Annotated in this window: 116 protein-coding genes, 1 other RNA gene and 1 pseudogene; 45 read left to right on the top strand and 73 right to left on the bottom strand. The window is 74.4% G+C overall.

Features of this window, described 5'->3' with window-relative positions; all coding sequences use genetic code 11:
- Positions 1–198 precede the first annotated feature (198 nt).
- Both HLA93_RS19075 and HLA93_RS19070 read right to left on the bottom strand, forming a co-directional pair.
- The gene (locus HLA93_RS19075) at positions 199–963 is read right to left on the bottom strand and encodes a crotonase/enoyl-CoA hydratase family protein (protein ID WP_222196022.1); all 765 of its coding nucleotides are present in this window, start codon (positions 961–963) and stop codon (positions 199–201) included.
- Positions 964–1,083: 120 nt separating this feature from the next.
- On the bottom strand, positions 1,084–1,935 hold the full coding sequence (locus HLA93_RS19070; protein ID WP_222196021.1) for a patatin-like phospholipase family protein: 852 nt from the start codon (positions 1,933–1,935) through the stop codon (positions 1,084–1,086).
- Positions 1,936–2,028: 93 nt separating this feature from the next.
- Between HLA93_RS19070 and HLA93_RS19065 the strand changes: the two genes are divergently transcribed.
- Positions 2,029–3,828 (top strand): AMP-binding protein, encoded by a 1,800-nt coding sequence (locus HLA93_RS19065; protein WP_222196020.1) that lies wholly within the window; start codon positions 2,029–2,031, stop codon positions 3,826–3,828.
- On the opposite strand, the gene HLA93_RS19060 is transcribed toward HLA93_RS19065, so the two are convergent.
- Positions 3,764–5,857 carry an MMPL family transporter gene (locus tag HLA93_RS19060; protein WP_222196019.1) on the bottom strand — a complete coding sequence of 698 codons (2,094 nt, stop codon included), beginning with the start codon at positions 5,855–5,857 and terminating at the stop codon, positions 3,764–3,766. The two genes, HLA93_RS19065 and HLA93_RS19060, sit on opposite strands and share 65 nt — an antisense overlap.
- 66 nt (positions 5,858–5,923) lie before the next feature.
- Between HLA93_RS19060 and HLA93_RS19055 the strand changes: the two genes are divergently transcribed.
- Positions 5,924–6,418: a MarR family winged helix-turn-helix transcriptional regulator gene (locus tag HLA93_RS19055; protein WP_222196018.1), complete on the top strand. Its 495-nt coding sequence runs from the start codon at positions 5,924–5,926 to the stop codon at positions 6,416–6,418.
- Positions 6,419–6,490: 72 nt separating this feature from the next.
- Entirely contained in the window at positions 6,491–7,516 is a 1,026-nt protein-coding gene (locus HLA93_RS19050) for a potassium channel family protein (RefSeq protein WP_222196017.1), read from the top strand.
- A 15-nt stretch (positions 7,517–7,531) separates the two neighbouring features.
- On the opposite strand, the gene HLA93_RS19045 is transcribed toward HLA93_RS19050, so the two are convergent.
- The 3 genes from HLA93_RS19045 to HLA93_RS19035 are packed head-to-tail and all read right to left on the bottom strand — an operon-like array spanning position 7,532 to position 9,215.
- On the bottom strand, positions 7,532–7,711 hold the full coding sequence (locus tag HLA93_RS19045) for a DUF1059 domain-containing protein (protein WP_222196016.1): 180 nt from the start codon (positions 7,709–7,711) through the stop codon (positions 7,532–7,534).
- Positions 7,708–7,905, bottom strand: coding sequence for a DUF1059 domain-containing protein (locus HLA93_RS19040; RefSeq protein WP_222196015.1), 198 nt, complete (start codon positions 7,903–7,905; stop codon positions 7,708–7,710). Before HLA93_RS19040 ends, HLA93_RS19045 begins: the two co-directional genes overlap by 4 nt.
- Positions 7,902–9,215, bottom strand: coding sequence for an EAL domain-containing protein (locus HLA93_RS19035; RefSeq protein ID WP_308128239.1), 1,314 nt, complete (start codon positions 9,213–9,215; stop codon positions 7,902–7,904). Before HLA93_RS19035 ends, HLA93_RS19040 begins: the two co-directional genes overlap by 4 nt.
- Before the next feature lie 153 nt (positions 9,216–9,368).
- On the opposite strand from HLA93_RS19035, the gene HLA93_RS19030 reads away from it, so the two are divergent.
- The 3 genes from HLA93_RS19030 (at position 9,369) to HLA93_RS21240 (ending at position 13,021) form a co-directional block, all read left to right on the top strand.
- The gene (locus HLA93_RS19030) at positions 9,369–10,733 is read left to right on the top strand and encodes an APC family permease (RefSeq protein ID WP_222196014.1); all 1,365 of its coding nucleotides are present in this window, start codon (positions 9,369–9,371) and stop codon (positions 10,731–10,733) included.
- Between the two features lie 111 nt (positions 10,734–10,844).
- Positions 10,845–12,347, top strand: coding sequence for a glucosylglycerate hydrolase (ggh, locus tag HLA93_RS19025; protein WP_222196013.1), 1,503 nt, complete (start codon positions 10,845–10,847; stop codon positions 12,345–12,347).
- Positions 12,348–12,463: 116 nt separating this feature from the next.
- On the top strand, positions 12,464–13,021 hold the full coding sequence (locus HLA93_RS21240; RefSeq protein WP_222196012.1) for a superoxide dismutase family protein: 558 nt from the start codon (positions 12,464–12,466) through the stop codon (positions 13,019–13,021).
- A 47-nt stretch (positions 13,022–13,068) separates the two neighbouring features.
- On the opposite strand, the gene HLA93_RS19015 is transcribed toward HLA93_RS21240, so the two are convergent.
- Positions 13,069–14,070 (bottom strand): aldo/keto reductase family protein, encoded by a 1,002-nt coding sequence (locus HLA93_RS19015; protein WP_222196011.1) that lies wholly within the window; start codon positions 14,068–14,070, stop codon positions 13,069–13,071.
- A gap of 68 nt (positions 14,071–14,138) precedes the next feature.
- Positions 14,139–15,017 (bottom strand): alpha/beta fold hydrolase, encoded by an 879-nt coding sequence (locus HLA93_RS19010; RefSeq protein ID WP_222196010.1) that lies wholly within the window; start codon positions 15,015–15,017, stop codon positions 14,139–14,141.
- A gap of 154 nt (positions 15,018–15,171) precedes the next feature.
- Between HLA93_RS19010 and HLA93_RS19005 the strand changes: the two genes are divergently transcribed.
- A complete protein-coding gene (locus HLA93_RS19005) occupies positions 15,172–16,428 on the top strand; it encodes a serine hydrolase domain-containing protein (RefSeq protein ID WP_222196009.1) in 1,257 nt (418 codons plus the stop codon).
- 58 nt (positions 16,429–16,486) lie between these two features.
- Here HLA93_RS19005 and HLA93_RS19000 read toward each other — a convergent pair whose 3' ends face one another.
- The 11 genes from HLA93_RS19000 to HLA93_RS18950 all read right to left on the bottom strand — a co-directional run bounded on the left by HLA93_RS19000 (position 16,487) and on the right by HLA93_RS18950 (position 26,069).
- Complete coding sequence (locus tag HLA93_RS19000; RefSeq protein WP_222196008.1) at positions 16,487–17,146, bottom strand: response regulator transcription factor; 660 nt, start codon at positions 17,144–17,146, stop codon at positions 16,487–16,489.
- Entirely contained in the window at positions 17,134–18,348 is a 1,215-nt protein-coding gene (locus HLA93_RS18995; RefSeq protein ID WP_222196007.1) for a sensor histidine kinase, read from the bottom strand. Before HLA93_RS18995 ends, HLA93_RS19000 begins: the two co-directional genes overlap by 13 nt.
- Before the next feature lie 124 nt (positions 18,349–18,472).
- Positions 18,473–18,955, bottom strand: coding sequence for a hemerythrin domain-containing protein (locus HLA93_RS18990; protein ID WP_222196006.1), 483 nt, complete (start codon positions 18,953–18,955; stop codon positions 18,473–18,475).
- On the bottom strand, positions 18,952–19,890 hold the full coding sequence (locus HLA93_RS18985) for a Rieske 2Fe-2S domain-containing protein (protein ID WP_222196005.1): 939 nt from the start codon (positions 19,888–19,890) through the stop codon (positions 18,952–18,954). Before HLA93_RS18985 ends, HLA93_RS18990 begins: the two co-directional genes overlap by 4 nt.
- Before the next feature lie 71 nt (positions 19,891–19,961).
- Positions 19,962–20,096, bottom strand: coding sequence for a methionine/alanine import family NSS transporter small subunit (locus tag HLA93_RS18980; RefSeq protein ID WP_222196004.1), 135 nt, complete (start codon positions 20,094–20,096; stop codon positions 19,962–19,964).
- Positions 20,093–21,694 (bottom strand): sodium-dependent transporter, encoded by a 1,602-nt coding sequence (locus HLA93_RS18975; RefSeq protein WP_222196003.1) that lies wholly within the window; start codon positions 21,692–21,694, stop codon positions 20,093–20,095. The genes HLA93_RS18980 and HLA93_RS18975 overlap by 4 nt, the downstream gene beginning before the upstream one ends.
- A gap of 233 nt (positions 21,695–21,927) precedes the next feature.
- Positions 21,928–22,302, bottom strand: a transfer-messenger RNA (tmRNA) gene (gene ssrA, locus HLA93_RS18970).
- Positions 22,303–22,351: 49 nt separating this feature from the next.
- Complete coding sequence (gene corA, locus HLA93_RS18965; protein WP_222196002.1) at positions 22,352–23,491, bottom strand: magnesium/cobalt transporter CorA; 1,140 nt, start codon at positions 23,489–23,491, stop codon at positions 22,352–22,354.
- A gap of 263 nt (positions 23,492–23,754) precedes the next feature.
- Positions 23,755–24,291 (bottom strand): carboxymuconolactone decarboxylase family protein, encoded by a 537-nt coding sequence (locus HLA93_RS18960; protein WP_222196001.1) that lies wholly within the window; start codon positions 24,289–24,291, stop codon positions 23,755–23,757.
- On the bottom strand, positions 24,288–25,169 hold the full coding sequence (locus HLA93_RS18955; RefSeq protein ID WP_222196000.1) for an SCO6745 family protein: 882 nt from the start codon (positions 25,167–25,169) through the stop codon (positions 24,288–24,290). Before HLA93_RS18955 ends, HLA93_RS18960 begins: the two co-directional genes overlap by 4 nt.
- A gap of 18 nt (positions 25,170–25,187) precedes the next feature.
- Positions 25,188–26,069, bottom strand: coding sequence for a hypothetical protein (locus HLA93_RS18950; protein WP_222195999.1), 882 nt, complete (start codon positions 26,067–26,069; stop codon positions 25,188–25,190).
- Positions 26,070–26,260: 191 nt separating this feature from the next.
- On the opposite strand from HLA93_RS18950, the gene HLA93_RS18945 reads away from it, so the two are divergent.
- Positions 26,261–26,896 carry a TetR family transcriptional regulator gene (locus HLA93_RS18945; RefSeq protein WP_222195998.1) on the top strand — a complete coding sequence of 212 codons (636 nt, stop codon included), beginning with the start codon at positions 26,261–26,263 and terminating at the stop codon, positions 26,894–26,896.
- Positions 26,897–27,080: 184 nt separating this feature from the next.
- Positions 27,081–28,637 carry an MFS transporter gene (locus tag HLA93_RS18940; RefSeq protein WP_222195997.1) on the top strand — a complete coding sequence of 519 codons (1,557 nt, stop codon included), beginning with the start codon at positions 27,081–27,083 and terminating at the stop codon, positions 28,635–28,637.
- A gap of 72 nt (positions 28,638–28,709) precedes the next feature.
- On the opposite strand, the gene HLA93_RS18935 is transcribed toward HLA93_RS18940, so the two are convergent.
- Genes HLA93_RS18935 through smpB form a run of 4 tightly spaced genes read right to left on the bottom strand, consistent with a single transcriptional unit; the run spans position 28,710 to position 32,037 of the window.
- Positions 28,710–29,705, bottom strand: a complete 996-nt coding sequence (locus HLA93_RS18935; RefSeq protein WP_222195996.1) for a GNAT family N-acetyltransferase — start codon at positions 29,703–29,705, stop codon at positions 28,710–28,712.
- Positions 29,706–29,715: 10 nt separating this feature from the next.
- Complete coding sequence (locus tag HLA93_RS18930; protein ID WP_222195995.1) at positions 29,716–30,606, bottom strand: amidohydrolase family protein; 891 nt, start codon at positions 30,604–30,606, stop codon at positions 29,716–29,718.
- A 34-nt stretch (positions 30,607–30,640) separates the two neighbouring features.
- Positions 30,641–31,564 carry an NADP-dependent oxidoreductase gene (locus tag HLA93_RS18925; protein ID WP_222195994.1) on the bottom strand — a complete coding sequence of 308 codons (924 nt, stop codon included), beginning with the start codon at positions 31,562–31,564 and terminating at the stop codon, positions 30,641–30,643.
- The gene (gene smpB / locus HLA93_RS18920) at positions 31,561–32,037 is read right to left on the bottom strand and encodes an SsrA-binding protein SmpB (RefSeq protein WP_222195993.1); all 477 of its coding nucleotides are present in this window, start codon (positions 32,035–32,037) and stop codon (positions 31,561–31,563) included. Before smpB ends, HLA93_RS18925 begins: the two co-directional genes overlap by 4 nt.
- A 133-nt stretch (positions 32,038–32,170) precedes the next feature.
- On the opposite strand from smpB, the gene HLA93_RS21860 reads away from it, so the two are divergent.
- Positions 32,171–33,049, top strand: a complete 879-nt coding sequence (locus HLA93_RS21860) for a DUF559 domain-containing protein (protein WP_222195992.1) — start codon at positions 32,171–32,173, stop codon at positions 33,047–33,049.
- A 62-nt stretch (positions 33,050–33,111) separates the two neighbouring features.
- On the opposite strand, the gene ftsX is transcribed toward HLA93_RS21860, so the two are convergent.
- The 3 genes from ftsX to prfB form a co-directional block, all read right to left on the bottom strand.
- Positions 33,112–33,996 (bottom strand): permease-like cell division protein FtsX, encoded by an 885-nt coding sequence (ftsX, locus tag HLA93_RS18910; protein WP_222195991.1) that lies wholly within the window; start codon positions 33,994–33,996, stop codon positions 33,112–33,114.
- Between the two features lie 57 nt (positions 33,997–34,053).
- Entirely contained in the window at positions 34,054–34,743 is a 690-nt protein-coding gene (gene ftsE / locus HLA93_RS18905; protein ID WP_222195990.1) for a cell division ATP-binding protein FtsE, read from the bottom strand.
- A 180-nt stretch (positions 34,744–34,923) separates the two neighbouring features.
- The gene (gene prfB, locus HLA93_RS18900; protein WP_222195989.1) at positions 34,924–36,033 is read right to left on the bottom strand and encodes a peptide chain release factor 2; all 1,110 of its coding nucleotides are present in this window, start codon (positions 36,031–36,033) and stop codon (positions 34,924–34,926) included.
- 45 nt (positions 36,034–36,078) lie between these two features.
- Here prfB and HLA93_RS18895 point away from each other — a divergent pair, with 45 nt between their 5' ends.
- The gene (locus tag HLA93_RS18895) at positions 36,079–36,393 is read left to right on the top strand and encodes a DUF6343 family protein (protein ID WP_222195988.1); all 315 of its coding nucleotides are present in this window, start codon (positions 36,079–36,081) and stop codon (positions 36,391–36,393) included.
- A 9-nt stretch (positions 36,394–36,402) separates the two neighbouring features.
- Here HLA93_RS18895 and HLA93_RS18890 read toward each other — a convergent pair whose 3' ends face one another.
- Positions 36,403–38,181 carry a putative bifunctional diguanylate cyclase/phosphodiesterase gene (locus HLA93_RS18890; RefSeq protein WP_222195987.1) on the bottom strand — a complete coding sequence of 593 codons (1,779 nt, stop codon included), beginning with the start codon at positions 38,179–38,181 and terminating at the stop codon, positions 36,403–36,405.
- A gap of 188 nt (positions 38,182–38,369) precedes the next feature.
- Here HLA93_RS18890 and HLA93_RS18885 point away from each other — a divergent pair, with 188 nt between their 5' ends.
- A complete protein-coding gene (locus HLA93_RS18885) occupies positions 38,370–38,606 on the top strand; it encodes a hypothetical protein (protein ID WP_222195986.1) in 237 nt (78 codons plus the stop codon).
- Positions 38,607–38,867: 261 nt separating this feature from the next.
- A complete protein-coding gene (locus tag HLA93_RS18880; RefSeq protein WP_222195985.1) occupies positions 38,868–39,098 on the top strand; it encodes a hypothetical protein in 231 nt (76 codons plus the stop codon).
- 147 nt (positions 39,099–39,245) lie between these two features.
- Here HLA93_RS18880 and HLA93_RS18875 read toward each other — a convergent pair whose 3' ends face one another.
- Genes HLA93_RS18875 through HLA93_RS18865 form a run of 3 tightly spaced genes read right to left on the bottom strand, consistent with a single transcriptional unit; the run spans position 39,246 to position 42,721 of the window.
- Positions 39,246–41,732, bottom strand: coding sequence for an FtsX-like permease family protein (locus HLA93_RS18875; RefSeq protein ID WP_222195984.1), 2,487 nt, complete (start codon positions 41,730–41,732; stop codon positions 39,246–39,248).
- A 3-nt stretch (positions 41,733–41,735) separates the two neighbouring features.
- A complete protein-coding gene (locus HLA93_RS18870) occupies positions 41,736–42,500 on the bottom strand; it encodes an ABC transporter ATP-binding protein (protein WP_222195983.1) in 765 nt (254 codons plus the stop codon).
- Entirely contained in the window at positions 42,497–42,721 is a 225-nt protein-coding gene (locus HLA93_RS18865) for a hypothetical protein (protein ID WP_222195982.1), read from the bottom strand. Before HLA93_RS18865 ends, HLA93_RS18870 begins: the two co-directional genes overlap by 4 nt.
- A 268-nt stretch (positions 42,722–42,989) precedes the next feature.
- Here HLA93_RS18865 and HLA93_RS18860 point away from each other — a divergent pair, with 268 nt between their 5' ends.
- Positions 42,990–43,217 (top strand): hypothetical protein, encoded by a 228-nt coding sequence (locus tag HLA93_RS18860; RefSeq protein ID WP_222195981.1) that lies wholly within the window; start codon positions 42,990–42,992, stop codon positions 43,215–43,217.
- Positions 43,218–43,290: 73 nt separating this feature from the next.
- Here the strand turns inward: HLA93_RS18860 and HLA93_RS18855 are convergent, their stop codons facing one another.
- The 10 genes from HLA93_RS18855 to HLA93_RS18810 all read right to left on the bottom strand — a co-directional run bounded on the left by HLA93_RS18855 (position 43,291) and on the right by HLA93_RS18810 (position 52,292).
- On the bottom strand, positions 43,291–45,021 hold the full coding sequence (locus HLA93_RS18855; RefSeq protein WP_308128238.1) for an ABC-F family ATP-binding cassette domain-containing protein: 1,731 nt from the start codon (positions 45,019–45,021) through the stop codon (positions 43,291–43,293).
- 168 nt (positions 45,022–45,189) lie between these two features.
- Positions 45,190–45,654, bottom strand: a complete 465-nt coding sequence (locus tag HLA93_RS18850) for a hypothetical protein (protein WP_222195980.1) — start codon at positions 45,652–45,654, stop codon at positions 45,190–45,192.
- Positions 45,651–46,061 (bottom strand): TadE/TadG family type IV pilus assembly protein, encoded by a 411-nt coding sequence (locus HLA93_RS18845; RefSeq protein ID WP_222195979.1) that lies wholly within the window; start codon positions 46,059–46,061, stop codon positions 45,651–45,653. The genes HLA93_RS18850 and HLA93_RS18845 overlap by 4 nt, the downstream gene beginning before the upstream one ends.
- A complete protein-coding gene (locus HLA93_RS18840) occupies positions 46,058–46,264 on the bottom strand; it encodes a hypothetical protein (RefSeq protein WP_222195978.1) in 207 nt (68 codons plus the stop codon). The genes HLA93_RS18845 and HLA93_RS18840 overlap by 4 nt, the downstream gene beginning before the upstream one ends.
- A gap of 28 nt (positions 46,265–46,292) precedes the next feature.
- The gene (locus HLA93_RS18835; protein WP_222195977.1) at positions 46,293–47,234 is read right to left on the bottom strand and encodes a type II secretion system F family protein; all 942 of its coding nucleotides are present in this window, start codon (positions 47,232–47,234) and stop codon (positions 46,293–46,295) included.
- A gap of 37 nt (positions 47,235–47,271) precedes the next feature.
- Positions 47,272–48,135: a type II secretion system F family protein gene (locus HLA93_RS18830; protein WP_222195976.1), complete on the bottom strand. Its 864-nt coding sequence runs from the start codon at positions 48,133–48,135 to the stop codon at positions 47,272–47,274.
- On the bottom strand, positions 48,132–49,370 hold the full coding sequence (locus HLA93_RS18825) for a CpaF family protein (RefSeq protein ID WP_308128237.1): 1,239 nt from the start codon (positions 49,368–49,370) through the stop codon (positions 48,132–48,134). Before HLA93_RS18825 ends, HLA93_RS18830 begins: the two co-directional genes overlap by 4 nt.
- A 143-nt stretch (positions 49,371–49,513) precedes the next feature.
- Positions 49,514–49,918 carry a hypothetical protein gene (locus tag HLA93_RS18820; RefSeq protein ID WP_222195975.1) on the bottom strand — a complete coding sequence of 135 codons (405 nt, stop codon included), beginning with the start codon at positions 49,916–49,918 and terminating at the stop codon, positions 49,514–49,516.
- A 156-nt stretch (positions 49,919–50,074) separates the two neighbouring features.
- Entirely contained in the window at positions 50,075–50,623 is a 549-nt protein-coding gene (locus HLA93_RS18815; RefSeq protein ID WP_222195974.1) for a hypothetical protein, read from the bottom strand.
- Positions 50,624–50,753: 130 nt separating this feature from the next.
- Complete coding sequence (locus HLA93_RS18810; RefSeq protein ID WP_222195973.1) at positions 50,754–52,292, bottom strand: acetolactate synthase large subunit; 1,539 nt, start codon at positions 52,290–52,292, stop codon at positions 50,754–50,756.
- A gap of 98 nt (positions 52,293–52,390) precedes the next feature.
- Between HLA93_RS18810 and HLA93_RS18805 the strand changes: the two genes are divergently transcribed.
- On the top strand, positions 52,391–53,074 hold the full coding sequence (locus HLA93_RS18805) for a DNA alkylation repair protein (RefSeq protein ID WP_222195972.1): 684 nt from the start codon (positions 52,391–52,393) through the stop codon (positions 53,072–53,074).
- 2 nt (positions 53,075–53,076) lie between these two features.
- Here the strand turns inward: HLA93_RS18805 and HLA93_RS18800 are convergent, their stop codons facing one another.
- Both HLA93_RS18800 and HLA93_RS18795 read right to left on the bottom strand, forming a co-directional pair.
- Positions 53,077–53,379, bottom strand: coding sequence for a hypothetical protein (locus tag HLA93_RS18800; protein WP_222195971.1), 303 nt, complete (start codon positions 53,377–53,379; stop codon positions 53,077–53,079).
- Positions 53,380–53,399: 20 nt separating this feature from the next.
- Positions 53,400–54,338, bottom strand: a complete 939-nt coding sequence (locus HLA93_RS18795; RefSeq protein WP_222195970.1) for a quinone oxidoreductase family protein — start codon at positions 54,336–54,338, stop codon at positions 53,400–53,402.
- 129 nt (positions 54,339–54,467) lie between these two features.
- Here HLA93_RS18795 and HLA93_RS18790 point away from each other — a divergent pair, with 129 nt between their 5' ends.
- From HLA93_RS18790 to HLA93_RS22135, 4 genes are all read left to right on the top strand, one after another.
- On the top strand, positions 54,468–55,760 hold the full coding sequence (locus HLA93_RS18790) for a bifunctional glycosyltransferase family 2/GtrA family protein (RefSeq protein WP_222195969.1): 1,293 nt from the start codon (positions 54,468–54,470) through the stop codon (positions 55,758–55,760).
- The gene (locus HLA93_RS18785) at positions 55,757–57,850 is read left to right on the top strand and encodes a glycosyltransferase family 39 protein (protein ID WP_222195968.1); all 2,094 of its coding nucleotides are present in this window, start codon (positions 55,757–55,759) and stop codon (positions 57,848–57,850) included. The genes HLA93_RS18790 and HLA93_RS18785 overlap by 4 nt, the downstream gene beginning before the upstream one ends.
- Before the next feature lie 70 nt (positions 57,851–57,920).
- Entirely contained in the window at positions 57,921–58,607 is a 687-nt protein-coding gene (locus tag HLA93_RS18780) for a hypothetical protein (RefSeq protein ID WP_222195967.1), read from the top strand.
- A 69-nt stretch (positions 58,608–58,676) separates the two neighbouring features.
- Entirely contained in the window at positions 58,677–59,144 is a 468-nt protein-coding gene (locus HLA93_RS22135; protein ID WP_222195966.1) for a DUF4190 domain-containing protein, read from the top strand.
- 6 nt (positions 59,145–59,150) lie between these two features.
- On the opposite strand, the gene HLA93_RS18770 is transcribed toward HLA93_RS22135, so the two are convergent.
- From HLA93_RS18770 to HLA93_RS18760, 3 genes are read right to left on the bottom strand one after another with little or no spacing between them, the layout of a single operon-like run.
- On the bottom strand, positions 59,151–60,104 hold the full coding sequence (locus HLA93_RS18770) for an HpcH/HpaI aldolase/citrate lyase family protein (protein WP_222195965.1): 954 nt from the start codon (positions 60,102–60,104) through the stop codon (positions 59,151–59,153).
- Positions 60,105–60,156: 52 nt separating this feature from the next.
- Entirely contained in the window at positions 60,157–61,110 is a 954-nt protein-coding gene (locus HLA93_RS18765) for a DMT family transporter (protein WP_222195964.1), read from the bottom strand.
- Positions 61,107–61,988 (bottom strand): PhzF family phenazine biosynthesis protein, encoded by an 882-nt coding sequence (locus tag HLA93_RS18760; protein WP_222195963.1) that lies wholly within the window; start codon positions 61,986–61,988, stop codon positions 61,107–61,109. Before HLA93_RS18760 ends, HLA93_RS18765 begins: the two co-directional genes overlap by 4 nt.
- A gap of 100 nt (positions 61,989–62,088) precedes the next feature.
- On the opposite strand from HLA93_RS18760, the gene HLA93_RS18755 reads away from it, so the two are divergent.
- On the top strand, positions 62,089–63,327 hold the full coding sequence (locus tag HLA93_RS18755) for a magnesium transporter MgtE N-terminal domain-containing protein (RefSeq protein WP_222195962.1): 1,239 nt from the start codon (positions 62,089–62,091) through the stop codon (positions 63,325–63,327).
- Positions 63,320–63,874, top strand: a complete 555-nt coding sequence (locus tag HLA93_RS18750; RefSeq protein WP_222195961.1) for a DUF1003 domain-containing protein — start codon at positions 63,320–63,322, stop codon at positions 63,872–63,874. The genes HLA93_RS18755 and HLA93_RS18750 overlap by 8 nt, the downstream gene beginning before the upstream one ends.
- On the opposite strand, the gene HLA93_RS18745 is transcribed toward HLA93_RS18750, so the two are convergent.
- Together HLA93_RS18745 and HLA93_RS18740 are read right to left on the bottom strand one after the other, a co-directional pair.
- Positions 63,855–64,352: an AAA family ATPase gene (locus HLA93_RS18745; protein ID WP_222195960.1), complete on the bottom strand. Its 498-nt coding sequence runs from the start codon at positions 64,350–64,352 to the stop codon at positions 63,855–63,857. The genes HLA93_RS18750 and HLA93_RS18745 overlap by 20 nt on opposite strands.
- An 11-nt stretch (positions 64,353–64,363) precedes the next feature.
- The gene (locus tag HLA93_RS18740) at positions 64,364–65,002 is read right to left on the bottom strand and encodes a DUF6518 family protein (protein ID WP_222195959.1); all 639 of its coding nucleotides are present in this window, start codon (positions 65,000–65,002) and stop codon (positions 64,364–64,366) included.
- 114 nt (positions 65,003–65,116) lie between these two features.
- Here HLA93_RS18740 and HLA93_RS18735 point away from each other — a divergent pair, with 114 nt between their 5' ends.
- The gene (locus HLA93_RS18735) at positions 65,117–65,725 is read left to right on the top strand and encodes an acyl-CoA-like ligand-binding transcription factor (RefSeq protein WP_222195958.1); all 609 of its coding nucleotides are present in this window, start codon (positions 65,117–65,119) and stop codon (positions 65,723–65,725) included.
- A 44-nt stretch (positions 65,726–65,769) separates the two neighbouring features.
- Positions 65,770–67,347 carry an MDR family MFS transporter gene (locus tag HLA93_RS18730; protein WP_222195957.1) on the top strand — a complete coding sequence of 526 codons (1,578 nt, stop codon included), beginning with the start codon at positions 65,770–65,772 and terminating at the stop codon, positions 67,345–67,347.
- A gap of 63 nt (positions 67,348–67,410) precedes the next feature.
- On the opposite strand, the gene HLA93_RS18725 is transcribed toward HLA93_RS18730, so the two are convergent.
- The gene (locus HLA93_RS18725; protein WP_222195956.1) at positions 67,411–67,728 is read right to left on the bottom strand and encodes an AzlD domain-containing protein; all 318 of its coding nucleotides are present in this window, start codon (positions 67,726–67,728) and stop codon (positions 67,411–67,413) included.
- Entirely contained in the window at positions 67,725–68,417 is a 693-nt protein-coding gene (locus tag HLA93_RS18720; RefSeq protein ID WP_222195955.1) for an AzlC family ABC transporter permease, read from the bottom strand. Before HLA93_RS18720 ends, HLA93_RS18725 begins: the two co-directional genes overlap by 4 nt.
- Positions 68,418–68,567: 150 nt before the next feature.
- Here HLA93_RS18720 and HLA93_RS18715 point away from each other — a divergent pair, with 150 nt between their 5' ends.
- Entirely contained in the window at positions 68,568–69,728 is a 1,161-nt protein-coding gene (locus HLA93_RS18715) for an Mrp/NBP35 family ATP-binding protein (protein WP_222195954.1), read from the top strand.
- Between the two features lie 66 nt (positions 69,729–69,794).
- Here HLA93_RS18715 and HLA93_RS18710 read toward each other — a convergent pair whose 3' ends face one another.
- From HLA93_RS18710 to sigE, 5 genes are all read right to left on the bottom strand, one after another.
- A complete protein-coding gene (locus HLA93_RS18710; protein WP_222195953.1) occupies positions 69,795–70,421 on the bottom strand; it encodes a hypothetical protein in 627 nt (208 codons plus the stop codon).
- A gap of 128 nt (positions 70,422–70,549) precedes the next feature.
- Positions 70,550–70,921 (bottom strand): twin-arginine translocase TatA/TatE family subunit, encoded by a 372-nt coding sequence (locus HLA93_RS18705; protein WP_222195952.1) that lies wholly within the window; start codon positions 70,919–70,921, stop codon positions 70,550–70,552.
- Positions 70,922–71,037: 116 nt separating this feature from the next.
- Positions 71,038–72,570 (bottom strand): S1C family serine protease, encoded by a 1,533-nt coding sequence (locus HLA93_RS22130; RefSeq protein ID WP_222195951.1) that lies wholly within the window; start codon positions 72,568–72,570, stop codon positions 71,038–71,040.
- A gap of 65 nt (positions 72,571–72,635) precedes the next feature.
- Complete coding sequence (locus HLA93_RS21695) at positions 72,636–73,232, bottom strand: anti-sigma factor family protein (RefSeq protein WP_222195950.1); 597 nt, start codon at positions 73,230–73,232, stop codon at positions 72,636–72,638.
- The gene (sigE, locus tag HLA93_RS18690; protein WP_439957988.1) at positions 73,229–73,852 is read right to left on the bottom strand and encodes an RNA polymerase sigma factor SigE; all 624 of its coding nucleotides are present in this window, start codon (positions 73,850–73,852) and stop codon (positions 73,229–73,231) included. Before sigE ends, HLA93_RS21695 begins: the two co-directional genes overlap by 4 nt.
- Before the next feature lie 233 nt (positions 73,853–74,085).
- Here sigE and HLA93_RS21855 point away from each other — a divergent pair, with 233 nt between their 5' ends.
- Positions 74,086–74,763, top strand: a complete 678-nt coding sequence (locus HLA93_RS21855; RefSeq protein ID WP_222195949.1) for an O-methyltransferase — start codon at positions 74,086–74,088, stop codon at positions 74,761–74,763.
- A 34-nt stretch (positions 74,764–74,797) separates the two neighbouring features.
- On the opposite strand, the gene HLA93_RS18680 is transcribed toward HLA93_RS21855, so the two are convergent.
- Entirely contained in the window at positions 74,798–75,352 is a 555-nt protein-coding gene (locus tag HLA93_RS18680) for a 2'-5' RNA ligase family protein (RefSeq protein ID WP_222195948.1), read from the bottom strand.
- A gap of 9 nt (positions 75,353–75,361) precedes the next feature.
- Positions 75,362–76,582, bottom strand: coding sequence for a glucose-1-phosphate adenylyltransferase (gene glgC / locus HLA93_RS18675; RefSeq protein WP_222195947.1), 1,221 nt, complete (start codon positions 76,580–76,582; stop codon positions 75,362–75,364).
- An 84-nt stretch (positions 76,583–76,666) separates the two neighbouring features.
- Here glgC and glgA point away from each other — a divergent pair, with 84 nt between their 5' ends.
- Positions 76,667–77,839, top strand: a complete 1,173-nt coding sequence (gene glgA / locus HLA93_RS18670) for a glycogen synthase (protein ID WP_222195946.1) — start codon at positions 76,667–76,669, stop codon at positions 77,837–77,839.
- A gap of 13 nt (positions 77,840–77,852) precedes the next feature.
- Here the strand turns inward: glgA and HLA93_RS18665 are convergent, their stop codons facing one another.
- Complete coding sequence (locus tag HLA93_RS18665; protein WP_222195945.1) at positions 77,853–78,860, bottom strand: GGDEF domain-containing protein; 1,008 nt, start codon at positions 78,858–78,860, stop codon at positions 77,853–77,855.
- A gap of 178 nt (positions 78,861–79,038) precedes the next feature.
- On the bottom strand, positions 79,039–80,226 hold the full coding sequence (locus HLA93_RS18660) for a zinc-dependent alcohol dehydrogenase (protein ID WP_222195944.1): 1,188 nt from the start codon (positions 80,224–80,226) through the stop codon (positions 79,039–79,041).
- A 171-nt stretch (positions 80,227–80,397) separates the two neighbouring features.
- Here HLA93_RS18660 and HLA93_RS18655 point away from each other — a divergent pair, with 171 nt between their 5' ends.
- Positions 80,398–80,745 (top strand): hypothetical protein, encoded by a 348-nt coding sequence (locus HLA93_RS18655; protein ID WP_222195943.1) that lies wholly within the window; start codon positions 80,398–80,400, stop codon positions 80,743–80,745.
- A gap of 15 nt (positions 80,746–80,760) precedes the next feature.
- Here the strand turns inward: HLA93_RS18655 and HLA93_RS18650 are convergent, their stop codons facing one another.
- Positions 80,761–81,666 carry a LysR family transcriptional regulator gene (locus HLA93_RS18650; RefSeq protein ID WP_222195942.1) on the bottom strand — a complete coding sequence of 302 codons (906 nt, stop codon included), beginning with the start codon at positions 81,664–81,666 and terminating at the stop codon, positions 80,761–80,763.
- A 71-nt stretch (positions 81,667–81,737) separates the two neighbouring features.
- On the opposite strand from HLA93_RS18650, the gene HLA93_RS18645 reads away from it, so the two are divergent.
- The gene (locus HLA93_RS18645; protein WP_222195941.1) at positions 81,738–82,778 is read left to right on the top strand and encodes an EamA family transporter; all 1,041 of its coding nucleotides are present in this window, start codon (positions 81,738–81,740) and stop codon (positions 82,776–82,778) included.
- On the opposite strand, the gene HLA93_RS18640 is transcribed toward HLA93_RS18645, so the two are convergent.
- The gene (locus HLA93_RS18640; RefSeq protein WP_222195940.1) at positions 82,682–83,101 is read right to left on the bottom strand and encodes a DUF350 domain-containing protein; all 420 of its coding nucleotides are present in this window, start codon (positions 83,099–83,101) and stop codon (positions 82,682–82,684) included. The two genes, HLA93_RS18645 and HLA93_RS18640, sit on opposite strands and share 97 nt — an antisense overlap.
- A gap of 98 nt (positions 83,102–83,199) precedes the next feature.
- On the opposite strand from HLA93_RS18640, the gene HLA93_RS18635 reads away from it, so the two are divergent.
- Together HLA93_RS18635 and HLA93_RS18630 are read left to right on the top strand one after the other, a co-directional pair.
- Positions 83,200–84,312 carry a spore photoproduct lyase family protein gene (locus tag HLA93_RS18635; RefSeq protein WP_222195939.1) on the top strand — a complete coding sequence of 371 codons (1,113 nt, stop codon included), beginning with the start codon at positions 83,200–83,202 and terminating at the stop codon, positions 84,310–84,312.
- Positions 84,312–85,355, top strand: coding sequence for an MsnO8 family LLM class oxidoreductase (locus HLA93_RS18630; protein ID WP_222195938.1), 1,044 nt, complete (start codon positions 84,312–84,314; stop codon positions 85,353–85,355). Before HLA93_RS18635 ends, HLA93_RS18630 begins: the two co-directional genes overlap by 1 nt.
- On the opposite strand, the gene HLA93_RS18625 is transcribed toward HLA93_RS18630, so the two are convergent.
- Positions 85,304–86,272, bottom strand: a complete 969-nt coding sequence (locus tag HLA93_RS18625) for an App1 family protein (RefSeq protein WP_222195937.1) — start codon at positions 86,270–86,272, stop codon at positions 85,304–85,306. The genes HLA93_RS18630 and HLA93_RS18625 overlap by 52 nt on opposite strands.
- Before the next feature lie 137 nt (positions 86,273–86,409).
- Between HLA93_RS18625 and HLA93_RS18620 the strand changes: the two genes are divergently transcribed.
- The 9 genes from HLA93_RS18620 to HLA93_RS18580 all read left to right on the top strand — a co-directional run bounded on the left by HLA93_RS18620 (position 86,410) and on the right by HLA93_RS18580 (position 93,851).
- Entirely contained in the window at positions 86,410–87,324 is a 915-nt protein-coding gene (locus HLA93_RS18620; protein ID WP_222195936.1) for an ABC transporter ATP-binding protein, read from the top strand.
- Positions 87,321–88,346 (top strand): ABC transporter permease subunit, encoded by a 1,026-nt coding sequence (locus tag HLA93_RS18615; protein WP_222195935.1) that lies wholly within the window; start codon positions 87,321–87,323, stop codon positions 88,344–88,346. The genes HLA93_RS18620 and HLA93_RS18615 overlap by 4 nt, the downstream gene beginning before the upstream one ends.
- Positions 88,347–88,474: 128 nt before the next feature.
- A complete protein-coding gene (locus HLA93_RS21850; RefSeq protein WP_222195934.1) occupies positions 88,475–88,912 on the top strand; it encodes a GNAT family N-acetyltransferase in 438 nt (145 codons plus the stop codon).
- A gap of 67 nt (positions 88,913–88,979) precedes the next feature.
- On the top strand, positions 88,980–89,474 hold the full coding sequence (locus HLA93_RS18605) for a GNAT family N-acetyltransferase (RefSeq protein ID WP_222195933.1): 495 nt from the start codon (positions 88,980–88,982) through the stop codon (positions 89,472–89,474).
- A 68-nt stretch (positions 89,475–89,542) separates the two neighbouring features.
- Positions 89,543–91,084: a DUF2252 domain-containing protein gene (locus tag HLA93_RS18600; RefSeq protein WP_246627075.1), complete on the top strand. Its 1,542-nt coding sequence runs from the start codon at positions 89,543–89,545 to the stop codon at positions 91,082–91,084.
- Positions 91,085–91,261: 177 nt separating this feature from the next.
- Positions 91,262–91,612 carry a hypothetical protein gene (locus HLA93_RS18595; RefSeq protein WP_222195932.1) on the top strand — a complete coding sequence of 117 codons (351 nt, stop codon included), beginning with the start codon at positions 91,262–91,264 and terminating at the stop codon, positions 91,610–91,612.
- Positions 91,561–92,607 (top strand): HNH endonuclease signature motif containing protein, encoded by a 1,047-nt coding sequence (locus tag HLA93_RS18590; protein ID WP_222195931.1) that lies wholly within the window; start codon positions 91,561–91,563, stop codon positions 92,605–92,607. Before HLA93_RS18595 ends, HLA93_RS18590 begins: the two co-directional genes overlap by 52 nt.
- Positions 92,608–92,710: 103 nt before the next feature.
- Positions 92,711–93,439, top strand: a complete 729-nt coding sequence (locus HLA93_RS18585) for a hypothetical protein (RefSeq protein ID WP_222195930.1) — start codon at positions 92,711–92,713, stop codon at positions 93,437–93,439.
- Positions 93,432–93,851 carry a FlgT C-terminal domain-containing protein gene (locus HLA93_RS18580; RefSeq protein ID WP_222195929.1) on the top strand — a complete coding sequence of 140 codons (420 nt, stop codon included), beginning with the start codon at positions 93,432–93,434 and terminating at the stop codon, positions 93,849–93,851. Before HLA93_RS18585 ends, HLA93_RS18580 begins: the two co-directional genes overlap by 8 nt.
- A 124-nt stretch (positions 93,852–93,975) precedes the next feature.
- On the opposite strand, the gene HLA93_RS18575 is transcribed toward HLA93_RS18580, so the two are convergent.
- Complete coding sequence (locus tag HLA93_RS18575) at positions 93,976–94,782, bottom strand: hypothetical protein (RefSeq protein WP_222195928.1); 807 nt, start codon at positions 94,780–94,782, stop codon at positions 93,976–93,978.
- Between the two features lie 1,012 nt (positions 94,783–95,794).
- Here HLA93_RS18575 and HLA93_RS18570 point away from each other — a divergent pair.
- On the top strand, positions 95,795–96,367 hold the full coding sequence (locus tag HLA93_RS18570; RefSeq protein ID WP_222195927.1) for a rolling circle replication-associated protein: 573 nt from the start codon (positions 95,795–95,797) through the stop codon (positions 96,365–96,367).
- 119 nt (positions 96,368–96,486) lie between these two features.
- Here the strand turns inward: HLA93_RS18570 and HLA93_RS18565 are convergent, their stop codons facing one another.
- Entirely contained in the window at positions 96,487–97,887 is a 1,401-nt protein-coding gene (locus HLA93_RS18565; RefSeq protein ID WP_222195926.1) for a recombinase family protein, read from the bottom strand.
- A gap of 25 nt (positions 97,888–97,912) precedes the next feature.
- Here HLA93_RS18565 and HLA93_RS21210 point away from each other — a divergent pair.
- The 4 genes and pseudogenes from HLA93_RS21210 to HLA93_RS18550 form a co-directional block, all read left to right on the top strand.
- A pseudogene (locus HLA93_RS21210) lies at positions 97,913–98,146 on the top strand (HNH endonuclease); the annotation flags it as partial.
- A 292-nt stretch (positions 98,147–98,438) separates the two neighbouring features.
- The gene (locus tag HLA93_RS21845) at positions 98,439–99,308 is read left to right on the top strand and encodes a polysaccharide deacetylase family protein (protein ID WP_222195925.1); all 870 of its coding nucleotides are present in this window, start codon (positions 98,439–98,441) and stop codon (positions 99,306–99,308) included.
- Between the two features lie 18 nt (positions 99,309–99,326).
- Positions 99,327–99,986: a DUF6461 domain-containing protein gene (locus HLA93_RS18555; RefSeq protein WP_222195924.1), complete on the top strand. Its 660-nt coding sequence runs from the start codon at positions 99,327–99,329 to the stop codon at positions 99,984–99,986.
- A 126-nt stretch (positions 99,987–100,112) separates the two neighbouring features.
- A complete protein-coding gene (locus tag HLA93_RS18550; protein WP_222195923.1) occupies positions 100,113–101,621 on the top strand; it encodes a phytoene desaturase family protein in 1,509 nt (502 codons plus the stop codon).
- Between the two features lie 146 nt (positions 101,622–101,767).
- On the opposite strand, the gene HLA93_RS18545 is transcribed toward HLA93_RS18550, so the two are convergent.
- The 8 genes from HLA93_RS18545 to HLA93_RS18510 form a co-directional block, all read right to left on the bottom strand.
- Complete coding sequence (locus HLA93_RS18545; RefSeq protein WP_222195922.1) at positions 101,768–102,643, bottom strand: ABC transporter permease; 876 nt, start codon at positions 102,641–102,643, stop codon at positions 101,768–101,770.
- Positions 102,640–103,566 carry an ABC transporter ATP-binding protein gene (locus HLA93_RS18540; protein ID WP_222195921.1) on the bottom strand — a complete coding sequence of 309 codons (927 nt, stop codon included), beginning with the start codon at positions 103,564–103,566 and terminating at the stop codon, positions 102,640–102,642. Before HLA93_RS18540 ends, HLA93_RS18545 begins: the two co-directional genes overlap by 4 nt.
- 158 nt (positions 103,567–103,724) lie before the next feature.
- Positions 103,725–104,423: a hypothetical protein gene (locus HLA93_RS18535; RefSeq protein ID WP_222195920.1), complete on the bottom strand. Its 699-nt coding sequence runs from the start codon at positions 104,421–104,423 to the stop codon at positions 103,725–103,727.
- A gap of 100 nt (positions 104,424–104,523) precedes the next feature.
- Positions 104,524–105,984 carry a hypothetical protein gene (locus tag HLA93_RS18530; protein ID WP_222195919.1) on the bottom strand — a complete coding sequence of 487 codons (1,461 nt, stop codon included), beginning with the start codon at positions 105,982–105,984 and terminating at the stop codon, positions 104,524–104,526.
- 72 nt (positions 105,985–106,056) lie between these two features.
- A complete protein-coding gene (locus HLA93_RS18525; protein WP_246627083.1) occupies positions 106,057–106,224 on the bottom strand; it encodes an antitoxin in 168 nt (55 codons plus the stop codon).
- Between the two features lie 86 nt (positions 106,225–106,310).
- A complete protein-coding gene (locus tag HLA93_RS18520) occupies positions 106,311–107,870 on the bottom strand; it encodes a leucyl aminopeptidase family protein (protein WP_308128236.1) in 1,560 nt (519 codons plus the stop codon).
- Positions 107,871–107,953: 83 nt separating this feature from the next.
- Complete coding sequence (locus HLA93_RS18515; protein WP_222195917.1) at positions 107,954–108,121, bottom strand: DUF3117 domain-containing protein; 168 nt, start codon at positions 108,119–108,121, stop codon at positions 107,954–107,956.
- Positions 108,122–108,235: 114 nt separating this feature from the next.
- On the bottom strand, positions 108,236–108,817 hold the full coding sequence (locus tag HLA93_RS18510; RefSeq protein WP_308128235.1) for a DNA-3-methyladenine glycosylase I: 582 nt from the start codon (positions 108,815–108,817) through the stop codon (positions 108,236–108,238).
- A gap of 26 nt (positions 108,818–108,843) precedes the next feature.
- On the opposite strand from HLA93_RS18510, the gene HLA93_RS18505 reads away from it, so the two are divergent.
- Positions 108,844–109,902: an NAD-dependent epimerase/dehydratase family protein gene (locus HLA93_RS18505; RefSeq protein WP_222195916.1), complete on the top strand. Its 1,059-nt coding sequence runs from the start codon at positions 108,844–108,846 to the stop codon at positions 109,900–109,902.
- A 76-nt stretch (positions 109,903–109,978) separates the two neighbouring features.
- Here HLA93_RS18505 and HLA93_RS22125 read toward each other — a convergent pair whose 3' ends face one another.
- Together HLA93_RS22125 and HLA93_RS18495 are read right to left on the bottom strand one after the other, a co-directional pair.
- Positions 109,979–110,887 (bottom strand): DMT family transporter, encoded by a 909-nt coding sequence (locus tag HLA93_RS22125; RefSeq protein WP_222195915.1) that lies wholly within the window; start codon positions 110,885–110,887, stop codon positions 109,979–109,981.
- A 54-nt stretch (positions 110,888–110,941) separates the two neighbouring features.
- On the bottom strand, positions 110,942–111,331 hold a 390-nt coding region (locus HLA93_RS18495), incomplete at its 5' end, for a sigma factor-like helix-turn-helix DNA-binding protein (RefSeq protein WP_281425465.1).

Here is a 111,331-nt window from a genome sequence, read left to right as displayed (position 1 = left end):
ACCCTCGCCGACGGCCCGCCCACCCAGCACAGTGCGACCTCAGCGCGCGCACAGGCAAGGCCCGGCGAACAACGGGTGAAGCCGACCGCCGTGCCCGGCGCGTCGCCCGGCGCGTCGCCTCTCCCGCACGGGAGGGCCGCCGCACGCACCGAGTGACAGCTCAGCGGGCTCCCGGTCAGGGGTGGGCCCGCTGGGCCGTCACTCGCCGCGCCAGACCGGAGCGCGCTTCTCGGCGAAGGCGCGGGCGCCCTCCAGGGCGTCGGCGGAGGCGAACACGCGGTCGGCGAGCTCGCGCTGGGCGGCCAGTGCGGCCCGGTCGGTCCAGCCGACGGAGCCCGCGATCAGCTGCTTGCTGGCCCGTACCCCCAGCGGCCCGTTGACCGCGATCCGGGCAGCCAGCTCCCGGGCGCCGGCCAGCGCACCGCCCGGCTCGGTGAGGGTGTTGACCAGCCCGAACCGGTGCGCCTCCTCCGCGGTGAGCGGGTCACCGGTCAGCGCCATCTCCATCGCCCGCTGGTAGGGCAGCGCCTTGGCCAGCCGCAGCACCCCGCCGCCGGCGGCGAACAGGCCGCGCTTGACCTCGGGGATGCCGAACCGGGCGTCCCGGGCGGCCACCACCAGGTCGGCGGTCAGCGCCAGCTCGCAGCCACCGGCCAGCGCCCAGCCCTCCACCGCGGCGATCAGCGGCTTGACCGGCGGCGCCTCGGTGAGGCCGGCGAACCCCCGGCCCTCGATCCGCGGGCGCTCACCGCGGGCGAAGGCCTTGAGGTCCATCCCGGCGCAGAAGGTGCCCCCGGCGCCGGTGAGCACCAGCACCGCGACGTCGTCCCGGGCGTCGAACTCGTCCACGGCGGCGGCCAGGGCCTGCGTGGTCGCCAGGTCGACGGCGTTCTTGGCCGCCGGCCGGTTGAGGGTGAGCACGCCCACCCCGTCGGTCACCTCGGTCAGCACTGGTGCGGTCATCCCACGTCCCCTCGTCGTCGGCTGGTGCTCGTCCCCGGTCGGCGCGGTGCTCGTCGTCAGGTGGGTGGTCGGCGCTCGTGCTCTGCGCGCGCCGACGACGCAGAGCACGAGCGTCGTGGATCAGCCCTGCCAGACCTCGGCGACCCGGGCGGCCACGCTCGCCGCCTGCGCCCGGCCGGCGCGGGCCGAGGGCTCACGGGCGGCCGGGTCGAGCACGTTCTTGCCGATGGCACGGAGGCTCGCCTCGTCCGGCGAGACGACGGCGACCCGGCTGACCAGCCCGGTGACCTGGGCGTCGACGCTGGTCATCGGCCCCATCCCACGGGGCAGCGGGGCGATGACCACGATCCGGTCGGCGTCGGAGGCGAGGTCGGCGTTGGCCGGGGAGCGCATGCCGCCGTCCATGTACCGGTGCCCGTCGATGGTCACCGGCGGGTAGACCCCGGGGACGGCGCAGCTGGCCCCCACCGCGGCCACCAGGTCGACGCCGGAGGACCGGGTGAAGGTGGTGAACTCCCCGCTGTCGGCGTCGACGGCGGTGACCACCAGCGGCCGGCTGGACCACTGCGCGTCGGGCAGCCGGGAGGCGATGGCGGCCCGGCGCTCGTCCTCGGTGGGGGTCTTGCCGGTGTCGGCCGCACGGCGGGCCAGCTCGCCGATGCGGCGGCGGAAGGCGGCGTCGTCCCGGCGGGCGAGCAGCATCGCCAGCCCGTAGCGGGCCAGCGTGCCGCGGCCCAGCTGTGCGACGCGCTCGGCGCCGGCCGGCTCCAGCTGGCGGGCGTAGAGCTGCTCGACGTCGGTGCCGCTGCGCAGCTGTGCGCCCACCACCGACCCGGCCGAGGTGCCGACGACGAGGTCGGCGGTGGTCAGGTCGACGCCGGCCTCGGCGAGACCGGCGATGACCCCGATCTCCCAGGCGATGCCGGTGATGCCGCCGCCGCCGAGGACCAGTGCCGTGCGCTGGGGGCTCATCCCGCCATCCTGGCGCACGCCCGATCACTCGACGCGGGGGGTGACCTGGGCCACGCTGGGGGCTCGGCAACGACGCCGACCGAGAGGACGACGATGACCGCGACGCAGGCCCCGTGCACCACCCAGCCGTCGACCCAGCCGTCGACCCAGCCGTCGACCCAGCCGTCGACCTGGCCGCCAGGGCTGCCGCGATCGCTGAGCTACCCGGACGTGCCGGTCGGGTCGGTCCTGCGGGCCGCGGTGCGCCGCTGGGGTGACCGCACCGCGTTCGTGCACCACGACGTGGAGCTGTCCTTCACCGAGCTGGGCCGTCGGGCGCACGCGGTCGCCGCCGGGCTGGCTGCGCACGGCATCGGCCGGGGTGACGTGGTCGCCGTGCACCTGCCCAACTGCCTGCAGTACCCGGCCGTCTACTACGGGGTGCTGCTGGCGGGGGCGACCTTCTCCCCCACCAACCCGCTGCTGCCACCGGCCGCACTGGCGCACCAGCTGGCCGACGCCGGCGCCCGCGCGCTGGTGACCTGGGAGCCGGTGCTGCCCGCCGTCCGGGTGGCGCTGCCGGCCACCGGGGTGCAGACCGTGGTGGTCACCGGGCCGCAGCAGATCGCCGACCCCGGCGCCCCGGTCGAGCTGGCCGACATGCCCGACGCGGTCTCCCTCGCCGACCTGCTGGCCGCCGACCCAACCGACGCCCACCGGGACGCCGACGTCGACCCGGCAGAGGACCTGGCCCACCTGGCCTACACCGGCGGCACGACCGGGGTGAGCAAGGGCGTCGAGCTGCCGCACCGGGCGGTGGTCACCAACGTGCTGCAGGCGGCGTGCTTCAGCTCCGGCTCGGTCCCGGCCCTCGACGACGCCGGCGACGTCACCCTCGACCAGGTCGGCAGCGCCGCGGAGCACCCGACCCGGCTGGGCACCGCGACCCTGATCAACCTGACCCCGTGGTTCCACGCGATGGGGGTGATCGGTTACCTCAACGGCCAGGTGATGGCCGGCGCGACCGTCGTCGTGCACGACCGCTTCGACCCGGCGCACTACCTGGCCGACGCCGTCCGGTACCGGGTGACCAGCATCGGCGGCGCCCCGCCGGTGTTCGTCGCGCTGCTGCAGGTGCCCGGGATCGCCGAGGCCGACCTGTCCACCGTGCGCGGCTTCGCCAGCGGCGCCGCCCCACTGCCGGTGCCGCTGATCGAGCGGATGCGCGCGCTGGCCCCGGGCGCGGTGATCGCCGAGGGCTACGGCCTCACCGAGGTGACCATGCAGGCCACCGGCAACCCACCGCACACCTCGGGGCTGCGCAAGCCCGGCACGGTCGGCGTCCCGCTGCCGGACACGGAGGTGTCCATCCGGCCGCTCGGCGGCGGGGACCCGCTGCCGGCCGGCGAGCGCGGCGAGGTCTGCATCCGCGGACCACAGCTGATGCGCGGCTACGCCCGGCGGCCGGAGGCCACCGCGGAGGCGATCGACCCCGACGGCTGGTTCCACACCGGCGACGTCGGGGTGCTCGACGCCGACGGCTACCTGGCGATCGTCGACCGGACCAAGGACATGCTGCTCTACAAGGGCTACAACGTGTTCCCCCGCGAGCTGGAGGAGCTGCTGTTCGGCACCGCGGGAGTGGCGGCCGCCGCGGTGGTCGGCCGCCCCGACCCGGAGGCCGGCGAGCTGCCGGTGGCCTACGTGGTGCGCCGGGCCGACGACGCCGGTGCCGCGCTGACCGCCGAGACCGTCATGGCCGCGGTCAACCGGCAGCTCGCCCCCTACCAGCGGCTGCGGGACGTCGTCTTCGTCGACGCCCTGCCGGTGTCGCCGGCCGGCAAGGTGCTCAAGCGGGAGCTGAGCGCCCGCGAGCGCGCCGCCGCGACCGGCCGAACGGCCACCACCAGTTGACGTCGCCGAACAGCGCGACCAGCGCCGGGGTGAGCACCCCGCGGACGACGGTGGCGTCCAGCAGGATGCCCAGCGCCAGCGTGGTCGCGAAGATCTTCACGTCGACCACCGGCACCGTGGACAGCGCGACGAAGGCCAGGAAGAGGATCAGCGCCGCCGAGGTGACCAGCCGGCCGGTGTACCCGACGCCGTGCACGGTGGCCTCGTCGGTGCTCATGCCGGCGTCCCGGCCCTCCCGGATGCGGGACAGGATGAAGACCTCGTAGTCCATCGACAGCCCGAACAGGAACGAGAAAGCCGCCACCGGCACCCAGAAGGTGAGCGTGCCGGTGGCGGTCGCGCCGAACAGCAGGTCGGTCAGGTGCCCCTCCTGCCAGATCCACACGGTCATCCCGTAGGCGGCCGCGATCGAGACCACGTTGAGCAGCAGCGCCTTCACCGGCAGCCAGATCGACCGCAGCGCCGGCGCGAGCAGCGCGAAGGTGACGACGACGACCAGCGGCAGCACCCACCAGGCGTTGCCGTAGATCGCCTCCACCGAGTCCGCGTCGCCGGCCGCCGTGCCACCGACCCGCGCGCCGTCCAGCTCGGTGGCGGCCTCGCGCACCGCGGTGAGCGCGTCCCGGCCGGCGGTGGACGACGGGTCGGCGGCCAGGACCACGTCGACCACCCCGGTGCCGCTGCCCTGCCACCCCTCCGCCTCGGGCGCCAGCACCCCGGCGACCCCCTCGACCGCCGAGAGCCGCTCGACGGCGGCGGCCCGGTCGTCGGTGAGCACCTCGACCGGGCGGGCCAGCCCGGCCGGCAGGCCGTCGCCGGTGATCGCCTGGAACGCGGTCGCCGCCGGGGATGACCCGGTGGCGGTCGCGGAGACCTCGGGGCTGCCCAGCCGGATGCCGAGCACCGGCGAGGCGAGCAGCAGGAGCAGCCCGGCAGCGAGCGCTGCTGCCACCCAGCGGTGCCGCACCACGGTCGTCCCGACCCGGTGCCAGGTGGGGCTCTCCGCGCCGCGCGGACGGCGGCGGGGCCACTCCAGCCGGCGCCCGGCCGAGGCCAGCAGCACCGGCAGCAGGGTGAGCGCGACGAGCACGCTGACCAGCGGGATGAACAGCCCGCCGAAGCCGACGGTGCGCAGGAACGGCAGCGGCAGCACGACCAGCGACAGCAGCGAGATGGCGACGGTGACCCCGCTGAACACCACGGCGCGGCCGGCGGTGGTCATCGCGGTGCGCACCGCGGCCAGGTCGTCGGCGCCGGCGGCTCGCTCCTCCCGCCAGCGCATCACCACCAGCAGCGAGTAGTCGATCGCCACGCCCAGGCCGATCAGCCCGACCAGGTACTGCACGATGAAGCTGACGTCGGTGAGCGTGGTCAGCCCGAGCACCAGCAGGAACGTGGTGGTGATCGCGACGGCGGCGACCAGCAGCGGGACCAGCGCGAGCAGCGAGCCGAACACCAGCGCCAGGACGACGATCGCGCCACCGGCGCCGAGGGCGATCTCCACGATGATCGGCCGCTCGTCGCCGCCGCCCTCGGCCAGCACCGGCGTGCCGGTCACCACCGGCTCGACCCCGGCCACCGTGACGTCCTGCAGCGCCCCCTCCAGCTGGGGCAGCGCGGCGGCGTACGGCGCCGGGCCCTCGACCGCCGGTGGCCAGACCAGGGCGACCGCGGTGCCGTCGGCGGCCAGCACGTCCGCGCCGGGGGTCTCGTCGAACGGGGTGGCGACGCGCCACCCCGGCTGGCGGAGCCGGTCGAAGGCCGCGGCCAGCTCGGGCCGGGCGGCCTCGACGGTGGTGCCCTCCGGCAGCGGGACGGTCACCACCAGCGGATCGACGCCCCCGCCGGTGCCGACCGCCGCGACGATCGCCTGGTTCGCCTCGTACGCCGGCTGACCGGGGGTGGAGAAGTCGAAGCCGAGCCGGTCGATCGTGGTGGGCGCCAGCATCCCGCCCACGGCGGCGACCGCCAGCCAGCCCAGCACCACGAACCGGCGGTGCGCGAGCACCCAGTCGGTCAGCCGCCCCATGTCCGTCCCCCTCCAGCGAGAGCATCAGGAGACTGATGCTCTGCCGGCACCCTACGGTGTCCCTTCGTGGAGCACCCATCGGACGGAGGCGGTCAGGAACCGCCGCTGCCCGGCTGGCTGGCCGCGGGCCCGACCGGGATCACCGCCTACGCCCTGGCCCGGGCCGGAGCGGAGATGAACGCCGCCTTCGCCCGGCGCCTGGCCACCGTGGGGCTGCGCCCGCACACCTTCTTCGTGCTGGTGCACCTGGCCCGCGAGCCCGCGCTCACCTCCGCCGAGCTGGCCCGCCGGCTGGCGATGACGCCGCAGAGCATGTCCACCCTGCTTCAGGGCCTCGCCGACGCCGGCTGGGTCGACCGGCCGGTGGGCGCCCGCCGCGGCCAGCGCGTCGACGTCCGGCTCACCGCCGCCGGCCGGCAGGCACTGGAGGCCGCCGGTCCGGTGCTGGCCGAGCTCGGCCGGCCCGAGGCGATCGGCCTGACCGCGGAGGAGAGCGCCACCCTGCACGCCCTGCTCGACCGGGTGCTGCAGGCCCTGGCGGCGGCGCCCGAGGGACGATGAGCGGCCGGTCGGCCCGCGCCGCCCGCCCGGGGCGGCTATCGTCCCGCCGGTGACGGGAGACCGGCCGGGGCCATGAACCAGGACCACAGCGGCGTCCACCTGCCGCACATCGAGGAGTCCCCCGCCCGCCAGGTGTGGCGGCGGGTGGTCATCGCCGCCATCGTGCTCGTCCTGACCGTGCTGATCGTCTACCTGGACCGGGACGGCTACCGGGACGCCAACGGCGGCGAGATCAGCGTGCTGGACGCCACCTACTACGCCACCGTCAGCCTCTCCACCACCGGCTACGGGGACATCGTCCCGGTGACACCGGGGGCGCGACTGGTGAACATCCTGGTGATCACGCCCCTGCGGGTCACCTTCCTGCTCATCCTCATCGGGACGACCCTGGAGGCGCTGACCGCGCGCTCCCGGGAGGAGTTCCGGATCCGACGCTGGAGGTCCCGCGTGCGCCAGCACGTCGTCGTCTGTGGTTACGGCACCAAGGGCCGCAGCGCGATCCGAGCCCTGCTCAGCACGGGCACCGACGCCGAGCACATCCTCGTCGTCGACACCGATCCGCGGGCGATCGAGGAGGCGACCTCGGCCGGGTTCACCGGTGTGCTCGGCGACGCCGGGCGCACCGACGTGCTGCGCCGCACCTCGGTGGAGAAGGCCCGGGCCGTGGTGGTCGCCGCCGACCGGGACGACGCCGCGGTGCTCATCACCCTCACCGTGCGCCAGCTCAACCCGACGGTGCCGATCACCGCCAGCGTCCGCGAGGAGGAGAACGCCAGCCTGCTCCGCCAGTCCGGCGCCGACTCGGTGATCACCACCTCGGCCACCTCCGGGCGGCTGCTCGGCCTGTCCACCGACCAGCCGGGCGTGGTCGCCGTCGTGGAGGACCTGCTGACCAGCGGGCGGGGACTGGACCTCGCCCAGCGCACGGTCACCCCCTCAGAGGTGGGGCTGGGGCCGCGTCAGCTGCGCGACGTCGTGCTGTCGGTGGCCCGCGGTGGGCGCACCCTGCGCTTCGACGACCCGCTGATCGGCACGCTGCAGAGCGAGGACGTGCTCGTGGTGGTCAAGGCCCACCGGGCACCGGCCGAGAAGCACTGACCCGGGCAGGTGCCCTCAGCCGGCGTCGCGGATGGCCGCGGTGACCGCGACGTCCACCGTCGGCATGTCGGCCTCGGCCTTGCCGTGGGCGTGCGCGGCGTGCACCCGCCCGTGTGCGAGCAGCTCCGCCACCGTGGGCGCACGGAACCCGGCCCCGCACCCGGGGACGACGTCGGCGCAGTCGAACTCCTTCACGCCGCGACCGCCGGGGCGACGTCCCGGATCAGCGACCGGACGGCCGCCTCGATCTCGGGGGTGTAGTCCTCACCGTGCAGGCCGTGGTGGACAGCGGCGTGCACCCGGCCGAGGGCGATGATCTCGTCGGCGGTGGCGGCGCGGAAGCCCGCCCCGCAGCCGGGGACGAGGTCGGCGCAGTCGAACTGCTTCATCGGAACGCTCCTGAGGTGAGGACCGGCTCGGCGGTCACCGGGCCGGGGGTGGCGTGGGAGGTCGCGAGCTCGGTGCCCGCGCCGCTGTGGAGCTCGGCCAGGCGGAGGGTCATCCGCTCGGGCCGGACCAGCCCGATGAGCCGGCCGGTGTCGTCGACGCAGAGGACCGGGTCGAACCGGCGGGCGGGGACGCGGGTCATCGCCCGGGTGACCACCTCGACCAGCTGTGCGGTGGGCCGCACCCGCAGGCTCACCGGCACCAGCTGCACGTCGGTGCCGGCCTCGGTGTCCCGCTGGCCGGGGCGCACGAGGTACACCGGGCAACCGAGGTCGTCCACGGCGACCACGAGGTCCAGGCCGGGGTCGGCGGCCAGCAGCGCGGCGGCCTCGGTCAGCGCGGCCGGGTCACCGGCCGGGTCGCAGGAACGCACCGTCGGGGCGGCCTCGGCCAGCGCGGCCACCGTGTCGACGGTGGCGTTGCGCGCGGCCATCGCCTGCAACCTGGCCGACACCCCGGGGCGCAGCAGCGGCCATCCGGGCCCGGGCTCGGCCAGCAGGTAGCCCTGGGCCAGCGGGACGCCGAGCCGGACGAACGCCTCCAGCTCCTCGACCCGCTCGATGCCCTCGACCAGCAGCCAGGCGTCCAGCCGGCCGGCGTAGGTGCCCAGCAGCTCGGCCAGCGCCAGCTTGGCCTCGTCCCGGTCGGCGTGGTCGACGAGTGCACGGTCCAGCTTCACGAAGTCCGGGCGCAGCCGGGCGAGCTGCTGCAACCCGGAGTAGCCGGAACCGGCGTCGTCCAGGGCGACCGCCGCACCGACGCTGCGCAGCCGGTCCAGCAGTGCGATCAGCGGTTCGGCGTCCTCGACCGGGACGTGCTCGGTGAGCTCCAGCACCAGCCCGGTGAGGTCGTCGGCGGCCAGCAGGACGTCGGCCAGCTCGGGCTCGGTGAGCAGGTGCGGGCTGACGTTGACGCTCAGGAAGCAGTGCTGCGGCAGCTCGGCGCGCACGGCGAGGGCCGCGGTGACCACCCGCGCCTCCAACCGGGCGCCGAGGCCGAGCTCGTCGGCCGCGGCGAACCACCGGTCGGGACCGCAGCCGGCGGGGCCGTCGAAGCGGGACAGCGCCTCGTACCCGGCGATGAGGCCACGGCGCAGGTCGACGATCGGCTGGAAGACCAGCCGTGGCTGGGCGGGGTCGGCGAGCACGGCGTCGAGGGCGGCGGCCCAGCCACCGTCCGGCACCGCGGCCGGGCGCGCGTGGACGACGTCGTCGGCTCCTGCCCCCACGTCGGTCACCTCCTGCTGTCGCACGGCCGCTGCGCCCGTCCGTGGACGCGCCGTCGTGGTGCTCACCTTGTCGATCACTCATCGGCAACGGGAGGTGGTCGGTTGAGCGGGTCACCCAGGAGGGGCACGTCGCGCGCTGCGGTTGCCGGGGTCGGGACCTCACCTGAGACTCGGCCGGTGGACCAGCCTGATCAGCAGACCGCCGCTCCCGCGGGTGAGGACACCGCACTGCGGCGGGCGGTGAGCGGCAAGCTGCTCTACCTGTTCATCCTCGGCGACGTGCTGGGCGCGGGCATCTACGCCCTGGTCGGCGAGATCGCCGGTGAGGTCGGCGGGGCGCTGTGGGTGCCGCTGCTGGTCGCCCTGGGGCTGGCGATGCTGACCGCGGTCTCCTACGCCGAGCTGGTCACCAAGTACCCGCGGGCCGGCGGGTCGGCGGTCTTCGCCGAACGGGCCTTCCGCCGTCCGGTGCTGTCGTTCCTGGTCGGCTACTGCATGCTCGCCGCCGGCGTCACCAGCGCCGCGGGCCTGGCGCTGGCCTTCGCCGGCGACTACCTCGGGGTGTTCCTCGACGTGCCGGCCGTGCCCGCGGCCCTGGTGTTCCTGCTGCTGGTGGCGCTGCTGAACGCCCGCGGCATCCAGGAGTCGGTGCGGGCCAACGTGGTGATGACCGTGGTCGAGGTCTTCGGCCTGGTGCTGGTCGTCGTGCTCGCGGCGGTCGTGTTCGGCCGAGGCGACGGCGACCCGGGCCGCGTGGTCGAGTTCCCCGAGGGCGTCTCCGCCGGCTCGGCCGTGCTGGCCGCGGCGATCCTGGCCTACTACTCCTTCGTCGGCTTCGAGACCTCGGCCAACGTCGCCGAGGAGGTGCGGGACGTGCGCCGGGTCTACCCGCGGGCGCTGTTCGGGGCGCTGCTGACCGCCGGGGTCGTCTACGTGCTGGTCGGGCTGGCGGCCTCGGTCGTGCTGCCCGCCGACGAGCTGGCCGCCTCGTCCGGCCCGCTGCTGGCGGTGGTGCAGGCCACCGGGATCGGCGTCCCCGACCAGCTGTTCAGCGCCATCGCGCTGGTCGCCGTGGCCAACGGCGCGCTGCTCACGATGATCATGGCGAGCCGGATGGTGTTCGGGCTGGCCGAGCAGCGGCTCCTCCCGCCGGTGCTCGGCCGGGTGCTGCCCGGTCGGCGGACGCCGTGGGTGGCGATCGCGGTGACCACCGCGGTGGCCATGTCGCTCACCCTGATCGGCGACCTCGGCGCGCTCGCCAACATCGTCGTCCTGCTGCTCCTGCTGGTCTTCCTCAGCACCAACGTCGCCGTGCTGGTGCTGCGCCGCGACCGGGTGGCCGAGGAGCACTTCACCGCACCCGTCGTGCTGCCGGTGCTGGCGATCGGCTCCTGCCTCCTGCTGCTGTGGCAGCAGGAGGCCACCACCTGGCTGCGGGCCGGGCTGATGCTGGCCGTCGGGGTGGCGCTGTACGCGCTCGCGCAGGCGCCGTGGTGGGGTGGGACGCGTACCCGGCAGAGCGAACCTGTGTTGCGGGGGTGAGACTCGGGAGCGGGTCGACCCCCGGGGCGTGACGTTCTGGTGAACTCGCGCCCGTCACCCCCGGGTCCCGGGTGAGGATGCCGACGACCGGCGAGAGGAACGGACCTGCAGATGACCGTGTCCCAACCGAGCGCGGTGGAGATCGGGCTGATGTCCGGCCGCGCCGGCTACGTGCTCCGGGCCAACGACCGGGGTGCGTTCACCGTCGCCTCGCCCACCCTGTACCCGCACATGTGGAGCTGGGACGCCGGCTTTGTTGCGCTGGGCATCGCGACGGTGTCGGTGCCGCGGGCGCTGGCCGAGCTGCGCAGCCTGCTGTCCGGGCAGTGGGCGACCGGGATGATCCCGCACATCCTGTTCCACCAGCCCAGCGACTACTTCCCGGGGCCGGAGCGGTGGCGCACCCAGGTCGCGGCGGCCCGCCCGGCCGGGGTGGCCACGTCGGGCATCTGCCAGCCGCCGATCCACGTCATCGCGCTGTCCCGGATCCTGCACGACGCCCGCCGCAAGGGCGGCGCCGACCAGGAGCTGGCCGAGGAGTTCGTGCGGGAGACCTTCGACTCCTGGCTGGCCTGGCACCAGTACCTGGCCACCGCCCGCGACCCCTACTCCTACGGGCTGGTGGAGATCCACCACGGCTGGGAGTCGGGGATGGACGACTCCCCGCGCTGGGACGAGCCCTACGCCAACGTGCACCCCGGCCCCGACCTCCCGCCCTTCGTCCGGGCCGACCTCGCGCACGTCGCCGACCCCTCGCAGCGGCCCACCGACGCCGAGTACGCCCGCTACCTGTGGCTGCTCGAGCAGAAGGTGCGGGTGCGCTACGACGACGCCGCCTACCGGGCCAGCGGCGACTTCGTGGTCGGCGACGTCCTGGTCTCCGCGCTGCTGGCCGCGGCCAGCGACCTGCTCGCCGACATGGGCGAGGAGCTGGGCATCGGCGGGGGGACGGCCGGCGGCGTCGAGCAGTCCCGGGCGATCGCCCGGCGGTTCCGCACCGGCGTGCTGCGCTCGGTGAACCCCGAGACCGGCCTGGCCCGCGACCTGGACCTGCGCACCGGCCGGTGGCTGGACGTGGAGAGCGCCGCCGGGTTCGCCCCGCTGCTGTGCGGTGGGGACGACGCCCTCACGCGCCGGCAGCGCGACCTGTTGCTCGGCCCGCGCTGGTGCGGCCACTCCCGGCTGCGCTGGCCCGTCGTCCCCTCGGTCTCCCCCGCCTCGCCGGGCTTCCGGGAGCAGACCTACTGGCGCGGCCCGCAGTGGCCGGTGCTGAACTGGCTGATGGCCTGGGCGCTGAACCGCTCGGGTGAGCCGGAGGCGGCCAACCAGCTGCGGCTGGCCGGGCTGTCGCAGCTGATCGACTGCGACTTCGCCGAGTACTACCAGCCGATGACCGGGGAGACCCTCGGCAGCCGGGACCAGTCCTGGACGGCGGCGATCGCGCTGGACTTCCTCGCCGCGCGGCGCCCCGCCCAGCGGCGCCCGGTGCGCTGGCTGACCAGCGAGCTGCCCCGGATCACCCCGGCACAGGCGCAGCGGCACGCTGCGCAGGCCGCCCATCGCCCACCGTCCAGCCGCGGGCCCGCCACCCGGCCGGACAACCGCATCCCCTGATCGCTGGCGACCTGCGGGGATGACGGGTTGGTGACGTCCGGTGCCCGCCCGGTGTCACCGCCGGTCGCGTCGGGCACCTCCACGCCGACCGGACACCGCCCGTCGAGGAGCACCCCGTGAAGCGTTCCACCGTCCTGCCCGCCGCCGCCCTGCTGCTCGCACTCGCCGCCTGCGGTGACGACCCGACCGGTGCTGGCGGCAGCTTCACCGCGGAGGAGGGCGAGATCACCGAGCAGCCGGAGGTGCCGGTCGAGGAGACCGCCGACCTGCTCGACCCGGAGGGCACCCGGGTGGGCAACGTGACCTTCACCGACGCGGAGACCGGCGCCGAGGTGCAGGTGCGGGCCAACGGCCTGCCGCCGGGCACCCACCCGCTGGAGCTCTACTCCACGGCCTCCTGCGAGGCGCCGGCCACGTCGGACGACCCGACCGACATCGGCAGCTGGTCCGGGCTGGGCGACCCGCTGCCCGACACGGACCTGCCGGAGCTGGTGGTCACCGACGACGGCGTCGGGGAGATCAGCTCGCTGGTGGGCGCACTGGAGCTCGACGACATCCTGGACGAGGACGGCACCACGCTCATCGTCAGCGCCGTCCCGGCCGACCCGTCCGCGACGGCGGAGGCTGGCGCCGACGAGGTCACCGGGATCGCCTGCGCCGCCGTCACCGGCTGATCCGCAGCCGGGGTGGGGAGCCGGCCGGCCCCCACCCCGGCTGCGGATCAGGGGCGCGGGTTCGGGCTCTTGGTGAGCGAGGGGTCGGTGTTGGCGACCGGGGCGAGCACCTCGTCGATCTGCCGCTTGACGTCGGCGTCGAGCCGGACGCCGGAGGCCTTGACGTTGTCGGTGACCTGCTCGGGCCGGCTGGCGCCGATGATCGCCGCGGCGACGTTCTCCTCCTGCAGCACCCAGGCCACGGCCAGCGAGGCCATCGACAGCCCCAGGTCGTCGGCGATCGGCTTGAGCTCCTGCACCCGGGCCAGCACGTCGTCGTCCATCCAGCGGGCGATCATGCCCGCCCCGCCGCCCTTCTGGTCGGTCGCCCGCGAGCCCGCCGGCGGCTCGGCGCCGGGCTGGTACTTGCCGGTCAGCACGCCCTGCGCGATCGGGGAGAACACGATCTGGCTGATCCCCAGCTCGCGGCAGGTCGGGATGACCTCGGCCTCGGGCACCCGGTGCAGGGCGGAGTACTGCGGCTGGTTGGACACCAGCGGGATCTTCAGCTCGTCGGCCAGCGCCTTGCCCGCCCGGATCTCCTCGGCCCGCCACTCCGAGACACCGATGTAGAGCGCCTTGCCACTGCGGACGACGTCGGCGAAGGCCTGCATCGTCTCCTCCAGCGGCGTCTCGTAGTCGAACCGGTGGGCCTGGTAGAGGTCCAGGTAGTCGGTGCCCAGCCGGCGCAGCGACCCGTCGATCGACTCCAGCACGTGCTTGCGGGACAGGCCGCGGTCGTTCGCGCCCGGGCCGGTCGGCCAGTAGACCTTGCTGAAGATCTCGATGCCGCTGCGCCGCTCCCCCGCCAGCGCCTTGCCCAGCACCGTCTCGGCGCGGCCCTCGGCGTAGACGTCGGCGGTGTCGAAGGTGGTGATGCCGGCGTCCAGCGCCGCCCGCACGCAGGCGGTGGCCGCGTCGGCCTCCACCTGTCCCCCGTGGGTGATCCAGTTGCCGTAGGTGATCTCGCTGATCTTGAGGCCGCTGCGGCCGAGGTGTCGGAACTCCATGGCCTGTTCCTACCGTCCCGGGAGCGCTCCCACCCCTCCGGGGAGGTGCAGCCTGCGCCGCTCCCCGCTCAGCCGCCGGCGTCGACCGCGGTCAGGTGCTCGGTGACCGCGTCGCCGAACGGGCCCAGCACGCTCGCCGCCAGCGCGTGCCCCATCCCGGGCACGGTCACCAGCCGCGCCGGCACGCCCCCGCAGCCCGTGCCCACGGCCGCGGCGAGGTGCTGTGCGTTCGGCGGCGGGTAGGCCGGGTCCGCCGGCGCCTCGACCACGAGGGTGGGGACGGCGACCCCGGCCAGCTCGGCACCGCGGTCGAGCCCGGCCTGGTCGGCCGACGCGTGGGCGACCGCCGTCCGGGAGCCCCCGGAGTGCGCCCGCACCCGCTCCTCGGTCTCCCGCCACTCCACCGGGTCGAAGGGCATCCCACTGCCGTTCAGCAACCGCCAGTGCTCCACCCGCCAGGCGAGCTCGGCCGCCTCGTCCCGCGGCTCGGCCATCGTGGCCCACCAGGCCAGCAGCCCATCGGAGGGACCGGGCGGCGGCTCCCCGCCTGCCCCGGCGAGCGCACCGGTGCAGAAGAGGGTGGCGCTGCGCAGCCGGTGCGGGTGGTCGAGCAGCAGCAGCTGCACCAGCAGCCCGCCCATCGACATGCCCACCACGTGGGCCCGCTCGACGTCCAGCGCGTCCAGGACGGCGACCGCGTCGGTGGCCAGGTCGCGGATGGCGTACGGCGCGTCCTCGAAGGCGGCGGTCGACCGGCCGGTGTCGCGGTGGTCGTAGCGGATGACCCGGTGGTCGCGCGCCAGCCGGTCGACCAGCGGCTCCGGCCAGACCAGACCGCTGGAGGCCGCGCCCATGACCAGCAGGACGGCGGGGGCCTCGGGTGCGCCGCGCTCCTCGACCCACAGCTGGACGCCGGGCGCCACGGTCACCAGGTGTTCGGTCGGCATGGCCCGACAGTGCCCGACCCGGGCGGCGGGCGCGAGCGAGTTCGCCGGTACAGCCTGCGCCACCACCGACCGGCCTGCCAGCAGGATCGATCCGGCAGCCGGCGCCGCTGAGGCTGGGGTGGTCCGAACGACCGCCTGGCCTGAGGAGCTCCCCGTGTCCGTGCCCCCCGAGACCGTGCCCCCCGAGACCGTGCACCCCGAGACCGTGCCCCCCGAGACCGTGCACCCCGAGACCGAGCCCGTCCGCCCGACCTCCTCGCTCCCCCGCCGCACCTGGGCGACGCTGCTGCTCGCCGCCGCCGCGCTGACCACCGTCGGCACCACCAGCCTGCTGAGCCCCGACGCCGCCGAGGCCGGCGGCGGTCACCGTCCGGCGCACGCGGTGCAGGACGAGCTCGACGCGCTGGTCGCCGAGGACGGCTTCCCCGCCGCGCTGGCCGCCGTCCGCGGCGCCGACGGCCGGGTGCACGACCTCACCGCCGGCGTCGGCGACCTGGCCACCGGGGAGCGCGTGCCGGTCGACGGCCAGGTGCGGATCGCCAGCAACACCAAGACCTTCGTCGCCACCGTCGTCCTGCAGCTGGTCGGCGAGGGGCTGGTCGACCTGGACGCACCCGTGGAGACCTACCTGCCCGGCCTGGTCCGCGGGCCGCGCGGCGACGGCACGGTGATCACCGTGCGCCAGCTGCTGCAGCACACCAGCGGGCTGCCCGAGTACGTCGACGTCCTGGTCGCCGACCACCTGGCCAACCAGCACCGGTACGTCGAGCCGCACCAGCTGCTGGACATCGCGCTGGCCCGGCCGGCGAGCTCCGCACCCGGCACCAGCTGGCAGTACAGCAACACCAACTACGTGCTGGCCGGGCTGCTGGTCCAGGAGGTCACCGGCCGGCCGGTCGGGGAGGAGATCACCACCCGGGTGATCGAGCCGCTGGGCCTGGAGGACACCTACTGGCCGCACGAGGGCGAGCAGGTGCTCCGGGAGGACCACCCGCACGGCTACCACCGCACCGGGCCGGCCGCCGAGTTCGTCGACGTGAGCGTGCAGGACCCGTCGTTCGGCTGGGCCGCCGGTCAGCTGGTCTCCACCCCCGGCGACCTGCTGGAGTTCTTCACCGCGCTGGTCGACGGCGGGCTGCTCACCCCGGAGCTGCTGGCCGAGATGCAGACGACGGTGCCGGCGCCGGACGCGTCGGCGCGCGGTGACGAGCTGTACGGCCTGGGGCTGCAGACCTTCACCCTCAGCTGCGGCGGCACCGCCTGGACCCACGGCGGGGACATCCCCGGCTACGAGACCCGCAGCGCGGTCACCGAGGACGGGCGCGGCGCAGTCGTGGCGGTCACCGCCCTGCCCACGGAGATCGAGCAGTACGTGCACGTCGAGGACGTCGTCGACGCCGCGATCTGTTGAAGGACCCCACTGCCCCCCACGACTCGCGAGCTCGCCGCGGGACCCTGCAGCGGGGCCGTCAAGCCCGGCGGCGGACGTCGTCCAGGTAGCGCAGGACGGCGGTGACCCGGCGGTCGGCGCGGTCGTCGGGCGGCAGGTCGAGCTTGGCGAAGATGCTGCGGATGTGCTTGTGCACCGCGCCGTCGGTGACCACCAGCCGCTCGCCGATCGCGGTGTTGCCCAGCCCCTCGGCCATGAGCGCCAGCACCTCGCGCTCCCGCGGGCTGAGCCGTTCCAGCCGGGTGTCGGTGCGGGTGCGGGCGAACAGCTGGGCGACCACCTCCGGGTCGATCGCCGTCCCGCCGCCGGCCACCCGGTGCAGCGCACCGAGGAACTCCGTCACCCGGCCGACCCGCTCCTTGAGCAGGTAGCCCAGCCGGGCCGCGCCACCGGCGAGCAGCTCGGTGGCGAAGGACTGCTCGACGTAGGCCGACAGCACCAGCACCGCCAGCTCCGGCTGCCGCCGCCGGGCCTCCACCGCGGCGACGATGCCCTCGTCGGTGTGCGTGGGCGGCATCCGGACGTCGACGATCGCCACGTCGGGCCGGTGCTCGTCCAGCGCGGTCAGGAACTCCCCCGGGGTGCCGGCGGTGGCGACGACGTCCAACTGCTCGGCGCGCAGCAGCAGGGCCAGGCCCTCCCGCAGCAGGGCGTCGTCCTCGGCGATCACGATCCGCACGGCAGCTCCGCGGTCAGGGTGGTCGGGCCACCGGGTGGGCTGGTCACGGTGAGCGTGCCGTCGTGCGCCTCGACCCGGCGGCGGATGCCGACCAGACCGGAGCCGCCGCCCTCGATCGCGCCGCCGGCGCCGTCGTCGGTGACGGTGACGCACAACCGCCCGTCGCGGGCCTGCACGGTGACGTCGACCCGGCCGGCCCCGCTGTGCCGGGCGGTGTTGGTCAGCGCCTCGGCGACCAGGAAGTAGGCGGTGGCCTCCACCGAGGCCGCGCAGCGCACCGGGACGTCGACGTCCACCCGGCACGGCACGGCCGAGGTGGCCGCGAGCCCGCTCAGTGCACCGGCCAGGCCGCGGTCGGCGAGGACGGGGGGCAGGATGCCTCGGGCCACCGAGCGCAGCTCGGCCAGCGCCTGCTCGGCCGCGGCCTGCGCCTTCTCCAGCATCTCGTCGGCGGCGACCGGGTCGCGGGGCACCGCCCGGCGGGCCGCGCCGAGCAGCACGGTCACCGCGACCAGCCGGTTCTGCGTGCCGTCGTGCAGCGAGCGCTCGATCCGGCGCAGCTCGGTGGCGTGCGCGTCGAGCGCGGCGGCGCGGGTGGCGGTCAGCTGGCTGACCCGCAACGACAGGTCCGAGGGGGTGGTGTCCAGCAGCCGCCGGCCACGGGCGGCCAGGTACCGGGCGATCGGCCGGATGAGCAGCACGGCCAGCGCCGTCCAGAGCAGACCGAGCAGGACGACGAGGCCGGCCCCGCCCCAGTCGTCGACGTACCAGAACGCGAGCGAGTCGGTGGCGGCCTCGCGCGGGACGGCCCACCACCACAGCGGGAAGCTGAGGTCGCGGAAGGCGTACAGCGGCAGCAGCACACCGAGCGCGGACAGCAGCAGGCCGACGGTCGCGTGGCCGACCAGCCAGCGCAGCTCCCGGCGCAGCGCCGGGTCGGTGCGGGCCGCACGCACCGGCTCCGGCAGCGGACCGGGGCCCACCGGTTCCGGCCCCCAGCGTCCGAGCCGGCCGCGCTCCCGATCGGCCACGGCGCGCACGCCCCGCAGCGCGCTCGGCAGCGCGAGGAGCCCGACCCCGACGAGGCTGGTGACCGCGGCGGCGAGGAGGAACAGCAGGGCGCCGAGGGCGAGCAGGCCGGTGCCCAGCGCACCCGGCAGCTGCTCCAGCGACGCGAGGGTCGCGCCCGCGGTGCGCGTCACGGCGCCCCGCTCGCGAGTCACCCCCCGCCGCCCCGTCGTCCTCACGGCTGCCGACGGTAGGACGCAGGACCGGCCGGGGACAGCGAACCGGCGCAGGAGTACAGCCTGCTGTACCCCAGGGGGGTCAGACGAGCCGCAACGTCATCCGCTTGAGCCGCACGATCAGCCGCATGGCACCGGACCGGGACAGCTCCTCCTGTCGCGCCTGCAGCTGCCGGCCGAGCTGCTCGAGCCGCTCGTCGCCCAGCGCATGCGACTGGGGGAACATCCGCTCCTCCTCCTCGAAGGTGTGGTGGTGCAGCGTCGCGGACAGCATCCGCACCTCCGTGCCGAACTCCGGGTCGTCCACGGGGGTGCGCATCACGGTGGCCAGCTGGTCGTCGATCTGCCGGTGCTCGGCGTGGGCCTGGGAGAGCAGCGGCGACACGTCCCGGACGGCGGGGTAGAACAGCTCGTCCTCGATCTGGGTGTGCACCTCCAGCTCGCGCAGCAGCTCGTCACGCAGCCGGCGGCGCTCCGCGGTCTGGCCGTCGGTCGTCTCGGTGAGCTGCCGCAGCAGCCCTCGCAGCACGTCGTGGTGGGCGATCAGCACCTGGTCGGCCTTCATCGGGACGCCTCCTCGACCGTCGTGGTGGCGGTGGGACCCCGCCAGTTCGCCCGCCGTCGCACCTCGACCCGGCCGTCGTGCCGCCGCACGTCGAAGCACGGCAGCGGCGCGGTGGACGGGCCCTGCGCAGGCTCCCCGGTGGCCAGGTCGAACCGCGACCCGTGCCACGGGCAGACCAGTTCCCCGCGGTGCAGCCACCCCTCGCCCAGCGGCGCCCCGAGGTGCGGGCAGGTGCCGCCCACGGCGTGCACCTCGCCGCCCTGCGCGATCAGCACCACCGGGACGCCGTCCACGGTCGCCCCGACCGGCTCGCCGTCGACGAGCTCGGACTCGGCCAGCACGGGCGTGAACCGGCGCGGCTCCGGGCTGCGGTCGGCGTGGTCGGTGCCGAGCCCGTGCCGGTAGGACAGCGCCCCACCCAGCCAGCTGCTGGCCAACGTCAGCGCGAACCCGGCCGCCGCCGTGACCCGGGCGCGCCTCGGCCGGCGCCGTCCCCGGTCGGCGAAGGACCAGGCGTAGAGCGCGAGCGCGGTGCTGTTCAGCCCGGCGTGCACCAGCCCGACCCGGCGGGCACCGTCGTGCGCGTGCTGCCAGTCGGTGAGACCGCTCGCCGCGGACGCCACCGCCCCGGCCACGCCGACGCCGACCGCCGTCCGGGCCGCCGCGCCGGTGCCCGGGCCACCGCGACCGGTCGCGTCCAGGCCGTCGAGGACCAGCGCCGCCGTCCACGACCCCACCGGCACGGTGACCAGCGCGGGGTGCAGCGGGTGGCCCAGCCACACCCCGTGCAGCAGGTCCTGCAGCGGTCGGGCGTACCGGCCGGGGAGCAGGTAGGTCAGGGCGACGCCGTGCTCGAGCTGGTAGCCCGGGCCGTCCAGCACCTGGAGCCGCTCGACGGCCCCCAGGGTGCGTTCCAGCCGGCTTCGCACGCTCATCGGGCAGGTCCGGTCATGGTCCCCCGGTGCCCGCGCTCCGAGGGTCGAAACGACGTCCCGGACCAGCGGGCTCAGAGGTCCCGGCGGACGTTCTCGGTGCGGTCCTCGACCGCGCCGTGTCGGACCAGGCTGACCATCGCCAGGGCGAGGCCGCCCCAGATCACGGTCATCGCCACCACCATCATCACGATCGCGGCGGTGCTCATCGGGTTCCTCCCTCGTCGTGCCCGGTGGTGGTCGCGCCCAGCGGGGTCGCCGGGTCGGAGCCGGGTGGCGGCCCGTCCAGGTGCGTGCCGGCGCGCCACGGCAGCCGGGCCACCAGGAAGCCGACCAGCGGCAGGGCCACGACCAGCGCCCAGCCGAAGACGAGCAGCAGCCAGCTCGGGTAGTCCTCGTAAGCCGTGGCGAGGTCGTCCCGCAGCGCCAGCACCAGGACGACGGCGAGGGCCGCCGGGGCCACGACGCTGGTCAGCAGGCGCCAGCCGGTGCCGACCCGGGGACGGCCGTGCACGTTGAGGTGGTCGCCGAGACCGGTCAGGGCCCGCAGCGCCCAGGAGACGGCCAGCATGCTCACCAGCGCCACGACGAGGATGCCGTACTGGTTGACGAAGTGGTCGACGACGTCGAGCACGTAGATGCCGCTGGTCGTGCTGAACAGCACCAGGCTCAGCACCGCCGCCGGGACGCCGACCGCGAGGGTCGCGGTGAGCCGGCTGGTGTCGAACTTGTCGCGGACGGCGGAGATCACCACCTCGATCACGCTGACCAGCGAGGTGATGCCGGCGATGACCAGGCACCCGAAGAACAGGACGCCCAGGAGGGCACCGGCCGGGGCCTCGCTGATGATCGCCGGGAAGGCGACGAAGGCCAGGCCGATCCCGTCGCTGGCCACCTCGTCGACGGCGACCCCGTTGGCCTGGGCCATGAAGCCCAGGGCCGCGAAGACGCCGATGCCGGCGAGCAGCTCGAAGCCGGAGTTCGCGAAGCCGACGACCAGGCCGGAGCCGACCATGTCCTCGCGGCGGCCGACATAGGAGGCGTAGGTGATCATGATGCCGAAGCCGACCGACAGCGAGAAGAAGATCTGGCCGAACGCGGCCGCCCACACCGAGGCCGAGGTGAGCGCCGACCAGTCGGGCGTGAAGAGCGCGTCGAGGCCGGCGCCGGCGCCCGGCAGCAGCAGCGCCTGGACCACGAGGGCGGCGAAGGCCAGGACCAGCACCGGGATGAAGACCAGCGAGGTCGCCCCGATCCCGCGCTGCACGCCCAGGGCCATGATCACCAGGACGGCCAGCCAGACGAGCACCAGCGGCACGAGCACCCCCGGGACGACGTCCGCGGTGACCTGCACGTCCCCGGCCTGGAGGAACTCGCCGAAGAAGAAGCCCTCGGGGTCGGCGCCCCACGCCTGGTCGAGGGAGAAGAACGTGTACCGCAGCGCCCAGGCGATGACCGCCGCGTAGTAGATGGCGATGAGGAAGCAGATGCCCACCTGCCACCAGCCGAGCCCCTCGGCGCCGCGGCGCAGCCGGGCGAAGGACAGCGGCGCGGACCCGCGGTGACGGTGGCCGATCGCGTAGTCCAGCAGCAGGAACGGGATGCCGGCGGTCAGCAGCGCGACCAGGTAGGGCAGCACGAAGGCGCCGCCGCCGTTCTCGTAGGCGACGTAGGGGAACCGCCAGATGTTGCCCAGCCCGACGGCCGACCCGATCGCCGCCAGGATGAACACCCGCCGGGAGCTGAACCCGCCCCGCCGGCGCTCCTGCTCGGGCTGCGCCGTGGCGCCCTCCGACGTCGTGCTCATGCGACCTCCCGCGTCGTGTGCCACCGGCCCGCGCACCGGTCGGCGTCCTGCCGTCCAGGAGAGGATGCCAGCACCCCGGGCGTGGTCGGTCCCCCACTGAGCCCGGTCGCGACGAGACGTGGACGCACGAAGGGCCCGGTCAGCTGACCGGGCCCTTCGTGGTGGAACGGGGGCAACACCATCGGGTGCCCCGAGCAGCAGGTCCTGGGACCCAGCTCCTCGGGAGCACCCCGCGGTGGAGGCGGCGGGAATCGAACCCGCGTCCTGCGACGCATCACCAGGGCTTCTCCGAGCGCAGTTCGCTCTGCCTCTGCTCGGCCCTCCCGATCTCACGAACGAGTCGGGATGACGGGCCCAGTCGCTGTTTGTTGTCCCACACGCAACCGCGACCGATGCGTGCGGTGAGTCATCTAGCTGATGCCAGGATCCGGGCCGATGACGAACCCGGGCTGACAGACTCGCCTAGCTGCCGTCAGGCAGCGAGAGCGAAGTCGCGCTGATTGGAATCGGCGCTTGTGTTTTTGCAACGCATGGTTAACGAGATCATCGTTGCCTTCCTCGGCTCGCTTCCCCTGGTCAGACGACCGCAGTCGAGACCAATCGCCCCCCTGTGTAGTTGTCCGGCCAGTCTAACCGGCTCCAGGCCGCCCGTGTTCCCTAGATCCAGTCGCGGCGCTTGAAGACGACGTAGAGCACTGCGCTGACCAGGAACATCAGCACCAGCGCCATGGGGTAGCCGTACTGCCACCGGGTCTCGGGCATGTGCTCGAAGTTCATCCCGTACACCCCGCCCACCAGCGAGGGGGCGAACAGGATGGCGGCCCAGGCGGAGATCTTCTTGACCTCCTCGCCCTGCGCCAGGCTGGTCACCGTGAGCTCGCGGATCTCCTCGTTCTGCCGCTGGGCGACCAGCGTGGCGTTGACGGTGAGGATGTCGCGCAGCTGCAGCCGGAAGCCCTCCACCCGCTCGGTGACCGAGGTGACGTGGTCGGCGACGTCACGCAGGTAGCTGCGCAGCTCCTCGTCCACCCCGTACTTCTCGAACCCGGCGGTGATGGCGGCCAGGATGCCGCTGAGCGGCTGCACCGCCCGCTGGAAGTCCACGACCTCCTGGGACAGCTCGTAGATGCGCCGCGACACCTGCGGGTCACCGCGGAAGACCTCGACCTCGATCTCGTCGATGTCCTTGTCCAGCCCGGCGACGACGGGTGCGTACCCGTCGACGACGGCGTCCAGGATCGCGTAGAGCACCGCCTCGCTGCCGCGGGCCAGCAGCTCCGGGGAGCTCTCCAGCCGGCGGCGCACCCGGGAGAGGTCCGGGGACTCGCTGTGCCGCACGGTGATGGCGAAGTCCTTGCCCAGGAACAGGTGCAGCTCGCCGAACTCCACCTCCTCGGCGGCGTCCAGGTAGCGGGCGGCCTTGAGGACGACGAACAGCGTGTCGCCGTAGCGCTCGAACTTCGGCCGCTGGTGGGCGTGGATGGCGTCCTCGACCGCGAGGTCGGGCAGGTCGTACTGCTCGGCCAGCTCACCGAGCTCGGCGGGCTCGGGGCGGTAGAGCCCCAGCCAGACCATCCGGTCGTCGAACCCCTCGGTCAGCCACTCGTGGCTCTCCGCCGCCGACGCCGGCGTGGCGATCCGCCGCCCGGCGGAGTAGACGGCGTTGTCCACCATCCGCGACTGCCGCTCCGGCGGAACGGCGGGCGGAGCCGGCTCCGGCGGGCGCGAGGACACCACCGGCCGCGGACGCGGGCGGAGCGTGAGGGTGGACAGGGCGGTGCGGCGACGGTCGCTCACGACGGACTCCCGGGGACAGCAGGGCGGGGGGCACCGGAGAGGTCCCCGCGCGCCGCACCCACCCCGGTCAGGGGCGGACCGGGGGCGTCAGCGGGAGGGGACCTCGGGACTGTGACTGGGGGGCTCGCTGCGCATCTGCCCGGTCACCTCCCACCGTCCGTCGACGGCCCGCGGCGCTCCGCAGGCCGTCGTCCATCGTGACACGCCGGACGGCGGGTCGACACCCCTGCCGCCCGACCGGGTGGTGAACGACTCGTGCCGGCTCAGCCGGCGACCTCACCGGCCGGCGGCGGCACCTGCAGCGCGACCAGGAACCGGGAGACCATCGCGTAGCCGCCGACGGTGGCCACCAGCTCGACCACCTGGCGGTCGTCCAGGTGACCCCGCACCTCGTCGAAGAGCTCGTCGGGGACGGCGACCTGCCGGGTGGACGCGTCGGTGAACCGCAGCACGGCCGACTGCAGCGGGGAGAACGCCGCGCCCGGCACCCCGCCCGGGGACCGCAGTGCGGCCAGTTGCTCCTCGGTGACGCCGGCCCGGCGGGCCGCCGGCTCGTGCGCGGCCCACTCGAAGGGCGCGTCGTTGAGCACCGCGATCCGCAGCACCACCAGCTCGGTGAGGTCCGGCGTCAGCGTGGTGGCGTTGCGCAGCGCCCCCAGCAGTGCGCTCCACCCCTCGGCGACCGCCGGGCTGTGCAGCAGCAGCCGGTCCAGCGCCGACAGCTCTCCCCCGCGCCGGGCGCGCAGCACCTCCGCGGCCGGCCCGCCCTCGTCGGCGTCCGGCAGCCGGGCGCCGGTCACGCCCGGGCGAGGAGGCCGGCCGGGAACGCGCCGGCGGCCAGCAGCCGCCCGGTCAGTGCACCGCCGAGCTCGGCGACCCGCTCGGTGCGGGCCGCACCCAGGTGCACGAAGGGCGCCGCGGAGAGCGCGTCGGTCTCCTGCTCCAGCTCGGTGCGCAGCTGCTCGCCGGCCGCGGTGAGCGCGCCGTCGGCGACCAGCCCCCGGTCGGTGAGCCCGGCCAGCGCCGCCGCCCACTCCTCGTCGGACCAGCCGCGGGACAGCTGCGCCGACTCCTGGGTGAACCCACGCCCGGTCAGCGTGTGGGTGATCAGCGCCTCCAGCCCGGTAAGCCCGTGCCGCACCACGCTGAGCACGTGCCCGTCGCCGCGGTGCTCGCGCAGCAGGGTGACCGCGTGCCACACCTGCAGCACCGGCTCGTCGGGCCAGGGCAGGTCGGCGTGTGCGGCGTAGAGCGGACGCCCCTCCGGGGTCAGCGCGGTGCACGCCTCGCGCAGCAGCTCGGCGAGCTCGGCCAGCTCCGGGCCGTCGACCCCGCCCAGCAGCCGGGTGAGCGACGCGCGGGCGGCCGCGGTGCGGGCGGTGAGCACCTGCTCCGGGGAGGCCAGCGTCCAGGCGCGCGGCAGGTGGCGGGCCACGATCGAGGGGGCGAAGTTGGCGAAGGTCGCCGTCACCACGCCGGGGCCCACCGCGCCCATCGCCGCCGCCCGGCCGGCGAAGTAGACCATCCGCCCCGGCCGGATGCCGATCGCCGTCAGCTCCTGGTCGGTCTCCGGGGCGAAGTACACGTGCGAGTGCAGCGGCTCCAGCCGCCGGTGCGCCCGGCTGACCAGCCGCAGGTCGGGGGCCGGCGGGACGGCGGGGTGATCGGCACTGACCATGCCGGGCACCCTAGCCAGTCAGCGCGGCGCCCCCGGGGTCCACGGCGCGCCACCGTCGTCCTGGGGCAGCGCGCACGAGTGGTCGTGGTCCAGGTCGTCGACGACGTACTGGGTGAGCACCACCTGGCCACCGCCGACCAGCGGCTCGTCGCGGCAGTTGTCCACCGCGCCCACCCAGCTCTGCGCCCCGGCCAGCCAGCTGTCGAGGTCGTAGAGGCTGCTCCACCGCGGCACGTCGCCGACGATCCGGCCCCACTGGTAGCCGGTCGAGTAGAGCCCGACCTCACCGCCGACCGACGTCAGGTGGTCGGCCATGCCCTCCAGGGTGGCCCGGTTGTTCCGCCGCGCCTGCGTGCCGTCGGTCTGCCAGGTGTTCATCGTCTCGACGTCCAGCCACCAGCGCAGGCCCGCGAGGTCGGCGTCGGTGACCGCTGCGTCGCCGGGGAGGTCCCCGAGCGTGTCGAGCACCATCCGGACGTCGTCCTCGGCCCGGTCGACGCCGTACTCGTAGGAGCAGGCGGCGCTGTTCTCCCCGTCGCACACGCCGTACCGGTTCACCCCCGAGCGCGGCCAGGTGCTCACCTGCTCGCGCACCTCACCGGGGTTGGCGGTGTTGACGTAGAGCTGCGCGCGCGGCTGGGCCGACACCGCGCCGGACGAGCGGTGCGCCCACTCCCACTGGTCGGCCAGGCAGGGGTTCTCCGTGGTCGCGATGCCGCCGTTGACCCCGATGACGGCGTAGGCGGCGTCGTCGGGCAGCTCGGTGTCGCACTGCGGGTACGAGACGTCGTAGCCCACCGTGGAGGGCGCGGTCACCTCGGCGGCACCGGCCGGCGACGCGACGGCGAGCACGCCCAGCGCGGTGGCCAGCGTGAGAGCCGCCCGCCGTGTGCTCCGCATCACGACCACGGTACGCGCTCCCCCTCCCCCACGGCCATGTTCGCCAACATGGCCGCACCGGACGGCGGGTCCCCGGCGATGCGGGGGCGACGCCGGTCGGGGCGCGGCCGGTCACCCGGTCAGGGGACGGAACGAAAGCGGACGCAGTGCGAACTTGTACTGAGTTCAGCTTTGGGTCTACGTTCTCGCTCATGGCGAGGTCAGCGAAGGCAGCGAGCGCACCGCGCTGCCCCGTGGACGTCGTCATGGGGCTGCGGGAGCGCAAGAAGCTCGCGGCCTGGCGCACCATCCGTTCCGCCGCGCTGCGCCTGATCAGCGAGCGCGGCTTCGACGCCGTCAGCGTGGAGGACATCGCCACCGAGGCCGGCGTCTCCCGCACCACCTTCTTCAGCTACTTCCCCAGCAAGGAAGCCGTCGCCTTCGACCTGGACCCGCTCGAACTGCAGCAGTGGCGGGCGCTCCTCGAGGACGGCGTGCACGACGACCGCCCGCTGTGGGAGGCGCTGACCGAGCTGTTCGTCGACGTCGCCCGACTGCTCCCCGAGTGGCTGCCCGTGCAGAAGCGGGTGGTCCAGGACTGTCCGGGCCTGGCGAACTCCGCGCGCGGCAGCTGTGACAGCTTCGCGCCCGACCTCCGCGCCTGGATCTCCCGCCGCCTCCCCGACGGTGACGAGCTCCGGACCGCCCTGGTCTTCAACACCGCCCTGGCCGCGTTCATGACCGCGGTCGAGGCATGGGACCCCGACGACTCCTTCGACGAGCTCCTGGAGCTGGTGCGGACCTGCCTGCGCTGGGCCGGCGCAGGACTCGCCCACCCCGTGAGCTGATCTCCTCCTGCCGGCACTGACGCCGGACACCCGACCGCCCCGACACGACCGAGCTGGCACAGCCGTGCCGCCCGACTCGTCATGACGTCGACACGACCGCGCACCGCCGCCGGCCGCGCCCTCCGTGCACCCCTCCCCTCTGCTCACTCGTCACTGCGCGCTGCGCAGGAAGGACGGCTCCGCCATGCCCGCAGACAGCACCCTCACCCCGCCGGGGGCCGGCGTCCCCGACCTGCCCCCACCGGCGGCCGCGGCACCCGCCGCACCGATCACGTCGGCCCTGCCGTCGACCGCACCAGCCGTCGAGGGCCCCGACCCCCGCCGCTGGCTGGCCCTGGCGGTCATCGCCGTCGCCCAGCTGATGGTCGTGCTGGACGCCTCGATCGTGAACATCGCCCTCCCCGACGCCGGGCTCGACCTCGACATCACCGCCGCCAACATCCAGTGGGTCGTCACCGCCTACACCCTCGCCTTCGGCGGCCTGCTGCTGCTGGGCGGGCGGATCGCCGACTTCATCGGCCGCAAGCGCGCCTTCCTGATCGGCCTGGCCGGCTTCGCCGGCGCGTCGGCGCTGGGCGGCCTGGCCCCCAACCAGGAGCTGCTGTTCGCCGCTCGCGCCCTGCAGGGCGGGTTCGCGGCGCTGCTCGCCCCGGCCGCGCTGTCGCTGCTGGCCGTCACCTTCACCGACCCCAAGGAGCGGGCCCGCGCCTTCGGTGTCTTCGGGGCCATCTCCGGCGGTGGCGCTGCCATCGGCCTGATCCTCGGCGGCGTGCTCACCGAGTACGCCTCGTGGCGCTGGACGCTGGGCGTCAACGTGCCGATCGCGCTGGTCACCGCCGTCTTCGCGATCGGCCTGGTCAAGGAGAGCCGGGCCGAGGGAGACCGCCGCTACGACGTCCCCGGCGTGCTGCTGTCGACCGCCGGGCTGGTCAGCCTGGTCTACGGCTTCAGCAAGGCCGCCGAGGAGGGCGTGGGCTGGACCGACCCGGTCACCCTGACCCTGCTGGCCGCCGCCGCCGTCCTGCTGGTGGCGTTCGTGCTCTACGAGCGGCGCGCCAGCCACCCGCTGCTGCCGCTGCGCGTGGTCCTGGACCGCAACCGCGGCGGGTCCTACCTGGTCTTCCTGCTGGTCGGGGCGGGGATCTTCGCGATCTTCCTGTTCCTGACCTTCTACTTCCAGCAGACCCTGGGCTACAGCCCGCTGGAGTCCGGGTTCGCCTTCCTGCCCTTCAGCGGCGGCATCATCCTGGGCGCCGGCATCGTCTCCCAGGTCCTCCCCCGGGTCGGGCCGCGGCCGCTGATCATCGGTGGGCTGCTGCTCGCCGCGGTCGGCATGCTCTGGCTGACCGGCATCGGGGAGACCAGCTCCTACGTCACCGAGGTGCTGCCCGCCGAGCTGGCCATCAGCCTCGGCATGGCCGCGGTGTTCGTCCCGGCGTCCAGCACCGCGCTGGTCGGCGTGGAGAGCCACGACGCCGGCATCGCCTCGGCGGTGCTGAACACCAGCCAGCAGGTCGGCGGCTCACTGGGCCTGGCCCTGCTGAACACCTTCTACGCCTCGGCCGTCACCGGCTACCTCGCCGACAACCCGGGGGCGGCCCCGGGGGCGGCGTTCGTGCACGGCTACCACGTGGCCTTCATCTGGGCCGCGGTCTTCCTCGCCGTCGCACTGGTGATCAGCATCGTGCTGATCCGGGCCAAGAAGGACGACCTGCCCGCCGAGGCCGCCCTGGCGGTCTGACCGCAGCAGCTCCGCACGCGACGGCGCCGGTGGTCCTCCTCGGACCACCGGCGCCGTCGTGCGTCCGGGGCCTCAGCGCAGCGGGGCCAGGTGCCGCGACCAGGAGACCTCGGTGCGGCTGGTGGCGAACCCGAGGCTCTCGTACAGCCCCAGTGCGCCGGTGACGTTCTCGCTGTCCACCTGCAGGCCGGCGGCCGCGCAGTCGTGCTCGGCGGCCACCCGCAGCGCCTGCACGATCGCCGCCTTGGACAGGCCACGCCCGCGGGCCGTCGGCAGCACCCCGATCTGGCCGAAGTAGCTCTCCCGGTGCCCGGTCGCGGCGGTGTTCGCCTCGTACACGTAGGCCAGCACGTAGGCGATCACCGCGCCGTCCTCGACGGCGAGCACCGACAGGTCGGGGCGGAAGCTGCGTGACCCGGTGAACATCACCTGCCAGGAGGTGACGTCCCGCTCGCTGGAGCCGTAGTGCTCGGTGAACGCGGCGTTGTGCGCCCGGCGCACCTCGTCGTCCCGCTCCCAGGTGAAGGGCACCAGCTCCACCCCCGGCACGGCGCGCGGCTCGGGGAGATCGGTGAGCGGCCGCTCCATGTGGAAGAACCACCGCGCCTCCACCAGACCGGCCCGGCGCAGCAGCGCGGTGAGGTCGGCCATCGAGGTGTAGGCGGTGACCGTCAGCCGGGCCGGGGCCTCGGGGTGGCGCTCGGCGTGCAGCTGCTCCCCCCGAGCCAGCTGCCAGTCCAGCAGCGCGCGGCCGATCCCCCGGCCCCGCCACTGCGGGTGCACCCGGCCCTCCAGGTGCACCCCGTAGGCGTCCCGGAACGTGGGCGGGGCGATCGCCGTGGCCCAGCCGACGACCTCGCCGTCCGCGGTGGTGACCAGGCGGCTGTCCAGCTCCAGGTCGACCAGCTCGTTGACCCAGAACCCGGTCAGGTCCTCCGGCGACTCGTGCGCGCCGGTGTCGTCGACCGCCTCGGCGGCGGTGAGCAGCTCGGCGACGGCGACGACGTCGTCCGGTCGGATCGGGCGGGCGGAGAGGCCCTCGGGCAGGGCCAGCGGTGCGGGGTTCACAAGATCCAGGCTAGGGGGTGACCCCGAACAGCCGGGCACCGTTGTGCCAGAGCACCGCCCGCAGCCAATCCTCGCCCAGCTCCAGTCGGTGCAGCGCGGCCAGCTGGTGGGCGTAGGGGTACGGGATCGACGGGAAGTCGCTGCCCAGCAGCACCTTGTCCCGCAGCGCGGCCAACCGGGGCAGCAGCGCGCGGTCGAAGGGCATCCGGCGCTCGGTGAAGTCGGTGGCGAACATCGTGGTGTCCAGGTGGACCCGCTCGTAGCGCTCGGCCAGGTCCAGGAACGCCGCGTACTCGGGCATGCCGAGGTGGGCGATCACCAGCTGCAGCTGCGGATGGCGCTCCAGCAGCCCGGCCATCGGCACCGGCCCGGTGTGCTCCCCCACCAGCGGACCCGAGCCGCAGTGGATGACCACCGGGGTGCCGGTCTCGGCCAGCCGCGCCCACACCGGCTCCAGCAGCGGGTCCCGCGGGTCGAAGCGGCCGATCTGCACGTGCACCTTGACCACCCGCGCCCCGGCGTCCAGCGCCTCCGCCACGTACCGCGCTGCGTCCGGCTCCGGGTAGAAGGTCGCCGAGTGCAGCACCTGCGGGTGCTCGGCCGCGAAGGCGGCGGCCTCGTCGTTCAGCCACGCCGCCATCCCCGGCTTGTGCGGGTAGGGCAGCGTCGGGAACGCCCGGACGCCGAGCCGCTCCAGGACGGCGAGCCGCTCGGCCTCGGGCAGCGCGTAGGTGACCGGCCACGGGTCGCCGTAGTGCGCCTCCGCCTCGGCGAAGTACTGCCACACCTTGGCCTGCACCCGCTCGGGCAGGAAGTGCACGTGCACGTCGACCAGGCCGGGCAGCCCCAGCTCACGCCAGTACCGCGGGACGTCGGCGTCATCGGCGGGCGGAGCGACCACGGGGCCGACCCTAGGTGCCGACGGAGCCGTCCACTCAGTCGAGCGTGACGACGACCTTGCCGCGCACGTGCCCCTCGGCCACCAGCCGCTGGGCGTCGACGGTCTGCGCCAGCGGGAAGGTGCGGGCGATGTGCACCCGCAGCTGGCCGGCGTCGGCCATCCGGCCGAGCTCCTCGAGGTCGTGCTGCTCGGGGCGGACGAACACGTAGCGGCCGCCGAGGTCACGCACCACCGGGTCGACCACGCTGGCGATCCGCGCCGGGGACCTCACCTGGTCGGGGGCGTCGCCCAGCGCCGGGCCGCCGACCAGGTCGAGCACCGCGTCGACCCGCTCGGACAACTGCCCGGAGATGGGCCCGCCGGCGTAGTCGAGCACCTCGGCGCAGCCGGCGTCCCGGAGGAAGCCGTGGTTGCGCGGGCTGGCCGTGCCGATCACGTGCGCGCCGAGCGCGGCGGCGATCTGGACGGCGAAGAAGCCGACCCCACCGGCGGCCCGGTGCACCAGCACCCGGTCGCCCTCCTGGACGTCGAGGGCCTCGGTCAGCGCCTGGTAGGCGGTCAGCCCGGCCAGCGGTACCGCGGCGGCCTCGGTGAAGCCCAGCGACTCGGGCTTGTGCGCCAGGCAACGCTGCGGCGCGGGCACCAGCTCCGCCGCCGTCCCCCACTGGACGTCGTCCCGGCGCAGGTAGCCGAAGACCTCGTCACCGGGGGCGAAGTCGACGACCGCGGGCCCGACCTGCTCGACGACGCCGGCGAGGTCCCAGCCCGGCACGATCGGGAAGTGGTGCGGGAAGAAGCCGGCGAGGTGGCCTTCCCGGATGCCCATGTCGACCGGGTTGACCCCGGTCGCGCGGGTGCGGACCAGCACCGTGTCCGGCCCGACCGGCGGCTCGGGCAGGTCGTCGCGCAACTGCAGGACCGACTCGTCCCCGAACCGGTCGTAGGCGATGCCCCTCATCTGCGGCCCTTCACGTAGCGGCCGAAGGCGCGTTCCATCTCCCGGCGGGAGTCACGCTCGGCGAGGTCCTGACGCTTGTCGTAGCTCTTCTTGCCCTTCGCCAGCGCGAGGGTGGCCTTGACCTTGCCGTCCTTGAAGTACAGGTCCAGCGGGACGAGCGAGAGCCCGCCCTCCTTGGTCTTGCCGATCAGCTTCTCGATCTCGGCGCGGTGCATGAGGATCTTCCGCTTGCGCCGCGGGGCGTGGTTGGTCCAGGTGCCCTCGGTGTACTCGGGGATGTGCACGTGCTGCAGCCACACCTCGCCCTGGTCGACCGTGGCGAAGCCGTCGACCAGCGAGGCACGACCGGCACGCAGGCTCTTCACCTCGGTGCCGGTGAGCACCAGGCCCACCTCGTAGGTGTCGAGGATGGAGTAGTCGTGCCGCGCCTTCTTGTTCTGGGCGATGAGCTTCCGCCCCTGTTCCCGCGGCATGTCCCCAGGTTAGTCGCCCGCGACAACTGCGATCTCGGGGCTGTGTCGACCTCGACGGCCCCGAGATCGCAGAGCTCACCGATGCTGTGGACGGCGTCAGCGGTGCTGGGCGCCGGGGCGCCACCCTCTGCCGGTGCCACGACCTCCCGTGCCGTCCCGCGTCCGCAAGCCCATGACCCGGCCCGGGGCCCGGGCCGAGGGCATCACCGACTGGCACCTGCGCCACCGGGACGTGGCCCGGCTCTCCCGGGACACCTACCTGCCCCGCGCGGACGTCACCGACGTGCGGACACGGCTGCCGGCGGTCCTGCTGACCGCACCGCCCGGCGCGGTGGTCAGTCACCAGTCCGCGGCTGCCCTGTGGCGCATCGAGATCCCGCTGCAGCGGGCCGACCAGCCGGTGCACCTGACGGTGCCGGCCGACTCCCGGGCACGCAATCGCCGCGACCGCCAGTTGCACCGCAGGCCGCTGCCTGCTGAGGACGTCGAGCAGCGGTGGGGCATGCCGGTGACGACGCCGGCACGCACCTGGCGCGACCTCGCGGCCGTCCTGGAGACGGCCGCGCTGCTGGCCGTCACCGACCAGCTGCTCGACGCACTCTGCCGGCCGGAGGAGCTGCAGCGGGCACTGGCCCAGGTCCCGACCGGCCGCGGCGCGGTGCGATGCCGCAGGGTGCTGACGATCGCCGATCCGCGCGCCGGCTCCCCGATGGAGTCGGTGCTGCGCTGGCTGTTGCACCAAGCGGGGCTGCCCCGGCCGACCCTCCAGCACCGCGCGCTGGACGACCAGGGCCGCCAGATCGGCTTCGGGGACATCGCCTGGCCCGACCGGAAGGTGCTGGTGGAGTTCGACGGCGACGTCCACCGCGACCGCCGCGTCTTCGTCGCTGATCTGCGCCGGCAGAACCGGCTCGTCCTGGAGGGCTGGATCGTCCTGCGCTTCACTTCCGCAGACGTCCTGGGCCGGCCGGACGAGGTGATCGCCGCCGTCCGCCGCGCCCTCGGGCACTGACATCTGCGATCTCGTGGCCCCGGAGGTCCCCGGGGCCACGAGATCGCAGAACTCGCCGCGGGCTAGAGGCGGACGTAGAGGCGGAGGGTGACGTAGGCGGCCACCGCCGCCAGGCCGGCGCCGGCGCCGGCGATGATCGGGGAGATCGCCGCGATCGCCGACCAGTCGACCGGCGGGATGATGCCCGCCTTGATCGGGCCGGCCAGGGTCTTGTCGACGAACAGGATCTTCGTCAGCACCAGGCCACCGATCGCCAGCCCGGCACCGATCAGGCCGGCGAGCGCGGCCTCGAGGATGAACGGCAGCTGGGTGTACCAGCGCGAGGCGCCGACCAGTCGCATGATGTTGGTCTCGTTGCGCCTGTTGAAGGCCGCGAGCTGGATCGTGTTCGAGATCAGCAGCAACGCGGCCAGCGCCTGGACGACGGCCACCGCGATGGTCGCGTTGCGGGCGCCGTTGAGCAGGCTGAACAGCCGGTCGAGGAAGTCGCCCTCGTCGCGGACCTCGTCGACGCCGTTCTGCCCGTTGGGGAACTGCTCGGCGATGACCGGGTAGCGCTCGGGGTTGACCAGCTCCACCCGGAAGCTCTCCGGCAGGGCGTCCTCGGGGGTGTTGGCGACCAGCGCCGGCTGCTCCTGGAAGGCCTTGAGGAAGCGCTGGTAGGCGTCGGCCTTGGACTCGTAGAGGTAGTCCGCGACCTCCGGGGAGGCGTCCAGCTGGGCGGCGATCGAGTCGCGCTGCTCCTCGGTCACCTCGTCGGCGAGGTAGATCGAGACCTGGATCTTCTCGTAGTAGATCTCCCGCATGTCGCCGATCATGTTGGCGATCAGCAGACCGGTGCCCATGAGGCCGAGCGAGATCCCGGTGGTCAGGATCATCGCGATCGTCATGGTCAGGTTCCGGCGCAGCCCGGCGGCCACCTCGGAGAGGACGAAGTTGACGCGCATCAGTTCCCTGTCGTGTCGTTCAGCGTGCGGCGAACGGGCATCTCAGCGACCAGCACGTCAGCGCCCGACGCCGTAGACGCCACGGCTCTGGTCTCGGCTGAGGATGCCGTCGTTCAGCTCGATCACGCGCCGCCGCATCGAGTCGACGATGTGGTAGTCGTGCGTGGCCATGACCACGGTGGTGCCGGTGCGGTTGATCCGCTCCAGCAGCAGCATGATGTCCTGGCTGGTCTCGGGGTCCAGGTTTCCGGTGGGCTCGTCGGCCAGCAGCACCAGCGGCCGGTTCACGAACGCGCGGGCGATGGCCACCCGCTGCTGCTCGCCACCGGAGAGCTCGCCGGGCAGCCGGTTCTCCTTGCCGTCCAGGCCGACCATCTCCAGCACCTCGGGGACGACCCGCTTGATGGTGCGCTGCGGCTTGTTGATCACCTCGAGGGCGAACGCCACGTTCTCGGCCACCGTCTTGTTGCGCAGCAGCCGGAAGTCCTGGAAGACGCAGCCCATGGTGCGGCGGAGCTTGGGCACCTGCCACTTGCTCATCGTGTTCAGGTTCTTGTCGTTGACCGTGATGACGCCCGAGGTGGGGTCGTCCTCCTTCAGCAGCAGCCGGAGGAAGGTCGACTTGCCCGAACCGGAGGACCCGATGAGGAAGACGAACTCGCCCTTGTCGATCTGCATGGAGACGTCATCCAGGGCCGGCCGAGGACTGGTCGGGTACACCTTGGTGACGTGTTGCAATTCGATCACGAGGGACGACGGTACCTGTCCCGGACCTCATGATGGTCCGCTCGCTCGGCGCGCCCCGGAAGTCTGTGCGCGGAGCGTGACGACGCCCAGGCCAGCCGATCACGTTCCGCCACCCGGACCCGGCGATGTGACGCGCTTCTCGGCCTCGGCGCCAGGCCTGCGGCGAGCCCTGAGGCCTCGTCAGCTGGCCGGTGCCTCCTGCTGGCGGCGCCAGCGGATGCCGGCCTCGATGAAGGCGTCGATGTCGCCGTCCAGCACGCTCGACGGGTTGCCGCTCTCGACCTCGGTCCGCAGGTCCTTGACCATCTGGTACGGGTGCAGCACGTAGGAGCGCATCTGGTTGCCCCAGCTGCTGCCCTCGCCCTTCAGCGCGTCCATCTCGGCCCGCTGCTCGGCCTGACGGACGACGAGCAGGCGCGCCTGCAGCACCCGCAGCGCGGCGGCGCGGTTCTGGATCTGGGACTTCTCGTTCTGGCAGGAGACGACGATGCCGGTCGGGATGTGGGTCATCCGGACGGCGGAGTCGGTGGTGTTGACGCTCTGCCCGCCGGGGCCGGACGAGCGGAAGACGTCGACCCGGATCTCGTTCTCCGGGATGTCGACGTGGTCGGTCTGCTCGACCACGGGCAGCACCTCGACCCCGGCGAAGGAGGTCTGCCGGCGTCCCTGGTTGTCGAAGGGCGAGATCCGCACCAGCCGGTGGGTGCCCTGCTCGACCGAGAGGGTGCCGTAGGCGTAGGGCTGCTTGACCGCGAAGGTCGCCGACTTGATGCCGGCCTCCTCCGCGTAGGAGACGTCGTAGACCTCGGTCGGGTACTTGTGCCGCTCGGCCCAGCGCAGGTACATCCGCATCAGCATCTCGGCGAAGTCGGCGGCGTCGACGCCACCGGCCTCCGAGCGGATGGTGACCAGCGCCTCGCGGGCGTCGTACTCACCCGACAGCAGCGTGCGCACCTCGAGCTCGTCAAGCAGGGTGCGGATGCTGGCCAGCTCCCGCTCGGTCTCGGCCAGCGTGGCCTCGTCGCCCTCGTCGGCGGCCATCTCGTGCATCAGGCCGACGTCGTCGAGCCGGCTGCGCAGCTCCTCCACCCGGCGCAGGTCGCCCTGCAGGTAGGACAGCCGGGAGGTCACCGCCTGGGCGGCCTCCACGTCGTTCCAGAGGTCGGGGGCGGCGGCCTTCTGCTCGAGCTCGGCCACCTCCCTGCGCAGGTCATCGACCCGCATCACGGCCTCGATGGACTTCAGGGTCGTGTCGAGTTCGTCCAGGACGACGGAGAAGTCAGCGGCCACGACAGTCCAGGGTAGTGCGCTGCCCCGTCGGGTACCTCCGGTGGCATGAGCACGTCACCGCCTGACGACCGGCGCACGCCGGACGAACTGACCGAGTACGAGCGCGACGACTTCCCCCACGGCATCCCCGACTCGCAGCCCCGGGTGCCGGAAGGGGGTGCCGGTGCGGCACGCAGCGCGCTGACCCTGCGGCTGGTGCTGGCCACCTTCGGGCTGGTGCTCTGCGGGGTCTTCGCCGTCCTGGCGTTCGCCGCCGACGTGCCGGTCGTCCTGCCGGTCGCCCTGGTCGTGCTGGCGGTCATCGCCCTGGTCGACCTGGTGGTCGTGGCCCGCCGCAAGCTGCGCGGCGAACCGGGCTGACCCGGCCGATCAGACGGTCTGCAGCTGGACGGGGGCCGAGGGCCGCCCGCCGGTGCGCCCGGCCAGCCAGCCGGGCAGCTCCGCCGCCGGCATCGGGCGGGCGATGTGGAAGCCCTGCGCGTAGGTGCAGCCCAGCTCGGTCACCAGCTGCAGCTGGTCCTCGGTCTCCACGCCCTCGGCCAGGCTCCGCATGCCGCAGGCGGTGGCCAGGCCGACGACGGCCGCGATCGCCGCGGCCGACTCGCTGCGCCGGGTCGCCGTGGTGGCGACGAGGCTGCGGTCGAGCTTGAGCACCCCGGCGGGGATGGAGACCAGCTGGCTCAGCGAGGAGAAGCCGCTGCCGAAGTCGTCGATGGACACCTCCACCCCGGAGATGCGCAACTGGGCGAACTGGGCGGCGGCCCGCAGCGGGTCCTCGGCGACGCTGGTCTCGGTGAGCTCCAGGATCAGCCGCTCCGGCGCCAGGCCGGCGGCCTCCAGCGCGTCGTGGACGTCGGCGACCAGCGTGCCGGTGCTGAAGTGGGCGGCGCTGATGTTCACCCCGGTCACCAGGGGCAGCCCGCCGTCGTCCCAGGCGGCGGCCTGCCGCGCGGCCTCGCGGAGAACCCAGCGGGTGAGCGGGACGACGACGCCGTTCTGCTCGGCCAGCGGGATGAAGTCGCACGGCATCAGCAGCCCGCGCTCGGGGTGCTGCCAGCGCACCAGCGCCTCGACGCCGAGGACCTGCCTGCTCGGCAGGTGCAGGACCGGCTGGTAGTGCAGCACCAGCTGGTCGGCCTCGATGGCGTCACGCAGCTCCGCGGCGACGAGCACCTTCTGCTCGACCGCCGAGCGCAGGTCGGGGCTGAAGACCCGCACCCCGTTGCGGCCGGCGCCCTTGGCCGCGTACATCGCCAGGTCGGCGTCCCGCACGAGGTCGGTGGAGCGCAGCCGGGCGTCCCCGGCAGCCGCGGCGACCCCGATGCTGACGGTGAGCCGGGTGGCCCGCTCGCCGAGCTGGAAGGGCTCGTCGAAGGTCGACTGGAACCGCTCGGCCAGGGCGAGGGCCCCCTCGACGTCGCAGTCGCGGCACAGCACGACGAACTCGTCGCCACCGAGCCGGCCCACTGTGTCCTGCGCGCGGGTGCGGCTGGTCAGCCGGGTGGCCAGCTCACGGAGCAGGTGGTCGCCGACCTCGTGGCCGAGGGTGTCGTTGACGTCCTTGAACCCGTCGACGTCCAGGAACAGGACGGCGACCGGCCCGCGGTCGGCCCGGGCCAGCTCGGCGTCGATCAGGTGGTGCAGGTGCGCCCGGTTGGGGAGCTCGGTGAGGTGGTCGTGCCGCGCCTGCCAGGCCGAGGCCCGCTCCGCCGCGACCCGTGAGGTCACGTCGGTGTGGGTGACCACCACCCGGCCGGACTCGTCGGCCCGGGAGGCCTGCAGGTGGTACCAGCGGACCCCGGAGGGGGTGGGCAGCGCGTAGTCGGCGGAGACCAGGTCCCGCTCGCCGCGGGACAGCTCCCGCAGCCGGGTGATCCGCTGCTGGTTCACCGCGTCGTCGGACAGGCTGAGCATCACCGCGAAGTAGTTCCCGCCGACGCCGACCCGCAGCCGGTCGTCGTCCAGCAGGTCGCCGGCCGCCCGCCAGGCGTCGTTGACCAGCAGGATCGTGCCGTCGGGGTCGATCAGGACCGTCGGCGAGGGCAGCGCGTCCAGCACCCCGGCCACCAGACCGGCGTCGGCGTGCGCGGCGCCCGCATGCCGGCGGACGTCCTGCGGCAGCTGCGGTCCACCCGTTGCTCGCGGCACGTCCACCCCCTGGTCTGGAGCCTGCGGGAGGCCCGTCTGGCGCAACCCGTGTCGCTGACTGCATCGACCGCAGCACGACCAGCTGTACCCCCGCGCCGCCGGATCGACCGGAAAGAGTGAACAGTTCCGGGTCGGCGCTGGAGGGCCCGGCGTGTAGGCCGGCGTCCACCCAGGGTAGGGGCTGCCGCATGAGCGAATCGACGACGATCGAGCTCGGTGGCGAGCAGTACCAGGTGCAGCGCGAGGGAGATGCGCTCAAGCTCGGCCGGCAGGTCGGTGGGGACACCGTCTGGCTGGACGACATCGAGGTGGGTCAGCTCCCCGGCCCGGCCCAGGACGCACTCGCCCGCGGCGACCACACCGACCAGACGCTGCAGACGGCGCTGCTGGGGGTCGTGCAGGCCGAGGTCAACCGCGGCGGCTGATCTGCGGTTCTCTTGCGGTTGGCTGGAGCCGGGCGCGCGGAAGCGCCCGGAGAGTCCTGGTCATGGACATCGAGACCGCCTTCGCCCTCCTCGCCGAGCTCGAACTGCGCGAGGTCGAGGAGCTGGACGCCGAGTGGTTCGAGGCGGAGCTGCGCGACTGCCTGCCCCTGGCCTGACCCGTCCTGCGACCCGGCTGCCCGGCGGGCAGGCTGGAGTCCGGCGAGGACCGATGCCGCTCCTCGCCCGAGGAGGCCCGGACGGATGACCGTGCAGTACCGCTGCGACCAGTGCGCGCAGGTGGCCGAGGCCGCCGACGCCGTCGGCTGGGTGGAGGTGCGCCCCCTGGGTGGGCGCCCGCTGCTCCCGCCGGAGCCCACGCACCTGTGCCGGCTGTGCTGGGCCCGCACCACCGCGGCCGCCGCACCGGACAGCTGCGACGGCGAGCAGCCCCAGGTCAGTGAGCACACCCAGAGCCGCGACACCCTGCAGTGACCGGCCGGCCTGGAGGCCCGTCCCCGGGTCCGGGTCCGGGTCCGGGCATCGAGGAGCGGCCATGTTGGCGAACATGGCCGCCGGGGAGCGGCGTCGTCCGCCAGCACGGCCGCTCGGGCCGGCGGGGCCGGCCCGGCACCCGGTCGGTCAGGTGGCCCGGGCCAGGGCCTCGGCCGGCGGCAGCCGCAACGCCGCCCGGGTGGGCAGCTCGATCGCGGCGAAGGCGATCGCGGTCACCACCAGCGCGGCCACCGGCAGCAGCCACACCGGGCCGGCAGGCCACGGTCGGCCCAGGAAGCCGATGCCCAGCAGGGCCAGCGGCAGCGCCGAGACCAGCACCCCGGTGACGACCGCGGCCGCGGAGACCAGGCCCGCCTCCCGCCGCATCATCGTGCGCACCTGGCGCGGGGTGGTGCCGGTCAGCCGCAGGGTGGCGATCTCCTCGCGCCGCTGCGCGGTGGCCGCGACCAGGGCGTTGGCGATGCCCAGCAGCAGGTAGCCGAGCAGGACGCCGAGGACGGCGAGGTTCACCCACGTCTCCGGGGGCGCCGCGGGGCGGTCGCCGAGCGGGCCGTCGCCGGACACGGTCACCCCGGGCCGGTCGGCGACGAGGTCGGCGAGCGCCCGGCCGGCGTCCGCGCTGCCGTCGGTGCGCACCAGCAGCCGCTGAGCGAGGCCGGTCGTGGTGTGACCGGCGGCCAGGTCGGCGGAGAGCGCGACGGCCCCGAAGCCCAGGGCGCGGTCGTACCGGGCGACCACCCGGGCGTCGACCTCGGCGCCGTCCCCGAGCCGCAGCTGCACCGAGCTGCCGACCGGCACGTCCCGGGCGACGGCCACCGTGGCGCCGCTGAGGTCAGCCAGGTCACCCTCGGTGACCCCCAGGTCGAGGACGTCGGCAGCGGCCGGGGTGAGCACCAGCGCCGGCTCGGCGGTGACCTCCTCCTCCCCCAGCACCCGCTCCGGCCACAGCACGGCCGTCGAGCCGACCGGCGCGACGGCCGCCACTCCGGGGGTGGCCCGCACCTCGTCGAGCAGGCCGGCCGGCACGCCGCCGAGCGCGTCGGCGGTGAGCGTGGCGTCGGCCAGGGTGCCGGCTCGGGTCTCCTCCGCCATCGCGCCGGCGACCGTGGTCTGCGCGTAGGCGTAGGTGAGCACGAACACCAGGGCCATCGCCAGGGTGGTGATCGCCCCGGCGGAGCGCAGCGCGTAGCCGTGCAGGTTGGCCACCGCCAGCCAGGACGGCGCCGAGACGCGGGCCGGCAGCCGGGCGGCCAGCCCGCCGCTGACCCGGCGGAGCAGCGTCGGCCCGGCCAGGGCCAGGCCGATCGCGGCGACGATCCCGGCCAGCGAGGTGCCCGCTGCGCCGATCGCCGAGGGCAGCAGCAACGGCGGCACCGACAGCGGGACGGCGGCGACCAGCAGCAGCAACCCGGCGCGGTACCGGCCGCGCGACGGCGTGCGGGGCCCGGTCCGCGCCTCCCCCAGCACGCTGGTCACCGGCTCCCGCGAGGTGCGCCAGGCGGCCGAGCGGGCGGCGACCTGCACGACCAGGAGCAGCAGGACGGCGGCGGCCAGGGCCGGCAGCGGGCCGATGCTCAGCGGCAGGGCCTCGGGCAGCATCCCGATGTGCACCAGCAGCCGGCGGAACTGCCCGGCGAGGGCGTACCCCAGGGCGATGCCGGGCAGCAGCGCGACCGCGGCGACCACGCTGGCCTGCGCGGCGACCAGCCGGCGCAGCTGCCGCGGGGTGGTGCCGACCGCACGCAGCAGGGCGAGCTCCCGGCGTTGCCCGCCGATGGAGACCGACAGCGCCCCGGCGATCAGGAAGCCGACGACGAGCAGCGGCACCCCGGCTAGCGAGCCGGCGAGCACGACGAGCATCGACCGGGCGGCAGCGGCCCCGGGCAGCGCGACGTCGCCCCGGTCGTCGCCGGTGCTGGCGACCACCCCAGCGGGCAGCAGCGGGCGGACGGCCTCGGCGACGCCGTCCGGGTCGGCGCTGACCCGCAGCCCGATCAGGTCGACCGAGCCGTGCACGCCCGCGGCGACCTCGTCGGCGAGCAGGATGCCCGCGCCCGGCGTGCCGACCACGGCGGTGACCCGGTACCGGCCGGGCTCCCCGGCGACGACCACCTGCGCCTCGTCCCCGGGGAGCAGCCCGGCGGCGTCGGCCAGCGCGGCGTCCACCGCGACCTCGCCCGGCCCGTCGGGCGGGGTGCCGCGCACCTGCCGGTCGGCGAGCAGCCCGGTGGAGGACCAGCCGTGCCCGGCCGTGCGCGGGTCGTCGGTCTCCACGACGTCCCCGCCGTCGGTGACCAGCGCGGCCGGGAAGCTGACGTCGGCGACCGCGGCGTCCACGCCGGGCAGCTGCGCCAGCTCCCCGACCAGGCCGGCCGGCACGGGTGCGCGCTCGGGCAGGGCGACCGGCAGGTCACCGCTGGGGCGCACGGTCTGGTCGGCGGAGACGAGCACGTCGGCACCGGCCAGCCGGCCGGCCGGCAGGTGCGAGCGCAGCCCGGACTCGGCCAGCACCCCGGTGCCGGTGACGATCGCCGCACCTCCGAACACGGCGCACAGCACGGCGATCAGCGCGGTCAGCCGGCGGCGGGCCATCGCGACGGCGAGGGAGAGCACGGCTCAGCCCTCCCGCAGCGCGACGAGGCGGGCGGCGAGGTCAGCGGCGGTGGGCCGCTCCAGGGTGGCGACCACCCGGCCGTCGGCCATCACCACGGCGCGGTGCGCCCGGGCGGCCGCGGCCGGGTCGTGGGTGACCATCACGACGGTCTGCCCCAGCTCGTCGACCAGCTCGCGCAGCAGGTCGAGCACCTCGGCGGCGCTGTGCAGGTCGAGGGCGCCGGTGGGCTCGTCGGCGAAGACGACGGCGGGCCGGGCGACCAGCGCCCGGGCGATCGCCGCGCGCTGCTGCTGCCCCCCGGAGAGCTCGGCGGGCCGGTGCCCGAGCCGGCCGGTGAGGACGACCCGCTCCACGAGGTGCTGCACCCAGTCGGCGTCCAGCGGGCGGCCGGCCAGCCGGAGCGGCAGGGTGATGTTGTCGGCGACGGTGAGCGCGGGCAGCAGGTTGTAGGCCTGGAACACGAAGCCGATCCGGTCGCGGCGCAGCTCGGTGCGGCGGGTCTCGTCGAGCCGGCCGATCTCGGTGCCGGCCAGCACGACGTCCCCGCTGGTGGGGGTGTCCAGCCCGGCGGCGCAGTGCAGCAGCGTGCTCTTTCCCGAGCCGGAGGGCCCCATGACGGCGAGGAAGGTGCCGCGCGGCACCTCCAGGCTGACGTCGTCCAGGGCGCGGACGCCGTGGTCCTGGGTCGTGGGGCCGTGGGTCTTGGTGACGTGCCGGAGCGCGACGGCGGCGGTGTCGGTGGCCGCCGGCGCGAGGGCGGTGCTCATCGGCCGCGCACGTGCAGGCTGATCAGCGTGATGCCGGTGGCGGCGGTGACCACGCCGAGACCGATGCTGACCGCCAGCGGGACGACGCCGAAGGAGGTGATCGTGTTGGCGGCGACGCTGAGCACCAGCAGCGTCCAGAGCAGCGCGCGCAGCGGGTTGCCGCGAGGCGCTGCCGGCTCGGTCGATGCGGGGTCGGTGCGCAGGGCGTAGGGGTCGGGCACGGGGGGCTCCTGGAGGTCGTGGCTCGTCGAGTCACTCCTGATCCTGGGCACGCGGCGGCCTCCCGCCGATCCCCCCGGCTGCCGACATCGGGTACAGCAGGCTGCCCTCCCGGTCGCCTCGGAACGGCGTCCGGCCTGGACGGGACCGGGTCCTGGCGTCCACCGCGGGCCGCCCGCGGCAGGGGGCCCACGCTGGTGTGACGGGTCATCGCGGGATCAACGTGCCGTCGTCGTCGGATCGTCATGTTCGTCCGGCACGCTCCTGGTCATGACGGCGAGCCTCTCCCTGACCGGAACCGACTCCGCCACCCACGTGGCCTCCACCGCGCACGACCCGCGCAGCAGCGACCACGTCACCCATGCCGTCGCCCGCCCGGTCGTCGACGGCCTGGACCAGTCGGTCTGCGGCGTGCTGGTCTCCGCGGTCGCCGACCAGGACTGGCTCGCCTTCCCGGGCACCGACCGCTGCCCGGAGTGCACCCGCATCGCCGGCTGACCCGCTCCGCCGTTGGTCACCGAGCACTGTCCGGTACCCGCGGAGACCGCGCTGAGCGACCAACGACGACCGGTCAGCGCGCGGCGACCTCGTGCAGGTGGCCGTCGGCCAGGTGCAGCCGGCGGGTGATCGCCAGGTCGGCGATGAAGCGGTCGTCGTGGCTGACCACCACGAACGCGCCCCGGTAGGCGGCCAGCGCCCCGACGAGCTGGCCGACGCTGACCAGGTCGAGGTTGTTGGTCGGCTCGTCGAACAGCAGCAGCTGCGGTGCCGGTTCGGCGTGCAGCACGCAGGCCAGCGTCGCCCGCAGCCGCTCACCCCCGGACAGCGCCCGGACCGGCAGGTGCGCCCGGGCGCCGCGGAAGAGGTAGCGGGCCAGCAGGGTCAACCGCTCCGCGGTCGGCAGGCCGGGTGCGGCGTCGGCGAGGGCCTCGGCCACGGTGCGGTCCGGGTCGAGCAGGTCCAGCCGCTGGGAGAGGTGGGCGATCCGGCCGTCGGCCCGCCGGACGTCGCCGGCGTCGGGAGCCAGGTCGCCGGCGATCAGCTGCAGCAGCGAGGACTTCCCGGCGCCGTTCGGGCCGGTCAGCGCGATCCGCTCCGGTCCGCGGACGACGAGGTCGACGCCGTCCCCGGCGAACAGCTCCCGGAGCCGCAGCCCCTCGCCGGCGAACACGGTGCGCCCGGCCGGCACCGCGGTCTCGGGCAGGTCGAGCATGATGGTCGAGTCGTCGCGCAGGGCGCGCTCGGCCTCCGCCAGCCGGGTGCGGGCGCCGTCCAGGCGCGCGGCGTGCACGTCGTCGGCCTTGCCCGCCGACTCCTGGGCGGTGCGCTTCATCTTCCCGATGAGGATCTTCGGCAGCCCGGCGTCGGCGACGGCGCGGGCGGCGTTGCCGGACTTCTTCTGCGCCCGTTCCCGGGCCAGCTGCCGCTCCCGCTTCTCCCGCTTCACCTGCTGCTCGGCGGTGCGGACGTCGCGCTCCACGGCTTCCTGCTCGGCGCGGACGGCGGCCGCGTAGTCGGTGAACCCGCCGCCGTAGGTGCGCAGCTCCCCGCGCTCCAGCTCCGCGATGCGGTCCATCCGGTCCAGCAGCGCCCGGTCGTGGCTGACCACCAGCAGGCAGCCGGGGAAGTCGTCGAGCGCGGCGTGCAGGGTGCGCCGGGCGTCGCCGTCCAGGTTGTTGGTCGGTTCGTCGAGCAGCAGGACGTCGGGGCGCTTCAGCAGTTGGGCGGCCAGGCCGAGGGTGACGACCTGCCCGCCGCTGAGGGTGCCGAGCCGCCGGTCCAGCGTCACGGCGCCGAGGCCGAGTCGGTCGAGCTGGGCGCGGGTGCGCTCCTCGACGTCCCAGTCGGTGCCGATGGTGGCGAAGTGCTCGTCGGCGGTGTTGCCGGACTCGATCGCGGTGAGCGCGCGCAGCACCGGTGCGACCCCGAGCGCCTCGGCGACGGTGAGCTCGCTCGACAGCGGCAGCGTCTGCGGCAGGTGGCCGAGCAGCCCCTCGACGGTGACGCTGCCGGCGGTCGGGCGGAGCTCGCCGGCGATCAGCCGGAGCAGGGTGCTCTTGCCGGCGCCGTTGGGTGCGACGAGGCCGGTGCGGCCGGGCCCGAACGAGCAGGAGAGGCCGGTCAGGACGGGCGTGCCGTCGGGCCAGGCGAAGGACAGGGCGGAGCAGACGACGGAGGCGTCGGGCACGGGAGATCCCTGGAGGACGCGGGCGCACGGGGCGGCCCGGCGGTGGACGAGGACGACGGAGGCCGCGGCGGCTGCGCTGCTCGCGCGCCGGCCGGGCACATCTGGCGGGTTCACCCGCAGATGTCGTCGCTGCCGCCCATGTCGCTCGCTCCTGGCTCGGGGATGCTCGCCGCGGACCGTACGCCCGGGCCTCTCGTCCGCGCGACCGGTTTCCGCAGCGGCGTTGTGCACTGACCGTCGGTTCGCCCACCTCGGACCGACGCTCAGCGCACAACGGTGGGCTCAGGCGTCGACGTAGCGGTCGCGCTCGACGAGGAACTGGCCGGTGGCGGTGTTGGCGTCGATGAACTCCGGCAGCAGCGGGATCCGCACGGTCACCGTCACGCAGACGGAGAACTCCTCCCCCGGCACCAGCGACGGCGAGTACGACCCGGCGGCCGCGCAATCGGCGCCGGCCGGCGCGTAGGCCAGCACGACGTCGGTCGCCGCCACCGACTGGTCCTCCACCGCGAGCGCCACCGCCGCCTCGGCCCGTGCCTGCCCGGTCAGCAGGTCCGGTGCGGTGCCCAGTGCCCGGCCGGCCTCCCGCGCCGCCGCGTTCGCTGCGAACACCCCGCGCTGCACCGCGGAGAACCCGGCCACCACGTAGACCAGCGGCAGGAAGACCACCAGCGCGATGAAGACGAACTCGACGATCGCTGACCCGCGCTCGGCGTCGCTGCCCAGCCGCCGGCGCAGCCACCTCACGGGGCCTCCTCGACGGACCGTCCGGTCGCCGACAGCGGCAGCAGGTTCCCCAGCGGCGCGAACAGGCTCGGCACCGACCCCGCACACCGGACGACGACCAGCGTCAGCCCGGAGTCGTCGGCCTCCTGCACCGACTCGCACGCCAGCCCGGCCGCCGTCGCAGCCGACGTCGCCCGTCCGACGATCTCCAGCGTCCGCGGCGCGCCGGCCTCGGCGGGCACCCCGGCGTTCGCCGCGTACCGGGCGCCCTGCTGGGCGCTGGCGACGACCACGTTGCGCACGTGCACGTAGACCGCGACCTGCAGCACCGCCAGCAGCAGGGCCACCACGAGCACGCCGACCAGCACGAAGTCGACGACGGCGCTGCCCCGCTCGCGGTCGGCGGCGCGCTCGTCGGCCGCGGTCACTGCGCGGTGGTCACCGAGCTCAGCGCCGTCTGCACGGCCGAGACGATCGCTGTCCGGAACGGGATGAGGATGGCCAGCACGAGTGCGGCCGTCATCACCGTGATCATCACCCAGCCGGGGACGTCGCCCCGCTCAGGGTCCTCGCCGTCCAGCCGGTCGGTCAGCGCGGCGAGCGCGGTCATCAGGTACGCGTAGGCGCGCATCCGTCGTCCTTCCTGTTGGTCACCGGCGTCACTGCGCCAGCGAGACGATGCTGATCAGCCCCGGGAACAGGGCGAACACGACGGTGACCGGCAGCACCAGGAAGACGACCGGCACCATCATGGCGATCTCCTTGCGGCCGCCGGCCTCGAGCAGCCGGCGCTTGCCGGCCTCCCGGACGTCGGCGGCCTGGGCGCGCAGCACCTCGGCCAGCGGCGTGCCGCGCTCGATGGCGACGACCAGGCCGTCGACGAAGCGGGCCAGTGCGTCGAGCGAGGTGCGGTCGGCGAGCTGCTGCAGCGCTTCGACCAACGGCACCCCGGCCCGGGCCCGGTCGAGGGTCGACCGCAGCTCCCGGGCCAGCTCGCCGCCGGAGAGCCGGGTGACCCGGGCGATCGCTGCGGTCGGGCTCTCCCCTGCCGTGACCGCGAGCGCGAGCAGCTCGGCGACCACCGGGAACTCGGCCAGCAGCAGCTCCTCGCGGCGTTGCACCTGCTGGGTCAGCCACCAGTCGCGGCCGAGCACCCCGCCGACCAGCCCGGCCACGCAGAGCAGCACCGCCGACAGCACGTTGACCGAGCCGGCGAACGCGGAGCCGACACCGGTCAGCACGGCGCCGCCGAGCAGCCCAATCCCGCCCCACACGACCTGCTCGATCCGGAGGTCCTCGACGGTGGTCTCGCCGCCGAGGGCGTCCAGCCGCCGGCGCACCGCGACCCGGCCGCCCAGCAGCCGGTCGACGTACCGCGCCCCGTCGGCGAGCACCGGGCCGAACACCCGCCGCGCGGCGGTGAGCATCCCCGGCTGGGTCAGCGTGCCGAGCAGCCGGGACGGCGCCGGGCTGTCGTGCACGTAGGGAGCCAGCCGGTCGACCAGCCGCACCTGCCGGAACGGCGGTGCGAAGCTGACTGCCAGCAGCACGCCGCTGGCGGCGAGCAGCCCCAGCAGCGTCCCGACCAGGCCGGCGCTCACGAGGTCTTCCCGCGCTCGCGTGGCGCCCGGGTCCCGCTCACTGCAGCACCCGCACGTCCTGCGGCAGCCGGCCGATCCGCAGCATCAGCCGGTAGGCGACGACGCAGACGACACCGCCGCCGAGCAGCAGGGCACTGCCCACCGGGGAGTCGTAGGCGGTCAGGGTCTGCTGCTGGGTGGCGAGCAGGAGCAGGACGACCCACGGCGCACCGACCGCCAGGCGGGCCGCCTGGATCACCCACCCTTGCCGGGTCTCCAGCTCGGCGCGGGCACGTGCGTCCTCGCGCAGGAAGGCGGCGAGGGTGCGCAGCACCCGGCCGAGGTCGCTGCCGCCGACCTCGCGGGCGACCCGCAGGGTCTCCACGATGCGGTCGCCCACCGGGTCGGCCAGGTCGTCCTTGAGCCGGTCGAGCGCGTCGTTGAACCGGCCGCTGGACCGGTGGTCGGCGGCGAACCGGACGAATGAGCCGCGCAGCACCTCGGGCCCGCGGACTGCCAGGGCGGACAGCGCCTCGGGCAGCGACAGCCCGGCCCGGACCGCCGAGGCGAGGTTGTCGACCACCTCCGGCCACACCTCGCGCAGGTCGGCCCGCCGCTTCTCCGCCAGCCGGCGCACCAGCAGGTGCGGCACGGCCGCCCCGAAGACGCCGAACGCCAGGCTGATGGTCACCGTCTGGGTGGTCACCAGGACCAGGAGGGTGACGGCCAGCCCCAGGGCGACCTGCAGCGCGAGCAGCTGGGCCGGGTTGATCCCGGTCAGCCCGGCGGCGGCGAGCAGCTGGTGCCGCCGTCCGGTCCGGGGCGGTGCTGCCCGGCGGACCGGCGCGCGGCTGCCGCTGCGCCAGACCAGGAGCAGCCCGACACCGAGCGCCAGTCCGAGGAGCCCACCGGAGAGCGTCACGACCGGTCCCCGAGCAGGGCCGCGATGTCGAACCCGTGCGCCGCGTAGCGCTCGGGGTGCGGCGGATAGCCGTCGGCGCGCACCAGCCGGCCGTCCCGGGTGGTGAAGACGTCGCCGGTCTCGACCACGCTGCCCTCGGTGCGACCGGGCAGGGCGACGACCTCGCGCAGCCGGCGCTGCCCGCTGGGTTCGGTGCCCACGTGGACGACGAGGTCGACGGACGAGGCGACGGTCGGCACGACGAACGCGTGGCCGATGTTCTCCCCCGCCAGCAGCGGCAGCGTGCACATCTTCACCACGGCCTCGCGAGCGCTGTTGGCGTGCAGCGTGCACATGCCGGGCAGGCCGCTGTTGAGCGCGATGAGCAGGTCCAGGCACTCCTCCTGTCGCACCTCCCCCACCACCAGGCGGGAGGGGCGCATCCGGAGGGCCTCCTTGACCAGCCGGCGCAGCGGGATTTCCCCGGCGCCCTCCAGGTTGGGCTGGCGGGTCTGCATCGCCACCACGTCGGGCAGCGGCACCCGCAGCTCGAACACCTCTTCGCAGGTGACCACCCGCTCGCGCGCCGGCACCGCCGCGCACAGGCAGTTGAGCAGCGTCGTCTTGCCGGCCTGGGTGCCGCCGGAGACGAGGATGTTGAGCCCCGCGGCGACCGAGGCCTCCAGGAACCGGGCGACCTGCGGCGTGAGGGTGCCCAGCGCGACGAGCTCGTCGAGGGAGTGGGCCTGGAGCACGAACTTGCGGATGTTGACCGCCATGTGGCGGCGGGTGACGTCGGGGATCACCACGTGCAGCCGCGACCCGTCGGGCAGCATCGCGTCGACGAACGGGGTCGACATGTCGATCCGTCGACCGGAGCTGCGCAGCATCCGCTCGACCAGGTCGGCCAGCTGGCCGGCGCCGAGGATCGTGGTGGTCAGCTCGCTGCGGCCGCGGCGGGCGACGAACACCCGGCCGGGCTCGTTGACCCAGATCTCCTCGACCTCGGGGTCGTCCAGCCACCGCTGCAGCGGCCCGTACCCGGCCACCCGGTCGAGCACGTCGCGGGCCACGCCCTCGGGGTCACCGACCGGCGGCAGCGCCGAGGACAGCGACCGCTCGGCGTAGTCGGCGACGACGTCGCGGACCAGCAGCCGCACGGGCGCCGGATCGGTGAACGGGTCGAGACCCCGCCTGCGGATGAGCTCGCGGACCTCGCCGTCGACGAGGTCGACAGCACTGCTCGGAGCCGGCACGACACCCCCGCTGACCAGCCATCGGACGATTGAGTCCAGTGACTGTAAGGGGATTGAGCGGTCTCGCGGGGCGCCCTGTGGACGAAGCGTGACGCTCTCACCCGGCGGTTCACCCGATCAGGCGACCGGCCCCGCGGGCGGGGTCAGTCGGTGGCGACGGCGGTGGGCACGGCTGAGTCGTCCAGGGCCGGGCCCAGCTCCAGGCCGGACTCGTCGACCAGCACCCGGACCACCTCCGCCGACGGCGCCGACTCGATCGACGCGGCCAGGTCGCGGTGGACGCCGATCCGCTGCTCCACGTCGGTGACGGCCGCGCCGGCCAGCAGGGCCCGCTGCTTCTCCCGCTCGAGCAGCTCGAGCCGGGTGGCGACCGGGACCAGTGTGGCCCGCTGTGCCGCGGCGAGGTCGTGGGCGTGGTCGTTGCGCGCCAGCTGGGTCTCGGCCGCCGACGCCCCGGCGTCGGCGTCGGTGGCGCCGCAGGCGCTGAGCCCGAAGGTCCCGGTGAGGACGGCGGCGGCGAGAGCGGTGCGGACGAGACGAGCAGCCATGACGACTCCTTGAGTGGTTGAACGCTTGACTTATGACTGCCCGCCTTCGGTTGCTCACAATCCGGCGGTTCACCATCATCCCTCGGACGAGGGAGACCGGACGCACGACGGGCCGTCTCCCCGCATCGGGGAGACGGCCCGTCGAGGGCAGAACGGTCAGGCGCGGGTGGCGCCGTTCGCCCCGCCCCGGCGCACGTTCTCGTCCTCGCTCACAGCGGCGTCCTGGTGCACGGCGGCGTCCTGGTGCACGCCGGCGTCCTGGTGCACGGTCCCGTCCTGGTGCCCGACCGCGTGCCCCTCGTCGTGCCGGGCGCCGCCGTGCTGGGCGTCCTCCTCCTGGCGGGCGTGCCGACCGTCGGACTGCGCCAGCCCCGGGGCGAGCTTCTCCGCCTTGGCCTTCAGCTCGGCAGCCTGCGACCGCTCCTGCTGCGCCTGCGCGGCGCGCTCCCGCGCCTCCCGCTCGGCCAACGCGGTGCGCTCCTCGACCTCGGCCCGCTCCCGGCGGGCCCGGGCGGCCTGCTCGTCGGCGAGCGCCTGGTCCTTCTCCGCCCGGGCGGAGAGCACCTGGGCCTCCTGCAGGTGGTCGCGCGCCTGCTCGCGCTTGCGCTCCTTGCTCGCGCCGCCGCGCTTGACGATGGCCAGGGCGATGAGCGCCAGCACGACCAGCACGGCCACGACGATGACGACGATCAGCCAGGTGTCCACGGGGGTCCTCCTCGGTTGGTGGACGGGAGGTGCCCGGCGTTGATCATCGAGAAACGTCGGGGCGCGACCAGCGGACGGCGGCTCGGTGCAGCCCCGGCAACCAGTGGTTACAGCGACTGCACCGAACGACTCAGCCGCGTGGCAGCACCGCGTCGATCAGGTGCGGGCCGGGCTCGACCAGCGCGGTGCGGAACTGCTCGGCCAGCTCCTCGGCGGTGGTGGCCCGGGTGGCCGGCACGCCCATCCCGGTGGCCAGCGCCACGAAGTCCAGCGCCGGACCGCCCAGGTCCAGCAGCTTGCCGGCCCGTTCTCCCCCGCCGGCCGCCCCGACGGCCGCCAGCTCCCCGGCGAGGATCGCGTAGGCGCTGTTGTCGCAGATGACCGTGGTGACGTCGAGCCCCTCGCGGGCCTGGGTCCACAGCGCCTGGATCGTGTACATCGCGCTGCCGTCGGCCTGCAGCGAGACCACCGGCCGGTCCGGGCAGGCCACCGCGGCACCGGTGGCCACCGGCATGCCCTGGCCGATCGCGCCGCCGGTGAGGGTCAGCCAGTCGTGCGCCGGCGACCCGACCGTCGCCGTGGGCAGGAAGTGGCCGCTCGTCAGCGCCTCGTCGACCACGATCGCCCGCTCCGGCAGCAGCGCGCCGACCACCTCGGCGAGGGCCCTGGTGTCCAGCTCCCCGGTGGGCAGCTCCGGACGGCGGGCCTGCGCCACCTGCGGAGTGGCGTCCGGTGCGGCCAGCTCGGCCAAGGCCTGCAGCGCCGCGACGCCGTCCTCGGCCGGGGTGGTGAGCACGTGCACGGTGCAGTCGTCGGGCACCAGCCGGCCGTCCATGCCGGGGTAACCGAAGAACGCCACCGGCTCGGCGGCGCCGACCAGCACCAGGTGCCGTACGCCGTCCAGCTGCTTGCGGGCGCTCTCGGGCGGATAGGGCAGCTTGAGCACATCGGGCAGCCCCGCCCCGCGCTGCATCCGCGCCGGTGACCGCTGGGACAGCAGCCGGGTGCCGGTGCCCGCGGCGACCTGGGCAGCGGCCCGTAGCCCGGGCTCCAGCACCGCGTCGCCGCCGAGGAACAGCACCGTCGAGCCGCCGAGCACGCCGGCGATCTCCTCGACGACGGCCGCCGGCACCTGCGGCGTGGGACGCCGGGCCGGGACGGCGGCCCGCGCACCGCCCTCGCTCCAGGAGACGTCGGCGGGCAGCACCAGCGTGGCGACCTGGCCCCGTGTGGCCGCGGCGACGGCGTCGGCGGTGTCGGCGCCCACCTGGCTGGTGGCCAGGGAGCGCCGCACCCAGCCGGAGACCGTGCCGGCCAGCGCGTCGATGTCGGACTCCAGCGGGGCGTCCAGCCGCTTGTGGGTCAGCGCGTGGTCGCCGACGACGTTGACCAGCGGGGTCCGGGCACGTCGGGCGTTGTGCAGGTTGGCGATCCCGTTGCCCATGCCCGGCCCCAGGTGCAGGAGGGTGGCCGCCGGCGAGCCGGTCATCCGGGCGTACCCGTCGGCCGCACCGGTGGCGACGCCCTCGAACAGGGTCAGCACCGCCCGCATCTCCGGCACGTCGTCGAGCGCTGCGACGAAGTGCATCTCCGAGGTGCCGGGGTTGGCGAAGCAGACGTCCACCCCGCCGCCGACCAGGGTGCGGATCACTGCCTGTGCGCCGTTCACGTCGCCTCCCACGTCGCGCCGCACACCGGTGGGCGGCCTCCCCGGCAGCCTGGCACGGGCACTCCCCCACGGCGATCCGGCTGCGGCAGGATGCGCGCATGGCGACGCCGGGGTCCGGGCTGGTCAGCGCCGTCCGGGCGGCGCTGCGCGCGGACGGCGACCCGGAGCGGGGCCGCGGCATGCAGGCCTACCTGAAGACGGACGAGCCCTGCCTCGGCGTGCGGCTGCCCGACGTCCGCCGGCACGTCCGGGACGCCGCGGCCGCGCACCCACCGGCGACGCTCGCCGAGCTCGACCGGTCGGCGCGCACCCTGTGGCGGGAGGCAGCCGCCCGGGAGGAACGGCACGCGGCCATCGCGCTCACCGGCCTGCCGATGGCCCGCGGCGCACTGGAGCTGCTGCCGCTGTACGAGGAGATGATCACCACCGGCGCGTGGTGGGACCTGGTCGACGGCGTCCAGCCCCGGGTCCGTGACCTGCTGCTCGCCCACCCGGCGCAGCTCCGGCCGGTCCTCCAGGGCTGGGCCCGCAGCCCCGACCGGTGGCTCCGGCGCGGCGCGGTCACCGCCCAGCTGGGCGCGAGACAGCGCACCGACACCGCCCTGCTCGCCGAGGTCATCGAGGTCAACGCCGGCGACCCGGAGTTCTTCGTCCGCAAGGCGATCGGCTGGGCGCTGCGCGACCTGGCCAAGACCGACCCGGAGTGGGTGCGCCGCTTCCTCGCCGAGCACGAGCTCAGCCCGCTGTCCCGCCGCGAGGCCGCCAAGCACCTGGACCGGTGAGGTCAGGCGGCCTCCGGCGCGCAGCACGAGCTGTCCCCCGCGGAGCGGACCGCCCGCCGCGAGTCCCAGGACAGCACCGACCAGAGCGACCGCCCCGACAACGCCGAGCCGATCGACAGCCACGACCCGACCGAGCCGATCGAGCTGCTCGACCCCAGGCTCAGCACCGAGCCGAACGAGCCGATGCTGCCGATCGACAGCACCGACCCGGCGCTGCCGATCGAGAGCACCGACCCGCTCGAGCCGATCGACCACAAGGAGCCCCGCGACCACAACGAGCGGCCCCGCCGCCGGCGTCTGCTCATGGGGTGAGTTCCTACCGTGCTCAGAAGGTGAGGACCAGCCGCCCGCGCACGCCACCGGCCTCCAGCCGGCGGTGTGCCTCCGCGGCGTCCGCGGCCGGGAAGGTCTGCGCAACCCGCAGGGTGAGCACGCCCTGCTCCACCTGCTCGCGCAGCCCGTCGAGCGCGCCGGGCTCCTCGCTGTAGTCGCGCACCAGCACCGGGAACACCCGCAGGCCGCGCTGCCCGTCGCCGCGGTAGCCCCGCACGGTGGTCACCGCGCCGCCGTCCTTGACCGCGGGCAGCACGGCGGCGTCCTGCACCGAGCCGTCGGCCAGCCCGTCGACCCCGTCGGGGTACTGCTCCCGGATCCGCTCGGCGACGTCGTCCCCGCGCCGGACGACGACGTCGGCGCCCAGGCCGCGCACCAGCTCCTCGTCCTCGGCCTTGGCGTCGGCGACCACGGTGAGCCCCTCGGCCTTGGCCAGCTGGACGACGTAGCCGCCGAACGCCCCGGCCGCCCCGGTCACCGCGAGCACCTGGCCCGGCTGCAGGGCCATCGCGTCCAGCGCCATCCGGGCGGTGAGCCCGTTCATCGGCAGCGTCGACGCCTCCACGTCACTCGCCCCGGCCGGCACCCGGGCCACCGACGCCGCGGGCAGGACGACGTCCTCGCGGTAGCCGCCGTGCGCACCGGTCGGGACGACGACGCCCATCACCCGCTCACCGACCTCGATGCCGAGCTCCACGCCCTCGCCCACCTCGGCCAGCACCCCGGCGACGTCCATCCCCGGCACGTAGGGGAACTCCTTCATCGGGTCACGCTGGGCGTAGGTGCCGTTCCGCGAGTAGGTGTCGGTCGGGTTGACCGTCGCCGAGCTCACCCGCACCCGCACCTGGCCCGGGCCCAGCGGCTCGGCCGGGACGTCGACCAGGTGCAGGGCCTCCGGCCCGCCGAACTCCGTCACTCCGACTGCTCTCATGCCGACCGGCTACCCCCGCGACGACGTCGACCACACCCGGTCGGGACGTGTCGGCGGCCACCGAGCACTCACAGCCCGCGCGTAGCCAGGGCTGTGCCCGCCACCAGCCAGTGACCCGACGGTCACTGCATGCCACCGCTCCCCCTGGGCACCGCCGCGCCCTCCGGCGACGCCTCCCCGCTGCACCCGGTCATCGACGTCGTCGTCCCCGTGCACGACGAGGAGGCCGACCTGGAGCCGTGCCTGCGCCGGCTGCACCACCACCTCAGCACCCAGCTCCCCTACCCGTTCCGGATCACCGTCGCGGAGAACGCCAGCACCGATGGCACGGTCGCCGTGGCCCGCCGGGTCGCCGCCGAGCTGCCCGGCATCGAGGTCCTGGTGCTGCCCGACCCCGGCCGGGGCCGCGCGCTGCGCACGGCCTGGCTCGGCTCGGACGCACCGGTGCTGGTCTACATGGACGTCGACCTGTCCACCGACCTGGCCGCCCTGCTGCCGCTGGTCGCCCCGCTGATCAGCGGCCACTCCGACCTGGCGATCGGCACCCGGCTGGCGGCGTCGTCCCGGGTGGTGCGCGGCGCCAAGCGCGAGCTCATCTCCCGCGGCTACAACCTGCTGCTCCGCGGCGCCCTGGCCACCCGGCTCTCCGACGCCCAGTGCGGCTTCAAGGCGATCCGCGCCGACGTGGCCACCCGGCTGCTGCCGCTGGTGGAGGACACCGGCTGGTTCTTCGACACCGAGCTGCTGGTGCTCGCCGAGCGCAGCGGCCTGCGGATCCACGAGGTGCCGGTCGACTGGGTCGACGACCCGGACAGCCGGGTCGACATCGTGGCCACCGCCAGGGCCGACCTCGCCGGGATCGCCCGGATGCTGCGCGCGTTCACCACCGGCCGGCTGCCGGTCGCCGAGCTGCGCGCCCAGCTGGGCCGCGGCCCCCTGCCCGGGCCGCTGGCCGACCCGGTGCCCGGGGTGCCGGCCGGGCTGTTCGGCCAGCTGGTCCGGTTCGCCACCATCGGCGTGCTCTCCACGCTGGCCTACCTGGTGCTGTTCGTGCTGCTGCGCTCCGTCGTGGCCGCCCAGCCGGCGAACCTGATCGCGCTGCTGGTCACCGCGGTGGCCAACACCGCGGCCAACCGGCGGATCACCTTCGGCATCCGCGGCGGCCCCGGCGCCGGCCGCGCCCAGCTGCAGGGCCTGGTCGTCTTCGGCCTCGGCCTGGCGCTGACCAGCGGGACCCTCGCCGTCCTGCACGCGGTCACCCCCACCCCGGACCGCGGCACCGAGGTGCTGCTCCTCGTCGCCGCCAACGCACTGGCGACCCTGCTGCGCTTCCTGCTCCTGCGCGGCTGGGTCTTCCGCACCCACCCGACCACCGCTGCCACCCCCGAGCCCGCCGTCCCGGCGATGGAGACCCTCCGATGAGCACCGTCCTCGACACCCCCACTCCCCCGGCGGCGCAGCCCGCGCCGGCCGCCCGGACCTCGCGCGCCCGCCGGCTGGTGCGCGGCCGGGACGACGACCCGGGCTGGGTGCGCCCGGCGCTGCTCGCCCTGCTGGCGGCCACCGGCCTGCTGTACCTGTGGGACCTCGCCGCCTCCGGCTGGGCCAACGCCTTCTACGCCGCCGCGGTGCAGGCCGGGTCGGAGAGCTGGGTGGCCTTCTTCTACGGCTCCTCGGACGCGGCCAACTCGATCACCGTGGACAAGCCGCCGGCCTCGCTGTGGGTCATGGAGCTCGCCGTCCGGGTCTTCGGCCTGAACTCCTGGTCGCTGCTGGTGCCGCAGGCGCTGATGGGCGTGGCCACCGTCGGCGTGGTGTACCTGGCGGTGCGCCGGGTCGTCAGCCCCGGCGCCGGGCTGCTCGCCGGGGCGGCCATGGCGCTGACCCCGGTGGCAGTGCTGATGTTCCGCTTCGACAACCCCGACGCCCTGCTCGTGCTGCTGATGACGCTGGCCGCCTACGCCACCACCCGGGCGCTGGAGCGGGCGAGCCTGCGCTGGATGGTCGGCGTCGGCGTGCTGATCGGCTTCGCCTTCCTGACCAAGACGCTGCAGGCGATGCTCGTCGTCCCCGGCTTCGCGCTGGTGTACCTGGTCGCGGCGCCCACCTCGCCGGCCAAGCGGTTCGGGCACGTGCTCGCGGCCGGGGCGGCGATGGTGGTGGCCGGCGGCTGGTGGGTCGCGGTCGTCGAGCTGGTGCCCGAGTCGTGGCGGCCCTACATCGGTGGCTCGCAGACCAACTCCGCCTGGGAGCTGATCTGGGGCTACAACGGCCTGGGCCGGCTCACCGGGAACGAGACCGGCAGCGTCGGCGGTGGCGGGGGCACCGGTGGCAACTGGGGCGAGACCGGCCTCGGCCGGCTGGTGAACTCCGAGATCGGCGGTCAGGTCGCCTGGCTGCTGCCCGCGGCGCTGGCGCTGCTGGTCGCCGGTCTCGTCGCCGTGGGCCGGGCGCCGCGCACCGACCCACGCCGCGCGGCGCTGGTCACCTGGGGCAGCTGGCTGCTGGTCACCGGGCTGACCTTCAGCTTCATGGCCGGCATCTTCCACGCGTACTACACCGTCGCCCTGGCCCCGGCGATCGCCGCGCTCGTCGGCATCGGCGGCGGGCTGCTCTGGCAGCGCCGAACGGCGATCTGGGCGCGGGTCGTGCTCGCCCTCACCCTCGCCGGGACCGCGGTCTGGTCGTTCGTGCTGCTCGGCCGGTCGGCGGACTTCCTGCCCTGGCTGCGCTGGGGCGTGCTGGTCGGCGGCCTGCTCGCCGCGCTCGGGCTGCTGGTGGTGCACACCGGTGGCCGGCTCGTGGCCGCGACGGTGCTCGCCGTCGGCATCCTGGCCGCGCTCGGCGGCCCGGCCGCCTACGCCGTGCAGACCGCCGGGACGGCGCACACCGGCTCGATCCCCTCGGCCGGGCCGACGGTGAGCGGCGGCTCGGGCTTCGGTGGCGGTCCCGGCGTTGGCGGTGGCGGTGGCGGTCGCGGTGGCTTCCCAGGTGGTGGCGGCCAGCAGGGCACCCCGCCGGCCGGTGGCCCCGGCGGCCAGACCGGCACCCTTCCCGGTGGGACCGCCGGCGGCACGACCGGTGGCACAGCCGGTGGCCGGATGGGCGACGGCGGGGCCGGTGGCGGGATGGGCGGCGGCATGGGCGGACTGCTGGACGCCGCCGAGGCCAGCGACGAGGTGGTCGAGGCGCTGCTGACCGACGCCGACGACTACACCTGGGTGGCCGCGGCCGTCGGCTCCAACAACGCCGCCGGCTACCAGCTGGCCAGCGAGGAGCCGGTGATGGCCATCGGCGGCTTCAACGGCAGCGACCCCTCGCCCACGCTGGAGCAGTTCCAGCAGTACGTCGCCGCCGGCCAGGTGCACTGGTTCATCGGCGGTGGGACGGGGATGAGCAGCGACAGCGGCAGCAACGCCTCCGCCGAGATCGCCGCCTGGGTGGCGGAGAACCACACCGCCCAGACGATCGACGGGGTGACGATGTACGACCTCAGCGGCGCCACGAGCTGAGGCAGGGCAGTGGCTGGGGTGGTCGTGCTCGTGGACGACCACCCCAGCCGCGGCGGTTACCGTCGCAGCGGTGATGCTCCGCCGTCTGCTCCTCGCCGTGCTGGCCACCGTCGCGGTGGCCGGCTGCTCGTCGGCCGACGAGCCGGCCGCCACCCGCAGCCCCGGCACGGCGGAACCGACCGCGGCGGACGTCGCCGCTGCAGCAGCAGCGACGGCCGACCCGGCCGCGGCCCAGGACCCGGCTCAGGCCGCCGTCGCCGTCGCCCTCCGCGCCACCGACCTGCCGGCCGGGTGGTCGGTGCAGGCCAACCCGCTCCCCGCCGACGCCGACCTCACCGCGAACCCGAGCCTGACCGGGATCTGCGGGCAGACCTTCGCCTCCGAGCAGCACCGCACGTCGAAGCAGCCGGTCGTCGGGCTGGACGCGACCGGCACCCCGCAGCTGTCCTCGGAGGCGATCGCCTACGACTCCCCGGCCGCGGCGGGAGCCGCCGTGCAGGAGCTGGTGCAGGCCTTCGGCCGCTGCCCGGAGGACCAGTACACCTTCGAGACCGGGCCCAGCGCCGAGGGCCTGGCCGCGACCAGCGTCGTCTTCCAGTACCGGCTCGCCGACGGCACCACCCAGGTGGTGCTCGCCCAGGCCCGCGGCCAGGTGCTGTCGGTGCTGATCGGCGAGGACCCGGCGGTCACCGCGGCCGCCGGCCGCGCGATCGCCGCGCGGATGGCGGCGTTGCCTGCCGAGGCGATCGGTGCCTGACCGGCACACTGTCCCGGCCCGGGCCGCGTGGTGTCCGCCGGCGGCACGGACCGGCGACGGGGGGACGACGTGAGCCAGGACGACTTCTACCGCGGCGACGCACCCTGGAGCGACGCCCAGCACGGCACCGGCGCCACCTCGCCATCGCCCTCCGGCCCGCCGCCCGGCTACGGCCCGCCGCCTGGCTACGGCCCCCCGCCGGGCTACGCAGCACCTGGCTGGGCACCGCCTGGCTACGGCCCGCCCTCCGGCTACGGCTCGCCGTCCGGCTACGGCCCGCCCTCCTTCGGCGCCGGGCGGCGGCCGACCAACGGGCTGGCCATCGCCGCGGTGATCTCGATCTTCCTGTTCCCGCCGCTGGCGCTGGTGCTCGGCGTGCTGGCCCGCAACCAGATCCGCCGGACCGGCGAGGAGGGCGCCGGCCTGGCGCTGGCCGCGATCGTCATCGGCGGGGTGGCCGTGGCGATGATCGTGGCGTTCGTGCTCTTCTGGACCATCGCCCTGGTCTCGATCAGCAACGGCACCCTCGGCGGCTGAGCCCGATCAGCCTTCCGGCGGGGTGAACGCCGACGTCCGGGACATCCCGGCCGCCCGGCCCTTGCCGGCGATCACCAGCGCCATCTTCCGGCTGGCCTCGTCGATCATCTCGTCGCCCAGCATCGCCGAGCCCTTCTTCCCGCCCGCCTCCGACGTCGCCCAGTCGTAGGCGTCGAGGATCAGCTCCGCGTGGTCGTAGTCCTCCTGCGACGGCGCGTAGATCTCGTTGGCCGCGTCGATCTGCCCCGGGTGCAGCACCCACTTGCCGTCGAACCCGAGCATCGCCGAGCGCTTCGCCACCTCGCGGAAGGCGTCGACGTCGCGCACCTGCAGGAACGGCCCGTCGATGGCCTGCACCCCGCGGGCGCGCGCGGCCATCAGGATCGTCATCAGGATGTGGTGGAACGGGTCGCCCGGGTAGTCCGGGTGCAGGGCGCCCACCACCAGCGACTTCATGTTGATGCTGGCCATGAAGTCGGCCGGGCCGAAGATGATCGTCTCGATCCGGTCGCTGGCGTTGGCGATGTCGTTGACGTTGATCAGGCCCTGCGCCGTCTCGATCTGCGCCTCGATGCCGATCCGGCCGACCGGCAGCCCGTTGGCCTTCTCGATCTGGGTGAGCAGCAGGTCCAGCGCCCGCACCTGCGCGGCGTCGGCGACCTTGGGCAGCATCAGGCAGTCCAGCTCGGCACCCGCGCCCTCGACCACCTCGACCACGTCGCGGTAGGTCCACTCCGTCGTCCAGTCGTTGACCCGGACCGTGCGGATCTTGCTGCCCCAGCCGCCCTCGTTCAGCGCGGCGACGATGTTCTTGCGCGCGCCGGGCTTGGCCAGCGGGGCGCAGGCGTCCTCGAGGTCCAGGAACACCTGGTCAGCTGGCAGGCCCTTGGCCTTCTCCAGGAACCGGGGGTTGCTGCCCGGGACGGCGAGGTTGGAACGACGGGATCGGAGCTCGGCCACGGTGCCTCTCTCTTCTCGACGGGGTCCCCGGACAGTAGCGACGAGGCGCCGGTCAGACCGGCTCGGCCTCCGGGGCCGGGCGGCCGCCGCGGATCACCAGTGCGACCCCGGCCACGACGGCGATCATCCCGGGCAGCGCGAGCAGCGGCGGCACCTGGTCGAGCAGCACCAGGGCGACCAGCAGCGCACCGGGCACCTCCAGCAGCACCGCCAGCCCGACCACCGTGGGCCCGACCGAGGAGAGCACCAGGTTCAGCAGGGTGTGCCCGAGCAGCTGCGCGCAGAAGGTGATCGCCGCGATCAGCCACCAGTCGCGGGCGCTGAACCCGGCCAGCGGCACCCCGGCCACCACCGCCGCGACGGCGAGGGCGACCGCGCAGGTGGAGTAGCAGACGACGGCGTACGCGGAGGTGGTCAGCCGCTCCCGCGCCCGGGCCCCGGCGAGCATGTAGCCACCGGCGCAGATCGCCCCCAGCAGCGCCAGCCCGTCGCCGGCCAGCGCCTCCCAGGAGACGGTGACGTCGACCCCGGCGATCAGCGCGGCGCCCAGCACGGCCAGCGTCAGCCCCCACCAGACGCGGCCGGGCAGGTGCACGCCGGAGAACCGGGCGGCCAGCGCCGTCCAGATCGGGGTGGTGGTGACCAGCGCGGTCGAGGCGGCCACCGTGGTCATCGACAGGCTGGGCAGCCAGGCGGCGAAGTGCGCGGCCAGGAACAGCCCGGCGACCACCGAGCTGCCCAGTTGCCGGGCCCGCAGGCCGTGCAGGGTCGACCGCTCGCGCAGCAGCAGCACCGGCAGCAGCAGCGCCGCGCCGGCGGCGTTGCGCCAGAACGCGATCGCCAGGAACGAGGCGGTGACCATCGCGGTCAGCGGCCCGGAGAAGGAGACGCCGACGACGGCCACCGCCATCAGCCCGACGTCCCGCCCGCCCGGCCGGTGCACCGCCCACGCCTGCGATGCCGGGCCCCGCTGCAGCGTCCCGCCGGCAGCTGCCGGGTCGCTCACTCGGGGGTCCGGACGGTGCCGCCGGCGATCGCCCGGACGGCACCGGCGACGCTCACCGAGGTCACCTCGCCGCCGGCGACGACGACCCGGCCGCGCAGCTCCGAGGGCCGCCCGACCGCGGCGCCCTGCGCCAGCCGGTACTCGGTGACGCCGTCGTCGGCCAGCCCCACGGCGGCCAGCCAGATGCCGGTGCCCAGCGCCGCGGAACCGGTGGCCGGGTCCTCGTGCCAGTCGAGCCCGGCGGCGAAGACCCGCACGGTGCCCGCGCCCGTCGCCGGGTCCCAGGCCAGCACGGACACCCCGCCCTGCACGCCGGGCAGCAGGGCCTCCAGCGCGGCCGGGTCGGGCACCGCACGGTCCAGCGCGTCGGGGTGCACCTCCAGCTGGGCGAAGTCGATGCCGCAGCCGACCAGGTGCGCGGGCCGGCCGGTGACGTCGTCCGGGCCGAGACCGCAGGCTGCGGCCAGCGCAGCGACGTCCGGGCCCTGCCGCAGCGAGACGGTGCCGCCGGTGAGCCGGGCGCCGTCGTCGTCCACCTCGACCTCGACCACCCCGGCGCCGCACTCCTGCCGGAGCACCCCGGCGGGCAGCCGGCCCAGCCGGACCAGGGTGTGCGCGGTGCCCACGCTGGGGTGGCCGGCGAAGGGCAGCTCGGTGCGCGGCGTGAAGATCCGGACCCGGTAGTCGGCCCCCGGCTCGGTGGGTGCGCTGACGAAGGTGGACTCGGAGAAGCCGAACTCGGCGGCCAGCGCCTGGCACTGCTCGGTGCTCAGGTGCCCGGCGTCCAGCACCACGGCGAGCTGGTTGCCGCTGAACGGCTGCGGCGCGAACACGTCCACGACCTCGAAGGCCAGCAGGTCAGATCCGGAGGCGCCCACGACGCCGACGGTAGCCTCAGCCCCGGCGACCGCGCTGGTGAGGTCGCCGTCCACCCAGCTGCCCGGTCCCCTGGCCGACGAGCGCGCGCGAGGAGGTCCCGTGACCACGGTGACCAGGGCCTACGTCTCCCGGATCGCCGGGCTGACCGTCTTCGACCCCAACGGCGACCGGGTCGGCAAGGTCCGCGACGTGCTCGTCGCCCTGCGGGTGGGCAGCGCCGCGCCCCGCGCGCTCGGCCTGATCGTCGAGGTCGTCGCCCGCCGGCGGATCTTCTGCCCGATGGGCCGGGTCACCGGCCTCGACGCGACCTCGGTGATGCTCGCCTCCGGCACGGTGAACCTCAAGCGGTTCGAACAGCGCGCCGGGGAGACCCTGGTGCTGGGCGAACTGCTGGACCGCCGGGTGACCATCGAGGACGGCGGCCGGCCGGCCACCGTCGTCGACGCCGCCATCGAGCAGACCCGGACCGGCGACTGGGTGCTGTCCCGGCTGGCCGTGCAGGAGCCGGGCCGGCTCGGCCGCCGCGGGCAGCTGCACCAGCTGGCCTGGGACGAGGTCGGCGGGCTGGCGCTGCCGGAGACCGGGCAGAGCGCCGAGACGCTGATCGCCACCTACCGCGAGCTGAACGCCGCCGACGCCGCGCACGCGCTGCAGGAGCTGCCGATCAAGCGGCGGCACGAGGTCGCCGAGGCGATGGACGACCCGCGGCTGGCCGACGTCCTCGGCGAGCTGCCCGAGGCCGAGCAGATCACCATCCTGGGCACCCTCGAGGAGCGACGGGCCGCCGACGTCCTGGAGGAGATGGACCCCGACGACGCCGCCGACCTGCTGGCCGAGCTGTCCACCCTGGACCGGGACCGGCTGCTGGAGCTGATGGAGCCAGACGAGGCCGAGCCGGTGCGCCAGCTGCTCAAGTACTCCGAGGACACCGCCGGCGGGATCATGACCAGCGAGCCGGTGATCCTCTCCCCCGACGCGACGATCGCCGAGGCGCTCGCCCGGGTACGCACCCCTGAGCTCTCCCCCGCGCTGGCCAGCCAGGTCTACGTCTGCCGGCCGCCCTCGGCCACGCCGACCGGGCGGTACCTGGGGCTGGCGCACATCCAGCGACTGCTCCGCGAACCACCCTCGACACTGGTCAGCGGCGTGCTCGACGACCTGGACCCGCTGCGCCCGGAGGCACCGCTGGCCGAGGTCACCCGCTACTTCGCCACCTACAACCTGGTGGCCGCCCCGGTGGTCGACGCCCAGGGCCGACTGGTCGGCGCGGTGAGCGTGGACGACGTGCTGGACCACCTGCTGCCCGACGACTGGCGTGAGCGGTCCCGTCGTGGCTGAGGACACCCGTCGCGCCGACCTGCGCCTGGACCAGCCGCGCGGCGCCCGTGGGATCGGCAGCTTCCTGCGGCTGGACCCCGACGCGGTGGGCAAGTTCGCCGAGGGGATCGCCCGGTTCCTGGGCACCGGCCGCTTCCTCGCCGTGCAGACGGTCATCGTGATCGTCTGGATCGTGCTGAACGTGGTGGCGGTCAACCTGCGCTGGGACCCCTACCCCTTCATCCTGCTCAACCTGGCGTTCTCCACCCAGGCCGCCTACGCCGCGCCACTGATCCTGCTCGCGCAGAACCGGCAGGCCGACCGCGACCGGGTGCAGGCCGAGGAGGACCGCAACCGGGCGGCGCAGACCCGTGCCGACACCGAGTACCTGGCCCGCGAGCTGGCCTCGCTGCGGGTGTCGGTGGGCGAGCTGGCCACGCGTGACTTCATCCGTGGCGAGCTGAACCGGCTGCTCCCCGACGATGGCGACGGCGAGGGCGGCGAGCGGAAGAAGAAGTCCAAGAAGCGGCGCGAGGCCGCCGAGGGGCTCAGCGACCCAGCGCGCTGAGGACGGCGGCGACCGGGTCGCCGGTGGCGGTGTCGACCACGGTGTGCCGCTCGTGCCACTGGTCGAGCCGCCGAGCGCGCACCTGCTCCCACGTCGGGACGGTGTGCCCCGGCAGGTCGGCGGTGCGCTCCTCGACCCGGCGCCGGTGCTCGGCCGGGTCGGTGCAGATCAGCCGCAGCCAGTGCACCCCGATGCCGTGCCGGGCGGCCAGGTCGCGGAACGGCCGCCGGGCCGCGGCCACGTCGAACACCGCGTCGACCAGCACGTCGGTGCCCGCGGTGAGGCAGGTGTCGGCGGCGGTCAGGGCGAGCTCGTAGCCGTGGGCGCCGACGTCGTCCGGGGCGGGCACCAGACCCTGCCGCAGCAGCGCGACCTCGAAGGCGTCGATCCGCAGGTGCGCCGCGCGCAGCTCGCCGGCCACCGCACGGGCGACGGTCGTCTTGCCGACCCCGGGCAGCCCGCCGACCACGATGAGCACGTCCGCTCCGCTCAGACGAACCGGTGCAGCAGGTCGAGCACCTGCGGCGCGAGCCAGGTGGCCGGGACGGCGCACGCGGCAGCCCAGAGCCGGGTGCGGTGGTCCCGCGGCAGCAGGAGGACCAGCACGAGCACGGTGACCACCTCGGCGAGTGTCTGCACCGGGCGACCGGCCATCGACAGGGCGCCGTCCTGCCAGGCCAGCCAGGTCTGCCGGGCGCCGCCGCTGCCCAGCACCAGGCCGGCCGGGACGCCGAGCAGCGCCCCGGGCAGCCAGCCGGTGTGCCGGGTCGCCCAGTGCACGGCCACGCCGGTCGCGGGCACGGCGGTGGCCGAGAGGAGCAGCCAGATGACCAGCAGGTCCGCTTGCCCCGAGAAACCGAGGACCAGTGCGGCCCAGCCGTAGTAGGCCACGGTCATGGTGGCGAAGAACAGGCCGCTGCGGAGCGCGGCCGCCCGGGGCAACGGCGCCCGCCAGCCGATCAACGCCACGACGAGCACCCAGGCGGCGGGGTAGCTGCCCAGGTCGGCGGCCCACCGCCAACCCGACTCGTCCCCGGCCTTCGCCGCGACCCCAGCGAGCACCCCGGCGGCGGCGCTGGACGCCAGCGGGGCGGCCTGGGTCCTCCGCTCGCCGGTCCGGGTGATCACGCGTCCCGATGCTGCCGGTGCCGGGCGGCCCGCGGGGGCAGCCGCGCCGTGCGGTGACGCGTTGCACAGTGGGCAATCTTGCACGGTGTGCAACGAGCGGCGCATGCTCTCCCCGTGATCGAGCGAGGGCTGCGCGAGCGGAAGAAGGCCGACACCCGGGCCGCGCTGGCCGACGCCGCACTCCGGCTGGCAGCCGAGCGCGGCTGGGAGCACGTCACGGTCGAGGCGATCGCCGGCGCAGCCGACGTCTCCTACCGCACCTTCTTCAACCACTTCTCCAGCAAGGAGGAGGCGCTGCTGGAGCCCGGCGGGCCCGACCAGCCCCGGCTGTCCACCCGGTTGCGCGCCCAGCCGGCCGACCGGGAGCCCCTGACAGCCCTGCGCACCGCGATCCGCGAGGACCTCGCTGCGGCGTCCGCCGACCCCGAGCAGCTGCGCACCCGGATGACCGTGTTCACCAGCACGCCCGCACTGCTGCCCCGGCTGCTGGAGACGATCGCCACCGACGAGCGCGACCTCGCCCTCGCCGTGGCCGAGCGCACCGGCCAGGACGTCGACGCCGACCTCGGGCCGGCGCTGGTCGGCGCCGTCGTCTCCGCCGCCCTGCGGGTCAGCCTGATGCGCTGGCACGCCCAGGGCGGCGCCACCCCGCTGACCGACCTCGCCGACGAGGCCCTCGACACGCTCGTCGCCGGCCTGCCCTCGGCCGTCCCGAGCCACTGACCGCCGCCGTCCCGGCGACAGCAGACCACACCGACAGGAGCACGATGAGCACGACCGACACCCCCACCGCGGCGGAGCAGACACCCGGCCCCCGGATGAGCCGACGGGAGGTCCTCCAGGCCCTCTCCGGGCTGATGATGGGCATCTTCGTGTCCATCCTGGCCGCGACCGTCGTCTCCAACGCCCTCCCGACGATCATCGCCGAGCTCGAGGGCAGCCAGAGCATCTACACCTGGGTGGTCACCGCCGAGCTGCTGGCGATGACCGCGTCGGTGCCGCTGTGGGGCAAGCTCGCCGACCTGGTGAGCCAGAAGCTGCTGGTCCAGCTCTCGCTCGCGCTGTTCGTGATCGGCTCGCTGGTCGCCGGCCTCAGCCAGGACACCACCACGCTGATCGTCGCCCGGGTGATCCAGGGCCTGGGCGCCGGCGGTCTGACCGCACTGGTCCAGATCGTGATGGCGGCGATGATCCCGCCGCGCGAGCTCGGCCGCTACGCCGGCATCTTCGGCGCGGTCTTCGCCGTCGCCACCGTCGCCGGCCCGCTGATCGGCGGCGTCATCGTCGACACCTCGTGGCTCGGCTGGCGCTGGTGCTTCTTCATCGGCGTGCCGTTCGCGCTGCTGTCGATCCTCCTGCTGCAGAAGACGCTGAAGCTGCCCGCCGTCCGCCGCCGCGACGTGCACGTCGACTGGCTCGGCGCCCTGCTGATCACCGGCGGCATCAGCCTGCTGCTCATCTGGGTCACCCTGGCCGGCACCGAGTTCGACTGGCTCTCCGGGCCGACCGCGCTGATGGTCGGCGGTTCGTTGGCGCTGCTGGCGCTCGCCGTGTGGGTGGAGTCCCGGGTCGCCGAGCCCGTCATCCCGCTGGGCATCTTCCGCAACCGCACCGTCACCCTCACCGTCGTCGCCAGCGCCCTGGTCGGCGTGGCGATGTTCGGCGGGACGGTCTTCCTGTCCCAGTACTTCCAGGTGTCGCTCGGCTACTCCCCGACCGAGGCCGGTCTGCTCTCGCTGCCGATGATCGCGGGCCTGCTGGTCTCCTCCACGGTCGCCGGTGCGCTGATCACCAAGACCGGCGTCTGGAAGCGCTACCTGGTCGCCGGTGGCGTGCTGATGACAGTCGGCTTCGGCCTGCTGGCCACCATCGACGCGCAGACCTCGATCTGGGTGCTCGGCACGTTCATGGCGGTGCTGGGCGTCGGCGTCGGTCTGCTCATGCAGAACCTGGTGCTCGCCGCGCAGAACGACGTCCCCGCCCGCGAGCTGGGCTCGGCCACCTCGGTGCTGTCGTTCTTCCGCAGCCTGGGCGGCACCATCGGGGTCAGCGCGCTCGGCGCGGTGCTCGCCAGCAGCGTGGCCGAGGACCTGGCGGTCCTCGGCAGCGGCTCGTCGGCCGGCGGCGGGCACGCCGCGGCGCCGGACACCTCGTCGCTCCCGCCGGAGGTGCAGACCCTGGTGCAGGACGCCTACGGCAACGCGACCGCCGAGCTGTTCCTGATCGCCACCCCGCTGGCCGCGCTCGCGCTGGTGGTCGTGCTGTTCATCAGGGAGAAGCCGCTGAAGACCACCACCAGCGCCGAGCGGCTGGAGTCCGAGGCACAGCTGCCGCTCGCGCACTGACGCGCTCCTCGCCCGCCGACGGCCGTGGCCCCTCCGGGGTCGCGGCCGTCGTCGCGTCCGGGGTCAGCCGGTGAGGACGTGCACCAATGCCCCGGCTGCGCCGGCCAGCGCCAGGACGACGATGAACGGCGCCCGCAACGCCAGGGCGAGCGCGGCCACCGCCAGCCCGACCAGCCGGCCGTCGACGACCAGGTCCCGCCCCGACGTCGCGGCCTGGACGGCGACCAGCGCGGCCAGCAGCGCCGCCGGCACGAACTCCACCACCCGGGTGACCCAGGGCCGCTCCACCCAGGCCGCCGGCACCGACAGCCCGGTCAGCTTCAGCAGGTAGCAGCCCAGCGAGCCGACCAGCACCACCGCCCACAGCGTCCCGCTGCTCACGGGGTCGCCGCCGTCCGCGGCCGGCCGGCCAGCGCGACCGCGACCACGGCCAGCACCACCTGCACCCCGGCCGGCACGAACGGGGTCAGCGCCAGCGCGACCACCGCCCCGCCGAGAGCGACCCGGCGCTGCACCCAGGGCTCGCGGGCGGTGCGCCGCAGCCGGGGCCAGAGCAGGGCCAGGAAGGCGGCGGGCACGATCGCGTCCAGCGCGGCCTGCGCGGTCGCACCCAGCGCGGCGGCACCCAGCGAGCCGATCAGCGTGGTCACGTTCCAGCCGAGGTAGATGGTCGCGCCGGTGACCCAGAAAGCCAGCCGGCCCAGCTCCCGGTCGGGCGCCGCGACCGCCATCGCCGTCGTCTCGTCGATCACCCAGTGCGCGGCGCCGGCCCGGCGGAGCAGCCCGCGGGGCGCCAGCATGGGGGCGAGCCGCACGCCGTAGACCGTGTTCCGGGTGCCCAGCAGCAGCGCGCTGCCCACCGCCGCGAACGCACCCCCGCCGGCGCCGAGGACCCCCACCAGCGCGAACTGCGAGGCGCCGGTGAACATCAGCGCCGACAGGGTCACCGCCTGCCAGGTGTCCAGCCCGGCACCGGCGGCGGCCGCACCGAACGCGACGCCGTACAGGCCCACGGCCACCCCGAGACCGATCGCGTCGCGCAGGGTCGCGCTGCGGGCGTCGGACGGCACGAGGGGACCCTAGAGTCCCGGGGTTGGCCGGGCTCACACCCGCTGGCCCGGGCCGGTGTCCCGGGCCGCCGTACAGTGAGGGGCGCCCGCGCGCGGGCCCCACCATGGGCCCGGTACCCGCGAGCTCCCCGTCGAAGGAGACACATCCGCATGTCCGACACGCTGACCGGATCACCGGCGCTGGACGCCGTGAACGCGGCCCTGGCGACGGTGCAGGACCCGGAGATCAACCGTCCGCTGCCCGAGCTGGGCATGGTCAAGGACGTGCAGATCGGCGTCGGCGGCGACCCGGGCGCCGTGCGCGTCGAGGTCTACCTGACCGTCGCCGGCTGCCCGATGCGCGAGACCATCACCAACCGCGTCACCCAGGCCGTCGGCGCCGTCCCCGGCGTCACCGCCGTCCAGGTCGGCCTGGACGTGATGAGCGACGAGCAGCGCACCGAGCTGCGCAAGACCGTGCGCGGCGGCGACAGCGCCGAGCCGGTCATCCCCTTCGCCCAGCCCGGCTCGCTGACCCGCGTCTACGCGGTCGCCTCCGGCAAGGGCGGGGTCGGCAAGTCCAGCGTCACGGTCAACCTGGCCGCCGCGATGGCGAAGAAGGGCCTGTCGGTCGGCGTCGTGGACGCCGACATCTACGGCCACTCGGTGCCCCGCATGCTCGGCGTGGACGACAAGCCCACCCAGGTCGACAACATGATCATGCCGCCGCAGTCCTACGGCGTGAAGGTCATCTCCATCGGCATGTTCACCCCGGGCAACACCCCCGTGGTGTGGCGTGGCCCGATGCTGCACCGCGCGCTGCAGCAGTTCCTCGCCGACGTGTGGTGGGGCGACCTGGACGTGCTGCTGCTCGACCTGCCCCCGGGCACGGGTGACGTGGCCATCTCCATCGCCCAGCTGGTGCCCAACGCCGAGATCCTGGTGGTCACCACGCCGCAGCTGGCCGCCGCCGAGGTGGCCGAGCGGGCCGGCGCGATCGCGACCCAGACCCACCAGCAGGTGGTCGGCGTCATCGAGAACATGTCCTGGCTGGAGCTGCCCGACGGCTCCCGGATGGAGGTGTTCGGCTCCGGCGGTGGCGAGGCCGTTTCCGACGCGCTGACCAAGACCCTCGGCGCCCGGGTGCCGCTGCTCGGCCAGATCCCGCTGGACACCCGGCTCCGCGAGGCCGGTGACGCCGGTGCGCCGATCGTGCTCGCGGAGCCCGACGCCCCGGCCGCGCAGTCGCTGTCGAAGATCGCCGACGGGCTCGCCGTCCGGTCGCGCGGCCTGTCCGGCATGTCGCTGGGGCTCACCCCGGTCAAGCGGTAGTCACCAGCTCGGACGACAGCGGCGGGTCACCCCACGGGTGTCCCGCCGCTGCTGCGTCCGGGTGGGTCACACCAGCTCCTCGACGTCCCAGCTGGTCCCCTCCCCTTGCCGGAAGACCTCGGCGAGCACGAGCAGCAGGACGCCGCCCAGCAGTGCCGGGACGACGGTGAGGGTCACCCCGGGGACGAACGCGCTGTCCGGTCCGATCTGCCCGAGCCGGTCCAGGACGGCGAGCGAGGCCAGCTGCGGCAGCAGCGGACCGATGCCGACTGCCAGCACCACCAGCACGGCCAGGCCGGCCACCCGCCGGGCGTTGCCGGGCTCGAACGCGTGCCCGGCGGCGATCGAGGCCAGCACAGGGCGCAGCAGCCAGGCCGCGACGCCGGCGGCCAGGCCGAGGACGGCGGCGTCGCCGCGGGCCAGCAGCTGCTCGCCCACGGTGGAGTACCAGGCCGACAGCTCCGCCGCCCGCCCCCCGTCCAGCCCGGTCACCAGGGCGCCGTCGGGCAGCCCGGGCACGTCGACAGCGCCGACGGCCAGCTCGACCGGCACCCGGACGGCGGCACCTGCCTGGGTGGCGCCGTTGATCGCGTAGACCGGCCCCGCGACCGCGCCGGCGACCCCGAGCACGGTGACCAGCCCCCGGAGCCACCAGACCACCGACGGTGTCACGTAGGTCGTCTCACGCGCCATGCGGCACCCCCGGGCGTCGACAGGTCGGTGCGCGGAGTCTGCCCACCGACGGCAGAGGTGTCCAGCGCCTCCGCCGCGGCGTCCGATGACGGCGGGGTCAGGTGCTGCCGGAGGACCTGACCCCGGGGTCAGGTGGCGTCGGCGTCGAACGGCGGCGGGCTGCCGGCGGCGCGGGTGCGGGTCAGCTGCGCGGACCGCGCCCTGGATGCCGCGGTCGCCCCACCGGCGGTCGATCGGGGCGCGTCGTCGTCGTCGGCGAGCAGCTGCTGCCGGATGAAGGTCTTGGGGTGGTACTGCCGCAGGTCGATGTCCCGCAGGTGGTCGAAGTCGTCGCCCAGGGTGTCGTGCAGCTGGCCCCGCACCCCGGTGACCGCCTCGCGTGCCTTCTTCAGCCCGGTGGCCGCGTCCTTGGCCAGCGAGGGCAGCCGGTCGGGGCCGAAGATGAACAGCGCGGCCAGCGCCAGGACGACGATCTCGCCCCAGCCGATCGAGTTGAACACCGTTCCTCCTCGCACCCGACCGCGCGCCGCGGTCGTGTCCAGCGTAGGTGGGCCGACTGACCAGCAGCTGAGCGCAACCCCAACAACTGGTGTCCGGCCCGCCCGCGGGCCCGGGCTCAGGCGGCGCCGAGGGTGACCTGGACCTCGCGCGAGCCCCCGTTGCGCACCAGCTCGAGGGTCACCGTGTCGCCCGGCTCACGGGCGTCGACGGCGACGACCAGCTCCTCGGAGCTGCCCACCGCCTCGCCGTCCACCGCGATCACGACGTCCTGCTCCTGCACGCCTGCCTCGGCCGCACCGCTGCCGGGCTCGACGTTCACCACGAGGGCACCGTCCCGGGTGCCGTCGGTGACCGATCGCGCGTTCACCCCGAGGGTGGCGTGCACCGCCGACCCGGTGGAGATCAGCTGCTCGGCGATGTCGCGGACGGTGTCGATCGGGATGGCGAAGCCGAGCCCGATCGAGCCGCCGGTGGTGCCGTTGCCGCCCACGGACGCGATCGCGGTGTTGATCCCGATGACCGCGCCGGTGCCGTCGACGAGCGCGCCACCGGAGTTGCCCGGGTTGATCGGGGCGTCGGTCTGCACCGCGCTGATCACCGCGTTGGTGTCGCTGCCCTCGCCGGAGAGCCGGACCGGGCGGTCGAGCGCACTGACGATGCCGCTGGTGACCGTCCCGGCCAGGCCCAGCGGCGAGCCGATCGCCACGACCGGGTCACCGACGACCAGACCCGCCGGATCGCCCAGGGAAGCCGCGACCAGCCCCGGCTTCTCCACCTTCAGGACGGCGAGGTCGCTGGCCGGGTCACGTCCCACGATCCGGGCCGGGCTGCCGCTGCCGTCGTCGAAGACCGCGCGGATCTCGGCGTCCTCGGCATCCGCCGCCCCGGAGACGACGTGGTTGTTGGTGACGATGTAGCCCTCGTCGGCGTCGACGACCACACCGGACCCGGTCGCCCCGGCGTTGGCCAGCCGCACCTCGATGGAGACGACCGCGGGGGTGATCCGCCCGGCGATGTCGGCCACCGAGCCCGGCTCCCGGCTGGTGCCCGGGGAGACCTCGGAGAGCTGCGTGCCCGGCGAGAGCAGCGGTTCCTCGTCGGCGGTGCGGCCGAGGAACCAGGCGGTGGTGCCCCCGACGACGCCGACCAGGAGCAGGCAGAGCAGCGCGAGGGTGGTCAGCCGGAGCGAGAGGTCACGCAGCCGTACCTTGCGGCGGCCCTGGGCGTCGACGACGACCGGGCCGGGCTGCAGCTCCTCGCGGGGGTACTCGGCCGGCGCGCCGAGACCGGCGGGCGCGTAGGGGTCGCGCCAGGGGTCGGCCGTGGCGTCGGGCTTCCAGAACGGCGCGGCCGCGGTGCGCCGCCGCTGCGGGCGGCCGCCGAGCGGTTCCCCGAGGCCGGAGGCCCCGTCGCGGGGTGCGAAGGCGCGCAGCACGGCCTCCGGCGGTGGCGGCGGCAGCGGCCTCGGCGCGGGCACCGGCCGGTCGCCGCTGAAGGAGCCGGTGACCTCCTGCGGCCGACCGAAGGCGGCCTGCTGGCCCGGGTGCGGCTCGGGCCGCGCTGCCGGACCCGGCTGCAGCCGGACGTCGGTGGGCGCGAAGGCGCCGGTGGTGCCGGCCGGCCGTCCGAAGACGGCTGCCTGGTCCACCCGCTGGTCATCGGCGCGCTCGTCGACCCGCCGGGGACCGGTCGGGTGGGGGCCGGGCGTCTCGCTCAGGGCGTCCCGTCCGGGGGCAGCGTGGAGCTGGCGCCCACGGTCATCGTGCGCACCACCGGCGGCACGATGTCGGTGCGCTCGGTCGGGATCGTGCGGCTGACCGGCCCGGTGACCTGCCCGGGCCGCGCGACCTCGTCGGCGGGCACGTCCCCGGCCGGCAGGCCGACCGCGAGCACGGCGACGCCGAGCCCCAACCCGGCCAGCGCACCGGTGACACCGCGGCGCAGCCAGCGGCCGCTGCCGTCGTGGCGGGCCGGCGGCTCGGGCGGCGCGAGCGGGATGGCCCACGAGCCGCCCAGTCCAGTGGTGGTGAGCCCGTCGGCACCCGCGCTCAGCGTGCCCAGCCCTCCGCTGCCGGGCACGTCCGCGGTGAACGGGATCGCCTTCAGCCGGGACAGCAGGTCACAGGGGACGTCGACGTCGACCCCCCGCTGCAGGGCGTCCTTGGCCTCCCGCTGCGCGGCGACCGCCATCCGGCACTGGGCGCAGCCGCCCAGGTGCCGGGCAGCGCGGCCGGCTGCCCCACCGGACAGCTCCCCGTCGACGAGGGCGGCGATCGCCTCCTGGGCGAGGTGGCTCTCCGAGATGCTCACGACACCTCCCCGGCGGCCAGCGCGGCGCGGCCGGCGGCTGTGCGGTTCGGGGCCATGTGCGCCAGGGTCTCGCGCAGCTGCACCCGGCCGCGGTGGATGCGGCTGCGGACGGTGCCCAGCTTGATGCCCAGCGTCGCCGAGATCTCCTCGTAGGTGAGGCCCTCGATGTCGCACAGGACGACGGCAACGCGGAACTCCGGGCTCAGCGCGTCGAGTGCGGCCTGCACCTGCGGGTCGAGGTGGGTGTCGGCGTAGACCTGCTCCGGCGAGGGCGCGGAGCCGGGCAACCGCTCGGTGTCCTCGGGCAGCGCGTCGAACCGGATCCGCTGCCGCCGCCGGACCATGTCCAGGAAGAGGTTCGTGGTGATCCGGTGCAGCCAGCCCTCGAAGGTGCCCGGGGAGAAGTCCGCCAGCGAGCGGAACACCCGCACGAACGTCTCCTGGGTGAGGTCCTCGGCGTCCTGCTGGTTGCCCGACAGCCGGTAGGCCAGCCGGTACACGCGTGCGGAGTGGTCGCGGACGACCTGCTCCCAGGTCGGGGCCACCCACGGCTCGGTCGCTGCGGCGGCGGGCTCGGGCAGCCCCTGCCCCGCGGGCTCGGCGGCGGCGGATCCGGTCACCGGCCCAGGATCGCAGACCACGGGCGCGGACACCTCCCCACCGGGGGTGGACCGCTCGACGGCAGGCTGGCTGGTGGTACGCGAGAGACGCACGCCCGCTCCAACGGGCGAGGAGCGGAGCGGTGTTCCCGTCACCGGCCGACCCACAGCCAGTTGCCAGGAACACCCGGGCGGACGACGGTGGCGCCACCCCTCCCGGGCGCGGACCCCGGTGCCGCCACTACCCTCGCCCAGTGACCAGCGCTGCCGGACCGCCCCCCTCAGGAGGGTCCCCGACCAGCGCTGCGGACTACGCCGACAGCTTCGCCACCGAGAGCCCGGCCCAGGCCGCAGCGCGACAGCGGGCCCTGACGTCGGCCAGTGCCTTCGGCACCCCGGCCCCCGTCGAGCCCGCGGTCGGCGCCACCCTCGCCGTCCTCGCCGCCTCCAGCGACGCCCGCTCGGTCGTCTCGATCGGCAGCGGTGGCGGCGTGGCCGGGCTGTGGCTGCTGCAGGGCATGCGGACCGACGGGGTGCTCACCTCGCTGGACGCCGACCCGGCCGAGCTGCGCGCCGCCCGGCGGGCGTTCACCGAGGCCGGCATCCCCAGCGGCCGCACCCGGCTGATCTTCGGCACCCCCGGCGAGGTGCTGCCCCGCCTCTCCCCCGGCGGCTACGACCTGGTCAGCTGCGCCGGCCCGCCGCTGGAGTACTCCGCCCACCTCGACGGCCTGCTCGGGCTGATCCGCCGCGGCGGCTCGCTGGTCTGCCACGGCCTCCTCGCCGAGGCCCGGATCGCCGACCGCTCGGCCCGCGACCCGCAGACCGTCGCCTGGCGGGAGATCGCCCGCACCCTGCGCGAGGACGAGACCCTCACCTGCGCGGTGCTGCCGATCGGCACCGGCCTCCTGGTCGCCACCAAACGCACCTGAGGAAGCAGCCGCTCTCGAGAGCCGGGGCAGCGGGTCAGCGGAACGGGAAGCGGTCGGCGGGCTCCCAGGGGCCACCGCGGTAGTGCCACAGGCCCAGCCCGCGGGCGGTGACCGTCTCCGGCCGGAAGGCGGCGGACAGCTGCGCGTGCAGCGCGCGGGCGACGTCGGGGGCGACCTTGTTCTGCACGGTCACGTGCGGGCGGGACCACTGCCGGTCCTGCCGGGTCAGCCACGGGTCGAAGGCGCCGGCCAGCCCGGCCCGCAGCCCGGTGAGCTCACCTGACTCCAGGTCCAGCGCCACCCCGCGGCCGAGGAACCGCACCCCGGTGACGGTGACGTCGAACGCCGGCCGGTCAGCTGCCGCCCGCAGCTCGTCGCGCACCGGCCCCAGCTGCTCCCCCGGCAGCGCGTGGAAGAGCGTGACGTGCGCCTGCAGGTGGTTCCGCTCGGCCGGGAAGTGCGCCGCGCGCAACCGGTCGAACCGCTGCTGCGCGGCGTCGTCCAGCAGCAGCGTGACGATCAGCGGGGCCGTGCCGGTGCGGCCCTCGTGCAGGGTCCCGGCGTGAGCGGAGCGAGGGTCGGGGGGCACGGGGGTCCTCTAACCGATCGCGCGGGCGCCCTTGCCGAGGATGGTCACGCCACCGGCGCTCACGTGGTAGCGCTCGCGGTCGCGGTCCAGGTCGACGCCGATGTGCGCGCCGGGCGGGACGACGACGTTCTTGTCCAGGATCGCCCGGCGGACGATCGCGCCCTCGCCGATGTGCACGCCGTCCATCAGCACGCTGCCCTCGACCCGGGAACCGCGCTCGAGCCGCACGCCCGGGGAGACCACCGAGCCGTGCACGGAGCCGCCGTCGATGATCACGCCCGCGCTGACCATCGACTCCTCGGCGCGGCCACCCAGCACGAACTTCGCCGGCGGCAGCATCGGCGGCAGGGTGTAGATCGGCCAGCGGTCGTTGTAGAGGTTGAACACCGGCGAGACCGACACCAGGTCCATGTGCGAGTCGTAGTAGGCGTCCAGCGTCCCGACGTCGCGCCAGTAGCCGTGGTCGCGCTCGGTCTCGCCGGGGACGACGTTGCTGCTGAAGTCGTAGACGTAGGCGTCACCGGCGTCGGCCATCATCGGCATGATCGAGCCGCCCATGTCGTGCACCGAGTTCTCGTCGGCGGCATCCACCCGCAGGGCCTCGAGCAGCGCGTCGGTGGTGAAGACGTAGTTGCCCATCGAGGCGAAGGTCTCGTCGGGGCTGCCGGGCATGCCGGGCGGGTCGGCCGGCTTCTCCAGGAACTGCCGGACCTTGCCGTTCTCGTCGGCGTCGATCACGCCGAAGGCGGTGGCCTCCTGGCGTGGCACGCGCAGCCCGGCGACGGTGACACCGGCGCCGGTGGCCAGGTGCTGCTCGATCATCTGCGCCGGGTCCATCCGGTACACGTGGTCGGCGCCGAAGACGACGACGATCTCGGGCCGGTCGTCGTAGATGAGGTTGAGGCTCTGGTAGATCGCGTCGGCGCTGCCGGTGTACCAGCGCGGGCCCAGCCGCTGCTGCGCCGGCACCGGGGTGATGTAGCTGCCCAGCAGGGTCGACATGCGCCAGACCGTGGTGATGTGCCGGTCCAGGGAGTGGCTCTTGTACTGGGTCAGCACCGCGATCCGCCGGATGTCGGCGTTGACCAGGTTCGAGAGCACGAAGTCGATGAGCCGGTAGTTGCCCCCGAAGGGCACGGCGGGCTTGGCCCGGTCCTGCGTCAGGGGGGCGAGGCGCTTGCCCTCGCCACCGGCCAGCACGATTCCCAGGACCTTCGGACCGCCACGCATGGACGCAACGTAACTGCTGGGCTGGCAGTTCGCGCGATCTTGCGCGCAGCACGCGCGAGTGCACCACCACCTAGGGTGAGTCGCGTGCGCGTGGGAGTGGTGACGAGGGAATGGCCGCCGGACGTCTACGGAGGGGCCGGGGTGCACGTCGAGCACCTGGTCGCGGCCCTGCGTGGGCTGGAGCGCGGCCCGGAGCTGGACGTGCACTGCTTCGGTGGTCCGCGTCCGGACGCGACAGGCCACGGCGTGCCCAGCGGACTGCAGTCGGCCAACGGCGCGCTGCAGGCGGTGGGGGTCGACGTGGAGATCGCCGCGGCCCTGGCCGACGCCGACCTGGTGCACTCGCACACCTGGTACGCCAACTCCGCCGGCCTGCTCGCCCAGCTGGTGCACGGGTCCGCCCACGTGGTGACCGCGCACTCCCTGGAGCCCCGCCGGCCGTGGAAGGCCGACCAGCTCGGTGGCGGTTACCGGCTGTCCTCCTGGGTCGAGCGCACCGCCTACGACGCCGCCGACGCGGTGATCGCGGTGAGCCGGGGCATGCGCACCGACGTGCTCGACGTCTACCCCGACCTGGACCCGGCGAAGGTCTTCGTGGTCGGCAACGGCGTGGACGCGCAGGCCTACCGCCCGGTCGAGGCGCCCGACGTCGTCCGCGACCTGGGCGTCGACCCCGACCGGCCGTACGCGCTGTTCGTCGGCCGGATCACCCGGCAGAAGGGGCTGGTGCACCTGCTGGCCGCGGCCGAGCAGCTGCCCCCCGAGGCCGGGCTGGTGCTCTGCGCCGGTGCCGCCGACACCCCGGCCGAGCGCCAGCAGGTGGCCGACGCGGTGGCCGAGCTGCAGTCCCGGCGCACCGGTGTGGTCTGGATCGAGCAGATGCTGCCCCGCGAGCAGCTGGTCCCGCTGATCACCGGCGCGACGGTGTTCGTCGTCCCCTCGGTGTACGAGCCGCTGGGCATCGTGAACCTGGAGGCCGCGGCCTGCGGGACGGCGGTGGTCGCCAGCGCCGTGGGCGGCATCCCCGAGGTGGTCGACGACGGCCGCACCGGCCTGCTGGTGCCCTACGACGCCGACGACCCGGCCGCCTTCGCCGCCGGGCTGGCCGCCCGGATGGCCGAGTTGCTGGCCGACCCGGACCGCGCCGCCGCGATGGGCGTGGCCGGCCGCGAGCGGGTGCTCGCCGAGTTCGGCTGGCCGGCCATCGCCCAGCAGACCGTCGAGGTCTACGAAACGGTGCTCGCCGCCCGCAGTTGACCGGCCGGGCCGGTCAGCGCGAGCGCCCGCCGACGCCGCGCCGACCGGTGCCGGGCTGGTCGTGGAGCGCGGACCGGCCGCGGCCGGCGGCCTTGGCCCGGTAGAGGGCGGTGTCGGCCCGGCGCATCAGCTGCGAGGCGAGCTCCCCGGGCCGGTGCTCGGCCACCCCGATCGACAGGGCCACCTGGGCGCTGGCGACCCGGAGCTCCTCCACGACGGCCAGCGCAGCGGGGCCGTCGTGGTCGGGCAGCAGCAAGGCGAACTCGTCCCCGCCGTGCCGGGCGAGCACCGCACCCCGCGGGACGCGCGGCAGCCACTCGCCGGCCACGGTCCGCAGCAGCTCGTCACCGGCCGCGTGCCCGTGCTGGTCGTTGATCGCCTTGAAGTGGTCGACGTCGACCAGCGCCGCGGACAAGCGGCCACCCGACCGGGCCGCCACGCGCAGCGCCTCCTCCAGCGAGTCGTCGAACCCCCGCCGGTTCGCCAGCCCGGTCAGCCCGTCCAGGCTGGCCGTCGAGGCCCGCCGCACCAGGGTGGCGACCACGAGCGCGATGGTGCAGGTGACCACGGCCAGGACGACCACGGGGCCGGCCGGCACGCCGCGGACGGAGAGCACGACGGTGCCCGCGGTGATCGCGGTCAGGAGGTAGGCCGCCGCGAGCGGGGGTGCGAAGAGGAAGAACGCGGCGACCGCGACGAAGGAGTAGATGCCGGCCAGCGCCAGCGCGCTCACCGGGTCCGGGGCCAGGGCGACCACCGTGCTGATCAGCGCGGTACCCACCAGCACCAGCAGGTGGAACAGCGGGCGGGGCAGCTGGTGGCCCCACCGGACGACCGAGGCCCCCGCGACCGCCGCGACCCCGCCGATCGCGCCGAGCACGGCGGCGCGTCCGTCGAGGTCCCCCACCCACAGCGTCACCAGGGCGAGGACGGCCAGCCCACCGGCGACGTAGAGCGCGCCGATGACCGGCGCGATGACCCGGGCGGTGGCGACCTCCGGTGCGCTACGCCTCCACCACATGCAGCCCCATCGGTCCGGGGACGGGGACACCGGAGTCTCCACCAGCGCCGACCGCCCCCATCCGGGTGACCCGGCCGACCCGTTCGGCCGGCACCTGTGGCCATCGGTCCCGGGACGGGGACACCGGGGCGTGGGCGCGCGGGTGGCCGACCCGGTCGGGCCGGCCACTGGCGGGGCCTCAGAGCTCCGGCTTGAGCTGCACCTTCACGTACCCGTCAGCCTTCTCCTGGAACGCCTTGTAGGCCTCCGGCGCCTGGGACATCGGCAGCCGGTGGGTGGCGAAGGTGTCGACGCCGAGCGGGTCGGCATCGGTGAGCAGCGGCATGATCTCCGGGATCCAGCGCTTGATGTTCGCCTGGCCCATCCGGAGCTGGATCTGCTTGTCGAACAGCGTGATCATCGGCATCGGGTCGGCTGCCCCGCCGTAGACACCGGAGATCGAGATGGTGCCGCCCCGCCGCACGATGTCGATCGCCGAGTACAGGGCGTTGAGCCGGTCGACGCCGACCTCTTTCATCACCGGCGAGGCGACCGCCCTCGGGAGCAGACCGGCCGCCTTCTGCACGAAGCCGGTGGCCGGCGACCCGTGCGCCTCCATGCCGACGGCGTCGAGCACCGAGTCCGGTCCGCGACCGTCGGTCATGTCCCGGATCGCGTCGCCCAGGTCGTCCTCGTGCTCGCGGAGGTCCACCACCTCGATGCCGCGGGCCGCGACCCGGGCCAGCCGCTCGGGCACCAGGTCGACACCGATCACCCGGTAGCCCCGGTGCTGGCCGATCCGGCAGGCGAAGTCACCGATCGGACCGAGCCCGAGGACCACGAGCGTGCCACCGTCGGGCACCCCGGCGTACTCCACGCCCTGCCACGCCGTGGGCAGGATGTCGGAGAGGTAGGCGAACCGGTCGTCGGCCGGCCCCTCGGGCAGCTTGATGTGGGTGAACTGCGCCTGCGGCACCCGCAGGTACTCCGCCTGCCCGCCCGGGACCTCGCCGTAGAGCTTGGAGAAGCCGAAGAGCGCCGCACCCATCCCCTGGTCGCGCACCTGCGTGGTCTCGCACTGCGTGTACAGGTGCTGCTTGCACATCCAGCAGTGCCCGCAGGAAATCTGGAACGGGATGGAGACCCGGTCACCGACCTTCAGGTCACCGGTCTCCGCGCCGACCTCGACCACCTGGCCCATCGCCTCGTGACCGAGCACGTCGCCCACGCCCATGAACGGCGCCAGCGGGTCGTAGAGGTGCAGGTCGGAGCCGCAGATGTTGGTGGTCGTCACCCGGATCACCGCATCAGTGGGGGCCTGGACGAAGGGGTCGTCCACGGTGTCCACCCGGACGTCCTGCTTGCCGTGCCAGGTCACTGCCTTCATGGGTCTCCGATCGTCGGGCGACGCAGCCTGCGCCGTCGGACGAGCTGTGCCCTGGCCTGACCAGCACAAACGGAGCCCGGTCTCACGCCGGCGCCGCACCCGGTGCCGCACGCAGCGCCACGGTGCGCGACCGAGCGCCACGGAGCGCCGGCACCTGGCAGCACGCCGCGCGTGCCGCAGACACTGTCGAGGTTCCTGGAGTCCCCGCTGGTCCACCGGTGGGTGCCGTTGCTGCTGGCCGTGGGCTGCGGCGCGGCGGCCGTCGCCTCCGCGGTGGCCGGCGACGCGCTGTGGGCGGTGGCCTTCGTCCTGCTCGCCCTGTACCGGCTGTGGTGGTTCCGCCGCGCCTCCGCTGCCCCCACACCGCTGCCCGCCCACGTCGACGAGGCGTGGGCGCGCCGGATGATCGCCGAGGCCGGCTCGCCCGAGGGGGTGGCCGCCGTCGTGGCGCTGCGCCGGGCCGAGCCGGCGCTGTCCCTGGTGGACGCCGAGAAGCTGGCCGACCGGGTCGCCGGCTGAGCGGTCCCGGCCGGGTCAGCCCGCGCCGCGGTCGATCTGAGCAGCGACGCCGCGCAGCACGTCGAGCACCCGGGTCACCACCCGCCGCTCGGCCCGGTCGGGGCGCAGCAGCGCCTCGACCCGTCGCCCCGACGGCACCCCGCTCAACGGGAGCAGCCGCAGGCCCGGCACCCGCGAGGTGGTGTGCCGGGGCAGCAGCGAGATGCCGTGCCCGGCGGCGACCATCGCCGAGGCCACGGCGAAGTCGTTGATCCGGTGCGCGATGTGCGGTGCGGCGCCCGACCGGGCCGCCACCGCCGCCAGCACGGGCGCCACGGGGAAGCCCTCGCGCACGGTGATCCACGACTCCCCCGCCAGCTCCTCCGGGACGACGGCGGACCGGCCGGCCAGCGGGTGGTCCGCGCCGACCGCGACGTCCAGCGGCTCACGGAACAGCGGCACGACCCGCACCCCGCTGCCCCAGTCGGCGGCGCCGTCGGGCCGGTGGGCGACCACCACGTCGAAGCGGTCGGTGAGGTCGGGGAAGTCGGCGAGCGCCACGTCCTCGTCGGCGCACTCCAGGGTGACGCCGTCCAACGTTGCTCCCGCGCCCAGCAGCCGGGGGAAGAGCAGCTGCGCGGCGCTCTGGAACGCCGAGACGCGCACCGTGCCCACCGGCCGCTCGGCGAACGCCTGGCAGGCCGCACGGGCCCGCTCGACCGCCTCGGCGACGTCGACGGCGGCGTCGGCCAGCGCCGCCCCGGCCGGGGTGAGCCGCAGCCCGCGGCCGACCCGTTCGGTCAGCGGCACGCCCAGCTCCGCGGTGAGCGCGGCCAGCTGCTGGGAGACCGCCGACGGCGTCAGGTGCAGCACCGCGGCGGCCGCGGTGACCCCGCCGCGGCTGCGGACGGCGCGCAGGGTCTCCAGCGATCGCAGGTCCATGAAGCGATTCTGAACGGACCGTCAAGATCTCTTCACTGGAGTTGGACGGCGGAGGGCGGCAGGCTCGGCCCGTGCCCCGCCGTGACCGCCTGCTCGCCTGCCTCGTCGCCGTGCTGTGGGGCGTGAACTTCACCGCCATCCACCTGTCGCTCGAGCAGTTCCCGCCCTTCGCCCTGGTCGCGCTCCGGTTCGCCGTCCTCGCCGTCCCGACCCTGCTGTTCGTGCCGCGGCCCGCCGTGCCGCTGCGCTGGCTGATCGGCTACGGCACCGGCTTCGGCGTGCTGCAGTTCCTCTTCCTGTACCTGGCGATGGACACCGGGATGCCCACCGGCCTCGCCTCGCTGGTGCTCCAGTCCTCGGCGCCGTTCACCGTGCTGCTGGCCGGCCTGCTGCTGCACGAGCGGCTCACCGTCCGTCAGCTCACCGGCGTCGGCATCGCGGTGGCCGGCCTCGGCGGCATCGCCCTCTACCGGGCCGAGGTGGGCGGCACGGCGCTGCTGCTCCCGGTGCTGCTCACCCTCTGCGGCGGGCTGGGCTGGGCGCTGGGCAACCTGTGCACCCGGCAGGCACGGGCCACCGAGCCGCTGAAGCTCACCCTCTGGATGAGCGTGGTGCCCCCGCTGCCGATGCTGGCCGTGTCACTGCTCGCCGAGGGCCCGGCCGCGATCGCCCGCTCGTTCACCACGCTGGGCACCACCCAGGGGCTGCTGGCGCTGGCCGGGCTGCTCTACACCGTCGTGGTGGCCACGCTGCTCGGCTCGGGGATCTGGACGGCGCTGATGGCCCGGCACCCGTCCAGCACGGTGGCCCCGTTCTCCATGCTCGTGCCGGTCGTCGGCATCGGGGCCTCGTGGCTGCTGCTCGGAGACGCCACGTCGGCCGTGGAGATCGGTTGCGGCGCCGTCGTCGTCGCCGGGGTGCTGCTGGCGACGACGTCCGGCCGCACCCGGACGACCGGCGATCAGGGCCAGATGGAGGCTCAGGGCCAGATGGAGGCTCAGGGCCAGATGGAGGCTCAGGGCCAGATGGAGGCGACGATGATCGCCGAGACCGCCAGCGTCGAGCCGGCGGAGACCAGGCTGGCCGGGTGGAAGGACACCCCGGTGAGGTGATGGCCCAGCCGCCCCGGGGTCAGGACGTCCAGCAGCAGGAACGCCAGCACCTGCAGCAGGACGCCGAGCAGCCCGAACACGACGGTGTAGGCCAGCGCCCGGCCGAACCCGCTGGTGGCGTTGGTCCAGATGGTGGTGAACGCGATCGCACCCTGCCCGAGGAAGCCGGCGGCCAGGGCGATCCCGGCGTTGACCGAGCGCTCCTCGTAGATGTGCTTGGCCAGCCGGCCGGGGGTGAGCAGGTCGAGAGCGAGCGCGCCGACGAACAGCAGCGCGATGCCGACGGCGGTGTAGGCGACGGCGTAACCGATGCTGGCCAGCACGGGGGACCTCCAGGTCAGGGGCGGGGCGCGTTGGAGCCTAGGGGGTCCGCCACACCGGGCCGCGGAATGGCGCTCCCGGGCCCTGCGCTGCACCTCTCGTGACCGACGCGCTGACGCTCTTCGACGACGTCCTGCCCGAGGAGACGCCGGTCGACAACCGGCTGCTGCAGGTGCGCACCGTCTACGCCGAGCCCGCCGCCGCGGCGTCCCCGCGCGGCCGTCAGGTGCTCGCCCGGTTCCCCGACGCAGAACTGGTCGAGGTGGACTCGCACTGGCAGCTGCCCGAGCTGCACGGCAACGCCGGCAACGTCGAGCGCTGGGTGCGGGTGAAGAGCGAGACGCTGGTGCTGGGCGTGAAGAAGTCGCTGAGCACCCGGCCCAACGGCCGATCGGCGGACTTCATCGCCCCCTCGACGGCCAACGGCTGCGCGATGGCCTGCGCCTACTGCTACGTGCCGCGGCGCAAGGGCTACGCCAACCCGATCACGGTGTTCACCAACATCGAGCAGATCACCGCGCACCTGCGCCGGCACGTCGCCCGCCAGGGCCCCAAGACCGAGCCCAACCAGTGCGACCGGGACGCGTGGGTCTACGACCTCGGCGAGAACAGCGACTGCTCGGTCGACGCGGTCGTCAGCGACAACGTGGCCGACCTGATCGCCACCTTCCGTGACCTCCCGACGGCCAAGGCCTCCTTCGCCACCAAGTTCGTCAACCGGCAGCTGCTCGACCTCGACCCGCAGGGCCGCACCCGGGTGCGGTTCTCGCTCATGCCCGACGCCGACGCCCGGCTGCTGGACGTGCGCACCAGCCGGGTCGACGAGCGGATCGCCGCAGTCGACGACTTCGTCGCGGCCGGCTACGAGGTGCACCTCAACTTCTCACCGGTGGTCCTCCGCGAGGGCTGGGAGGCGGACTGGACGGCGCTGCTGCAGCAGCTGGACGACCGGCTCTCCGCCGCCGCCAAGGCCCAGGCCGCCACCGAGGTGATCATGCTGACCCACAACGAGGGCCTCCACGAGGTGAACCTGGGCTGGCACCCCAAGGCCGAGGAGCTGCTCTGGCGCCCGGACCTGCAGCAGCCGAAGGTCAGCCAGAACGGCCAGCTCAACGTCCGCTACCGCAACGACGTGAAGCGGGCCGGCGTCACCCGGCTGCAGGAGCTGATCCGGCAGCACGCCCCGTGGCTGCCGGTCCGGTACGCGTTCTGATGGCCGCTCTCACCGGCGTCGGGCTGTCGCTGCTGGACCGCTCCCGCACCCGGTCCGGCGAGCCGGACAGCACCGGCGTGACCGGCACCGTCGACCGCGCGGTCGCCGCCGAGCGGCAGGGCTACCACCGGTTCTTCGTCGCCGAGCACCACGGCGTCCCCGGCGTCGCCAGCGCCGCACCCGCCGTCCTGCTCGCCGCGATCGCCGGCCGGACGACGACGCTGCGGATCGGCTCGGCCGGGGTGATGCTCCCCCACCACCAGCCGCTGGTCGTGGCCGAGCAGTTCGCGATGCTGTCGGCACTGGCCCCCGGCCGGGTCGACCTGGGGCTGGGCCGCTCCCCCGGGTTCACCCCGCCGGTGCGCCGGGCGCTGCGCGAGCACGAGACCGACTTCGCCGCCGACCTCGCCGAGCTGCGGTCGTACCTGGAGGGGACGGCGGAAGTGACCGCCCGCCCACGCCCGGCGGCGCCGGTCCCGATGAGCGTGCTGGCCACCGGCCGCGGGCTGGAGGTCGCCGCCGCCCTCGGCCTGCCGGTGGTGGTCGGTGGTCCGCTGCTCGGGGTGGCCGGCGACCCGGAGCCGGGGCTGGCCGCGCTGGCCGGCTACCGGCGTGCCTTCCGGCCCTCGTCCCAGCAGCCGGAGCCGCAGGTGTCGATCAGTCTCGACGTGCTGGTGGCCGACACCGCTGCCGAGGCGCAGGAGCTGCTGCTGCCTGAGGCGTGGGCGATGGCGCAGGCCCGCACCGCCGGCGCCTTCCCACCGCTGGAGCCGGTCGCGGCGATCCGCGCGCGCGACTGGACGCCGCGGCAGCGGCAGTACGTCGAGCAGACCGCCGCCTCGGCCATCGCGGGGACCCCCGAGCAGGTCGCCGGGCGGCTGGCCGAGCTGGTGGAGCGCACCGGCGCCGCGGAGCTGATCGCCTCCAGCAGCACGTTCGACCGCGCCGCGCTGGCCGCCTCCGACGCGGCGCTGGCCGGGCTGTTCGGCCGTCAGCCGGCCGGCGGCAGGGCGCCGGCCAGCGCCGTCCCGTCGGGGGCGTAGACCACCGGCACCTCCCCGAAGCGCCCCGTCCGGGTGCTGGTGTCCCGGACGTCGCGCAGCAGCACGGCCGCCACCCGCTCCGGCTGGTCCAGCGCGAACTCCTCGTACAGCGCCGGGTCGTGTTCGCCGGTGTCCCCCACCAGGGTCCACCGCACGCCGGGCAGGTCGGCGGCCAGCCGGCGCAGCGACGTCCGCTTGTGCGCCTGGCCGTCGCGGAAGAAGCGGTCCGGCGTCGGACCCCAGTCGGTGAGCAGCAGCGGCCCCGGCGGGAAGCCGGCCCGATCCAGGAACCGGGTGAGCGGCCCGGCCAGGTTCCACGGCCCGTTGCTGAGGTAGACGACCGGCACGTGCGGGGCACCGGAGACCAGCTGGTGCAGCAGCGCGGCCATACCCGGCACCGCGCGCCGCTTGTCCATCGGCCTGACGAAGGTGCGCCAGGCGGCGCGCAGCGGGGTGGCGATCCCGGTGACCAGCACGGTGTCGTCGACGTCGCAGACCACGCCGCGGGCGGCCTGCGGGGAGGCCAGGTGCAGCACCGTGTGCGACTCCCGCTCCCCGGCCCGCAGCACCACCGGGACGTCGCCGGCGTCGGGCAGCGGCAGGTCCAGGGTGACGTCGACCAGCCCGTCGTCGTCGCTGCGCACGGTGCGCCGCTGGCCGGCGACGGTCACGGTCACCTCGGTCCGGGGGCTCTCCAGGGTGAGGAACCGCTGCCAGCCGGGCACCGCTCGCCGCTCCTCCGGGTGGGCGCCGACCGGGGCGAGCAGCACCCGGCCGAGCACCCGCACCCGCCCGTCGCTGCCGTAGCCAGGGTGCGCCAGCACGGCCGGGGTCCAGCCGGCGCGGCGGGCCAGCCGGGAGAGCAGGGCACGGACGGTGACGTCGGCGCGGCGGGCCAGCGCGGGGAGGGAGACCACCTCCGCAGCCTGCCACCCGCGGACGACGGAACCGATCCGGGCAGTTCGTCGCGGACACGGCGTCCAGGTGGTGTCGCCGGCGGGCCGGCTGTGCCACGGTGCACCCGCCCTGATCAGCCAGCCGCCAGGAGGCGCCGGTGCCCGCCGTCGAGATGCACGCGGTGTCGAAGTCCTACTCCCGGCGTGGCCGCCCGCCGCAGAAGGCGCTGGACGCCCTCGACCTGGTCGTCGAGACCGGCGGGGTGCACGGCTTCCTGGGTCCCAACGGCTCGGGCAAGACGACGTCCATCCGGGTGCTGCTGGGGCTGATCCAGCCCGACGCCGGCGAGGTGCGGCTGCTCGGCCGGCCGGTGCCGGCCGGGCTGCCCGAGGTGATCGGCAGCGTCGGCGCCCTGGTCGAGACGCCGCTGTTCTTCCCCGGCTTCTCCGGCCGGCGCAACCTGCGCCTGCTCGCCGAGACCGCCGGGGTTCCCCGCACCCGGGTGGAGGAGGTGCTGGAGACCGTCGAGCTGCGGGACCGGGCCGACGACCGGTTCAAGGGCTACTCGCTGGGGATGAAGCAGCGGCTGGGCATCGCCGCGGCGTTGCTCAAGTCCCCGCAGCTGCTCATCCTGGACGAGCCGAGCAACGGGCTGGACCCGGCCGGCATCCGGGACGTGCGCGAGCTGATCCGCCGGCTCGGCCGGGACGGTTCGACCACGGTGCTGCTCAGCTCGCACCTGCTGGCCGAGATCGAGCAGGTCGCCGACCGGGTCTCGATCATGGCCCGCGGCCGGTGCATCGCCGCCGGACCGGTGCACGAGGTGCTGGCCGGCCGCTCCACCGGTGACGTGCGGGTGCGGGTGCCCGACCGGGCCGCCGCGACCGCCGTGCTCACCGCCGCCGGCTACACCGTCACCCCGACCGACGACGCCCTGGTCGTCGCGGCGGTGCGCGGCCCGGGCGAGGTCACCCGGGTGCTCGCCGAGCACGGCCACTACCTGGAGGAGCTGACACCGGTGGCAGCGGACCTGGAGAGCGCGTTCCTGGCGCTGACGGCGGAGCCGGCATGAGCGCCGTCCAGACCCGCGCCGACGCCCCGGCCACCACGCCGGCCGGCCGGTTCGGCGGCCTGCTGACCGCCGAGGTGCACCGCTTCGCGGCCCGCCGGTTCATCCACGTGCTGTTGCTGCTCGCGACGCTGGGCTGGGTCACCGCCACCGTCATCGGGCTGCTCGCCTTCGCCTCGCCGACGCCGGAGCGCCTCGCCGCGGCCGAGGAGGCCCGCGCCGAGCAGGTCGAGATGCAGAACGAGGGGCGCGAGCAGTGCCTCCGGGACGCCGAGCCGCCGGACGACGTCCCGCTGGACGACTGGTGCGGCCCGGAGACCACCACGGCCGACGTGCCGCTGGACTGGTTCCTGTCCCCGGCGCCGTTCTCCTTCGCCGCGGACGGCGTCGGCGGCGCGGTGGGGTTCAGCGCGGCGGGGTCGGTGCTGGCCTTCCTGGTCGCGGCCACGTTCGTCGGCGCCGAGTGGTCGACCCGGTCGATGGTGGCGCTGCTGTTCTGGGAGACCCGGCGCCCGCGGGTGCTCGGCGCGAAGATCGCCGTCGTCACGGTCGCCTCCGCCGTCCTGGGCATGGTCGCGCAGGCCGCCTGGTTGGCGATGGCCGGCCTGTGGCAGACCTTCGTCGGCGACGACACCGCCCTGCCCGACGGCTTCTGGCCGGAGCTGCTCGGCACCGCCGGCCGGGGCGTGCTGCTCACGACGCTGGCCGGGCTGCTCGGCTTCGGCCTGACCAACCTGGTGCGCAACACCGGCGCGGCGCTGGGCGTGGGCTTCGTCTACTTCGCGGTGCTGGAGACCGCGGTGCGGGCGCTGCGCCCGGAGTGGCAGCCGTGGCTGCTCACCAACAACGCCACCGCCCTGGTGCTGCCGGACGGGCTGACCCTCACCACCGCGTACGACCAGCTCACCGGGCAGCCCACCGAGTACCTGCTGGGCAACCTGCAGGCCGGGGTCTTCATGGCGGTCGTGACGGCGATGGTGCTGGCGGTCGGCATCGTGCTGTTCAGCCGCCGGGACCTGCACTGACCCCCGCCCAGGCCCGCACGCTGCTGGCCCGCGCCTACACGGACGACCCGCTGGTCGCCTGGCTGTTCCCCGACCGCACGCACCGCCTCGACGCCGCCGCCGCGTGGCTGGGCCGCTACCTGGAGCAGGTGCAGGACAGCGGCGGGCAGGTGGACGTCGCCGGCGACCCACCCGTGGGGCTGGCGGCGTGGCGGGCAGCCGCGCCCGTTCCCGCTGAACCGACCCTGCCGACCCTCGGCGGCCTGCTCGCGGCCCTCGTCGGGACGGCGCGAGCCCAGGAGGTCGGCGCAGCGCTGGCCGCGCTCGGCGGGCTGCGGCCGGCCGAGCCGCACGCCTACCTTCAGTTCCTCGCCGTGGACCCCGCCGCCCAGCGCCGCGGCCACGGGCGCGAGCTGCTCGGCCGCGGGCTCGGCCGGCTGGCCGGCACTGGTGAGGGTGCAGCCCTGGAGACGACGGACCCGGCGAACCTGCCCTTCTACGCGGCGGCCGGCTTCGTCGTGCGGCACGAGGTGACCCTCGCCGCCGGCGGCCCGACCGTGTGGGCGATGTGGCGGGCCGCGGCATGAGCCGGTGGCCGGTCGCTGGCAGGGCGGGCGGCATGAGCGAGTGGCCGGGTCCGGGCAGGATCGGCACATGAGCGCGAGCACACCGGGCGTCGTCCGGCCGGCCACCCCGGCGGACGCCGCCGGCATCGGCCCCTGCCACCTGGCCTGCTGGCAGGAGACCTACGGCGGCCTGCTCTCCCCCGCCTTCTTCGCCAGCCGGTCACCCGAGCGGTTCACCGCCAACTGGGGCCGTGTCCTGGCCGACCCGGCCACCGAGCCCGTCGTCGTCGCCGAGGTGGACGGTGCGGTCGTCGGGTTCGCCCAGGCCGCCCCGAGCCGGGACGAACCCCCGGTCCGGGTGCAGGAGCTGACCACCCTGTACCTGCTAGCGGCGCAACACGGGAGCGGCCTGGGGCAGGCGCTGCTGGACGCCGTCCTCGCCGATCGGCCCGCGTCGCTGTGGGTGGCCGAGGAGAACCCCCGGGCGATCGCGTTCTACCGGCGCAACGGCTTCTCCCCCGACGGCGCCCGGCAGGTCGACGACGCGTGGGAGGGCCTGGCGGAGATCCGCCTCGTGCGCTGAGCTGCGCCTGCTTGACGACCTGATGACATCCGTTTCGTGGCGGGGCCGGGACCGGGTAGGCGCAGGTCATGGACACAGACCTCGAGTCCGCCACCCGTACCGAGCTGCTGCGCCGCGCCCGTGAGCAGGACGTGCCCGGACGCTCGTCGATGACCAAGGAGCAGCTGCTCGACCACCTGCGGCCGTCTGCCGACGGCAACGGCGGTGGGGACGACGACAGCGACGCCACGGTGCGCGGTGACGGCCGCCGTCCGGTGCACTCCCGGGTCGAGGCGTTCCGCCTGCTGGCCGAGGCGCGGGCCCGCGGCGAGATGGTGCTGATCCCCCGGATGATCACCGGCAACGACCGGCGGGTGCACGTCCGCGAGACCGTGCGCGAGGACCACGAGACCCGCATCGCCACCGGCGACCTGGAGGCCCGGGCGAAGTTCGACAAGCTCGCCGGGTCGGTCTTCCACTTCTTCCGCGGCACCAACCTGCTCTTCTACCGCGACCTGGTCGGCGAGGACTCCCGGCTGCCCACGGTGCTGGCCCTGGGCGACGTCCACCCGGGCAACTTCGGCGTGATGCCGAGCTCGGACAACGTGCCGATCTTCAGCGTCAACGACTTCGACGACGCCTACTACGCGCCGTTCACCTGGGACCTCAAGCGTGGCGCCGTCGGCTTCCTGCTCGGCGCCGCGGAGAAGGGCGGGCTCAGCCAGAAGAAGCAGCGCGCTGTCGCCCGCCGGTTCGTGCGCGGGTACGTCGACGGGATCGCCTCCTACGCCGCCGACGGCCGGGAGCAGACCGAGCAGATGCGGCTGGACAACGCGCCGCCGTTGATCGCCGAACTGATCGCCAGCACGCTGGAGACCAGCCGGGCCGACTGGCTGGCCGAGGACCTGCTGGACGAGACCCGCCGCGGTTTCCGCACCGACGACGAACTGGTGCCGGTCAGCAGCCGCCGCGCGGAGTTCCAGGGGATCGTCGACCGGTACGTCGCCGAGAACGAGGTGGCGGTGCCCGAGCGGGCCGGGGCGATGCGGGTCAAGGACGTCGCCGAGCGGCGCGGCGCCGGCACTGCGTCACTGGGCCTGACCCGGTACTTCGTGCTGATCGCCGGCGTGCGGGACGACGGCACCGACGACCTGCTGCTGGAGTTCAAGCGGGCCCGCCGCTCGGCGCTGGCCGGGCTGGTGCCGCCCTCGGGGTACGAGGTCGACGCGCAGGGCGACCGGATTCGGCACGCGCAGCGGGTGCACCTGGTCAACGGCGACGTCTTCTACGGCAGCACCGACATCGACGGACAGAGCTTCCTGGTGCGCGAGCGCGCGCCGTTCCGGGACGACATCAGCCTGGGCGAGCTGTCGGCCGGCGAGTGGAAGGAGTACGCGGAGATCTGCGGTCGGGTGCTGGCACACACCCACGCGATGTCCGACGAGAACGGCAACGTCGACTACGACGTGGAGCCGGCGATCCTGGAGGCCATCGGCGGGCGGGAGCTGTTCGTCGACGACGTCCTGCGGTTCGCCGACGAGGCCGCGGACCGCGTGCGCCGGGACCACGAGCACTTCGTCGCCGACCACGCCCTCGGCGCCTTCCAGAACGTGGACGTCGTCTACCGCTGACCCTCGGGTGGTCGCACCCGCCCAGGGTCAGGGGCAGTCCGCGAGAGGGACGTCGCGGGCCGCCCGCGCTCTGGGCTCTGCGGGCCGCAGCGCCTGCGCCCACGGGCACTCGGCCGGGCTGCTCCGTCCTGGTGGGCATCTCGCGAAACTGTCAGACCTCGATCGTATGTTCGATGTGTGACGACGACCGCGATGCCCTCCGGCCCGCTCACCGTCGTCATCGACCTGCTCTACCCCACCGGCTCGCACGCATCCCGGCAGCGGGCAGCCTCCGCAGAGCAGGTCGCGGCGGAGCTGGCAGCGGTGCAGCGGCGGCGGGCGATGGACGCCGCCTACGAGGCTCAGCTGATCCTCCGGCTGGCCGCAGCGCGTCCGACCGCGGCGGACCCGGCGGCCCCGGCGCCCGCCGTGCCGGCTGGTCCGGTGAGAGCGGGGACGATGAGATCAGCGAGTTCTTCCCCGCAGAGCTCTCCGCGGTGCTCAACCTGGGCCGCGGCACCGCCGCGCATCGGCTGGGTCGGGCGCTGACCTGGTCACGCAAGCTGCCGGCGACCTTCGCCGCGCTGCAGTTCGGCGACCTCGACGAACGCCGCGCCGACGCCCTGGCCGACGTGCTCGCCCACACCGACGCCGCAGTCGCCGGGCAGGTCGAGGACGCGCTGCTGCCCGAGGCGACCAGCCTGTCGGTCTACCGGCTGCGCGAGCGCGCCACAGCCCTGATGCTCGAGCTCGATGCCGCCGCGGCCGAGGAGCGCCGGGCCGAAGCCGAGCAGACCGCTGACGTGCGGGTGTATCCCTCCGCCACCGATGGCCGCTCGACGTTGGCCGCGGACCTGCCCACCGACGAGGCCGTCGAGTGCCACGACCTGGTCGACCAACTCGCCCGCATGCTCAAGACCGACGGCGACCCCCGACCCATCGGCGCACTCCGCGCCCACGTGCTGTCCGCGCTGATCCGCCGCCCCGCCGACTCAGGGCTGCCCGCGGTGACTGCGAACCTGACCATCACCGCCGACCTGACCGCCCTCACCGACTCAAGCAGCACGACCGGTGAGGTCAACGGCCTGCCGATCACCGCCACCCACCTGCGCGAACTCCTCACCCGCGTCGGCGCCCTCGGCCTCAGCACCCCCGACGGCGGCACCCTCACCTACGCCCTCACCGGCCTCGACGGGCAGCTCCTGGCCACCGCCACCCCCGCCGAACTCGCCCGCCTGGCCCGCCGCGGCTGCCCACAGCACCCCGATTCCGACACCGGCATCGAGAGCAGCAGTGGCGGCGGCGTCAGCGACTGCGGAGCTGCGACCGCAGCCCGGGATGCCTGCGACTGCCCGGTTCTGGGCCCGCCACCAACGACCAGCGCCTACACACCCAGCACACGGCAACGCGCGTTCGTCGCCACCCGCGACCAGCGCTGCCGCTTCGCCAACTGCGGCCAACGCGTCGGCTGGACCGACCTCGACCACGTCACCGCCCACGCCACCGGCGGACCCACCGACTGCACCAACCTCGTCCATCGCTAGGCACACCCCCCCTGCCAGTCAACTCTGGCCGCCCGGTGTGCGGACGCCGCATTGCGGTCCACCCCATCAATGGGTAGCCCCCTGAACCAGTAGGGTCGGCTACGTGCGAAGCAGCGTCGAACAGTCGCTGCGCCAGTTCACTACGGTGCTGTTGGCGCTCGCCACCCTGGTTGGCGCCTACGTCGGGGCGCTCGCGATTGATCGATTAGTCCTCTTTTGGGTTCTCGCGCCGGTCGCTGCCGTCCTGGTGGTTGCGTGGCGAGCGTGGCCGCGAATGCGCCGGGCCATATATCGGGTCGCAGATTACCCGCGCCTTGAGGCTGACCTCTCTGCGACTGTTGCGCGGAACGAGGAATTGGAGCAAGAGGTCGTTCGTCTAGCGGAGTTGGCCGTGCAGGAGCGAATTGCTGGACGCCAACAGGGTCGCGACGAGTTCGCTGGCGCAATCGGCGCAGCCATGTCGCGCGCCACGCTGGAACTAATCGGTAAGGCCCCGCGCGGGAAGTCGGTAGTGCTCGGCGCGGCCTTGACGGATGGCGTCATGCCAAGCGTGGGCGCACTCTACGATCTATCGATCACCATGACAGGGGAGCGTCAGGGCATCATGCGCGTCGTGGAGCGGACCGCCGATGGTGCGGGAGTCCTTCTGGAGCCGCACGAAGAGACCGTGCCTGAGTTTTGGGACGCACTGAGGCGGCAGGCCGTCATAAGCACCGACGCTCCCACTGGACTGGTGTTAAGCGCGTCAAGACTTTCTGAACTGACGAACGATGCAGCGATGGGGACTTATCCCCCCAGCCCAAGTGAAACCGAGGGTGGTTCCGATGGTTGAATTGTCGGCGAGAGTGGCGGCGGTTCTAGATGAATTTAGAATCGCCATAGCAGCCGGGGAGGATGAGGGGGTCGAGGTCGGCGACCGCGTCGACCTCTGGCGAGTCGTCGATATTCGCGATCCCGAGACTAAGGAACATCTGGGTCGGACGCGCTTGGAAAAACTCCGGTTGGAAATCGAGGACGTTCAAGACCGGTTTTCCGTCGCTAGGGTGTATTCTCCGGCGTTCAACTTCACTAATGTGATGTTCAGTTCCCGCCCAGAGAAGTCCATTAAGACGCGGGGCGCGCCTCGGGGCGATGTCGAGGTCGAGATTGGCGAGGAGGCAACCATCTACCTGGACGGGGTCGATGACGCAAGCGAAGACCCAGCCGATTCCGAGGAATCGGGCAGAGGCGCCGCAGGGCGATGAGGCCGAGCGCCGGGCGCAACCCGGCGCTCTTGACTTGAAGCCGCAACGCAACTCGGGAACCTGTGCAAGCGATAGGGCGCACCCCTTAGTACCCCTGACTTGGGGGGCGTCGGAGGCGACTGCGCTACGGCGTCCGCGCTCCTAGTCCGTCCAGTCGGTGGAAGCCGTAGGCAACGAAGTCGTACGCACAGAAGTAGGCGTTGGCCACGTCCAGGAGTGATGGGCCGCTCACGAAGGTCCCCATGCCGTCGCCCAGCGGTGTCTGGTCGTGCTTACGGGTGAGGATCGACCAACCCAATGCGTGGGCGTCGCCGCTGCCTGCCTGCCAGAGCGCCGCCGTCTGTGCGGCCCGTGCTTCGTCACCGGTCCAGATTTCGGCGTTCGCCTGGGTGATTGCGTCGGTCGTCTTCAGGCGACCGCGCGGCTTGCGGCTCTCGCGCAGCTCGGCAACCTGCGCCGCTCGACCCTCGACGTGACGGATCTGATCCTGGTGCCGCTCGCGATCGACGGCGTAGTTGCGCATGCCTTTCGCCCACCTCAGGTGATTCGCGTACCAATCAGCGGCCACCGTGAGGCTTCGCCCCGTGCGGACGTCGACGTGATCAGAGGTCAGTACCCATGAGGCGATCGCACCGCCGACAAGAGCTCCTCGCAGGAGGCTGAACGTAGCGATCGGGAAGAGGCCCGGCCGCGCGTCAGGATCGGGCGCATCGTTCGCCAGCCACCACGCGCGGAAGCCCTTCAGGTGATCCTGTGCAGCCACGAGTCCTTGCCACGCGATATCGGCGGTTGAGAGCCAAGGAAAGACGGCGTCATCCTCAGCGAGGGGACTTCCGGGCTCCGGCTCGAACGCTTCGCGGACGCGGTCGCCCCACATGGTCAGCTGTGCGAACGTGTCGCGGATCTGCACTTCTAGGTCGGTCGCGGCCACGGACGGAGCGTAAGTCCGCGCGTCCCGGCCAACGGTAGGCAACACAACTCGGGTGAGTCCTTGGACCCCATTCCTCCCCGGCCCCTCGGGAGTGAGTGCAGTTGCCGCGGGGGTCGTCGTGGTGCACGGGTTTGCCCGAAGGGACGCCCGGAGGGCGCCCGTGCACTGCGTCGGCACCTGTGGCGCCCTCGACGGACGGGGGGTCGACCGCAGGGCGCGGCTGGAGGGTGCGGAGCGCCCGGGTCGCGGCCTGCGGCCGACCCCGTGCCTGCCGGACGTTGTGGGCGACCCCGGAGGGGTCGCCTCTTGACACTTCTCCTGCACTAACTCAACACACGCTCTGGTCTGCGGCTGCTTCCGCTCGCACCACGGCTCATGTCACTATGTCGACTGCACCCCGGGGCCCATCGAGGCAAACCCCGCCCGGGACAAGCGATGCACACGGGGATCGGCCCTGAGACGACTTCACAGAGCGTCCCGACCGGCGGCCGACCGGCGGCGACTACGCGCACTGTCGTGTCCCGTCGTCTCCCTGGAACCCTCATGTCTGCTCGCTCAACGCGTGCTCGTGGCATCTGCCCTGGCCGCTTCCTTTCCCTGACCGACGTTTCGGGGCGCGCTCGTGCCCGGGCTCGCTGAGCCGGCGCGCGGTCATGTCCAATCACCCGCATCGCCGTCGGCCTGCGCCTGCCCGCCGGGGGTCCGCGGTCTGCGCGTCGTGGGCTACCTGCCTGGAGGCGGCGTCGCTGGGTTGGACTGCACTGCGCCCTTGCTCGTCGTGTGTCGCGTCTGTGACGGTCGACTTGTCTGGCCTTGTCGGGCTCACCGGGCTTCCCGATGTGTGCCCTGCTCCGAGCGATACCGACGGCTGCTCGTCCGGATAGCGGAGTCTCGCTCCGCGACGGCGCATCGTGGCCACGGGAGCTTCTTGACGTTGACCGCGCCGGGCGAGCGTGAACACGCCCGGTGGGTACCGGGTCGGCCTGGGGGCGGTGGCCCGTGCGGTTGCCGGGTGGGCGATCTGGCGGAGTGGAACGCGGCCGCCGGTCAGGCGTGGAATCGGCTGCGGCTGCGCCTCTCCCGGGTGTGCCGGTTCGAGTACTTCCGCGTGGTCGAGGTCCAGAAGCGCGGCGCGCTGCACCTGCACGTCCTGATGTGGTCCGCCGAGCCGCTGCAACGGGACCAGATCCAGCGGATCGCGCTAGCTGCTGGCTTCGGGTGTCAGGTCGACTTGACGCCGCTGTCGCCCCGGCGGCACGCGAACTACGCGGCGAAGTACGCCACGAAAGCCACCGATCAGCGTGGGGCCGCACCGTGGGCGGTCGACGTCATCAACAAGCGAACCGGTGAGGTCACTCGAGGCAGGGCACCGGCTCGTTACCGCACTTGGTCGTCTTCGCGGCAGTGGGGGCTGACGGTCAGGGAAGTGCGGGCGGCGAACCGTGCAGCGCTGGAAAAGTCGCGACTCCGGCGAGCCGCTGGCGCGGCGGTTGACCAATCACCCGGGTCGGCGGATGCCCAGGGACCGATACCGGTGGCTGGCGCGCCTCGCCGTGCTGGTCCGGCGGCGTTGGCATGGGCATGAGCGCCGAGGACGTCGCCGACTGGCTGGCCGCGTCCTGCGCCGAACAGGGGGTGCCAGTGCTGGTCACCGATCCGCGTATTCTGGCGGACGTGGCGGTTCTCCTGTCGGCGGGGAGGTCGTCAGATCCGCCAGACCGCTCGAATGCGGCTCGGGTCGAGGGCTCGGCTGCCCTGTTGTCCGGGGTCGACGATGGCGTGGTCGAGGATCGCTGAGACGATCGCGGCCTGTCGGGTGAGGTTGAGCCCGGACCACTCGCCGCGTAGCTGACTGCCGTTGCCGGGCAGACCGGCCAGGGCGTCGGTGTGCGAGGCGGCTCGTAACTGCCGTTCTCGATCGCGCATCCGGCGCTCGATGGGTTCGCGGGCTGCGCGCCACTCGCGTGCGCTGATCTCCTGCTTGCCGAACATGACAGCGAGCTCGTCCATCTGGGCCTGGTCGACGGCCAGGCCGTCGCTGAGCTCGACGGCCAGACTGTCCCCGGCCCGGCCACTCAACGCATCGGCCAGGGCGGGGCTGTCCAGGCGCTGCAGGATCGCCTCGGTCAGCATCTGCTCGAGCGGCTCTGCGGTGACGGTCAGCCGACCGCAGCCGCCGCCGTGGTCGGGGCCGGAGATGCACACGTACCGGCGGCGATCCTTGCGCGGGGACGAGTAAAGCTTGCCGCCGCAGCGACCGCACCGAAGCAGGCCGGACAGCAGGTAGCGGCGTGGGCTCCGGCGGCCGGTCACTGCCTGCTCGGTCATGCGGGCGAGCACCCGGTCGCGGTCCGCCGGGGTGATGATCGCGTCCCACATGGCAGGGCCGACGACTTCGCCGCGGTGCTCGCGCAGACCGGCGATTCGACCGGACTTGAGTACGCCGCGCAGGGACGGGCTGTGCCACTCGACGCCCGTCGTGGTCCGGATGCCGTTGTCCTCCAGCCACATGCACAGCGACCGCAGGCTCTCTCCGGCCAGGTAGCGGCGGACCATCTGCCGGATGACTTCGGCCTCGTCGTGGCGCACGGTGATCCGGTCCATCTCGTAGCCGAACGGTCGCCGGTTCCCGCCGTGCGGGCGGCCCTCGGCGGCGATCTGGTCGTTCTTGCGGCGCACCCGTCTGCTCTTGGACGCGGACTCATTCGCTGCCACCGCTGCCATGATCCTTCCGATCAATAGGCCGTCCCCGGTGCCTAAGTCCATGTCGCCGGACACGAACCGGACCTGGCGAACACCGGCGGCGTCCACGGTGGCGACGAACTGCTCCAACTCCACCGGCCTGCGGGTCAGCCGGTCCACGTGATAGCAGATCACCGCGTCCCTCTGACCATCGGTGAGGTCGGCCAGCATCTGCTCGTAGGCGGGTCGCCGCTGGCCGGAGTAGGCGGACAGGTCGTTGTCCACGTACTCCTGCGCGACTGGCCAACCGAGGCTTACCGCCAACCGTCGGCAGTCTTCGACCTGCCGGGCCACGCCCAGGGCTCGGCCCTCGGTGTCGCTGCTGATCCGTGCGTAGACGGCTGCGGCCCTCACGTCTGCCATGGGGGCAGGCTAGTGATGGGTGGGCAGCCTCTGCTGCCTGTGCCGCTCCCACCACCGACTCAAGACCTTCGCCCCCGGCTGGCGCTTCCGTCTCGACACCGACGGCACCCTGCACGTCACCACCCCCTCCGGCGTCACCCGCACCACCCGACCACCCGGGCTCCGACCACCCGGCTCACGAACCCCCCGGGCCGAGGCGGTACCGCCCGGGCCGGAGCCGCCAGAGAGTCGACCAACCGACGACCCACCGCCGTGCTGACGGTCTGGAGCCGCCCACCACCTCGACTTGTCGACATGTCTCCGTCCCGACTGCTGCCACGTCCCCGTCCCGCCTGCCGCCACGTCCCGGTCCCGCCTGCCGCCACGACTTGGTCCTGGCTGCCGCCATGTCTCCGGCCTGACGCCCCACCGAGCCGACGGCCACCGGAGGCGACTCGCCGCGGGAGGCGACCGGCCCGCGGAGGCGACCGGCCGGGCCGACGACGCGGTCGCCGGCCGTCCAGCTGCGCTGGGGCGTTGCGCGCACAGGCGCCGATGACCAGGCTCAGCGGGTGCACAGACGCCACTTCCTGGCTGCCGGAGCCGCACTCGCCCTCGCCGGCTGCAGCGGCGGGACGGAGCGGCGCGCTGCGGAACGGACGACGTCTCCGGCGCCGTCGTCCTCGGTCGAGCCCACCCCGACGCCTACCCCGACCCCGGAGCCGGCACCACCGACGCCCGGCACACCTGCCGAGGTGCTGGCCCGCTCGATCGTCCCGGTGCTCTGCTTCCACCAGCTACGCGAGCACACCGCCGACGACAGCGCCTACGCCCGCAGCATCACCACCCCGCCGGACGCCCTCCGCGTGCAGTTCACCGCGCTCCGGGACGGCGGGTACACCCCGGTCGCCGCGCCCGCGCTCGTCGACCACCTGCAGTTCGGCACCCCGCTGCCCGACCGCGCCGTCCTGCTCACCTTCGACGACGGCTCGGCCACCCACGCCACCGTCGGGCTCCCGATGCTCCGTGAGTTCGGCTTCCCCGCCGTCTTCTTCCCGATGACCGTGGTCCTCGACAAGCCGAACTGGCTCAGCGGCGACCAACTGCGCGAGCTGGACGCGGCCGGCATGACGATCGGCGCGCACAGCTGGGACCACCAGCGGATGGACCGCCTCGCCGGCGACCAGTGGGCCGAACAGGTGGACCAGCCCCGGCAGACGCTGGCCGACGTCCTCGGCCACCCGATCGACCTGCTCGCCTACCCGCACGGCGTGTGGGACCAGGAGACCCTGCCCCACGTGGCCTCGGCGGGCTACCGGGCGGCGTTCCAGCTCGCCGACCCCACCGACCCGGCACAGCCGCTGCTCACCGTCCGCCGGATCATGCCGCCGCCCACGTGGGACGGTGCCACCCTGCTCGCCCACCTCGACGCCGACTTCTGACCGACGGGACGTACCAGGATGTCGACCCTCGACCAGCGCTTCGAGTGGTTCTCCGATTGGGTCGAGCAGCACCTGCTGCTGACGTTGACCGTCGTCTCCCTCCCCGACCCGGTCCGGGTGCTCGCCGCCTTCGGGCCGACGGAGTTCGACCGCGGTGCCCTGTCGCTGCGCGCAGCCCATGACCTGGACGAGCCCGCCGTCCGACTCGGGGCCGCCGCGGGGTGGACGTACGCCGTCGAGCACGCCTCCACCACGGGCGGTGACGCCGACGTCCTGGCACGCCTGACCGCGGACGGCGGCACAGCGGTGGCCCCGTGCTCGACACCGAACGTCAGCTCGGTCCACGTCGCCCGCGACGGTGACCACCTCTGCGCCTTCGAGCCGTCCTTCCCCGACTCGACGCGCTGGGGCTCAGCGCCGCACGCCTTCGACACAGAGATGCGGGACGCCGGCTTCCGGGGACCCGTCGAGACGAGGCCGGGCGCACCGGTGGCGTCGTTCCTGCAGTTGCTGACCGGGGTGACGCTGACCCCGGCGATGCTCGAGGACCCCCTGCCCTACGCCGTCCTGCCGCCGCGCCACGGCACGGGAGACGGGGGCGCACTCGGGTCCACCCCCCTCGTCCCCGGCACCCTGATGCCGGACCCCACCCAGCACGGGGGCACGCCGGATGGGTGACGCGCCGCCACCGAGCCGTGCGGTCGACCTGCGCAGGCCGCCGTCGTGCGCTGGTCGTCGGTTGCCGGGCCGCCGAACCGCATCGAGCGCACAACGGCGCGCACGGGTTCCGGCTACCGTGATCGCGTGGCCAGGGTCGTCGTCATCGGGGCGGGGCTCGGCGGGCTGGCGGCCGCGGCGCGGCTCGCGGCGGGCGGCCACGAGGTGACCGTGCTCGAGCAGGCACCGCAGATCGGCGGCAAGCTCGGCTGGTACGCCCGCGACGGCCACGGCTTCGACACCGGCCCCAGCCTGATCACCCTCCCGCAGGTCTTCGAGGACCTCTTCGCCGCCACCGGCGACCCGCTCTCCACGGTGCTCCCGCTGCGGCGGCTGGACCCGGCGGTCGCCTACCGCTTCGCCGACGGGACGACGACGGCGGTGCCCGGGCACCGCGAGGCGATCGCGGCCCGGCTGGACGCCGACCTCGGCCCCGGCAGCGGAGCCCAGTGGACGGCGCTGCTGACCCGCGCGGAGGCGATGTGGCGGGCGACCGAGCAGCCGTTCCTCCGTTCCCCGCTGGCCGGCGCGATGACGCTGGCCCGGCTCGCCCGGAACACCGCCGACCTGCGCACCATCGCCCCCGGCCGCACGCTCCGCGGGCTGGGCCGCCACCACCTCACCGACCCGCGGCTGCGGATGCTGCTCGACCGGTACGCCACCTACTCCGGCTCCGACCCGCGGCTCGCCCCCGCCGCGTTGCTGACCGTGCCCTACGCCGAGCAGGCCTTCGGCTCCTGGTACGTGCCCGGTGGCCTGCGCCGGCTCCCCGAGGCGGTGGCGGACCGGGCGGTCGAGCGCGGCGCCGTGCTGCGCACCGAGGCCGAGGTCGCCGAGGTGCTGGTCGAGGGCGGCCGGGTCACCGGTGTGCGGCTCGCCGACGGCGAGGTGCTGCGCGCCGACGTCGTCGTCTGCAACGCCGACGCCACCACCCTGTACCGCCGGCTGCTGCCCGCGCAGGCACCCGCCCGCGGTCCGCGCGCCGCGCTGCGGCGGGTCACGCCGTCGTCCTCGGGCTTCGTGCTGCTGCTGGCGCTGCGCGGCCGCACCCCCGGCCTGGCCCACCACACGGTGCTCTTCCCCGCCGACCACACCGCCGAGTTCGACGCGCTGTTCGGGGGGCGGGGCAGGCGCGGGAACGACCCGAAGCGACCGGTGGCCGACCCGACCGTCTACATCAGCGCCCCCGACGACCCGGCCACCCGGCCGGACGACGACAGCGAGTCGTGGTTCGTGCTGGTCAACGCGCCGCGACACGAGCCGGGCAGCGGGGTCGACTGGACGGCGGACGGCCGGGCCGAGGCCTACGCCGACCTGGTGCTGGCCCGGATGGCGGCCCGCGGCCTGGACGTCCGCGACCGGGTGCGCTGGCGGGTGGTCCGCACGCCCGCCGACCTGGAGCGGGAGACCGCCAGCCCCGGCGGCTCCATCTACGGCACCTCCAGCAACGGCGCCCGGGCGGCCTTCCTGCGGCCGGCCAACGCCTCCCCGGTCCCCGGCCTGTTCCTGGTCGGCGGCTCGGCGCACCCCGGCGGTGGGCTGCCCCTGGTGACCCTGTCCGCGGAGATCGTGGCGGGCCTGATCGGCCCGGCCTGAGCCGGTCGGCCGGCGCGGGGTCCGGTGTCCGGCCCGCAGGCACCTCGCGCGCGGTGGAGCCCACACCGCGACGCAGCGACTCCTCCCCCGACCGGGCCGGTCGAGGGAGGAGCCGTGGGGAGAGGGAACGCGGGTCCCGGAGCGGGTCAGGCGTCGCGGCGGCGGAAGGCGAGCACCGCCACCAGCAGGAGCACCGCCACCTCGGCGCAGAACACCGCGAAGCCCGTCCACGGGGCCAGCACCGCCCCGCCGCTGAAGGGTGCGACCTGGGCGACCGACCCGCCGGCGTTGCCCGGCATCAGCTTCGCCACCCACTCGCCCCAGGTGCCCGGCAGCGCGTAGGCGAGGTTGCCGACCACCAGCACCAGCGCCATGCCGATGGTCAAGGCCGCGGCGGTGTGCCGGATCAGCAGTCCGAGCGCCAGCGCGAACAGCCCCAGCCCGGCGAGGTAGAGCCCGTTGCCCAGCAGCGCACGCAGCACGCCGTCCTCCGAGAGCGCCAGTCCCACGCCCTCCCGGTCGAGGAACCAGTTGCCGCCCAGGTAGCCGATCACCGCGGTGACCACACCGGCGACGAACAGCACGCCGGTGAGCAGCAGCGCCTTGGCCGCCACCACCCGCCCACGGCGGGGCACCGCGGTGACCGAGGCCCGGATCATCCCGGTCCCGTACTCGCTGGTGACCACCAGCGTGCCCAGCGCCAGTGCGGTGAGCTGGGAGAACAGCAACCCCCACGTGATGAACGAGGCGGGCGACTCACCGGTGTCACCGGCGGCCAGGTCCTCCGCCACGGCCCAGCAGATCAGCGTGGTCAGCCCGGCGCCGAGCAGGAACAGCAGGCCCAGCGACCAGCCGGTGGAGCGCACCGTCCAGAACTTGACCCACTCGGCGTGCAGCACCTGGGCGAAGCCGGGACGCCGCACCCCGGGCACGTGCCGGTTCGGGTCCAGCCGGACGACGTCCGGGCCGGGTGTCGACGCCGGCCGGGGCGGGGCGGCGCTGGCAGTCGGGGTGGCGCTCATCGGAGGGCTCCAGCGGTCTCGGTCGGGTGGGCGGCGTACTCGACGCTGTCGGCGGTCAGGGTCATGAAGGCGTCCTCCAGCGAGGACTGCACGAGGGTCAGCTCGTGCAGGTGCAGTCCGGCCCGGCCGACGAGCTCGCCGATGCCGGCGGCGTCCAGGCCCTGCACCCGCAGCTCGTCGTCGTGCCGGTCGACGTCCAGGCCGTGCTGGCGGAGCAGGGTCTCGACCTCGGCGCTCCGCGGGCTGCGCACCCGCACGTAGGACGCGGCGTGGTCGGCGATGAACTGGCTCATCGAGCAGTCGGCCAGCATCCGACCCCGGCCGACGACGATCAGGTGGTCGGCGGTGAGGGCCATCTCGCTCATCAGGTGGCTGGAGACCAGCACCGTGCGCCCCTGCCCGGCCAGCTCGCGGGCCAGCCTGCGCACCCAGCGGATGCCCTCGGGGTCCAGCCCGTTGACCGGCTCGTCCAGGACGACGACCGGCGGGTCGCCGAGCAGCGCGACCGCGATGCCCAGCCGCTGCCCCATGCCGAGGGAGAACCGGCCCACCCGCTGGTCGGCCACCGCCTCCAGCCCGACCAGGTCGAGCACCTCGTCGATCCGGGCCCGCGGGATGCCGTTGCTGGCGGCCAGCCAGCGCAGGTGGTCGCGGGCGCTGCGGCCCGGGTGCAGGGCCCGCGCCTCCAGCAGCGCACCGACCTCGCGCAGCGGCGCCGGGGAGGCGGCGTAGGACCGGCCGTTCACGGTCACGCTGCCCGACGTGGGCCGGTCCAGGCCCAGGATCATCCGCATCGTCGTGGACTTGCCGGCGCCGTTCGGGCCGAGGAAGCCGGTGACCCGGCCGGGCTCGACGGTGAAGCTCAGGTGGTCGACGGCCGTCTTGGGGCCGTAGGTCTTGGTGAGTCCCCGGGCGACGATCACAGCGTCCCCCCGGGGCGGGCGGAGGAGGTGGTGTCCATGCCGACGAGCCTGTCGGCGCAGCCGCCTCGGGGACATCGGGGAGCGCCCTGAACCGACCCTGACCCGCCCCTGACCGGCGTCCCTGAGCGGCCCCTGAGCGCGCCGTCCGGACCTCCGGGTCAGCGGGCGCCGAAGAAGCCGATGCCGAGCACGCCGCAGAGCAGGAACGCCCAGCCCCCGGTGAGCCGCCGTCCACCGGGGCGCGGCGCCGGCAGGCCCGGGAACGGCCCGGACAGCAGCGGGAGCGCCAGGTTGCCGACCGGCGGCCAGCTCAGCCAGAACCAGGCCCAGCGGGTCGCCCGCGCCGGCGCTGGCCCGCCGACGAGCAGGAACAGCACCGCCAGCCCGTCGGCCAGCAGGACCATCCCGACCCAGGCCGGGAGGCGCCAGCCGAGCACCTCCGACGAGGACGACGCCTCGACCAGCGGCACGACACGCAGGTCACGGTCCGCCGCGCGCAGCTCGTCGGCCAGGTCACCGGAGATCAGCGGGCGCTCGTCCTGCGGGACGTCGACCCCGGGGCTGGCGACCCAGACCTCGGTGCGACGCAGGACCGGGCCCGAGCGCCACACCGCCGACTGCACGGCGAAGCCGACGGTCCGCGGCTCCAGGCCCTCGCTGACCCGCACCTCGTCCACCCGCCCGGCGTCGACCGCGGCACGCAGGTCGTCCAGGGACGCCGCGCGCTGGCCGGTGAGGACGGTGGTCAGCGCGAGGCCCAGCCAGACGACGACCAGGGCCACCCGCAACGCGGTCCAGGGCTCCCGCAGCCGCGGTCGCGGCCGGACCTGGATGACCGGTTCGACGTCCTGCGACATGGCGCGACCGTAGAGGTGGCCGCCCGCCGCCGGCGCGGAACACGCCCGGCCGGATCGGCCCCGAGCGCCGCGGCCAGGCCGGAGAGCGCGGCGCGGGGCCTCAGCCCCGTGCGCCGGCCACCCCGAGGACCGCGGCCAGGCCCAGGGCGCTGCGCGGGGCGTACGGGCTGCGCCACAGGCCGCCGTGCGCGGCGGCGTACGCCTCGTCCTGCCAGGGGTGGACGTGCGCCGGGCCGCCACCGGTGTGCAGGTCGTGCACCAGCAGCGCTGCCATCAGCACGTTCGACGTCGCCGGCTCGAACACCTCGACGCCGAACCGGTGCGCCCCGGCGTAGGCCGCGGCCAGCGCCCGGTTCTTGACCACCGAGCGGGTGCGGGTGGGCGGGGCGACGTTCATCGACACGGTGCTGCCCGCCGCCCGGGCGACCTGGGCCCGCCAGCGCTGCAGCCGCTTGGCCAGCGCGTAGTTCGGGCCCTGCTGCGGCACCAGGCTGTCGTTGATCCCGGGGTCGGCGCCGGGCAGGTAGCCGCGGGTCAGCAGCCGGCCGGCGGACAGCGTGCGCAGCGGGCGGCCCAGCAGCTTCGCCGTCCGCGGACGGCGGGCGTAGGCGGCGACGGAGAACTCGACCGCCTCGGCCGGGACGGCGAAGACGTCCGTCGGGGTGGCCAGGAAGCCCAGCGCCAGGTCGGGGCGGGCCTCGGCCAGCCGCAGGGTCAGCGCGTCGACCGCCGTCGACACCCGCACGTTGGTGGCGCCGTCGGCGTAGACGTAGTTGCCCAGCACCGGCACGCCCGGCAGGTCGGTCAGCCAGTCGCCGACCTCGGGCACCCCGGCGATCAGGTCGGCCCCGGCAGTGCTCGCCAGGTCGCCGTCCGCGCTGGTCGGGACCAGCAGCGTGCCCGCGCCCCGGCGGGCGGTGTCCAGCACCCGCTGCCACAGCGCCGGCCGGGGCAGGTCGACGGCGGCCACCCGGGCGCCCCAGCGGAGCAGGGCGGTGAGCGGCCCCATCTCCGCGCCCGCGCCGAGCACGGCCACGGTGTGGTCGGGCAGCGCCAGCCACTGCGGGTGGTCGGCGACGGTGCGCACCGCCTCGGCGCAGCTGGGCTCGACCACCCCGGCCGCGACCCACGCGGCCAGCCGGCGGTGCAGGTCGTCGCCGCGCAGCCGGGTGCCCCGCCAGGGCAGCGACAGCTCGCGCTCGGGGTCGGCCTCCCCGCGCAGCTCGACGGTGCGCAGCTGCCGTTCGGCCGGCGCCGTGCGGAGGACGGCCAGCTCCCGCTCGCCGTCCGGCCCGGCCACCCGCATCCGGGAGTGCAGCGAGTCCAGCCCGGCTCCGGCGATCGCCAGGGCCGCCTCCCGGGAGGAGAGCCCGGCCTCCACGCTGCGGCGCACGTGGCTCAGGTAGCCGGCCCGCCAGTTGGTCTCCTGCTCGGCCGCCCGCGCCCCGGTCGGGTCGACCGGACGCAGCGCGTCGGCGACCACCGCGCGCCCGAGCGTCGCGGTGCTGCGCCGTCCGTCCGGGCCGGCCGGGAAGACGACGCCGCGCTGTTCCTCGCTCATCGGAGCGATCCTGCCCGACCCGGCGGGCCGGTGGCGGCTGAGGCCCTGGCCCCAGCCGCCGGGACCGTCCGGTTACTGGTTGCCGATCTTGCCGTCGGCGGCGTCCCGGCCCTTGTCGATCTGCGCGTCGTGGTTGCCGCCGCTCTTCTGGTCGGCGAACTGCTCGCCCTTGTCCAGGGCCTTGTCGCTGGCCTGCTCGCCCTTGTCGCTGTTCAGCGCGCCCTTGGCCTTGTCCATCATGCTCACGGCTGTTCCCCCTGAGGTCCGGTCGCGCCGGTGGCGCGGCTCGCTCGGGGAGATGCCCGCCGACCGGCCGCGGCAACCCCTCAGTCGCGCACGATCGGGCCGGGCACGTCCACCGGCGCCCCTGCCTCCAGCCAGCGCAGCAGGGTCCGGACGCCGAAGCCGGTGCCGCCCTTGACCACCTCGGCCTCGTCGCTGCCCGACCGCGCCGGACCGGCGACGTCCAGGTGCGCCCAGGGCAGCTCCCCGGCGAACGGCTGCAGGAACAGTGCCGCCGTGGTCGAGCCGGGGTTGCCCGGGGCGTTGTTCGCGTCGGCCACCTCGGAGTCCAGCTGGGCGCGCAGGTGACCGACGTGCTCCTCCGACAGCGGCATCCGCCAGACCGCCTCCCCAGCGTGCCCGGCGGCGGTCCGGACGGCGTCGGCCAGCCCGTCGGTGGTCGCGTAGAGCCCGGCCGTGCGCGCACCCAGCGCCGTCTTCATCGCCCCGGTGAGGGTGGCGACGTCGACCAGCACCGTGGCGCCGAGCGTCAGGCGGGCGTGCGCGAGGGCGTCGGCGAGCACCAGCCGGCCCTCCGCGTCGGTGTTGCGCACCTCGGTGGTGCGCCCGCCCACGTGCCGCACCACGTCGGCCGGCCGGTAGGCGGCACCGGAGACGGCGTTCTCCGCGAGCGCGACCACGGCGCTCACCGCGACCGGCAGCTCGAGGCGGGCCGCGGCGTCGACCGCGGCCAGCACGGCGGCGGCGCCGGCCATGTCGGTCTTCATCTCACGCATGCCGGCGTTGGTCTTGATCGAGATGCCGCCGGTGTCGAAGGTGATGCCCTTGCCGACCAGGACCGGGTGCCCGGCGGTGGCGTGTGGCGGCCGGTACGTGACGACGACGACCCTGGGCGGGCTCGCCGAACCACCGCCCACGGCCAGCACGCCGCCGAAGCCGCCGGCAGCCAGCTCGTCCGGCCCGAGCACGGAGACCCCGACGTGCGGGAGGCCGCCCAGCCGCTCGACCGCACGGTCGGCCAGCCAGGCAGGGTCCTTCGTGCTGCTCGGGGTGTTGACCAGGTCGCGGGCCCAGGCCACCGACTCCGCGGCGACCCGGCCGGCGAGCTCCCCAGCGGCCACTGCCGGGTCGTCGGCGTCGGTGGCGACCACGAGCACCTCGGCCAGCCGGGGCGGGTGCGGGGTCGAGGTGTCCCGGAAGCGGTGGCCGGCCAGCAGCGCGGTCTCCACCGCGGTGCGCACCTCGTCGGCGCCCGCCGGGGCGACCCCGGTGTCCACCGGCAGCACCAGCCGCCGGGCGCCGGACTCGGCGAGGGTCTGCGCCCGACGGACGGCCACCGCGACGTAGGAGCGCAGGTGCGGGAGGGTCGCGTCGCCCACGCCCACGGCCAGCACGCTCCGCGGGCGCCGGCCGGGGACCGGCAGGTTGGTGATCCCGCCGCGCTTGCCGCCGTTGCCGGTGTCGGCCAGGGCGCCGGCGAGGAGCTCCGGGTCGACCGGCGGCTCGGTGGCCTCCGTCAGCCACCCGGGCAGAGCACCGTGAGCGCCCACCGGGACGGCGAGGACGTCGTCCGGCCCGAGCGCCGGCAGGGCCGGGACGACCTCGACCCGCGGGAACGGCAGCGCTCCCTGGAACGACGGCACGGCCCCGGACGCCGGCGTGCTGCCGGCGGCCGGGGCCGCGTCGTCGAGCGCGGGGCTGCCCGCAGGCAGACTCGCGTCGGTGATCAGCTGGTCGCGCCCTTCAGGGCCTCGGAGAGGGCGCTCGCCTCATCGGGGGACAGCTCGACGACCAGCCGGCCGCCACCCTCCAGCGGGACGCGCATGACCAGGCCGCGGCCCTCCTTGGTGACCTCGAGGGGACCTTCACCCGTACGCGGCTTCATGGCCGCCATGCGTGCCTCCTTCACCGGCCACCCACGGACCGGCTGGCCGTGGTGTGGCGACTGTTCGTGCAGAGCTCTCCGCCCATGATCCCGTATCCGCGGCCATCGACCAACCCGGACCCCTCAGTCCGGGTGCCTCTCCCCCGCCCGGAAACAGCTCGCGACGTGGTCGTCGACCATCCCGGTGGCCTGCATCAGGGCGTAGGAGGTGGTCGGGCCGACGAAGGAGAACCCCCGCCGTTTCAGCTCCTTGGCCAGCGCAACCGACTCCGGGCTGGTCGCCGGGACGTCGTCCGGCGTCTGCGGACGGGGTCGCCCACCGGCCGGGGCGAACGACCACAGCAGGGCCGACAGCCCCTCCGGCACGTCGAGCGCCGCCCGGGCGTTTCGCACCGCCGCGACCACCTTCGCGCGGTTGCGGACGATGCCCGCGTCGGCCATCAGCCGTTCGACGTCCGCGTCGGTGAACGCGGCCACCGCCGGGATCGAGAAGCCGGCGAACGCGGCCCGGAAGGCGGGGCGCTTGCGCAGGATGGTGATCCAGGACAGCCCCGACTGGAACCCCTCCAGGGTGAGCCGCTCGTAGAGGGCGTCGTCCCCGTGCAACGGCACACCCCACTCCTCGTCGTGGTAGCGGACGTACTCGGGGGCGCTGGTCGCCCAGCCGCAGCGGGGCAGGTCGTCGGTGCTCCGGGGGCGCTCCACGGGTGCCGAAGCTAGCGTCTGCGCTCGTGCGCATCCTGGTCACCGGAGGGGCGGGCTTCATCGGCTCGCACGTCGTCGCCGCCTGCCGCGAGGCCGGACACGAGGTGCGGGTGCTCGACGCCCTGCTCCCCGCGGTGCACCCGCGCTACCCCGAGGGCGTCCCCGGCCTGGACGGGGTGGACCTGCAGGTCGGCGACGTGCGCGACCGCGACGCCGTCGACCGGGCGCTGGACGGCGTCGACGCGGTCTGTCACCAGGCCGCGATGGTCGGCCTGGGCATCGACGTGCAGGACATGCCCGACTACGCCGGGATCAACGACCTGGGGACGGCGGTGCTGCTGGCCGCGATGGCCCGGGCGGAGATCGGCCGGCTGGTGCTGGCCAGCTCGATGGTGGTCTACGGCGAGGGCCGCTACGAGTGCCCCGAGCACGGCGTCGTCCCCGCGGCACCCCGGCGCCGGGCCGACCTGGACGCCGGCCGGTTCGAGCCGCCCTGCCCGGTGTGCGGCCGGCAGCTGAGCTGGGGCGAGGTCGGTGAGGACACCCCGGCCGACCCGCGCAACACCTACGCGGCGACCAAGCTCGCCCAGGAGCACCTGGCCGCGGCCTGGGCCCGCTCGACCGGCGGCGGCGCGATCGCCCTGCGGTACCACAACGTCTACGGCCCGCACATGCCCCGGGACACCCCCTACGCCGGGGTGGCGTCGATCTTCCGCAGCGCGCTGGAGTCCGGCCGGGCGCCCCGGGTGTTCGAGGACGGCGGCCAGCAGCGGGACTTCGTGCACGTCACCGACGTCGCGCAGGCCAACCTGCGGTCGCTGGAGACCGACCCGCCGGACTCGTCGCTGCGGGCCTACAACGTCGCCTCCGGCGTCCCGCACACCGTGGGTGACATGGCCGCGGCGCTCGCCGAGGCGTTCGGCGGCCCGGCACCGGAGGTCACCGGCGAGTACCGGATCGGCGACGTGCGGCACGTCGTAGCCTCCCCGGTGCGCGCCGAGCAGGAGCTCGGCCACCGGGCGCAGGTGGCCTTCGCCGACGGCATGCGCGAGTTCGCCACCGCGCCCCTGCGCCCCGCCCCCTGAGCCCGGCCCGGCCATGTTGGCGAACATGGCCGGACGCCCGGCCCGGCCATGTTGGCGAACATGGCCGGGCAGAGGGTCAGGGGACGGCGGCGTCGAGGTCGGTGAGCTCGGAGCGTTCGGTGCGCACGGGGCTGCGCCGGGTGGCGAGCACGCAGCCGAGCAGGATCAGCGGCAGGCCCAGGGCGATGCCGAGGGTGAACGGCTCGTCCAGCAGCGCCACGCCGAGCAGGACGGCGACCGCCGGGTTCACGAAGGTGATCACCAGCGCCCGCTGCGGGCCGACCTCCCGGATCAGCGCGAAGAACAGCGCCAACGCGACCGCGGTGCAGACCACGCCGAGCACCGCCACCGAGACCCAGGCCTGCGCCGGTGCGTCCACCGCCTCGCCCAGCCGGGGCACGGCGAACGGCGCGTAGACCACGGCGGTGACCGACAGCGCGAACGCGCTGGCGGTGACGCCGGGGACGTCGGGCAGCCGGCGGCTGATCACCATCGGCGCGGTCGCGTAGCCGACCACCACCAGGGCCACGGCACCGATCGCGGTCAGCTGCGCGCCGCCGACGTCCAGGCCGAGCAGCGCGGCGATGCCGACCACCCCGACCAGCATGCCGACGACCCGGACCGGGGAGAGCCGGTCCTCCTCGCCGGCCAGCCGGGCGGTGAGCGCGGCGACGAACGGGACGCCGGCCACCAGCAGGCCGGTCAGCGACGAGGAGAGCTCCTGCTCGGCCCAGGACAGCAGGAACCACGGGCCGGTCATCTCCAGCACGGTGAACACCAGCAGCGCCCGCCAGTGCCGGCGCAGCGCCCCGCCCAGGCCCCCGCGGGCGAGGGTCCAGGGCAGCAGCAGGGCGGCGCCGATCGCGCAGCGGAGGAAGACCACCACCGCCGGGGAGAACTCCCCCACGGCGACCTTGATCAGCAGGTAGGGCACGCCCCAGATGACCGACATCGCCAGGAAGAGCGCCCAGCCCCGCCTGCTCACCACTGCCGTCCCGCGCTCGTCACGACGTCATCATGCCGAGCGCGGGACGGTCGATCACTCGAGGTAGTCGCGCAGCACCTGGGAGCGGCTGGGGTGGCGGAGCTTGGACATGGTCTTGGACTCGATCTGCCGGATCCGCTCGCGGGTGACCCCGTAGACCTGGCCGATCTCGTCGAGGGTGCGGGGCTGGCCGTCGGCGAGACCGAAGCGCAGCCGGACGACGCCGGCCTCGCGCTCGGAGAGGGTCTGCAGGACGCCGGTGAGCTGCTCCTGCATCATCCCGAAGCTCACCGCGTCGACCGCGACGACCGCCTCGGAGTCCTCGATGAAGTCACCGAGCTGGCTGTCGCCCTCGTCGCCGATGGTCTGGTCCAGGCTGATCGGCTCCCGGGCGTACTGCTGGATCTCCAGCACCTTCTCCGGGGTGATGTCCATCTCCTTGGC

The organism is Modestobacter italicus (genome assembly GCF_019799965.1).
GTDB lineage: Bacteria > Actinomycetota > Actinomycetes > Mycobacteriales > Geodermatophilaceae > Modestobacter > Modestobacter italicus_A.
This window is presented reverse-complemented; position numbering and strand designations above follow the sequence as displayed.

Excerpts from the sequence above, each read along its gene's own strand:
- HLA93_RS18955 (WP_222196000.1), bottom strand. The coding sequence starts at position 25,169 with ATGGTCAGTGCCGATCACCCCGCCGTCCCGCCGGCCCCCGACCTGCGG.
- HLA93_RS18710 (WP_222195953.1), bottom strand. The coding sequence starts at position 70,421 with ATGGCGCGTGAGACGACCTACGTGACACCGTCGGTGGTCTGGTGGCTC.
- HLA93_RS18715 (WP_222195954.1), top strand. The coding sequence starts at position 68,568 with ATGTCCGACACGCTGACCGGATCACCGGCGCTGGACGCCGTGAACGCG.
- HLA93_RS18925 (WP_222195994.1), bottom strand. The coding sequence starts at position 31,564 with ATGAGGGGCATCGCCTACGACCGGTTCGGGGACGAGTCGGTCCTGCAG.
- HLA93_RS18630 (WP_222195938.1), top strand. The coding sequence starts at position 84,312 with ATGGCCGCTCTCACCGGCGTCGGGCTGTCGCTGCTGGACCGCTCCCGC.
- HLA93_RS18600 (WP_246627075.1), top strand. The coding sequence starts at position 89,543 with ATGGACACAGACCTCGAGTCCGCCACCCGTACCGAGCTGCTGCGCCGC.
- ftsX (WP_222195991.1), bottom strand. The coding sequence starts at position 33,996 with ATGCGCGTCAACTTCGTCCTCTCCGAGGTGGCCGCCGGGCTGCGCCGG.
- HLA93_RS18535 (WP_222195920.1), bottom strand. The coding sequence starts at position 104,423 with ATGTCGCAGGACGTCGAACCGGTCATCCAGGTCCGGCCGCGACCGCGG.
- HLA93_RS18650 (WP_222195942.1), bottom strand. The coding sequence starts at position 81,666 with ATGGACCTGCGATCGCTGGAGACCCTGCGCGCCGTCCGCAGCCGCGGC.
- HLA93_RS18805 (WP_222195972.1), top strand. The coding sequence starts at position 52,391 with ATGGCGACGCCGGGGTCCGGGCTGGTCAGCGCCGTCCGGGCGGCGCTG.
- HLA93_RS19010 (WP_222196010.1), bottom strand. The coding sequence starts at position 15,017 with ATGCCGACCGAACACCTGGTGACCGTGGCGCCCGGCGTCCAGCTGTGG.
- HLA93_RS18820 (WP_222195975.1), bottom strand. The coding sequence starts at position 49,918 with ATGGCTGCTCGTCTCGTCCGCACCGCTCTCGCCGCCGCCGTCCTCACC.
- HLA93_RS18785 (WP_222195968.1), top strand. The coding sequence starts at position 55,757 with ATGAGCACCGTCCTCGACACCCCCACTCCCCCGGCGGCGCAGCCCGCG.
- HLA93_RS19075 (WP_222196022.1), bottom strand. The coding sequence starts at position 963 with ATGACCGCACCAGTGCTGACCGAGGTGACCGACGGGGTGGGCGTGCTC.
- HLA93_RS18990 (WP_222196006.1), bottom strand. The coding sequence starts at position 18,955 with ATGAAGGCCGACCAGGTGCTGATCGCCCACCACGACGTGCTGCGAGGG.
- HLA93_RS19065 (WP_222196020.1), top strand. The coding sequence starts at position 2,029 with ATGACCGCGACGCAGGCCCCGTGCACCACCCAGCCGTCGACCCAGCCG.
- HLA93_RS18985 (WP_222196005.1), bottom strand. The coding sequence starts at position 19,890 with ATGAGCGTGCGAAGCCGGCTGGAACGCACCCTGGGGGCCGTCGAGCGG.
- HLA93_RS18545 (WP_222195922.1), bottom strand. The coding sequence starts at position 102,643 with ATGAGCGCCACCCCGACTGCCAGCGCCGCCCCGCCCCGGCCGGCGTCG.
- HLA93_RS18895 (WP_222195988.1), top strand. The coding sequence starts at position 36,079 with ATGAGCACGTCACCGCCTGACGACCGGCGCACGCCGGACGAACTGACC.
- smpB (WP_222195993.1), bottom strand. The coding sequence starts at position 32,037 with ATGCCGCGGGAACAGGGGCGGAAGCTCATCGCCCAGAACAAGAAGGCG.
- HLA93_RS19060 (WP_222196019.1), bottom strand. The coding sequence starts at position 5,857 with ATGGGGCGGCTGACCGACTGGGTGCTCGCGCACCGCCGGTTCGTGGTG.
- HLA93_RS18975 (WP_222196003.1), bottom strand. The coding sequence starts at position 21,694 with ATGAGCACGACGTCGGAGGGCGCCACGGCGCAGCCCGAGCAGGAGCGC.
- HLA93_RS18800 (WP_222195971.1), bottom strand. The coding sequence starts at position 53,379 with ATGAGCAGACGCCGGCGGCGGGGCCGCTCGTTGTGGTCGCGGGGCTCC.
- HLA93_RS18870 (WP_222195983.1), bottom strand. The coding sequence starts at position 42,500 with ATGAGCACCGCCCTCGCGCCGGCGGCCACCGACACCGCCGCCGTCGCG.
- HLA93_RS18605 (WP_222195933.1), top strand. The coding sequence starts at position 88,980 with ATGAGCGCGAGCACACCGGGCGTCGTCCGGCCGGCCACCCCGGCGGAC.
- HLA93_RS18665 (WP_222195945.1), bottom strand. The coding sequence starts at position 78,860 with ATGTGGTGGAGGCGTAGCGCACCGGAGGTCGCCACCGCCCGGGTCATC.
- HLA93_RS19040 (WP_222196015.1), bottom strand. The coding sequence starts at position 7,905 with ATGAAGCAGTTCGACTGCGCCGACCTCGTCCCCGGCTGCGGGGCGGGC.
- HLA93_RS19015 (WP_222196011.1), bottom strand. The coding sequence starts at position 14,070 with ATGGAGTTCCGACACCTCGGCCGCAGCGGCCTCAAGATCAGCGAGATC.
- ggh (WP_222196013.1), top strand. The coding sequence starts at position 10,845 with ATGACCGTGTCCCAACCGAGCGCGGTGGAGATCGGGCTGATGTCCGGC.
- HLA93_RS18525 (WP_246627083.1), bottom strand. The coding sequence starts at position 106,224 with ATGATGGACAAGGCCAAGGGCGCGCTGAACAGCGACAAGGGCGAGCAG.
- HLA93_RS19070 (WP_222196021.1), bottom strand. The coding sequence starts at position 1,935 with ATGAGCCCCCAGCGCACGGCACTGGTCCTCGGCGGCGGCGGCATCACC.
- HLA93_RS18515 (WP_222195917.1), bottom strand. The coding sequence starts at position 108,121 with ATGGCGGCCATGAAGCCGCGTACGGGTGAAGGTCCCCTCGAGGTCACC.
- glgC (WP_222195947.1), bottom strand. The coding sequence starts at position 76,582 with ATGCGTGGCGGTCCGAAGGTCCTGGGAATCGTGCTGGCCGGTGGCGAG.
- HLA93_RS18980 (WP_222196004.1), bottom strand. The coding sequence starts at position 20,096 with ATGAGCACCGCCGCGATCGTGATGATGGTGGTGGCGATGACCGTGATC.
- HLA93_RS18945 (WP_222195998.1), top strand. The coding sequence starts at position 26,261 with ATGGCGAGGTCAGCGAAGGCAGCGAGCGCACCGCGCTGCCCCGTGGAC.
- HLA93_RS18880 (WP_222195985.1), top strand. The coding sequence starts at position 38,868 with ATGACCGTGCAGTACCGCTGCGACCAGTGCGCGCAGGTGGCCGAGGCC.
- HLA93_RS18950 (WP_222195999.1), bottom strand. The coding sequence starts at position 26,069 with ATGCGGAGCACACGGCGGGCGGCTCTCACGCTGGCCACCGCGCTGGGC.
- HLA93_RS18885 (WP_222195986.1), top strand. The coding sequence starts at position 38,370 with ATGAGCGAATCGACGACGATCGAGCTCGGTGGCGAGCAGTACCAGGTG.
- HLA93_RS18790 (WP_222195969.1), top strand. The coding sequence starts at position 54,468 with ATGCCACCGCTCCCCCTGGGCACCGCCGCGCCCTCCGGCGACGCCTCC.
- HLA93_RS18580 (WP_222195929.1), top strand. The coding sequence starts at position 93,432 with ATGGTTGAATTGTCGGCGAGAGTGGCGGCGGTTCTAGATGAATTTAGA.
- HLA93_RS18940 (WP_222195997.1), top strand. The coding sequence starts at position 27,081 with ATGCCCGCAGACAGCACCCTCACCCCGCCGGGGGCCGGCGTCCCCGAC.
- HLA93_RS18615 (WP_222195935.1), top strand. The coding sequence starts at position 87,321 with ATGAGCGCCGTCCAGACCCGCGCCGACGCCCCGGCCACCACGCCGGCC.
- HLA93_RS18555 (WP_222195924.1), top strand. The coding sequence starts at position 99,327 with ATGTCGACCCTCGACCAGCGCTTCGAGTGGTTCTCCGATTGGGTCGAG.
- HLA93_RS19050 (WP_222196017.1), top strand. The coding sequence starts at position 6,491 with ATGAACCAGGACCACAGCGGCGTCCACCTGCCGCACATCGAGGAGTCC.
- HLA93_RS18530 (WP_222195919.1), bottom strand. The coding sequence starts at position 105,984 with ATGAGCGAGGAACAGCGCGGCGTCGTCTTCCCGGCCGGCCCGGACGGA.
- HLA93_RS18860 (WP_222195981.1), top strand. The coding sequence starts at position 42,990 with ATGACGGCGAGCCTCTCCCTGACCGGAACCGACTCCGCCACCCACGTG.
- HLA93_RS18795 (WP_222195970.1), bottom strand. The coding sequence starts at position 54,338 with ATGAGAGCAGTCGGAGTGACGGAGTTCGGCGGGCCGGAGGCCCTGCAC.
- HLA93_RS18730 (WP_222195957.1), top strand. The coding sequence starts at position 65,770 with ATGAGCACGACCGACACCCCCACCGCGGCGGAGCAGACACCCGGCCCC.
- HLA93_RS18840 (WP_222195978.1), bottom strand. The coding sequence starts at position 46,264 with ATGCGCGCCTACGCGTACCTGATGACCGCGCTCGCCGCGCTGACCGAC.
- HLA93_RS18660 (WP_222195944.1), bottom strand. The coding sequence starts at position 80,226 with ATGAAGGCAGTGACCTGGCACGGCAAGCAGGACGTCCGGGTGGACACC.
- HLA93_RS18565 (WP_222195926.1), bottom strand. The coding sequence starts at position 97,887 with ATGGCAGACGTGAGGGCCGCAGCCGTCTACGCACGGATCAGCAGCGAC.